The 115,343-nt window shown below is 52.5% G+C and carries 100 protein-coding genes (1 of these 100 running past the window's edge); 47 read left to right on the forward strand and 53 right to left on the reverse strand.

The window, feature by feature from the left end; translation table 11 throughout:
* Positions 1-334 precede the first annotated feature (334 nt).
* Complete coding sequence (locus ACXYMU_RS15250) at positions 335-1,015, forward strand: HAD family hydrolase (protein ID WP_458987276.1); 681 nt, start codon at positions 335-337, stop codon at positions 1,013-1,015.
* An 86-nt stretch (positions 1,016-1,101) separates the two neighbouring features.
* Here the strand turns inward: ACXYMU_RS15250 and araA are convergent, their stop codons facing one another.
* The 8 genes from araA to ACXYMU_RS15290 form a co-directional block, all read right to left on the reverse strand.
* Entirely contained in the window at positions 1,102-2,607 is a 1,506-nt protein-coding gene (gene araA, locus ACXYMU_RS15255) for an L-arabinose isomerase (protein WP_458987277.1), read from the reverse strand.
* Positions 2,608-2,691: 84 nt separating this feature from the next.
* Positions 2,692-4,566, reverse strand: coding sequence for a sodium:solute symporter family transporter (locus ACXYMU_RS15260; RefSeq protein WP_458987278.1), 1,875 nt, complete (start codon positions 4,564-4,566; stop codon positions 2,692-2,694).
* Positions 4,567-4,703: 137 nt separating this feature from the next.
* The gene (locus ACXYMU_RS15265; protein WP_458987279.1) at positions 4,704-5,402 is read right to left on the reverse strand and encodes an L-ribulose-5-phosphate 4-epimerase; all 699 of its coding nucleotides are present in this window, start codon (positions 5,400-5,402) and stop codon (positions 4,704-4,706) included.
* Positions 5,403-5,410: 8 nt separating this feature from the next.
* A complete protein-coding gene (locus ACXYMU_RS15270) occupies positions 5,411-7,129 on the reverse strand; it encodes a ribulokinase (protein WP_458987280.1) in 1,719 nt (572 codons plus the stop codon).
* A 90-nt stretch (positions 7,130-7,219) separates the two neighbouring features.
* Entirely contained in the window at positions 7,220-7,930 is a 711-nt protein-coding gene (locus ACXYMU_RS15275; RefSeq protein ID WP_458987281.1) for an NUDIX hydrolase, read from the reverse strand.
* A 544-nt stretch (positions 7,931-8,474) separates the two neighbouring features.
* Positions 8,475-9,881: an NAD(P)(+) transhydrogenase (Re/Si-specific) subunit beta gene (locus tag ACXYMU_RS15280; RefSeq protein WP_458987282.1), complete on the reverse strand. Its 1,407-nt coding sequence runs from the start codon at positions 9,879-9,881 to the stop codon at positions 8,475-8,477.
* Positions 9,882-9,886: 5 nt separating this feature from the next.
* Complete coding sequence (locus ACXYMU_RS15285; protein WP_458987283.1) at positions 9,887-10,177, reverse strand: NAD(P) transhydrogenase subunit alpha part 2; 291 nt, start codon at positions 10,175-10,177, stop codon at positions 9,887-9,889.
* A complete protein-coding gene (locus tag ACXYMU_RS15290) occupies positions 10,174-11,307 on the reverse strand; it encodes a Re/Si-specific NAD(P)(+) transhydrogenase subunit alpha (protein ID WP_458987284.1) in 1,134 nt (377 codons plus the stop codon). Before ACXYMU_RS15290 ends, ACXYMU_RS15285 begins: the two co-directional genes overlap by 4 nt.
* A gap of 820 nt (positions 11,308-12,127) precedes the next feature.
* Between ACXYMU_RS15290 and ACXYMU_RS15295 the strand changes: the two genes are divergently transcribed.
* The gene (locus ACXYMU_RS15295) at positions 12,128-12,661 is read left to right on the forward strand and encodes a TetR/AcrR family transcriptional regulator (protein ID WP_458987285.1); all 534 of its coding nucleotides are present in this window, start codon (positions 12,128-12,130) and stop codon (positions 12,659-12,661) included.
* Between the two features lie 142 nt (positions 12,662-12,803).
* Here the strand turns inward: ACXYMU_RS15295 and ACXYMU_RS15300 are convergent, their stop codons facing one another.
* The 6 genes from ACXYMU_RS15300 to ACXYMU_RS15325 form a co-directional block, all read right to left on the reverse strand.
* Positions 12,804-14,102, reverse strand: coding sequence for a TRAP transporter large permease (locus ACXYMU_RS15300; RefSeq protein WP_458987286.1), 1,299 nt, complete (start codon positions 14,100-14,102; stop codon positions 12,804-12,806).
* A gap of 80 nt (positions 14,103-14,182) precedes the next feature.
* A complete protein-coding gene (locus ACXYMU_RS15305; protein WP_458987287.1) occupies positions 14,183-14,689 on the reverse strand; it encodes a TRAP transporter small permease in 507 nt (168 codons plus the stop codon).
* Between the two features lie 21 nt (positions 14,690-14,710).
* Positions 14,711-15,763, reverse strand: coding sequence for a TRAP transporter substrate-binding protein (locus ACXYMU_RS15310; RefSeq protein WP_458987288.1), 1,053 nt, complete (start codon positions 15,761-15,763; stop codon positions 14,711-14,713).
* Positions 15,764-15,808: 45 nt separating this feature from the next.
* Positions 15,809-17,209 carry a glucuronate isomerase gene (uxaC, locus tag ACXYMU_RS15315; RefSeq protein WP_458987289.1) on the reverse strand — a complete coding sequence of 467 codons (1,401 nt, stop codon included), beginning with the start codon at positions 17,207-17,209 and terminating at the stop codon, positions 15,809-15,811.
* A 35-nt stretch (positions 17,210-17,244) separates the two neighbouring features.
* Complete coding sequence (locus tag ACXYMU_RS15320) at positions 17,245-18,684, reverse strand: tagaturonate reductase (RefSeq protein WP_458987290.1); 1,440 nt, start codon at positions 18,682-18,684, stop codon at positions 17,245-17,247.
* A 93-nt stretch (positions 18,685-18,777) separates the two neighbouring features.
* A complete protein-coding gene (locus tag ACXYMU_RS15325) occupies positions 18,778-19,809 on the reverse strand; it encodes a LacI family DNA-binding transcriptional regulator (protein WP_458987291.1) in 1,032 nt (343 codons plus the stop codon).
* Positions 19,810-20,590: 781 nt separating this feature from the next.
* Here ACXYMU_RS15325 and ACXYMU_RS15330 point away from each other — a divergent pair.
* The 21 genes from ACXYMU_RS15330 to ACXYMU_RS15430 all read left to right on the forward strand — a co-directional run bounded on the left by ACXYMU_RS15330 (position 20,591) and on the right by ACXYMU_RS15430 (position 50,596).
* On the forward strand, positions 20,591-21,325 hold the full coding sequence (locus ACXYMU_RS15330; RefSeq protein WP_458987292.1) for a TonB-dependent receptor plug domain-containing protein: 735 nt from the start codon (positions 20,591-20,593) through the stop codon (positions 21,323-21,325).
* Positions 21,326-21,350: 25 nt separating this feature from the next.
* Entirely contained in the window at positions 21,351-23,846 is a 2,496-nt protein-coding gene (locus ACXYMU_RS15335; RefSeq protein WP_458987293.1) for a SusC/RagA family TonB-linked outer membrane protein, read from the forward strand.
* 18 nt (positions 23,847-23,864) lie between these two features.
* Positions 23,865-25,673, forward strand: a complete 1,809-nt coding sequence (locus ACXYMU_RS15340; protein WP_458987294.1) for a RagB/SusD family nutrient uptake outer membrane protein — start codon at positions 23,865-23,867, stop codon at positions 25,671-25,673.
* Between the two features lie 39 nt (positions 25,674-25,712).
* On the forward strand, positions 25,713-27,320 hold the full coding sequence (locus ACXYMU_RS15345) for a DUF5123 domain-containing protein (RefSeq protein WP_458987295.1): 1,608 nt from the start codon (positions 25,713-25,715) through the stop codon (positions 27,318-27,320).
* Between the two features lie 73 nt (positions 27,321-27,393).
* Complete coding sequence (locus ACXYMU_RS15350) at positions 27,394-28,875, forward strand: pectate lyase family protein (RefSeq protein WP_458987296.1); 1,482 nt, start codon at positions 27,394-27,396, stop codon at positions 28,873-28,875.
* Positions 28,876-29,014: 139 nt separating this feature from the next.
* Positions 29,015-30,319: a DUF4861 domain-containing protein gene (locus tag ACXYMU_RS15355; RefSeq protein ID WP_458987297.1), complete on the forward strand. Its 1,305-nt coding sequence runs from the start codon at positions 29,015-29,017 to the stop codon at positions 30,317-30,319.
* 58 nt (positions 30,320-30,377) lie between these two features.
* Positions 30,378-31,766 (forward strand): pectate lyase family protein, encoded by a 1,389-nt coding sequence (locus tag ACXYMU_RS15360; RefSeq protein WP_458987298.1) that lies wholly within the window; start codon positions 30,378-30,380, stop codon positions 31,764-31,766.
* On the forward strand, positions 31,763-32,710 hold the full coding sequence (locus ACXYMU_RS15365) for a pectinesterase family protein (RefSeq protein WP_458987299.1): 948 nt from the start codon (positions 31,763-31,765) through the stop codon (positions 32,708-32,710). The genes ACXYMU_RS15360 and ACXYMU_RS15365 overlap by 4 nt, the downstream gene beginning before the upstream one ends.
* Before the next feature lie 258 nt (positions 32,711-32,968).
* A complete protein-coding gene (locus ACXYMU_RS15370) occupies positions 32,969-35,914 on the forward strand; it encodes a SusC/RagA family TonB-linked outer membrane protein (protein ID WP_458987300.1) in 2,946 nt (981 codons plus the stop codon).
* A 24-nt stretch (positions 35,915-35,938) separates the two neighbouring features.
* Positions 35,939-37,636 (forward strand): RagB/SusD family nutrient uptake outer membrane protein, encoded by a 1,698-nt coding sequence (locus tag ACXYMU_RS15375; RefSeq protein ID WP_458987301.1) that lies wholly within the window; start codon positions 35,939-35,941, stop codon positions 37,634-37,636.
* Between the two features lie 105 nt (positions 37,637-37,741).
* Complete coding sequence (locus ACXYMU_RS15380; protein ID WP_458987302.1) at positions 37,742-38,983, forward strand: glycoside hydrolase family 88/105 protein; 1,242 nt, start codon at positions 37,742-37,744, stop codon at positions 38,981-38,983.
* Positions 38,984-39,216: 233 nt separating this feature from the next.
* Entirely contained in the window at positions 39,217-40,209 is a 993-nt protein-coding gene (locus tag ACXYMU_RS15385) for a pectinesterase family protein (RefSeq protein WP_458987303.1), read from the forward strand.
* Between the two features lie 153 nt (positions 40,210-40,362).
* Positions 40,363-41,973 (forward strand): glycoside hydrolase family 43 protein, encoded by a 1,611-nt coding sequence (locus tag ACXYMU_RS15390; RefSeq protein ID WP_458987397.1) that lies wholly within the window; start codon positions 40,363-40,365, stop codon positions 41,971-41,973.
* A 12-nt stretch (positions 41,974-41,985) separates the two neighbouring features.
* Complete coding sequence (locus ACXYMU_RS15395) at positions 41,986-43,743, forward strand: glycoside hydrolase family 28 protein (protein ID WP_458987304.1); 1,758 nt, start codon at positions 41,986-41,988, stop codon at positions 43,741-43,743.
* A 341-nt stretch (positions 43,744-44,084) separates the two neighbouring features.
* Positions 44,085-45,239 (forward strand): pectate lyase, encoded by a 1,155-nt coding sequence (gene pelA, locus ACXYMU_RS15400; RefSeq protein ID WP_458987305.1) that lies wholly within the window; start codon positions 44,085-44,087, stop codon positions 45,237-45,239.
* Position 45,240: 1 nt separating this feature from the next.
* Entirely contained in the window at positions 45,241-46,014 is a 774-nt protein-coding gene (locus ACXYMU_RS15405; protein WP_458987306.1) for a rhamnogalacturonan acetylesterase, read from the forward strand.
* An 18-nt stretch (positions 46,015-46,032) separates the two neighbouring features.
* Positions 46,033-46,848 (forward strand): rhamnogalacturonan acetylesterase, encoded by an 816-nt coding sequence (locus ACXYMU_RS15410; RefSeq protein ID WP_458987307.1) that lies wholly within the window; start codon positions 46,033-46,035, stop codon positions 46,846-46,848.
* A 108-nt stretch (positions 46,849-46,956) separates the two neighbouring features.
* Positions 46,957-48,165, forward strand: a complete 1,209-nt coding sequence (locus ACXYMU_RS15415) for a dienelactone hydrolase family protein (RefSeq protein ID WP_458987308.1) — start codon at positions 46,957-46,959, stop codon at positions 48,163-48,165.
* A gap of 65 nt (positions 48,166-48,230) precedes the next feature.
* Positions 48,231-48,629: a VOC family protein gene (locus tag ACXYMU_RS15420; protein WP_458987309.1), complete on the forward strand. Its 399-nt coding sequence runs from the start codon at positions 48,231-48,233 to the stop codon at positions 48,627-48,629.
* A gap of 41 nt (positions 48,630-48,670) precedes the next feature.
* The gene (locus ACXYMU_RS15425; RefSeq protein ID WP_458987310.1) at positions 48,671-49,651 is read left to right on the forward strand and encodes a pectinesterase family protein; all 981 of its coding nucleotides are present in this window, start codon (positions 48,671-48,673) and stop codon (positions 49,649-49,651) included.
* A 219-nt stretch (positions 49,652-49,870) separates the two neighbouring features.
* Complete coding sequence (locus ACXYMU_RS15430; protein WP_458987311.1) at positions 49,871-50,596, forward strand: hypothetical protein; 726 nt, start codon at positions 49,871-49,873, stop codon at positions 50,594-50,596.
* Positions 50,597-50,802: 206 nt separating this feature from the next.
* Here ACXYMU_RS15430 and fbp read toward each other — a convergent pair whose 3' ends face one another.
* The 6 genes from fbp to ACXYMU_RS15460 all read right to left on the reverse strand — a co-directional run bounded on the left by fbp (position 50,803) and on the right by ACXYMU_RS15460 (position 61,267).
* The gene (fbp, locus tag ACXYMU_RS15435; RefSeq protein ID WP_458987312.1) at positions 50,803-51,810 is read right to left on the reverse strand and encodes a class 1 fructose-bisphosphatase; all 1,008 of its coding nucleotides are present in this window, start codon (positions 51,808-51,810) and stop codon (positions 50,803-50,805) included.
* A gap of 197 nt (positions 51,811-52,007) precedes the next feature.
* On the reverse strand, positions 52,008-53,654 hold the full coding sequence (locus ACXYMU_RS15440) for a UxaA family hydrolase (protein ID WP_458987313.1): 1,647 nt from the start codon (positions 53,652-53,654) through the stop codon (positions 52,008-52,010).
* A 415-nt stretch (positions 53,655-54,069) separates the two neighbouring features.
* Positions 54,070-55,350 (reverse strand): MgtC/SapB family protein, encoded by a 1,281-nt coding sequence (locus ACXYMU_RS15445; protein ID WP_458987314.1) that lies wholly within the window; start codon positions 55,348-55,350, stop codon positions 54,070-54,072.
* A 192-nt stretch (positions 55,351-55,542) separates the two neighbouring features.
* A complete protein-coding gene (locus ACXYMU_RS15450) occupies positions 55,543-56,880 on the reverse strand; it encodes a TolC family protein (RefSeq protein WP_458987315.1) in 1,338 nt (445 codons plus the stop codon).
* 44 nt (positions 56,881-56,924) lie between these two features.
* Entirely contained in the window at positions 56,925-60,065 is a 3,141-nt protein-coding gene (locus ACXYMU_RS15455) for an efflux RND transporter permease subunit (RefSeq protein ID WP_458987316.1), read from the reverse strand.
* 125 nt (positions 60,066-60,190) lie between these two features.
* Complete coding sequence (locus ACXYMU_RS15460; RefSeq protein WP_458987317.1) at positions 60,191-61,267, reverse strand: efflux RND transporter periplasmic adaptor subunit; 1,077 nt, start codon at positions 61,265-61,267, stop codon at positions 60,191-60,193.
* A 206-nt stretch (positions 61,268-61,473) separates the two neighbouring features.
* Here ACXYMU_RS15460 and ACXYMU_RS15465 point away from each other — a divergent pair, with 206 nt between their 5' ends.
* Positions 61,474-61,815, forward strand: coding sequence for an MGMT family protein (locus tag ACXYMU_RS15465; RefSeq protein WP_458987318.1), 342 nt, complete (start codon positions 61,474-61,476; stop codon positions 61,813-61,815).
* Between the two features lie 30 nt (positions 61,816-61,845).
* On the opposite strand, the gene ACXYMU_RS15470 is transcribed toward ACXYMU_RS15465, so the two are convergent.
* The 7 genes from ACXYMU_RS15470 to ACXYMU_RS15500 form a co-directional block, all read right to left on the reverse strand.
* Positions 61,846-62,256, reverse strand: coding sequence for a VOC family protein (locus tag ACXYMU_RS15470; protein WP_458987319.1), 411 nt, complete (start codon positions 62,254-62,256; stop codon positions 61,846-61,848).
* Positions 62,257-62,858: 602 nt separating this feature from the next.
* On the reverse strand, positions 62,859-63,356 hold the full coding sequence (locus tag ACXYMU_RS15475; RefSeq protein WP_458987320.1) for a cupin domain-containing protein: 498 nt from the start codon (positions 63,354-63,356) through the stop codon (positions 62,859-62,861).
* A gap of 326 nt (positions 63,357-63,682) precedes the next feature.
* Positions 63,683-64,153 (reverse strand): SRPBCC family protein, encoded by a 471-nt coding sequence (locus ACXYMU_RS15480; RefSeq protein WP_458987321.1) that lies wholly within the window; start codon positions 64,151-64,153, stop codon positions 63,683-63,685.
* A 254-nt stretch (positions 64,154-64,407) separates the two neighbouring features.
* On the reverse strand, positions 64,408-65,064 hold the full coding sequence (locus tag ACXYMU_RS15485) for a dioxygenase family protein (protein WP_458987322.1): 657 nt from the start codon (positions 65,062-65,064) through the stop codon (positions 64,408-64,410).
* A 153-nt stretch (positions 65,065-65,217) separates the two neighbouring features.
* On the reverse strand, positions 65,218-65,742 hold the full coding sequence (locus ACXYMU_RS15490; RefSeq protein WP_458987323.1) for a GNAT family N-acetyltransferase: 525 nt from the start codon (positions 65,740-65,742) through the stop codon (positions 65,218-65,220).
* A gap of 87 nt (positions 65,743-65,829) precedes the next feature.
* Entirely contained in the window at positions 65,830-66,429 is a 600-nt protein-coding gene (locus tag ACXYMU_RS15495) for a YdeI/OmpD-associated family protein (RefSeq protein WP_458987324.1), read from the reverse strand.
* Between the two features lie 166 nt (positions 66,430-66,595).
* A complete protein-coding gene (locus tag ACXYMU_RS15500; protein ID WP_458987325.1) occupies positions 66,596-67,141 on the reverse strand; it encodes a hypothetical protein in 546 nt (181 codons plus the stop codon).
* A gap of 287 nt (positions 67,142-67,428) precedes the next feature.
* Here ACXYMU_RS15500 and ACXYMU_RS15505 point away from each other — a divergent pair, with 287 nt between their 5' ends.
* The 5 genes from ACXYMU_RS15505 to ACXYMU_RS15525 all read left to right on the forward strand — a co-directional run bounded on the left by ACXYMU_RS15505 (position 67,429) and on the right by ACXYMU_RS15525 (position 71,396).
* Positions 67,429-67,842: a hypothetical protein gene (locus tag ACXYMU_RS15505; protein WP_458987326.1), complete on the forward strand. Its 414-nt coding sequence runs from the start codon at positions 67,429-67,431 to the stop codon at positions 67,840-67,842.
* Positions 67,839-68,042: a helix-turn-helix transcriptional regulator gene (locus tag ACXYMU_RS15510; RefSeq protein WP_458987327.1), complete on the forward strand. Its 204-nt coding sequence runs from the start codon at positions 67,839-67,841 to the stop codon at positions 68,040-68,042. The genes ACXYMU_RS15505 and ACXYMU_RS15510 overlap by 4 nt, the downstream gene beginning before the upstream one ends.
* A gap of 123 nt (positions 68,043-68,165) precedes the next feature.
* Entirely contained in the window at positions 68,166-69,269 is a 1,104-nt protein-coding gene (locus ACXYMU_RS15515; RefSeq protein ID WP_458987328.1) for a sensor histidine kinase, read from the forward strand.
* A gap of 167 nt (positions 69,270-69,436) precedes the next feature.
* Positions 69,437-70,186: a LytR/AlgR family response regulator transcription factor gene (locus ACXYMU_RS15520; protein ID WP_458987329.1), complete on the forward strand. Its 750-nt coding sequence runs from the start codon at positions 69,437-69,439 to the stop codon at positions 70,184-70,186.
* Positions 70,187-70,349: 163 nt separating this feature from the next.
* Positions 70,350-71,396, forward strand: coding sequence for a hypothetical protein (locus tag ACXYMU_RS15525; protein ID WP_458987330.1), 1,047 nt, complete (start codon positions 70,350-70,352; stop codon positions 71,394-71,396).
* Here the strand turns inward: ACXYMU_RS15525 and ACXYMU_RS15530 are convergent.
* Positions 71,393-71,770: a cupin domain-containing protein gene (locus ACXYMU_RS15530; protein ID WP_458987331.1), complete on the reverse strand. Its 378-nt coding sequence runs from the start codon at positions 71,768-71,770 to the stop codon at positions 71,393-71,395. The genes ACXYMU_RS15525 and ACXYMU_RS15530 overlap by 4 nt on opposite strands.
* Positions 71,771-71,877: 107 nt before the next feature.
* Here ACXYMU_RS15530 and ACXYMU_RS15535 point away from each other — a divergent pair, with 107 nt between their 5' ends.
* Both ACXYMU_RS15535 and ACXYMU_RS15540 read left to right on the forward strand, forming a co-directional pair.
* Positions 71,878-72,231 (forward strand): hypothetical protein, encoded by a 354-nt coding sequence (locus ACXYMU_RS15535; RefSeq protein ID WP_458987332.1) that lies wholly within the window; start codon positions 71,878-71,880, stop codon positions 72,229-72,231.
* A gap of 181 nt (positions 72,232-72,412) precedes the next feature.
* Positions 72,413-72,943, forward strand: coding sequence for a ferritin (locus ACXYMU_RS15540; protein ID WP_458987333.1), 531 nt, complete (start codon positions 72,413-72,415; stop codon positions 72,941-72,943).
* Between the two features lie 61 nt (positions 72,944-73,004).
* Here ACXYMU_RS15540 and ACXYMU_RS15545 read toward each other — a convergent pair whose 3' ends face one another.
* Complete coding sequence (locus ACXYMU_RS15545) at positions 73,005-73,292, reverse strand: (2Fe-2S) ferredoxin domain-containing protein (protein WP_458987334.1); 288 nt, start codon at positions 73,290-73,292, stop codon at positions 73,005-73,007.
* A 98-nt stretch (positions 73,293-73,390) separates the two neighbouring features.
* Complete coding sequence (locus ACXYMU_RS15550) at positions 73,391-73,807, reverse strand: hypothetical protein (protein WP_458987335.1); 417 nt, start codon at positions 73,805-73,807, stop codon at positions 73,391-73,393.
* A 477-nt stretch (positions 73,808-74,284) separates the two neighbouring features.
* Between ACXYMU_RS15550 and ACXYMU_RS15555 the strand changes: the two genes are divergently transcribed.
* Both ACXYMU_RS15555 and ACXYMU_RS15560 read left to right on the forward strand, forming a co-directional pair.
* Entirely contained in the window at positions 74,285-74,971 is a 687-nt protein-coding gene (locus tag ACXYMU_RS15555) for a TIGR04283 family arsenosugar biosynthesis glycosyltransferase (protein WP_458987336.1), read from the forward strand.
* A gap of 208 nt (positions 74,972-75,179) precedes the next feature.
* Positions 75,180-77,252 carry a M13 family metallopeptidase gene (locus ACXYMU_RS15560; protein ID WP_458987337.1) on the forward strand — a complete coding sequence of 691 codons (2,073 nt, stop codon included), beginning with the start codon at positions 75,180-75,182 and terminating at the stop codon, positions 77,250-77,252.
* Between the two features lie 94 nt (positions 77,253-77,346).
* Here the strand turns inward: ACXYMU_RS15560 and ACXYMU_RS15565 are convergent, their stop codons facing one another.
* Positions 77,347-78,117, reverse strand: a complete 771-nt coding sequence (locus ACXYMU_RS15565) for a peptidylprolyl isomerase (RefSeq protein WP_458987338.1) — start codon at positions 78,115-78,117, stop codon at positions 77,347-77,349.
* Positions 78,118-78,489: 372 nt separating this feature from the next.
* On the opposite strand from ACXYMU_RS15565, the gene ACXYMU_RS15570 reads away from it, so the two are divergent.
* Positions 78,490-79,710 carry a S8 family serine peptidase gene (locus ACXYMU_RS15570; protein ID WP_458987339.1) on the forward strand — a complete coding sequence of 407 codons (1,221 nt, stop codon included), beginning with the start codon at positions 78,490-78,492 and terminating at the stop codon, positions 79,708-79,710.
* An 82-nt stretch (positions 79,711-79,792) separates the two neighbouring features.
* On the opposite strand, the gene ACXYMU_RS15575 is transcribed toward ACXYMU_RS15570, so the two are convergent.
* The gene (locus ACXYMU_RS15575) at positions 79,793-80,293 is read right to left on the reverse strand and encodes a GNAT family N-acetyltransferase (protein ID WP_458987340.1); all 501 of its coding nucleotides are present in this window, start codon (positions 80,291-80,293) and stop codon (positions 79,793-79,795) included.
* 124 nt (positions 80,294-80,417) lie between these two features.
* On the opposite strand from ACXYMU_RS15575, the gene ACXYMU_RS15580 reads away from it, so the two are divergent.
* The gene (locus tag ACXYMU_RS15580) at positions 80,418-81,419 is read left to right on the forward strand and encodes a zinc-binding dehydrogenase (RefSeq protein ID WP_458987341.1); all 1,002 of its coding nucleotides are present in this window, start codon (positions 80,418-80,420) and stop codon (positions 81,417-81,419) included.
* A 335-nt stretch (positions 81,420-81,754) separates the two neighbouring features.
* On the opposite strand, the gene ACXYMU_RS15585 is transcribed toward ACXYMU_RS15580, so the two are convergent.
* The gene (locus ACXYMU_RS15585; RefSeq protein ID WP_458987342.1) at positions 81,755-83,953 is read right to left on the reverse strand and encodes a S9 family peptidase; all 2,199 of its coding nucleotides are present in this window, start codon (positions 83,951-83,953) and stop codon (positions 81,755-81,757) included.
* Between the two features lie 172 nt (positions 83,954-84,125).
* Between ACXYMU_RS15585 and ACXYMU_RS15590 the strand changes: the two genes are divergently transcribed.
* From ACXYMU_RS15590 to ACXYMU_RS15600, 3 genes are all read left to right on the forward strand, one after another.
* Positions 84,126-84,383 (forward strand): acyl-CoA-binding protein, encoded by a 258-nt coding sequence (locus ACXYMU_RS15590; protein WP_458987343.1) that lies wholly within the window; start codon positions 84,126-84,128, stop codon positions 84,381-84,383.
* A 316-nt stretch (positions 84,384-84,699) separates the two neighbouring features.
* Positions 84,700-87,669 carry a SusC/RagA family TonB-linked outer membrane protein gene (locus ACXYMU_RS15595; RefSeq protein WP_458987344.1) on the forward strand — a complete coding sequence of 990 codons (2,970 nt, stop codon included), beginning with the start codon at positions 84,700-84,702 and terminating at the stop codon, positions 87,667-87,669.
* Between the two features lie 17 nt (positions 87,670-87,686).
* On the forward strand, positions 87,687-89,024 hold the full coding sequence (locus ACXYMU_RS15600; RefSeq protein WP_458987345.1) for a RagB/SusD family nutrient uptake outer membrane protein: 1,338 nt from the start codon (positions 87,687-87,689) through the stop codon (positions 89,022-89,024).
* Positions 89,025-89,084: 60 nt separating this feature from the next.
* Here the strand turns inward: ACXYMU_RS15600 and ACXYMU_RS15605 are convergent, their stop codons facing one another.
* The 4 genes from ACXYMU_RS15605 to ACXYMU_RS15620 all read right to left on the reverse strand — a co-directional run bounded on the left by ACXYMU_RS15605 (position 89,085) and on the right by ACXYMU_RS15620 (position 93,420).
* On the reverse strand, positions 89,085-89,489 hold the full coding sequence (locus ACXYMU_RS15605) for a putative signal transducing protein (RefSeq protein WP_458987346.1): 405 nt from the start codon (positions 89,487-89,489) through the stop codon (positions 89,085-89,087).
* Between the two features lie 13 nt (positions 89,490-89,502).
* The gene (locus tag ACXYMU_RS15610; RefSeq protein WP_458987347.1) at positions 89,503-89,730 is read right to left on the reverse strand and encodes a CDGSH iron-sulfur domain-containing protein; all 228 of its coding nucleotides are present in this window, start codon (positions 89,728-89,730) and stop codon (positions 89,503-89,505) included.
* 193 nt (positions 89,731-89,923) lie between these two features.
* Positions 89,924-90,730: a hypothetical protein gene (locus ACXYMU_RS15615; protein ID WP_458987348.1), complete on the reverse strand. Its 807-nt coding sequence runs from the start codon at positions 90,728-90,730 to the stop codon at positions 89,924-89,926.
* Between the two features lie 248 nt (positions 90,731-90,978).
* Positions 90,979-93,420, reverse strand: coding sequence for a GAF domain-containing protein (locus ACXYMU_RS15620; protein WP_458987349.1), 2,442 nt, complete (start codon positions 93,418-93,420; stop codon positions 90,979-90,981).
* Between the two features lie 242 nt (positions 93,421-93,662).
* Here ACXYMU_RS15620 and ACXYMU_RS15625 point away from each other — a divergent pair, with 242 nt between their 5' ends.
* The 4 genes from ACXYMU_RS15625 to ACXYMU_RS15640 all read left to right on the forward strand — a co-directional run bounded on the left by ACXYMU_RS15625 (position 93,663) and on the right by ACXYMU_RS15640 (position 97,543).
* Positions 93,663-94,292 carry a hypothetical protein gene (locus ACXYMU_RS15625; RefSeq protein ID WP_458987350.1) on the forward strand — a complete coding sequence of 210 codons (630 nt, stop codon included), beginning with the start codon at positions 93,663-93,665 and terminating at the stop codon, positions 94,290-94,292.
* Between the two features lie 278 nt (positions 94,293-94,570).
* Positions 94,571-95,185 carry a deoxynucleoside kinase gene (locus ACXYMU_RS15630; protein WP_458987351.1) on the forward strand — a complete coding sequence of 205 codons (615 nt, stop codon included), beginning with the start codon at positions 94,571-94,573 and terminating at the stop codon, positions 95,183-95,185.
* A 202-nt stretch (positions 95,186-95,387) separates the two neighbouring features.
* Positions 95,388-97,055 (forward strand): dipeptidyl-peptidase 3 family protein, encoded by a 1,668-nt coding sequence (locus ACXYMU_RS15635; protein WP_458987352.1) that lies wholly within the window; start codon positions 95,388-95,390, stop codon positions 97,053-97,055.
* 275 nt (positions 97,056-97,330) lie between these two features.
* Positions 97,331-97,543, forward strand: a complete 213-nt coding sequence (locus ACXYMU_RS15640) for a hypothetical protein (protein WP_458987353.1) — start codon at positions 97,331-97,333, stop codon at positions 97,541-97,543.
* A 116-nt stretch (positions 97,544-97,659) separates the two neighbouring features.
* Here ACXYMU_RS15640 and ACXYMU_RS15645 read toward each other — a convergent pair whose 3' ends face one another.
* From ACXYMU_RS15645 to ACXYMU_RS15670, 6 genes are all read right to left on the reverse strand, one after another.
* A complete protein-coding gene (locus ACXYMU_RS15645; RefSeq protein ID WP_458987354.1) occupies positions 97,660-98,799 on the reverse strand; it encodes an NAD(P)/FAD-dependent oxidoreductase in 1,140 nt (379 codons plus the stop codon).
* A 3-nt stretch (positions 98,800-98,802) separates the two neighbouring features.
* Positions 98,803-99,051: a hypothetical protein gene (locus ACXYMU_RS15650; RefSeq protein ID WP_458987355.1), complete on the reverse strand. Its 249-nt coding sequence runs from the start codon at positions 99,049-99,051 to the stop codon at positions 98,803-98,805.
* A complete protein-coding gene (locus ACXYMU_RS15655) occupies positions 99,038-99,700 on the reverse strand; it encodes an alpha/beta fold hydrolase (RefSeq protein ID WP_458987356.1) in 663 nt (220 codons plus the stop codon). Before ACXYMU_RS15655 ends, ACXYMU_RS15650 begins: the two co-directional genes overlap by 14 nt.
* Before the next feature lie 29 nt (positions 99,701-99,729).
* The gene (locus ACXYMU_RS15660; protein ID WP_458987357.1) at positions 99,730-100,413 is read right to left on the reverse strand and encodes a hypothetical protein; all 684 of its coding nucleotides are present in this window, start codon (positions 100,411-100,413) and stop codon (positions 99,730-99,732) included.
* A gap of 605 nt (positions 100,414-101,018) precedes the next feature.
* On the reverse strand, positions 101,019-101,414 hold the full coding sequence (locus tag ACXYMU_RS15665) for an SPW repeat domain-containing protein (RefSeq protein WP_458987358.1): 396 nt from the start codon (positions 101,412-101,414) through the stop codon (positions 101,019-101,021).
* 1 nt (position 101,415) lies between these two features.
* Complete coding sequence (locus ACXYMU_RS15670) at positions 101,416-101,976, reverse strand: vitamin K epoxide reductase family protein (RefSeq protein ID WP_458987359.1); 561 nt, start codon at positions 101,974-101,976, stop codon at positions 101,416-101,418.
* Positions 101,977-102,310: 334 nt separating this feature from the next.
* On the opposite strand from ACXYMU_RS15670, the gene ACXYMU_RS15675 reads away from it, so the two are divergent.
* Positions 102,311-102,514 carry a hypothetical protein gene (locus ACXYMU_RS15675; RefSeq protein WP_458987360.1) on the forward strand — a complete coding sequence of 68 codons (204 nt, stop codon included), beginning with the start codon at positions 102,311-102,313 and terminating at the stop codon, positions 102,512-102,514.
* A gap of 13 nt (positions 102,515-102,527) precedes the next feature.
* Here the strand turns inward: ACXYMU_RS15675 and ACXYMU_RS15680 are convergent, their stop codons facing one another.
* The 5 genes from ACXYMU_RS15680 to ACXYMU_RS15700 form a co-directional block, all read right to left on the reverse strand.
* Entirely contained in the window at positions 102,528-102,992 is a 465-nt protein-coding gene (locus ACXYMU_RS15680) for a hypothetical protein (RefSeq protein WP_458987361.1), read from the reverse strand.
* 153 nt (positions 102,993-103,145) lie between these two features.
* Positions 103,146-103,493: a Rieske (2Fe-2S) protein gene (locus tag ACXYMU_RS15685; RefSeq protein WP_458987362.1), complete on the reverse strand. Its 348-nt coding sequence runs from the start codon at positions 103,491-103,493 to the stop codon at positions 103,146-103,148.
* 4 nt (positions 103,494-103,497) lie between these two features.
* On the reverse strand, positions 103,498-103,878 hold the full coding sequence (locus ACXYMU_RS15690; RefSeq protein WP_458987363.1) for a DUF3221 domain-containing protein: 381 nt from the start codon (positions 103,876-103,878) through the stop codon (positions 103,498-103,500).
* On the reverse strand, positions 103,879-104,556 hold the full coding sequence (locus ACXYMU_RS15695) for a DUF2461 domain-containing protein (protein ID WP_458987364.1): 678 nt from the start codon (positions 104,554-104,556) through the stop codon (positions 103,879-103,881).
* 210 nt (positions 104,557-104,766) lie between these two features.
* Complete coding sequence (locus tag ACXYMU_RS15700) at positions 104,767-105,468, reverse strand: hypothetical protein (protein WP_458987365.1); 702 nt, start codon at positions 105,466-105,468, stop codon at positions 104,767-104,769.
* 425 nt (positions 105,469-105,893) lie between these two features.
* Here ACXYMU_RS15700 and ACXYMU_RS15705 point away from each other — a divergent pair, with 425 nt between their 5' ends.
* From ACXYMU_RS15705 to ACXYMU_RS15715, 3 genes are read left to right on the forward strand one after another with little or no spacing between them, the layout of a single operon-like run.
* A complete protein-coding gene (locus tag ACXYMU_RS15705; RefSeq protein ID WP_458987366.1) occupies positions 105,894-108,440 on the forward strand; it encodes a PIG-L family deacetylase in 2,547 nt (848 codons plus the stop codon).
* Between the two features lie 49 nt (positions 108,441-108,489).
* Positions 108,490-108,639 carry a hypothetical protein gene (locus ACXYMU_RS15710; RefSeq protein WP_458987367.1) on the forward strand — a complete coding sequence of 50 codons (150 nt, stop codon included), beginning with the start codon at positions 108,490-108,492 and terminating at the stop codon, positions 108,637-108,639.
* A complete protein-coding gene (locus ACXYMU_RS15715) occupies positions 108,636-110,330 on the forward strand; it encodes a sodium:solute symporter family protein (protein WP_458987368.1) in 1,695 nt (564 codons plus the stop codon). The genes ACXYMU_RS15710 and ACXYMU_RS15715 overlap by 4 nt, the downstream gene beginning before the upstream one ends.
* An 8-nt stretch (positions 110,331-110,338) precedes the next feature.
* Here ACXYMU_RS15715 and ACXYMU_RS15720 read toward each other — a convergent pair whose 3' ends face one another.
* Positions 110,339-110,743 (reverse strand): DUF983 domain-containing protein, encoded by a 405-nt coding sequence (locus tag ACXYMU_RS15720; protein WP_458987369.1) that lies wholly within the window; start codon positions 110,741-110,743, stop codon positions 110,339-110,341.
* A 196-nt stretch (positions 110,744-110,939) separates the two neighbouring features.
* On the opposite strand from ACXYMU_RS15720, the gene ACXYMU_RS15725 reads away from it, so the two are divergent.
* Positions 110,940-111,827 carry an AraC family transcriptional regulator gene (locus tag ACXYMU_RS15725; protein WP_458987370.1) on the forward strand — a complete coding sequence of 296 codons (888 nt, stop codon included), beginning with the start codon at positions 110,940-110,942 and terminating at the stop codon, positions 111,825-111,827.
* 40 nt (positions 111,828-111,867) lie between these two features.
* Here ACXYMU_RS15725 and ACXYMU_RS15730 read toward each other — a convergent pair whose 3' ends face one another.
* The 4 genes from ACXYMU_RS15730 to ACXYMU_RS15745 all read right to left on the reverse strand — a co-directional run.
* Positions 111,868-112,800 carry a class I SAM-dependent methyltransferase gene (locus ACXYMU_RS15730; protein WP_458987371.1) on the reverse strand — a complete coding sequence of 311 codons (933 nt, stop codon included), beginning with the start codon at positions 112,798-112,800 and terminating at the stop codon, positions 111,868-111,870.
* Positions 112,801-112,873: 73 nt separating this feature from the next.
* Positions 112,874-113,743 carry a DUF2911 domain-containing protein gene (locus ACXYMU_RS15735; RefSeq protein WP_458987372.1) on the reverse strand — a complete coding sequence of 290 codons (870 nt, stop codon included), beginning with the start codon at positions 113,741-113,743 and terminating at the stop codon, positions 112,874-112,876.
* 90 nt (positions 113,744-113,833) lie between these two features.
* Positions 113,834-114,316 (reverse strand): hypothetical protein, encoded by a 483-nt coding sequence (locus ACXYMU_RS15740; RefSeq protein ID WP_458987373.1) that lies wholly within the window; start codon positions 114,314-114,316, stop codon positions 113,834-113,836.
* A 198-nt stretch (positions 114,317-114,514) separates the two neighbouring features.
* A protein-coding gene (locus ACXYMU_RS15745) for an ABC transporter ATP-binding protein (protein WP_458987374.1) crosses the window boundary here: on the reverse strand, positions 114,515-115,343 show its end. 989 nt of this gene lie beyond the right edge of the window; only the last 829 of its 1,818 coding nucleotides appear in the window; the start codon falls outside the window, past its right edge — the gene reads right to left on this strand; it ends in the stop codon at positions 114,515-114,517.

A 115,343-nucleotide genomic window follows, 5' to 3' on the forward strand; every position in this document is an offset into this window, starting at 1 on the left:
ACAGCCCATGCCGGGAGTAAAGCTCATGGGGGAAGCGCTCGTCAAGCTACATTATATGATAGAAGGTTATAAAATCTTTGAGAAACTGCAAAATGACAAAGGTTTTTCCCTACAAGATTAGCTATAGGGCAGGGAATGAAGTGACTCCTGGCAGGGTACATGCGCCTCCAGGTTTTTCTGGCGCACTTGCGTTGCATGCGCTAAAACCTGTTTCGCAAAAACTATTCGGCCTGATCGGTGTTTAAGCATCAGTATAAAGTAACACACGGCTTCACCTAGGCCGTGCCACCTCAAAGCCTGCCGTAGTAGCGTGGGCTTATGTAATCCAACTAATATGAAGCGTGATAAAACAACCGCACTCCTCTTCGACCTGAACGGGACTGTTATAGACGATATGGAATTCCATGCCCAGGCTTGGCATGAGATACTAACCAACGATTTGGGGGCCGACATGAGTTGGGATGACGTGCGGAAAGAAATGTATGGCAAGAACAGCGAAGTGCTGGCCCGCATCTTCGGCGAAGACCACTTTTCGGGGGACGAAGTACACCGCGCCTCACTTAAGAAAGAGCAGTATTACCAGAAAGCTTACAAGCCGCACCTGAAACTGATCAATGGGCTGGATGGATTCCTGAAAGCCGCCGCTGAGCATCAGGTGAAAATGGCCATCGCCTCGGCAGCGATCATGGATAACATCGATTTCGTGGTGGATAACCTGGACATCCGGTCTTATTTTGACGCACTGGTGAGCGCTGATGATGTGGAGAACAGCAAGCCAGACCCGGAAACATTTTTGAAAGCGGCCCAGAAGCTCCACGCTGACCCCGCCGACTGTATTGTGTTGGAAGACGCTCCGAAAGGGGTGGAGGCAGCCCAAAACGCCGGGATGCGCTGCATTGTTATCACGACGGCGCACCCAAAGGAGGATTTCGCGCCGTATGACAACGTGATCGCTTACATCGCTGACTATACCGATCCGTACATCACGAACTTTTTCCAGGACCAGCAGGAATAACGCTTAAACAGTAAAGCATAAAAACAGCAGAAGCGGACTTTCGGGCCCGCTTCTGCTGTTTTTCCTAAGTTTTAGGTGTGTATGCCTTAGAACGTTTTGTTGATCTGGTAGTATACCTCGCTCCAGCGCAACTCATTTTCGAGCTGGCGAAGTCTGGTGTCTTTATCGATCACCACGCACTCTATACCGGCCATATCCGCGAAGTTATGTAGCTGGTCTGCGCTCAGGTTCTGGCTGTAGCAGGTATGGTGTGCACCTCCGGCCAGTATCCAGGCGGCACAACCCGTCTGCATGTCCGGGAGTGGTCTCCAAAGCACGCGCGCCACCGGCAGGTTCGGCAGGTCATGCTGCGGCTCCACGGCCTCTACCTCGTTTACCAACAGCCTGAAACGGTTGCCCATGTCTACGATCGAGGCGTTGAGGGCGGAGCCTCCGGCCACGTTGAACACCAGTCGAACGGGGTCGGCCTTGCCGCCTATACCCAGTGGGTGCACCTCGCAGGAAGGCTTGCCGTTTGCAATCGACTCGTCTATCTCCAGCATGTGCGACCCCAGTACCAGCGGGTTGTTTGGGTCGAAGTGGTAGGTATAATCTTCCATAAAGGCGTTGCCTCCCTCCAGGCCGCTGCCCATCACTTTCATGGCGCGCACCAAGGCCGCTGTTTTCCAGTCGCCCTCCCCGGCAAAGCCGTAGCCCTGCGCCATCAGGCGCTGTGCCGCAATGCCTGGCAGTTGAGCCATGCCGTGCAGGTCTTCAAACGTATCGGTAAAGCCTTTGAAGTTTCCGTCTTCTAGGAACGTGCGCAAGCCGATCTCGATTTTGGCGGCCTCACGAAGCGAGCTGTACTGGGCACCGCCTTTGCGCAGTGCCTCTACCACCGCATAGCGTTCCTCATACTCATTGGTCAGGGCATCCACCTCCCTGTCGCTGATCTGGTTGATGATGTTCACAACATCGCCAACGCCGTAGGTATTTACCGAGTAACCGAACTTCATCTCGGCCTCTACCTTGTCGCCTTCCGTAACGGCAACGTAGCGCATGTTATCGCCGATGCGGGCAAACTTCGCTCCCTGCCAATCCTGCCAGCCACAGGCCACGCGGGCCCAGGCGCCAACCTGCTCCAGTACTGCCTCATCCTGCCAATGGCCTACCACTACTTTGCGGTTCATGCGCAGCCGCGACACGATAAAGCCAAACTCACGGTCGCCGTGGGCGCTTTGGTTCAGGTTCATGAAGTCCATGTCGATAGACTCCCACGGAATATCTCGGTTAAACTGTGTGTGCAGGTGCAGCAAGGGTTTTTTGAGGATCTTCAGGCCACCAATCCACATTTTGGCAGGCGAGAAGGTGTGCATCCAGGCCACCACGCCCACGCAGTTCGTTGCCACGTTAGCATCTTGGCAGATGCGATAAATCTCCTCCGTTGTTTTCACGACAGGCTTGAACACGACAGACACAGGAACCTGCCCGGCGCCGTCTAATCCAGCAGCAATTTGCTGCGAGTGCTCCGCCACCTGGCGTAATGTTTCCTCTCCGTAAAGGTGCTGGCTACCTGTCACAAACCAGATCTCGTATTTATTTAACGCTATCATATATATAAAGTGTTATATTGACAATAATAAAACCTGATAAAAAAAAGCGTTGCAGCCCGGTAAGGCCGCAACGCTTTTTAAATTTTAATACCACAGGAAGTAGTAAATCAATGCAATGATCACCACGATACCCACAGCGCCGATGTTAAACGGCGTACCGGTATTGAATAGCACCGGATCCGAGATAATGGCTTTCGGATCAGAAAGCGGCATCTTCGCGTTGGTATAAAGTATCACTCCGATCATCAGTAGGAACGCTGACAGGAAGAACAGGGACTCTATACCATAGTAGCTGAACTCCGGCGTGTAGATGATAGCCGCAATCAACACAATCGCTCCCAGTACAAAGAAGACATAAGAGAAGCCTGCAATTTTACGCTGTCTGCTCTCAGACGGAAGCTGCACGGTTACTTTCTTACCTTTCTCCATAAAGCTGATCACCGAGGCGATCACGCACAGGATGATGAACACGTAACCCATACGCAACAGGAAGGGCATGTCCGGGCTGATGATTTTGAAGAGGATACCTGCCGGGATCGTGGCGATGGCTGTCCAGAGTGCGGCATTGGCAGTGATCTGTCTCCAGAACAAGCCCATACCGAACACAGCTACCACACCTGGGTAAATGTAACCGGTGTATTCCTGGATGTACTGGAACACCTGGTCGAGCGAGCTAAGCTGCGGCGCTACCAACGCGGCAATGGCCAGAGCCACAACCGCCACAATACGACCCACGGTTACCAACTCGCGGCCAGAAGCATTCGGCTTGAAGTATGGGCTGTAAATATCCATGGTAAAGATAGTGGAGGTACTGTTTACCATCGAGGCCAGCGAAGAAACAATAGCCGCGGCCAGGGCAGCAAAGGCAAGACCTCTAACGCCTGCCGGCACAAAGTTCTTCAGCAGCCATGGGTAAGCCTGGTCGGATTTTTCGATGGCGCCCATCTCAGCAACAGACTTGCCCAGGATATTGGCCAGTTCCTCCGGCGTGTGCGCGTTCAAAAGTACGTATGCCGCGATACCAGGTATAACTACGATCAAAGGCATTAAGATTTTCAGGTAACCGGCAAACAGCAAACCGCGCTTTGCCTCGTTGATGCTCTTTGCGGCCAGACCTTTCTGGATGATGTACTGGTTAAAGCCCCAGTAGCCCAGGTTAGTGGCCCACATCGCACCAGCGATTACGGCGATACCCGGTAAGTCGATAAATGCGTCACGGGTGCCGCCATTGCCATCCGGCACATAGATACGGCCCTCCGGTATAACCATCGTGAAGTGCTCACGCGCTCTCACGTACAGGTTGCCAAGACCCGCTATCACGCCCTCGCCGGCACCTACGGCATCCAGCGCCAGGTAAGTGGTTACCAGACCACCGCCTACCAGGAAGATCACCTGCACTACGTCCGTCCAGGCTACTGCCTCCAGACCACCGTAGATAGAGTAAATCGCGGAGAAAGCCAATAGGCCAATAATGCCGTACTGCAGCGGAATGCCCATGATGTTCTCCATGGCCAAGGCACCCAGGTAACTTACAGAGGTCAGGTTCACGAAAACGTATACCAACAGCCAGAAAACAGCAAACGCGGTACTTACACCACGGTTAAAGCGCTGGTTCAGGAACTGCGGCATGGTATAGATGCCCTTGTCGATGAACACGGGCAGGAAGAATTTAGCCACGATAATCAGGGCGATGGCAGCCATCCATTCGTAAGCGGAAATAGCCAATCCGATGGCAAAGCCAGAACCTGAGGTACCGATAAAGTGCTCAGCGGAAATGTTGGCGGCGATGAGCGAGGCTCCTACAGCCCACCAGGTAAGTGATTTGTCGGCAAGAAAGTACTCCTCCGACGTTTTCTCCACACCATGCTTGTTCCGGGAAACATAAAGGCCCATGAATAAGATGATGACGGCGTACAGGATAAAGACTACATAGTCTAGTGTTGAGAATCCGGCTGTCATGTAAAGATAGCTTTAGGGTTTAAATGTTTAAATTTTTTTAAGATATGTGAAAATATTCAATTATTTTAATAATCGCCCTCCAAATAGCGAAATAAACGCGTCGGATAACGATTTTTATACCATAACCCTAATCAGCTTTATTGTCCGTAATAAGAGTTTGCGCCGTGCTTGCGCTCATAGTGCTTTCGGATAAGTGACTGTTGGAGGCGTGGCGCCTTGGGGTTGATCTGTTCGGTCAGGTGCGCCATGCGGGCGATCTCCTCAACCACGGCGCTGTTGTAGACTGCCTTGGCGGCTGTTTTCCCCCAGGTAAAGGGGGCGTGGTTCCCCACCAGCACCATTTCCACCTCCTCGTAACTCATACCCTTGTCCTGCAGGTAGTTCATGATCTGGAAACCCGTCTCATATTCATAGTCCCCCTCTATCATTTCATCGTTCATGGGGGGCGCGCAGGGAATGTCAACCGTGTTGTGGTCGGCGTGCGTAGTGCCGTAAATCGGGATGTCACGCTGTGCCTGTGCCCAGGCCGTGGCGTAGGTAGAATGGGTATGGACGATGCCGCCGATGTTCTCCCAGTGCTTGTAAAGCACCGCGTGGGTTTTGGTGTCGGAAGATGGGCGGAGGCTGCCCTCCACCGTATTTCCGTCAAAGTCCACGATAACCATCTTCTCCGGAGAAAGCTCCTCGTAGGGCACACCGCTTGGCTTGATGGCGAAGACCCCCAGGTCGCGGTCGGCAGCGCTTACGTTTCCAAAGGTAAAGAGCACCAGCCCTAGCTTAGGGAGTTGCATGTTGGCGTCGTAGGCAGTTTGTCTGATGTGTTGGTACTGGCTCATATGGCTTCTTATCTTACTACTTCTTCTTGAATGTCGGTTACTTGGGGGGACACAGGCTGTGTGAGTTGCTCGATGGCCTCGCCATGGGTTTTATACTGCTCATAGCGCTTGGCATAGACAGCTGCGCGGCCTGCATCTGGGAAGTACTCTGCGTCGAAGCCCTGGCCCATGGCGTGCATCGCCTCTGTTACATCACTATACAGGCCCGCAGCGGTAGCGGCGAACATGGCGGCCCCGATGGCACAGGTCTGCTCTGACTTATGGATGCGGATGGGCATGTTCATCACGTCGGCCATCATCTGCATGATGAACGGGGACTTCTTCGCTACTCCGCCCAAGCCGATCAGGCCTTTAACAGGCACACCCTGCTCGTTAAAGCGGTCCACAATGCTCTTGGCACCAAAGCAGGTAGCCTCAACCAAAGCCCTGAACACCTGCGGCGCATCACTGCCCAGCCCTAAGCCCAGTATGGCTCCTTTCAGCAGTTGGTTGGCATCCGGCGTGCGGCGGCCGTTAAACCAGTCGATGGCAAAGGCGTCTTTCTCTGAAAGCGGAAGCTTTTCCGCGTGTTTAGTTAAGGCAGGTATGATCTTGTCCGCCAGTTCCTGGTACAAGGCTTCGGCCACTTCCGGGGACACGGTTTGGGTTTGTGCCAGCAGGTTGCGCAGCGGCCAGAGCAGAAGGTTTTTGAACCATGCGTAGGTATCCCCGAAGGCAGACTGCCCTGCCTCCAGCCCCATCATACCAGGGATAACGGAGCCGGGGACCTGTCCGCAGATGCCGCGCACCAGTTTGTCCTCAACCTCAGCGGTTGGAGCCACCAGCATGTCGCAGGTAGAGGTTCCCATTACCTTGCTCAGGTGGTAGGGCTCTATCTGGCCCCCTACGGCTCCCATGTGGGCATCAAAGGCACCCACGCCAATCACGACACCTACCGGAAGGCCCAGGCGCGTTGCCCATTCCTGGCTCAGGTTGCCAGCGGCTTTGTCAGAAGTATACGTGTCGGTGAAGAGGCGCGCTGTGAAGCCTGTCAGCAAAGGATCCAGCGAAGAGAAGAAGCTATCCGGCGGCAGCCCTCCGAATTCAGCGGCCCAAAGTGCCTTGTGCCCTGCGGCGCACACGCTGCGCTTCATTTGCCGCACATCGTCTCCGCCAGTTAACAGGAACGGGATCCAGTCGCAGTGCTCTACCCACGAGTAGCAGGCATTGCGTACCTGCTCGTCTGCGCGAAGCACATGCAGCAGCTTGGCCCAAAACCACTCTGAGGAGTATATCCCTCCCACATATTGCAGGTAATTGGTGTCGAAGCGGGTGGCGTGGGCATTGATTTCGGCAGCCTCGCCAATAGCGGTATGGTCTTTCCAGAGCACGAACATGGCGTTCGGGTTCTCCTGGAATTCCGGCAGAAGCGCCAGCGGAGTACCGGACTGGTCAACCGCAACAGGGGTGGAGCCGGTCGTGTCAATAGAGATGCCCTTTACCGCGGCGGCCACTTCGCTACCCGCTTCTTGCAGGCAGGCTTTAACGGTATACTCCAGCCCCTCCACATAATCGAGCGGGTGCTGCCGAAACTGGTTAGCACCTGCGTCGCAGTATTTGCCTTCTTTCCATCTAGGGTAATAATAAACAGAAGAAGCTACTTCTTCGCCATTTTGTGCATTTACCAGCACGGAGCGGACAGAGTCTGAACCATAGTCTACTCCAATTACATAAGCTATTTCTTTCACAGGCTGATTCAATTTTGTTTGTGTCAAATTAACACTTATTTCAAAACAAACAAAATTGTAAACCCATATTATGGTGAAAGATGCGTTTACCTATGCTGTCAGGAATTTTTCGGGGTTGGGCACAAACTTCAGGAAAGCCTGAAAGTCGTCCATGTATTTGCTGCGATCAAGCTTATAATAGAAGGCGCCTTTCTTGGAGCTGTCCTTGTCTTTGTCCAGTTGTTTCACAAAAAGGCCGGTAGAAAGCAGTTTGCGGTTGAAGTTTCGCTTGTCGAACGTGGTGTCATACAAGCCCTCGTACAAGGTTTGCAGCTGCGGAAGCGTAAACTTTTCGGGCAGCAGCTCAAACAGGATCGGGTGCAGGGCAGCCTTGTACCGCAGCCTGTTCTTGGCCATCTCCACCATCTGGTTATGGTCGAAAATCAGTTCGGGCATCTCCTGCAGTTTAAACCACTCGGCATGGTATTCCTTGCTGAGTTGCTTCTCATACTGCTGAATATCTATCAGAGCAAAATAGGTAACGGCGATGGTCCTTTCTACAGGGTCGCGGTCAGGAGCGCCAAAGGTATGCAGTTGCTCCAGGTACACATTATCTAGCCCGGTCAGGTTTTTCAAAATTCTGCTGGCCGCCTGGTCCAAACTTTCCGTAGGCTGCACAAAACCTCCCATTAAACTCCACTTGCGCTTTTCAGGGGCGAAGCCTCTCTGGATGAGCAACAGTTTGTAAGTTTCACCGTCAAAGCCAATAATGATGCAGTCGACTGCTACAAGTACACGGGTTTGGCCAGAGTATTTTAACATAGTAATGGTTTTGAGAGCCTGATTCGATGCGGTTCCTCCAACGCAAAGGAAGCATCCGGCGAATTAGTAGCAACGGAGGTAGAATCGATGTATCCGGGTGCTTTACAAATAATGTGTCTGTAAATTTAACACTTATCTAATAAATTGCTACATAAATACTTATTTCATAAAAATTCATAGACCCAACAAGCTTTTTTAACTTATATGGTTCACGCGTTTTGCTCCCCTCATCGGGTCACGTCTACTATTAATGTGTTCTAAAATCGGCCCAGTATTTCACCTTCAGTGATTAAAGGTATCTCTTAATTCTTAAAACTGAATATAGAGAAAGCGTTAATTGTGAAATTTCCTGTTTCGGTTATCGTATCTAGAAATATTTTTTAGCCATAACTCCATAGGTTACAACCGGCTGATTCCAGATCAAAAGGTAATGCCCATACCTTTCATTATGCATGCCGATGACTCGTTATACCCCTGTAAAGCATGATGCCCCCACAGTTCGAAACCATGAGGGCATTACACACTTTATAAATTTCAGAGGATTTTAAGCTGGCATCAGCTCTTTTAGTTCGCTCACTACTTTTGTCATCGACGATTTGGCATCCCCGAACAGCATGAGGCAATTCGGGTATCCGAACAGCTCGTTTTCGATACCGGCATAACCGGCACTCATACCTCGCTTGCACACAATCACGGTGCGGGCCTTGTCGGCGTTCAGCACAGGCATGCCGTAAATCGGGCTGCCAGGGTTGGTGCGTGCGGCAGGGTTCACCACGTCGTTCGCGCCAATAATCAGGGCGATGTCGGTGTTGGCAAACTCGTCGTTGATCTGGTCCATCTCGATCAGCTTGTCATACGGGATGTTGGCCTCTGCCAGCAGCACGTTCATGTGGCCGGGCATACGGCCCGCTACGGGGTGTATGGCAAACTTAACGGAGATGTTTCTTTTCTCCAGCATATCGGTTAGCTCGCGGATAATATGCTGCGCCTGCGCGACCGCCATACCGTAACCCGGTACGATGATGACAGAAGAAGCCGATTCAAAGAGCATTGCTGTCTCTTCCACGCCTACTTCCTTCACCACGATATCCTCGCCGCCGCCTGTGGCCGCACCTGCAGCGCTAGTCTGGCCGAAGCCACCCAGCAGCACGTTCACCAACGAGCGGTTCATCGCCTTACACATAATCTGGGTGAGGATGATACCGGACGCGCCTACCAGGGCACCCGCGATGATGAGCACCTGGTTGTTCAGCACAAAACCCGTGGCGCACGCCGCAATACCGGAGTATGAGTTGAGTAGCGAGATCACCACCGGCATATCGGCTCCCCCGATCGGGATAACCGTGAGTACGCCCAGCACAAGGGCGATGATGAGCACGCCCATCATCCAAAGCTCCACGTTTGGCTGCAACACCACCAGTACCGACAGGGCCAAAGCACCCAAAAACAACACGGCGTTGAGCGCATGCTGACCGCCAAACACAATGGCGCGTCCGTTGATCAAACCTTTTAGCTTTCCGAAAGCCACCAGCGAGCCTGTGAGGGTAACGCAGCCGATGATCACACTGATAATGATGGTGACACCCACCACCACTTCCATGCTGTAACCGGCAGCATGCGCCATGCGCCAGTACTCAGAGGTAGCCACCAACACAGAGGCCGCGCCCCCGAATCCGTTGAAGATGGCCACCATTTCTGGCATGGAGGTCATCTCGACGCGCTGTGCCACTACTGTTCCAATGGCAGAGCCGACGAGTATCGTCACGAAAATTTCTGTGAAGCTCAGTACCTGGCTGTCGAGCAGGGTAACGAGCACTGCAATGAGCATGGCTACTGCCGAGACAAAGTTGCCGCGCCGGGCCGTAGAGGTTTTGCCCAGCATCTTGATGCCCAGTATAAACATAACGGAGGCAACGAGATAGGCTATTTTGATGATTAATGCTTTTTCCATAAGGGTTATTTCTTTTTCTTCTTGAACATCTGCAGCATCCGGTCGGTCACGACGTAACCGCCCACCACGTTGAGTGTAGCCAGCAGCAGGGCTGCAATGGCCAGTCCTTTGCTCACCGACCAATCCTCTGGTCCGGCTGCCACAATGGCACCTACAATCGTGATCCCGGAGATGGCATTGGAGCCCGACATAAGCGGGGTGTGCAGGGTAGGGGGCACTTTGGAGATAAGCTCGAAACCTACAAAGCTGGCAAGCACCAGCACATAAAGAAGTACAATTAGACTTTCTGCATTCATACTGTTTTCGCTAAAATTTCTTTTGTAAACTGATGTACCAACTCGCCGCCGTGGGTGATCAGGGACCCTTTGGTCACCTCTTCATCCATCTCCCACTTAAAGCCCTCGCTCGTGGCCAGGTGCAGGAGCAGCGTGCTGATGTTTTTGGCGTAAAGCTCGCTGGCGTTCACAGGCACCATGGCAGGCAGGTTAGACTCCCCGATGATGGTGACCCCGTGCTTCACCACGGTTTTGTTAAACTCGCTCAGGGCGCAGTTTCCGCCCGATTCCACGGCCATGTCCACTACCACGGAGCCCGGTTTCATGCTTTCCACCATTTCAGCGGTTACCAGCATCGGCGCTTTCTTACCGATCACCAGCGCGGTGGTGATTACAATGTCGGCATCGGCGATATGCTTGGTGATGAGTTCTTTTTGCTTCTGAAGGTATTCGGCAGAAACCTCGCGGGCATAACCGCCTTCGGTCTTCACGCCCTCGGCCTGCACCTCCAGGAAGCGGCCCCCCAACGATTCTACCTGCTCCTTTGTCTCGGGGCGCACATCCGTTACCTCAACCACCGCGCCCAGGCGTTTTGCCGTGGCCACCGCCTGCAATCCGGCCACACCGGCACCAAAAATAAGCACGCGGGCAGGCGTAATGGTGCCTGCCGCCGTCATCATCAGCGGGAATATCTTACCCAGGGCATTGGCACCCAGCAGCACCGCTTTATACCCTCCCAGGTTTGCCTGAGAGCTGAGCGCATCCATTTTCTGGGCCCTGGAAATACGGGGCACGGCATCCATCGCAAAGGCGCTGATCTTTTTGTCCAGGCATACATCCACAAGTTCCGGAACGGTATAAGCATATAGGAAGGAGATCAGCGCGGTGCCGTCCCGCATCAGCAGCACCTCTTCCGGGGTAGGAGCGTTTACCTTCAGGAGCACATCGGTGTCCTGGAGCAAAGGCTCCCTGTTCTGAAAAATAATGCCGCCAACTTCTTCGTAGGCGTGGTCGTAGAAACCAGAAGACACACCGGCCCCGGATTCTATACCACATTTAAAACCAGCTTTGGTGAGTGTCTTCACGACATCTGGCGTAAGAGCCACCCTTCTTTCGGATAGTTTACTCTCTTTTAGTACAGCTATTTTCAAGGCTAAAAAATTAGGTTAGTTTTTTGCAAAAAGAAAATAAGGCGACTGCTACTCAATGAGCTGCCTCCCTATCTAAGGTAATCTAATACATGGAAGGCCTACAGCCAGGCCACCCCGCAAGAGGGATTTTGTATGATTAAACCGGCAATACGCTTCAGTGCTTTTAGGACTTTGCCATTATGGCATGAGCGCGAAGACCAGCCATATCCGTCATACTACAATCGTTTGCCTGCAGCACCAGGCAAGCCTTGTGTACCAGGCAGCGGACCTTTCCCCAAAGTTCCGTTATGCTGCGGTGATAAATTGGCTAGCTAATATAGGAAAATTTTAAAAACACTGCAATATTATTGATAACATGTTGTGTATTTATGGTGTTTATTGCGAAATAATTAGCTGCATGCCGAATAAATAGCAGCTTTTCTTAAAATAGCAGCATTTAGACCCGAAGGCAGTTTACCTCTCAAAACTGAACTTTAAATAATAAAGTATAGTACATTTCTTTTTTGACTTAGAGAAATGTTAAGCGACTGGTGTGTTAAGAAAGCTTTTCGAAAAAATCTTTGAGTTAATTTAATATTTTTTGATGGTCATTCCAACCACAGTGCGTATTTTTGGACTGTTATTTGTACATACAAAACTAAACGTAGCGTCGTGTTACATATAGCTGGTTGTGCATTACAATCTGGAATGTCAGAAGGGAAGTGTTTTGTCCTCCGGTTTACACTTGTTGTAAATCGTTGATGAGTACTTTCAAACCTGTGCCACGGGAATAATGAGCAGGCAGGTATCAGAACAGAGGCTAAAACCCATTTTTTTTAAGATGCTTAAGACGAAGAAAGAAATTATTTTAGAAACTGCTTTAAACCTATTTGCTGAAAAAGGGTATGAGGCTACGCCCACAAGCTTGATCGCGAAAGAGGCAGGGGTATCAGAGGGACTTATTTTTAAACACTATATCAGCAAAGAGAATTTGCTTGAGGCGGTAGTTAAGGCGGGGTACAGGCGCATCACGGACAGAAGCAAAGGCTTGGTTGTGGAAGCAGACCCGGTTCAACTGATCGAGAACGTGTTGGACATGCCGCTGAAACTGGTGGAGGAAGAGCGCAACTTCTGGCGCATGCAATTCAGGCTCGTGGATGAGGAAATTTCGCAGAAACACCACATGCGCTACTCCAACTCTGTGATGCAGAAGTTGGTGGGTGCCTTTGAGAAACTGGGTTATGCGGAGCCGGAACTGGAAACAGAAATCCTGATGCTGCTGGTGGAAGGCCTCTGGCGTTTATACCTCACGAACGAGGACAAAGGCCGGTTTGTGAAAATGCTTGACCTGATCAAGGCCAAGTACCAGCACTAACGCCGCAAAGCCCACTGTAGCGCCACGCAAGTTGGGCAGGCACGGGCTTCAAGACTGGGAACGATAGACTTTACATAAAACAGGAACGCTCAGCAGGTATAAATCCGCTGAGCGTTCCTGTTTTACATATGTCCGTTTCGGGCTACAGGCCAAAGGCGCGGGGTAGCCACAGGCTGAGCTCAGGGATATAGGTAATGAGCAACAGGGCCACGACCATAGCCAGGAAAAGTGGTAACAACGGTTTTATCACTTTGCTGATGCTGATCTCGGCAACGCCGCAACCCACAAAGAGCACGGAGCCAACCGGCGGAGTGCACAACCCGATACACAGGTTCAAAACCATGATGATGCCGAAGTGCACCGGATCAACGCCCAGTTTGGTGACTACCGGCAAAAAGATCGGGGTGAAGATGAGCACGGCGGGTGTCATGTCCATAAATACCCCGACAAAGAGCAGAATCAGGTTAATAATGATCAGAATAATGATCTTGTTATCGCTAATGGAAAGCAGGGCATCGCTGAAAGCCTGCGGAATATTGGCGTAAGACATCACCCACGACATCCCCATCGAAGTGCCGATGAGCAACATCACAATCGCTGTGGTCATCACCGTCTGAATCAGGATGTCGGGCAAATCCGCAACCTTTACCTGGCGGTATACCACCATGGACAGGATTACGGTATAGAGCACCGCAACGGCAGAAGCTTCGGTGGCCGTAAAAATGCCCGCGATAATGCCGCCAATCACCACGATGAGCAGGAGCAGGCTTGGCACAGCATCAAAAAATTTCTTAACGACTTCCTTTAGCGAGGTTCTGTCGCCTACCGGGTATTTGTTCCTGATGGAAATGAAGCCGGCCACCACCATAAGGGACAAGCCCAGCATAAGGCCCGGGATATACCCTGCCACAAACAATGCTGCAATCGAAACGCCACCGCTGGCCAGTGAATAAATAATAAGGATGTTGCTGGGTGGTATGATCATGCCCGTAGTGGCCGATGTGATGTTAACCGCCGCGCTGAAAGAGCGGGAATAGCCTTCCTTCACCATACGCGGGTTCATGATCCCACCAATGGCGGATGCAGCGGCCACCGCAGAGCCGGAAATAGCGCCGAACAGCATGCTGGCCACGATATTTACATAAGCCAGGCCGCCGGGGAGCGTGCCTACCAGGCCTTTGGCCAGGTCGATGAGGCGCGAGGCAATGCCGCCCCGGTTCATGAGCTGGCCCGCTAAGATGAAGAAAGGAATGGCCAGCAAGGCAAAACTGTCCAGGCCCGTGGCCATGCGTTGGGCCAGCGTCGTGAAGGCAGGCTCAGGAGCGATGCTCACCAGCATGGTCAGGAGGGCGGATATGCCTATAGAAAAGGCGATCGGCACACCCAGGGTAAGCAGTATAACAAAGCTGATAACCAGTACGAGTATCTCTATCAATTCCATGTAAGCCTGATTTGATGTATGGGCCTGCCGGGCAGGGTATAACTATAACTTGTGGGTTTGCGCTAAGCGGCAGGGTAGGCCTAAGCGGCCTTTTTCCCGATCGCCTCTCCGATCTCCACCGGCGTGGCGGGTTTATCCCGCAGGTTGATGATGCTGTAATAAATGATGATGAGTCCGCTCAGCGGCACCACCATGTATACATAACCCAGCGGCACATTCAGGGCGGCAGAGGTTTGGTTTAAGGTGAGCGTGATGTACACTAACTTGATGCCGCCCCATACCATCGCAAAGAAGGCGAAGAGCGCGACCAGGGTATGAATGAGCACATGTAGGTTTTGCTGCTTTTTGCCTTCCAGCTTGGAGGGTAGGATGTCGATGGCCAGGTGCATTTTTTTGCCGGTCACGTAGCTGGCCCCCAAAAGGCTGACCCAGATCAGCAGGAAACGCGCCAGCTCATCGGTGAAAGAGCTCGGCGACCGCAGGATAAACCGGGAGCCTACCTGCCAAAGCACGTTCAGCACCATAACCGCCATTAGTGTCACCAGTAACCAATACAAGCCACTGTCGAGCCTTTCTTTAAACTTCATATCAAGCTGGATTTTATTTGCTTACTTCTTGCTGTTTTCTGCTGCTTGGGGGCCGGCCGTGCGGATCCTGCGGATCAGCTCATACACCTCAGGCTCGCCTTTATAGCTCTCGAACAAAGGCTCCACCATCTTGGCGAAGGGGGCTTTGTCCGGGTAAGTTATCTCGACACCTGCTTTCTTAACCTCACGCAAGGCTTCCTCCTCAGCTTCATGCCATAACTTGCGCTGCACCACCGCCGACTCGTCCGCTGCCTCCTGCAGCCATTGCTGCTGCTGCGGTGTCAGGTCTTCCCATACCCTCGTGCTGATCAGCAGGATATCGGGCACCATGGTATGCTCGTTGATGGCGTAGTGTTTGGCTACCTCGTAGTGGCGCGACAGGTAAAAAGTGGGCGGGTTGTTCTCCGCACCGTCTACCACGCCTTGCTGCAGCGCGGTATAAATCTCGCTGGTAGAGATTGGCGTGGCGGCACCGCCAAAGCTGTTCACCATGCTGATGGCGGTGTTGCTGGCCTGTACCCTGATTTTGAGGCCCTTTAAGTCTGCTGGGGTGCTGATGGGTTTGTTTGCGGTATAAAAGCTGCGGCTACCGGCATCGTAATACGTCAGGCCACGGAGCCAGTACTGCTCACCCTCGGTCAGCAGGTCAGCCCCGATCTTGCCATCCAACACGCTGTAGTAATGCTCCTTCCCCTGGAAAATGTAAGGCAGGCTCAGCACCTTCAAGTTGGGAGCGAAACTCTCCATGGTGGCGGCAGACACCTTTGTCATGCCCAGGCTACCGATTTGCAGCAGCTCCACCGACTCTCGCTCGCTTCCCAACTGCGAATTCGGGTAAATATCAATAGTCAGGTTACCGCCGGACTTCTCCCGCACCCTGTCAGCCATGTAGACCATCGCCAGGTGCACCGGGTGGCTAACTTCCAGACTGTGGGCCAGCTTTACCTCCTTCTTTCCGGTAACCTTCTGGCAGGAGACGCCAGACAACAGCAGAAGCGCTGCGCAGAGCAAAAACAGGCTGCGTCGGGCTGGGCGGCCTATCAGGCTTTGAGTATTGAGAGTGTGTTTCTGCATGATTGCTTGCTGGGTTTCGTGGCGTGCGATATGTTTTGACTGCGTTTAAAAGCCGAAGTAGGACTTGGCGTTGTAATAGCAGATGTTCTCCACCAACTGCCCCACCCAGCCCATCTCACTTTCCGGCAGCTCGCCATTTTCCACGTCGTTACCGATCAAATTGCACAGTACTCGCCTGAAATATTCGTGGCGTGGGTAAGACAGGAAGCTTCGGGAGTCAGTCAGCATACCTACAAAGAGGCTCAGCAAGCCCATATTGGACAAGGCGTTCAGCTGTTTTTCCATCCCGTCTTTTTGGTCGAGGAACCACCAGCCGGAGCCGAACTGTACTTTGCCCGGGGTGCTGCCGTCGTTGAAGTTGCCGATCATGGTGGCAAACAGCTCGTTCTGGCTCGGATTCAGGTTGTACAGGATGGTTTTGGCCAGCTGGTCAGAGTTGTCGAGCTTGTCCAGGAACCTGGCAAGCGGCTGCGCCACGTCAAAATCCCCGATAGAGTCAAACCCTGTGTCAGGGCCAAGCTGGCGCATCATCCGGCTGTTGTTATTGCGGAGCGCGCCCAAGTGGAACTGCTGCGTCCAGTTTTTAGAGTGATCGAGCAGGGCCAGGTGCACCAGCATCGCCGACTGGAACTGCAGTACCTCGGTAGCCGTGAGGGGTTCCCGCTGCAGGGCTTTCCGGAATATGTGCTGTACCTCCTCGTCTGTATAATCTGCGGCGTAGATGGTGTTCAGGCCGTGGTCGGAGAGGCGGCAACCTTGTGCATGAAAGAAGTCGTGCCGTTGCTGCAGCGCGTCCAGCAAACCCTGAAAGCTGCTGATCGAAACGCCAGCGGCGGTTTCCAGTTTTTGCAGGTAGCTCAAAAAATCCTCCTGCCTGTCGATGGCCAGCACTTTGTCGGCCCGGAACGTGGGCAGCACCTGTATACCGAAATCATCGGCCTTGATTTTCTGGTGGTGTTCCAGGGTATCTGTCGGGTCGTCGGTGGTGCAAATCACCTCCACATTCATCTTGTGCAGCAGGCCCCGCACGGTGTAGCCTTCCGACTGCAACAGGTCCGTGCAGGTGTTGTAGATCTCCCGGGCCGTTTCCGGCTTCAGTATCTTGTTGATGCCGAAATAACGCTGCAGTTCCAGGTGCGTCCAGTGGTAAAGCGGGTTGCGCATGGTAAAAGGCACCGTCTCGGCCCACTTCTCAAATTTTTCGTAATCGTCAGCATCGCCGGTGCAGTAGCGCTCCGGTATGCCTTTGGTACGCATGGCGCGCCATTTATAGTGGTCACCCTCCAGCCATATCTGGGTTAGGTTGTCAAATCTTCTGTCGTTGGCTATGTCCTCGGCCGACAGGTGGCAGTGGTAATCGATGATGGGCATATGCTTGGCATGCTCGTGGTATAAACGCTGTGCCGTTGCCGTTTGCAAAAGAAAGTTATCGCCTATGAATGACATGAGGGGGACTGGTTGATAATGTAAAACCTGTATTTCTAGCGCTGGGGGTTAAGCGCTTTTTCCTGCTGCTGCAGCACCTGCATTTGGTCCGCCACCAGGGCAGCCAGGCCCGGCACGGTGGTCAGGTCCATCCCCCATAGGTCGGTGTCGGCCAAAACCGCAGCAGCTACTTCCTGTAGCGTGGGCTTTTGCCAGGCCCGTTCTATGCTCCCGATCACCCAGGGTGCATCCTGTATCGGTATTTTCTCGCCGTTCCATTCGCCCCGGTAAAACAGGATCAACGCAGCCAGGGCATGCAGCAGGCGTTCGGGGAGTTTGCCGGTTTGTTGCTGGTAGGCCAGCACCGAAGGCAGCACCCGCACTTTGTACTTAGACACCGCATTGAGGGCAATAGACAGTAACTCATGCCGGATAAACGGGTTCTGGAACCGCTCTATCACATCGTTGGCAAACTGCTGTAGCTCCTGTTTCGGCAAATCAAGAGTGGGTATGATTTCCTGTTCGATAGCCTCCCTAATAAATTTCCCGGTCTGCTCATCTTCCACAGACTCGCGCACGGTGCGCAAGCCGTGCAGGTAGGCCACCGGCACCAGGGTGGTATGCGCACCGTTTAGGATGCGTACCTTGCTGGTTCGGTATGGCGTCAGGTCCGGTACAAACTTCACCTGCAAGCCTGCCTCCTCCGCCGGAAATGCCTGGCGTACATGCTCGGGCGCTTCGATTACCAACAGGTGGTATGGCTCCGCGGTCACCACCAGGTTATCCTCAAAACCCAGTTTCTGCTGCACTTCCCTAATGTTCTCCTTCGGGAAGCCCGGCACAATCCGGTCCACCAGGGTGTTGCAGAAGGCGTTGTGCTTTTCTATCCAGTCAGCAAACCCCTCCGGTAAATTCCAGGTATGGGCATACTGTAGTACTATTTGCTTCAGGGTGTCTCCGTTTTGCTCGATCAGCTCGGTCGGGATGATGATTAGGCCTTTGTCGGGCGCCCCGCTAAAGTGACGGAAGCGGTGGTAAAGCAGCGCTGTCAGCTTTCCGGGAAAGCTCGACGCTATTTCCTCCAGTGTTTTGTCGCTGGCTTCAAACGCGATTCCCGCCTCCGTTGTGTTCGAGAACACAAACAGCAGGTCTGGGTTCTCGCCGCGCTTCAGGTAGGCACCGTAATTGTCGTAAGGGTTCATGGCACTGGCAATACAGCTGATGAGGCGGCTCTCCTGCGTGGGTTTGCCACTCTTGATGCCGTTCAATAGCACATGAAAAAGCCCGTCCTGCTGCTGTAGCGCCTTAATCTTTTTGCGGTCCCTGTCCCGTGGCTGCACTACATCTATAGCGCCATTAAAAGCGGTTTTCTCGTTCAGAATATCAATTATCCAGTCTACAAAGCCGCGCAGGAAATTCCCTTCGCCAAATTGCAGCACTTTAACGGGGCGCTGGGCTGATGAAATAGTAGCTGTGTTTCTGTTTAATGGCTTCATGCTATGTCTGTCTTGTTGTATTGGTGCGGTATAGAACTGCTGCAAGCGTATCGTTTCGGCCAACTGCTCTTTCAACGGCTTGTCCTAGATGCCTTATTTGCCTTTCCGGAGCGATGATTCCCGGATGATGAGCTCTGGCTTGAGGACGATCTTCTGCGGGGTTACCCGCTCGCTGTCGGACTTCAACTGCTCAAAGAAAACCTCCGCCGTCTTTTTGCCCATCGTGATGCTAAACTGATCCACCGTGGTAAGTGCGGGGTCGGTGAACGAGGTGAACGGGTCATTACTGAACCCTGCCAGCGCCACATCCTGCGGGATTTTGAATTTGTTCTCCTTCAACACCTGCATGGCACCCATCGCGGCAAAGTCGCTGGCCGAGAAGATAGCGTCTGGTCTGTCTTTCAGCCGCAGGAGCTGTTCCATGCTTTCCCGGCCGTCTTGCAATTGCAGGTTGCTTTTCACCACCAGTTCCTCGTCGTAAGGGATGCCGTGGTCGCGCAGGGCTTCGGTATACCCACGCAGGCGCTCCTTAAAAATGCTGACTTTCTTGGAGCTGGTGAAGTGGGCGATCCGGCGGCAGCCCTGCTGTATCAGGTGCTCCACGGCCTTATAGGCGCCCAGGTGGTCGTCAATCATCACCTGGCTCACCTCTAGGGCGTCAGTGGTGCGGTCGAACAGCACCAATGGAATGTGCTTGTCCAGGATGCGCTGGTAGTGTTCGAAGCTCTCTGTGTTTTTGCCGATCGAGGCGATGATGCCATCCACCCGTGCACTGAGCAAGGCATCAATGGTCTGTGCCTCCTTGTCGAAGCTGTCATAAGACTGGCTGATGATCACCCGATAGTTCAGGTTATTGGCCATTTCCTCTATACCGCGCACCACAGAGGCGAAAAAGGCCCGGTCGGCGGTGGGTACGATGATGCCGATCAGGAAGCTCTTGCCATTGCGAAGGGCTGCGGCAATATGGTTGGGCTGGTAATTCAGTTGCTTGGCCGCTTTCAGGACCGCCTTTTTGGTCTGGTCGCTGATGCGTGGGTTATCGTTGAGGGCGCGCGACACAGTGGATGCTGTGATGTTGAGCTTCTGTGCGATATCGTGAATAGTGACTTTGGTCTTGGTTTCCATGTTGTTTACTTAAAATTGAGTCATCCTGCTGCGCAGGTGATTCTCTGTGCCAATGCTTCTGGCGCAATAGCCTTTTAACGCGTAATCCTTGTTCAGGGGCTGCTTACTGCAAGATACAGAACATCTGGTTCAGAACTACCCTGTTCTGTCCTGTGCCCTTTGGCCAGACTTGCCGCCTATGCCTGCCGTGCTGGCGACTTACCTCAAAGTGCTTCCTGCGCTTTCTGAGGAGAGGCATCAGCTTTTTTCGCCTTGTAACAAGTGCGCGCTCCCATGGCTTACTACTACCATACATGGGGAGCGGTACACTACGTTGAAGGCACTACACATCTTGATTGTGTAAACGTTTGCGCAAATTACAAATATTTAGGAGTAAAACTAATGTTATTGTCTAAATCTATAGATTTTATATTAAAATAAGGATTTCATGAGTAAGTACTAACATTTTTTAAAAACAGCTATTTTAAGCTGATTTAGTAGTTTTTAACAACTTTTACATAAAAATTAATTCCTTTCATTGCATTAAGCATTAATTATTTATAATATGCAATCGGTTGCGCACTAAACTATCTTAATTGTAGTAAGTGATTAATCATTGGGTGATAGGATAGAGGGCATTTTAAGCCAATAGAAATATCCTTTGGTGAATGTGATGCATAGCTGCTATTGGAGGGCGACGCGGGAGGGCTAAAGATTTAGAAAGCAACCGTTGCTGCCTATTTGCAGCCTGCTGACAGAACGAACTTTACCTATTTATAAATCTCATATTAAATACGATTCTATGCGACATGTTTTACTTCAAAAGTCAAAGTACTTACTGGCGCTTGCCCTCGTTTTTACCACTATAGGAGGGGTGCTTGCGCAGGGCTTTGCTGTAACCGGTAAGGTAGTAGATGAAAAGGGGGAGGGCCTGCCCGGTGTGACGGTAGTGTTGAAAGGAACCACTACTGCCGCCCCAACAGACGGATCCGGGGTTTACCGCCTTACACTGCCCGACGGCAGCGGGACGCTGGTATTTTCGTACATCGGCTACCAGCCAAAGGATGTCCCAATCAATGGGCGTGCTACCGTCAATGTCACCCTGGCGCCTGATGCGAAGGCATTGGAAGAGGTGGTGATTATTGGCTATACCGCGGTGCCAAGAAGCGAGCTGACTAGTTCTGTCTCGTCGGTGGGGGCTAAGCAACTGCGCGATGTGCCGGTGAGCACTGCTGCAGAGGCGCTGGCCGGCAGGTTGGCCGGGGTGCAGGTCACAACCTCAGAGGGGCAGCCGGGCGCCGAAATTCAGATACGCGTGCGCGGCGGCGGCTCTATTACCCAAGACAACTCCCCGCTCTATATCGTGGACGGTATTCAGATGGAGAACGCGCTATCAGTGCTTTCGCCGCAGGAAATTCAGTCCATTGATGTGTTGAAGGATGCAGCCTCCACGGCCATTTACGGTGCCCGGGGTGCCAATGGCGTGGTGGTGATCACGACGAAAGGCGGCAAGGCCGCCCACGCAAGTAACCTATAACGGCTTCACCGGGGTCCGCAGCATCGTGAACAAACTGGATGTGCTGAAGCCTTATGACTACGTGAAGTATCAGCACGAGATCTATAACTATAACACGGATGAAGATACCAGGAACGCCTTTACGCAGCGCTACGGCTTATACGAGGACATGGATATCTACCGGAACATGCCTTTCACCGACTGGCAGGAAGAGGTGTTCGGGCGGGATGCCAGCAGCCAGACGCATGTACTGGGGGTAACGGGAGGCACTGAGAAAACCTCCTTTAACTTCAACCTGAACCACACCGATGAGGAGGGCATCATGCTTAACTCCGGTTTTCAGCGTACGCTGGCCTCTTTTAAGTTTGACCACAAAGCCACTGACAAATTACGCGTTGGCCTGAACACCCGCTATAGCCGCCAGCGTGTGGATGGCGTCGGCACTTCCAATACCGGCTCGCAGGGCAACAACAGGTTGCGGAACGCGGTGCGCTTCCGTCCGTTCGTGGCGCCGGGTATGGAGAGCACCGCGGATGAGTTCGACCCGGAGTTCTCTAACCTGACCAACCTGGTAAGCCCTGTGTTGTTGGCCAACCAGGAACTGCGCGAAGACTATCGGACGGATGTGCTAGTGAATGGCTGGTTCAGCTACGAACTGATCAAGAACCTGACATACAAGACCGTGTTCGGTATCACAAACTCTAACCGCGACCGCTATAACTTCAGCGGGCCGTATACCAGCCTTGCCCGGCAAAATGCGGGCATGCCTGTGACAGACATCAGAGCGGGCGAATCGCTGGCGCTTACCAACTCCAACACCTTGAACTACCGGCTGGATTTCGGTAAACATCACCGCGTCGATGCATTATTGGGGCACGAGATTTGGCAGCGCAACGACAAGTCGAGCACGGTTGTGACGAAGTACCTGCCTGTGGACATTACAGCGCAGCAGGCCTGGTCGGGTATCGACAAGGCGACGCCTCCTTCCGGGTTGATCCAGGACGCGCCCCGCACATTTGAGGAAGAGCAGCGCCTGCTTTCGTTCTTTGGCCGTGCCTCCTACAGCTTCAACGATAAGTACCGTGCCGTCGTAAACCTGCGCCGCGATGCCTCCTCTTTGTTTTCGCCCGAGAACCGGGTGGGTTACTTCCCGTCTGCTTCCCTAGCCTGGCACATCGCCAGCGAAGACTTTATGCGCGGCTCACAAGACTGGCTCTCGGACCTGAAGCTGCGGGCAAGTGTAGGCGAAGTGGGTAACAACCGCATCGGCGTAGACCTTTGGAAGACGATGTTCACCAACTCCGCGGATTATGGCTATGCGTTTTCAGAGTCCATCACACCGGGCTTTGTGTCCTCCAGCCTTTCCAACTCCAACCTGACTTGGGAGACCACGGTTTCTCGCAACCTGGGGCTTGATTTCTCGCTCTTAAACAACCGGATCAGCGGATCGGTGGACGTGTACAAAAACTCCACCCGCGACTTGTTGCTGCTAGCCCGCATCCCACAAACGAGCGGCTATTCAGACCAGTTGCAGAACATCGGCAAGACCGAGAACAAAGGAATAGAGCTACAGCTAAATGGAGTGGTCATCGATAACCAGGATTTTAGCTGGAGCGCCAACTTCAACATCGCCTTCAACCGCAACAAGATTGTAAGCCTGGGGGTGGACTCTGACGGAAACCCGCTGCAGTCATACCTGGTGGAGTCGGGGTGGGTGAATAACCTGCAGGACTTTCTGGTGGAGGTAGGGCAGCCTATCGGCCAGTACTACGGTTACGTGACAGATGGATTCTACACCGTGGATGACTTCAATACCACCTTCAACGAGGCCTCTAACACTTGGAGCTATACCCTGAAAGAGGGTATCCCGAATACGAAGGACGTGGCCCTGGGCAACAGGGACCCGCAGCCTGGCGACCTTAAACTCAAGAAGCTGTCAGCTGGCGAGGGAGACATGATCAGCCCCGCCGACAGAACTGTGCTAGGCAATGCCCAGCCGAAGTTCATTGGCGGCTTTAACCAGCAGTTTACCTACAAAGGCTTCGATCTGAGCGTGTACATGAACTTCTCTTATGGCAACAAAGTGTACAATGCCAACAAGATTGAGTTCACCACTCAGTACCTGTACCGCGACAACAACATGCTGTCGCTGATGGAGGACCGGTGGAGAAGGTTCGACGGCAATGGGCAATTGGTGACAAACCCAGAGCAACTGGCCGCCCTAAACCAGGACGCCGCTTACTGGGCGCCGCCGCTGGGCCAGTACTTCCTCCACTCATTCGCGATTGAAGACGGCTCTTTTCTGCGCCTAAGCAACGTAACGCTGGGCTATACCCTGCCGCAGCGCCTGATCGAGAAAACCAAGGTGTTCTCTAGCTTCCGGGTATACGCTACAGTAAACAACCTTTATACCTTCACCAATTACTCTGGTTACGACCCTGAGGCCAACACCAGAAGAAGCAACCCACTGACGCCGGGCGTAGACTATGCCGCCTATCCGCGCAGCCGCTATGTATTGGGTGGTGTAAATGTTACATTTTAATTGATTAAGGTGATGAAGATGAATAAGAACTATATAAAAGCATTGTTTTTACCATTGGCGCTAAGCAGCATGGTGGCCTTGTCGTCGTGTGAGGATTACCTGGACGTGGAAAACCCGTCCACCATCTCACAGGAGGGCGTCTTTACAAGTGTGGGGTATGCCAATTCGGCTGTAACAGGCATTTACAACAGCCTGATGGGCGACAACGCCTACGGTAGCCGTATCTCTACGCTATACCCGAATGCTGCCGATGATTTCAGGATTGGCGGTACCTACAACCCGCTCGACCGCCGCGGCATCAGTGGGTTTGGCGTCAGCCCAGACAATACCGAGCTCAACCGGCCATTCCTGCAACTGTACGAAGGCATCGAACGGGCCAACATCGCCATCAAATACATCCCGGCCTCTGACCTGTACAACAGTGGCACCCCCGCTGAGCAATTGGCCATGCGCAAACTGCACGGTGAGGCGCTTACCCTGCGGGCCCTATTTTACCATGAGCTGATCCGCAACTGGGGAGATGTGCCGGCACCGTTTATACCCTCTGCAGACCAGGAGGATCTGTACCTGGCCAAAACAGACCAGGACGTGATTTACGACCGCTTGCTGGCTGATTTGGCGGAAGCATCGGAACTGGTGCCTTGGAAGTCGGAGTCTGGCGACCCGAGCACCCGCATCACGAAATCGGCTGTGAAAGGCCTGCGTGCACGCATTGCCCTGACACGCGGAGGATATGCGCTGCGCCGGGATAGCCGCAAGGTAGAGCGCAGAGCCAACTACCAGGAGTTTTACGCCATCGCGCTAAAGGAAACCCGCGACATCATACAGAGTGGCCGCCATAGCCTGCACCCAGACTACGAGCAGGTGTTCCGCGACCTGCACACAGGTGTGAGCGGCGGTGGCACCAATGAAATGATCTTTGAAATAGGCGCCTTCGGCGGAAACTCCAAGACGGATAGCAAGCTAGGCTACAGCAACGGCCTCCGGATCGACAAGAGCTCTACCTTTGGGCAGGCAAACGGGCAGCTGGAAGCTATACCCACCTATTTCTATGCGTTCGATTCGATTGGGGATGTGCGGCGCGATGTTACACTGGCCTTTTTCCAGATCAACAAGGACGACAACAAAGAGCTAACCCGCCTGTCGCTTATGCGCGATGGCAAGTTCCGGAAATACTGGACTAGCATCAACGGCACGGCGCAGAACCTGGGCATTAACTGGCCGGTGCTGCGCTACGCAGATGTGCTGCTGATGTTTGCAGAGGCGGAGAACGAGCTGAACGGCCCGACAGTTGAGGCAATTGCTGCTTACGAGAGTGTAAGACGCAGGGCATTTACTGGCCACGAAGACCGTATGGGCGCCACGCCTACCGACAAAGACGGCTTTTTCAAGGCCTTGGTGCAGGAGCGTTTGCTGGAGTTCGGGGGAGAAGGCATCCGCAAGTATGATTTGATTCGCTGGAACCTGTTGGCTTCCACAATTGCAGAAACCAGAACTGACTTGACAGCCTTGATGAACAGGACAGGCCGCTATGCCAACGTGCCGGCATACGTGTACTCAATGCCTGTTCCGGTGGTAAACACCACCGTGCCGGCCGAGGTAAAGAGTTTCAACTTTTTTGGGGGAGGCGTTGCCAGCGCCATGTATGCGCCTGCGCCTGCCACCACGCCAGCCGGCTATACCCGGGTCAACTGGGCCGCTTCGGTAGACCAGGCCTACCTGGACAGCTTCGCGGTGGCCTTTCAGGAGAACAAGTCTGAGTTGCTGCCCATTTACAGCGGCGTGCTGAACCAGAATTACAACCTCACCCAGGATTACGGCTACTAACAGACATCACTGGATTCACGAACAAAAAAACATTTCGACATGAGAAAAGCGATAAGAAATATATGGAAGATGGCGCCGGTTGTGCTGCTTGGGGCGCTGGCCTTTGCTTGCGAAGAAGACGCTGACAAACTAGACCCGATGCGCATGTTCACGCCTGCCGGTCCTGTGAAAACCGTTAGCGGGGAAACACAAGTGAAGCTGACCTGGAACCCCTCTTTGTATACCAGCAGTAGCAACGGTGTGACGTACACCGTGGAGGTGGCAGCCGACACCCTGTTCCAGACACCCATTGTTGTAGCGGCACAGACAGATACGGCAGGGATTGTTTTCACAGACGACCAATTAGAGGTGAGGCAGAAATACTTTGCCCGGATCAGGGCAAATGCGCTAGGTGAGCGTGAGGGTTCCAAATACTGGGCTGTCAGCTCTGGCTTCACGATCCGGGGCGAGCAGGTGCTTCAGGCGCTCAGCAACAGCGACATCACCGACAAAGCCGTGCTGCTGAAATGGCGCGAGCGCGCTGGCCTTACCAAAATTGTGCTAACCCCTCTGGATGCCACTGGCGCACCGGCTGGCGCAGTTCTTGAGACCTTGCTGGCAGAGGAGGACTTGGCTGCGAGGCAAAAGTTTGTGCGCGGCCTGACGGGGAGCACCACTTACCGCGTGGAGATTTTCCGGGGTACGCGTGTGGCCGGTTACCTCACCTTCACAACCAACGCGCCTACCATCGGAAACATCATCGACCTGACAAGCTTTAACAACCGCCAGTCGGTGTTGGAGGATACCCTGCTGCAAGTGGAGTCGGGGAGCATCATCATCCTGAAAAAGGGCATGACCTACACCATATCCAACACGGTAGCACTAGACAGGTCCATAACCATCATGAGCGAGAACACCTTGGACCCGGCCAGGGCCACGATATTCTTCACCAGCAACTTCAACATCGCCGAAGGCAGCGCCGTGGACTCTGTTGTGTTCAAAGATGTGACGATGCGGGGAAGTGATTACGGCGGGTCATACGTCTTCAACATCGACAAAGCCTCTACCGTCGGAAAGATAAAGTTTGAGTCCAGCCACGCCGAGATTTTCCGCGGAATTGCACGCATCAAGACCAGCGGTGCGACAGTGAGTAATTTTGTTGTTTCAAACAGCGTGATCGACAGCGTAGCCAACTACGGCGTGCTAACAGTGGACAATTCCGGCGCCAAGGTCAATAACATCGTTTTCCGCAACAGCACCTTTTACAAGATCGAGCGCCCGATTACGAGCAAAAGCAGCGCAAGCACCATCCTCATCGAGAACTCCACCTTTAACGAGACACCGGAAGCGGGCCGCTACCTAGTGGATTACAGTTCGAATGAAGTGACGGGTGGCGTTTCGTTCCGCAACAACATTGTGGGCAGCGGCAAGAAGATCGGGGAAGACAGCGGCGTGAAAGGCATACGGGTAGGCGGTTCTACATTGGTGCAGTCGAGCAGCAGCTATGTCACCTCCGACTATGTGGCCACAGGCAACGAGATCCCGAACCTGACAGTATACGGCGGCACTTCTGCAGACCTTTTCCAGAACCCGAAAAAAGGGGATTTCAGGATTAAAGACGCTGGCTTCGCCGGCAAGGGCAGCGCCGGAGACCCACGCTGGAGATAACTAGGATTAATGATAGCGACCGGGTGCTGCACACAGCGTCCGGTCGCTTCTTTTTACCGTTAAAATGGCTTGAATGATGTTCCGATACCGTGTTCTACTCGTAAGCGCAGCGCTTTTCTTCAATCTGGCAGGTTGCAAAGACACGCAGGGCGAGCCTGCTCCGGAAGTGGCGCCGCCGGTGGAAGAAGGCCCTGGCCCCGTGAACGAGGCAGCATTTGCTTTCCCGGGGGCGGAGGGCTTTGGCAGAGATGCCACCGGAGGCCGTGGCGGCAAAGTCATTAAAGTAACTAATTTGAACGATGCCGGGGCCGGGAGCCTCAGGGCGGCCCTCGCTACGGCGGGTGCCCGCATGATTGTGTTCGAGGTAGCCGGCACCATCGCGCTGGCTTCTAACCTGAACATCAACCTGGGCGATGTCACGATCGCGGGCCAAACAGCCCCTGGTGGCGGCATTACCCTGAAAAACTACCCCGTCACCGTGAATGCCGACAACGTGATTATCCGTTTCATGCGTTTCCGGATGGGCGATGAGGCCGGGCAGGAGGGAGACGCACTGGGTGGGCGTTTTCACAAAAACATCATCGTGGACCATTGCTCCATGAGCTGGTCGACAGACGAGTGCGTTTCTTTTTACGCCAACGAGCACTTTACCCTGCAATGGAGCATCATTTCAGAAAGCCTCCGCAATGCCACACACGCGAAAGGGGCACACGGGTATGGCGGCATCTGGGGCGGTAAGAACGCCTCTTTCCACCACAACCTGCTGGCCCACCACGACAGCCGCAACCCCCGGCTGGGTGAGGAGGCAGGCAAAGCCTTTGCCCTGACGGATTTGGTGGACCTGCGCAATAACGTGCTCTACAACTGGGGCAACAACAGCACGTACGGCGGCGAAGCCATGAACGTGAACATCGTGAACTGCTACTACAAGCCCGGTCCGGTAACCACCAAGAAAGAGCGCATCCTTTCGATAGACAAAAATAAAGTGAGCGGTACGGAGGTATACGATGTGTGGGGCAAGTTTTATATCAACGGAAACTTTGTGGAAGGCAGTGCCAGGGCCACCAGTGATAACTGGGCGTACGGTGTTTTCAACCAGTTTCATGGGAGCTACGGCACCGTTTCGGAGGCTGACAAGGCCGCAATCAGGCTGACTGCGCCGCACCCCATCCACAACAACGTGACCACCCATACCGCCACGGATGCCTACGAGCGGGTGCTGGCATATGCCGGTGCTTCCTTTGAGCGGGACGCGGTGGATTTGCGGGTGCTGGAGAATGTGCGCCAGGGCAGCTTCACGGCCCCCGGCTCCGGGGGAAGCGTGAAAGGCATCATCGACAGCCAGCAGGACGTGGGTGGCTGGCCGGAACTGGCTTCCACTGCAGCCCCGCTCGATTCGGACAATGATGGCATGCCCGACGAATGGGAAAAGACGCAGAGGCTGGACCCGACGAAAGCCAATGCCAATGGCCGAAACCTGAGCACTGCTTACGATAACATCGAGGTATACCTCAACAGCCTTGTAAAAGACATCACGGAAAACCAGCTGAAATAGAAATAGAGGGTATGGCATTTCGCAAATGAGCACCTGCCGGCAAACCCCCATTGCTCTTGCAATTACCTGACAAAGTAACAGCGTTAGGCTTAGCCGGGGGCGGCACCTATACCATACCATGACAAAACCGAAAGAACACATGCTGAAACCAACTGCGAGATTGAAAACAGGCGCTATGTGCCTCCTCTTGTTGCTGGTGCTCCTGCAAACCGGAAGCCTGGCAGCGCAAAACCTGAAGAAGGAGTTTCCGAGGGCTTTTGCAGTGAAAGTAATTAACCCGCTCGGGCAGCACCGCCAGGACGCGGCGGTTTTGATAACGGGTCAGGAGATCAGAAAACACCATCCCGCTTTTAACCCGCAGGCGTTTGTGGTGCTGGACGGAAAGACTGAGATCCCGAGCCAGTACGTAGCCAACACCGCTCAGAACAACGGCATTGCAGTGGTGCTGGACCAATTGGCACCGCAAGCCACGCGCACCCTCACGATCCGCTACAAGGAGCAGGGCAACGCCAGCCGCAGCTATACCAAGCGCACGCAAGCGGAACTGTCGCATAAAGTAGGCGGCGAGTTTCAGAACCGGAAATACATCGGGGGCACTTTTGCCAACGTGGACTCGCTGCGGGTACCCTCCGAGCACACCGATCATTCCTATTACATCCGCTACGAGGGCCCCGGCTGGGAATCGGACAAGGTGGGCTACCGGTTTTACCTCGACTGGCGCAACGGCACCGACGTATTCGGGAAGAAGACCAAGGACATGGTCTTGCAGCAGGTGGGCCAGGATGGCTTTGACTCTTACCACGAGGAGCAGGACTGGGGGATGGATGTGCTGAAAGTAGGGAAGTCGCTGGGGGTGGGCACGCTGGCCATGTTCCACGACGGACAGGCCAGGCGCGTGGCCGAAACCGACAGCATGATCAGCGTGATTGCCGAGAACGGTGCGCTGTACTCCGCCATCCGCACAACTTATTATGGCTGGAAAATAGCCGGGCAGACACTGGATGTACATTCGCTGCTGAGCATACCTGCCGGCAGCCGGCTAACGCACCATCAGGTAAGCGTAACAGGTGGCTTACCGGAAAACCTGAGCACGGGCCTGATCAAAGACAAACGCGCGAAACTCCATACCAGTCAGGGCTCGGGCGAAGCCTGGGGATATATAGCCACCTACGGCAAGCAAAGCCTGAACGGCGAAGGCGACAACCTGGGGATAGCAGTGCTGTTCCGGGCAAAAGACCTGCTGGAGTTGACTGGCGATGAGCTGAGCCACGTGGTAAAGCTTAAGCCGGCAGCCAACGCCATTGAGTATTACTTTCTGGCCGCCTGGGAACTGGAGCCAGAGGGTATAAAGACGGAAGCGCAGTTCCTGCAGTACCTCGACAAAACGGCCTGGGAACTGGCCAGCCCCGTACAGGTGCGTTTTAACGCTAAGCAGAAACTGTAAGTGAGGGTATGCAGCCCTAAAAACGCAAAAAAATAATTGAATCCAGAAACGCAAGCCCATGAAAACTCCCATTGCCGCCTTTTGCCTGTACCTGCAACTGTTCGCTACGGTGGCCTGCTCACAACAGCCCGGCATTTCTGCCGCATCAGCCCAGGCGGAGCCAGCGAAAGCGCCTGCTGGGCTGGCATTTCCGGGGGCGGAGGGCTTTGGCAAGTACACCACCGGCGGGCGTGGAGGCCAGGTGGTTATCGTCACGAACCTAAACGATGATGGCCCCGGTAGCCTGCGCGACGCAATCCAAAAGCACGGCGCGCGCACCATCGTGTTTGCCGTATCCGGCACCATTGCCCTGGAGTCGCCACTAGACATCAACAACAGTGATGTGACCCTTGCCGGGCAGTCGGCACCGGGCGACGGCATCTGTCTCCGGAACTACCCGGTGAGTATCAAGGCAGACAACGTGATCGTGCGCTACATGCGCTTCCGCTTGGGCGATGCGAAAGGGGTGGAGGCCGATGCCCTGAGCGGCAACAAAGGCCGGAGCAACATCATCATCGACCATTGCTCCATCAGTTGGGCAACCGATGAGAGTGCTTCTTTCTATCGGAACAGGAATTTCACGATGCAGTGGTGCATCATCTCAGAGAGCTTGAACCAGTCGGTGCACGCCAAGGGCGAGCATGGGTATGGCGGCATCTGGGGCGGTGCGGGCGCCTCCTTTCACCACAACCTGATCGCAAACCACATGAGCCGGATGCCCCGTTTCAGCGGGTCAAGTTCCACCAAAAACTCGCCGGAGGAGCTGGTGGACTTTCGGAACAACGTGATTTACAACTGGGGCGGCAACAACGTGTACGGCGGAGAGGCGGGTCGCTACAACCTGGTGAACAACTACTACAAGCCAGGCCCTGCCACTCCCGACTCTAAAAAGGGCAGGTTGCTGGAGCCCTACGCACCTTACGGACAGTTTTACATGGCCGGTAACGTGATGGAGCAGAACCCCGAAGTGACGCAGTATAACGCCTTGGGGGTGAGCACAGAGCACCCTGAGGAAGCCTTGGTAGCCGCACCCTTTCATACAGTGGAGATACAGCAGCAACCGGCAAAAGAGGCTTATGCGCTGGTGTTAGCAAAGGCAGGGGCAAGCTATAGGCGCGATCAAGTGGATGAACGCGTGGTGCAGGAGGTGCGGAAAAACAACCCCAGGCATGGCAAGGGAAATAACGGCATTATCGACTCGCAGGAGGATGTGGGTGGGTGGCCGGAACTGAACTCCGCCCCCGCACCTGAAGACATCGACCAAGACGGGATGCCCGATGCCTGGGAGAAAGCGCACCGGCTTAACCCTGGCAGCGCTGCTGATGCGGCTACCTATACCCTAAGCAGGCACTACACAAACATCGAGGTTTACCTGAACAGCCTTTTGGGCCAGACCGATAAAATATGAGGGGACTGCTTGTCGCGCTTTTCCTGTTTAGCCTGCTCACTGTGCAGGCACAACAAAAATTGCTGGTAGTGGCCCAGGACGGGTCTGGCGACTATACCTCTGTGCAGGCAGCTGTGGATGCGGTCCCGGCGTTTCCGGAGGAGCGTGTTGAGATCCACATCAGGAACGGGGTGTACCGCGAGAAAGTCATTATACCTACCTGGAAGACGAACCTGTCTTTCCGGGGTGAGAGCAAAGACAACACCATCCTGACCTGGGATGACCATGCCGGCAAAGATGACATCAACACCTTCACCTCTTATACCCTACTTGTGCAGGGCGAGGGCTTCAGGGCAGAGAACATGACGATCGAGAATACGGCGGGCAGAGATGCCGGGCAAGCCGTGGCCTTGCATGTAGCCGCCGGCCGCTGTGCCTTTCAGGACTGCCGCATCCTGGGGGATCAAGACACCCTTTACGCCGGCCAGGGCGGTGACCGCCAGTATTTCCTCCGGTGCTACATCGAAGGCACCACCGATTTTATATTCGGGCCAGCCACTGCGGTGTTTGAAGATTGCACCATCCACTGCAAGAAAAACTCCTATATCACGGCTGCCTCCACACCCGAAGCACAGCCTTTTGGGTTTGTCTTTTTGCAGTGCACAGTCACAGCCAGCAGTCAGGCGCAGCAGGTATATTTGGGCCGACCGTGGGGGCCATTTGCGCAAACGATATTCATCCATACCACCCTGGGCCGGCACATCCGGCCCGAAGGTTGGCACAACTGGAGCAAGCTTGCAACCGGGAAAACAGCCTTCTATGCTGAATACAGGTCAAAAGGGCCTGGTGCGGCACCCAAAGCCAGGGTAACATGGGCACGGCAGCTAACGCGGCAAGAAGCGAAGCATTTCACGGCCAGGAACATACTGCCTGGAAAAGATAGCTGGGAGTTTTTAGGTGAGTGAGCAATTAGTATCGTTTTTTTTATTATATTGTGCAATCGATTGCTCAGATTGGAAGATGACTCAGCCCCCCCTCCGCAGCAGCAAGCCCTTAATTAACATCACCGACCAGCATGCGACTTCGGGAAAACACCCGGAAGTAGATTTCAAAAAAGCTTTCAAGAAAGTAAACGAACCTAACTATTTATCTCGATGGAACAATCCATGGCTAAAGCATTACAAAATAGGGGGCGGTACTTGTGCTGTCTGTTGCTCGTGTTGATGACTGCTACGGCAGCCTGGGCACAAGGCACTACCGTAAGCGGAAAAGTAACCGACGAAAAAGGCAGCGGCCTGCCCGGCGTAACGGTGCTGGTGAAGGGAACGAACAACGGGACAGCTACGGGGATGGACGGCACCTATACTCTGCCGGTAAATGCGCCCAATGCCAGACTGGTCTTTTCTTTTATAGGGTATGAGCCGCAGGATATCGCCCTAAACGGGCGCTCCGCTGTGAACGTGTCACTAAAGCCTGACGCCAGGGCGCTGGAAGAAGTGGTGGTGATCGGGTATGGCACCGTGAAAAAATCTGATTTGACCGGCTCTGTGGCTTCCGTGTCAGGCGATGACCTGACTGCCATTCCGGTAACCAACGGTTTAGAGGTGATGCAAGGGAAGGTACCCGGCCTCGACCTGAGCAAATCCAGCGGGCAGGCAGGTGCTGGCCTGAACTTCAATATCCGCGGAAACCGATCCGTAAACGCCAGCAACCAACCGCTGATCCTGGTGGACGGCATCCGGTATGACGGTCCGCTGGACGTGAACCCGAACGACATCTCCTCGATAGAAGTACTGAAGGACGCGACGGCGACAGCCATCTATGGCTCCTTGGGCGCGAACGGCGTTATCCTGATCACGACCAAGAGCGGCGTGGCGGGTAAGCCCAAAGTAACGCTCAACTCCTACTATGGCATCCAGACCCGCAACGGCTATGCCGACATCATGACCGGACCGGAGTGGGTAGCGTTGCGCCGCGAGGCCCGCAGAACCGTGGGAGAGTGGAATGGCCCGGAGGACGATGAGCGCATTCTGCCGCCAGCCCAGTTCGAGAACTTCCAAAACGGCATCTGGACCGAGTGGGCGGATGAACTCCTGGGCACCGGAAGCCAGCAAAATTATCAGGTAGGCGTTTCGGGCGGGGCAGATAAACTCAATTACTATTTCTCCACCGATTATTTTAATGAGCAGGGACTGCTGAAAAACGACCAGCTGAAACGCTACAGTGGCCGCCTGAACATCGGGTATAAGCTGCGGGACAACCTGAAGCTGGGCACCAACCTGATGTACACGTACCGCGACCGCGACATCCGGCGCGACCCTTTGAACCAGGCCAATAAAATGAGTCCGCTGGGTGCCCCTTATGACGCTGACGGCAACCTGGTTACCTTCCCGGTAGGCGATGCTTCCACGCTTAACCCGTTGGTGGATGAACAGCCGGGAGCGTACGAGAACAACGACATCAACAAGCGCTTCTTCGGAAACCTGTCCCTGGACTATCAGCCAGTTGAGAATCTGACGCTTACCTCGCGCTTCGGCATAGACCAGTCCAGCAACCGCAACGGCTTATTCGCCGCCACCAACACCATCGAGACAGGTCCGAACGGCCTTTCCATCGCCCGCGCCGAGTTAGGAAGCTTCTCGCGTTTCACGTGGGAGAATTTCGCGAACTACAACCAGAAGCTGTCCGAGAACCACGAACTCTCTGCCACGCTGGGCTCCAGCATATGGTCGGAGCGCACGGAGTTTTTTGCGGCGCAAGGCCGTAACCTGCTGTCCTCTACGCTCCTGTTTTACAACCTGGGGGCTACCCAAACCGCTTATCAGTTGGAGAGCAGCCTGGTCGAGCGCAGCATGGCATCCTTCTTCGGGCGCATCAACTACAAGCTCCTCAACAAGTACCTGTTCACGTTGGTGATGCGCACAGACGGGTCATCGGTGCTGGCTGAGGGCCAGAAATGGGATTACTTCCCATCGGCATCGGTGGCCTGGCTGCTGAAAGAGGAAAACTTCCTGCGTGACGTGAACGCCCTCTCAGACCTGAAACTGCGGTTAAGCTATGGTGTGTCCGGCAATAGCCAGATACCGGCATACCTGACCCTGGGTGGTTTGGGCCGTTCCACCTACGCCTTCGACCAGGGCGCGGCGGAAACACCGGCCTACGGTTACTACCCTGGTGCCTTGCCTAACCCGAACCTGAGTTGGGAGACGACGGCAACCGCCAACATCGGCCTTGACTTTGGCCTTTTTAACAACAGGGTGGTGGGTACGCTGGATGTGTACCAGCAAAATACCAAAGACCTGCTGCTGGAGCGTAATCTGCCTACCACCACAGGCTATGAACGTGTGATTGACAACGTAGGCGAGACCCGTAACCGCGGTGTGGAGTTGCAGTTGGGTACCGTAAACCTCGACCAGGCAGACGGCATCCGATGGACTTCTGACGTGAGCTTTGCCAGAAACAAGGAGGAAGTGATTAAGCTGGCAGAGGGCGTGGAGCGGGATCTGAGCTTTGGCAGCTACGGCTTGCATGTGGGCCAGCCCCTGAACGTGTTCTACGATTATGAGAAGATCGGTATCTGGCAACTGGGTGAAGAGGACGCTGCGGCGGTCAACCAGCAGAAGCCCGGCGATATACGGGTACAGGATCAAAACGGCGACGGGATCATCACCCCGGAAGACCGTGTTGTGATCGGCAATGCCACCCCTGACTGGACGCTTGGCTTCACAAACAGGGTAGGCTACAAAAACCTGGAGCTTTCCTTTATGATCTATGCCCGTATGGGGCAAACCATCATCAGCGAGGCTGCGGGCTCTTACAAGGTGGACGGCCTGGAGAACGGCCCGTTGGTAGATTACTGGACCCCGGAAAACCCTACCAACGCCTATCCGCGGCCTAACGCAGGAACCAGCCGGGCCAGCACCCGCTACTATTCTACGCTGCAGTATGTGGACGGCTCGTTTGTAAAAATGCGCGACATTACCCTGGCCTACACCTTCCCGGGCACAGTGGCTGAGAAGCTGAAATTGGCACGCCTGCGGGCTTATGTAACTGCCAAGAACTACTTCATCCTGCACAGCAGCATTTCCCCTTACGACCCGGAACGGGGCGGAGCGCTTAGCTTCCCGATGACCAGGCAAATGGTGTTTGGCCTTAACCTGGAGTTTTAGTACAACAATCAAATCTGAAGCATCATGAAAAAGATATTCATTAAGTTTATCCTCCCGGCTTTGCTCCTGGGTACAGCTGCCTGCGAGTCATTCCTGGACGAGGAAAACGTGTCAGGCCTCACCTCTGAGGGCTACTATAACACCAGAGAGGGAATCGAAAGCCTTGTAAACTCGCTTTACACGCCCATGCGCTTTTGGTATGGCAAAGAGAACGGCATTGCGCTAACGGAGCTCGGGACAGACATTTTCACGCGGGGCAGCGGGATGGAGAACCCGCCGGTGGCGCTCTACAACTCTGACCTTTCCGGGGCCAACGGACCCATAAGCTTTTACTGGACGCGCTTTTACGCGGCCCTGAACGCGACAAACGCCGCCATCGCGCGCATCCCGTCTTCGGCGCTGCCAGCCACCCTGAAACCGGTACGGGAGGGCGAAGCCCGCTTCCTGCGTGCCTTTTACCTGTGGCACATCGTGGAGACCTGGGGAGGCGTGCACTTATCGACAGAGGAGACGATCGGGGCGGTGACCACTGCCAGGCGCACCTCGACAGATGCCTTTTACAGCCAGATCTTCGAGGACCTGACTTATGCGGTAGCCAACCTGCCGGCTACCTCGGGCCAGTATGGCCGTGTCACCAAGCCTGCCGCAGAGGCCTTTATGGCCCGCATGCACTTGTACCGCGGCAATTATGCTGAGGCAGCGCAACTGGCAAAGAAAGTGATCAGCGACTACAACTTTAGCCTGGTGCCCACTTATGCGAAGCTTTGGGACATCAACAACGTGAACAACCCGGAGATCGTCTGGAATGTGAACTTCACAGCGGACCTGGTGCTGAACAGGGAGTTCGACGGCTTGACCAACTCCACGAGCGATGACATCCTGCTACGCGAAGGCGGCAACAATTCGCACCTGTTCTTCCTGATGACCTACGATCAGCTGCCGGGCATGCAACGCAGCATTACATACGGGCGCCCGTTTTCCCGCTTTATGCCTACGGCGCACCTGCTCGACTTATTTGATGAAACGAAGGATGCCCGTTATGATGCCACCTTCCAGACGGTGTGGTATGCCAATAAGCCCGGCACCTATACCGTTACCTCCACCAATGGCACGCAGCGGCAGGTAAAATTCGCGGCTGGAGACACGGCCATCTACGCCACCAAATACGTGGTGCCAAACGCTGTGAAGGATTCCAGGCCCTACACGATCATAGACAGAAGCCGCACTTACGATGTGAATGCAGGTGATGCCCCACAGGTGCGCGACCGCTTTATGTCGCTCAAGAAGTTCCTGGACCCTTCGCGGCCCACCATTTCGCAGCAGTCGGGCCGGCGCGATGCCTACGTTATTCGCCTGGCCGAGATGTACCTGGTTGCGGCGGAGGCCGAAATGATGCAAGGGAACCTGGCAGAGGCTGTGAACTACATGAACGTGGTGCGCAGAAGAGCGGCCTTGCCCGGGCATGAGGCTGAGATGGAGATTTCCGCAGACCAGCTCGACCTCGATTTTATACTGGATGAGCGCGCCCGTGAGTTTGCCGGGGAACAGCAGCGTTGGTTCGACCTGAAGCGCACCAACAAGTTGGTGGAGCGGGTGCGGGCGTTTAATCCCGATGCGGCCCCCAACATCAAGCCATTCCACCGGTTGCGCCCTATTCCGCAGTCTCAGTTGGATGTGGTTTCGAACCCCGGTGAGTTTACGCAGAACGAAGGCTATAACTAATATGGGGCCCGGCAGGGGTTTTTCCCCTGCCGGGCTTAGCTTTCGCTGACCCTAGGGCAGCAACCTGAAAATCATCTCTTAAAAATAAAATAACTTACGCCTAAGATGAGAACCAGAAAACTCTTGATACCTGTGCTGGCACTCCTGCTGGCTTCTGCCTGCCGCTCAGGGGGCAACGTAACCGAGACGGCCATGGGGCACCAGTCTGCCGCAGCGGCTCAGAAGCCCTACTCAGTCTGGATGGCCGACTCCGACATCAAGCGAAACCCGGAGGGGTGGATGATTGACTTTAAGGAGAAGCCGAAGTGGGACTACACGCAGGGGCTGTTTGCCAGCGCCATCGAACGGGTATGGGAGAAAACTGGCGATGGGAAGTACCTGCAGTACATCCAGGCGTTTGCCGATACCATGATCAGCGAAGATGGCGCCATCATGACCTACAAAAAAACAGACTACAACATCGACCGCGTGAACCCCGGTAAGTTCCTGATGGAGCTTTACAAGGAAACCGGCGGCACCAAGTACAAGCTGGCCGTGGAGGAACTCCGCGACCAGATGCGCACTCACCCGCGGACCGCAGAAGGTGGCTTCTGGCACAAAAAGATTTACCCGCACCAGATGTGGCTCGACGGGCTGTACATGGCCTCGCCGTTTCTGGCGCAGTACGCCGTGGAGTTCAATGAGCCTGCGCTTTTTGATGATGTCGCCCACCAGATCATCCTGGTAGACAAGTATACCTGGGATGGCTCGGAGGGGCTGTGGCACCACGGCTGGGACGAAAGCCGCGAGCAGAAGTGGGCCGACCCGAAATCAGGCAAGTCGCCGAATGTGTGGGGCCGCGCGATGGGCTGGTATGCCATGGCCCTGGTCGATGTGCTGGACTTCCTGCCAAAGAACCATCCGGAATACGGCAAGGTGCTGCAGATAACCCAGCAAATGGCAAAGTCTATTGCCAAGTACCAGGACAAGGACACTGGCCTGTGGTGGCAGGTGGTGAACATGGGGGAGCGGGAAGGCAACTACCTGGAGGCTTCGGCTTCGAGCATGTTCACCTACTTTCTGGTGAAAGCCGCCAAGAAGGGCCACATCGACCCACAGTACATGCAAACGGCGCAGAGGGGATACAACGGTATTGTAAGCAACCTGATCAGGGAGAACCCGGACGGCACCATCAGCATCACGCAGGTATGCGCCGTGGCAGGCCTGGGCGGCGACCCTTACCGCGACGGCACCTATGCATACTACATCAGCGAGGAGCGCCGCGACAACGACCCCAAGGCAGTGAGCCCCTTCATCATGGCATCCCTGGAATTTGAGGAGATCAACAAGACAGCTGCAAAGAATTAATGCCCCAAAGTCCTCCTTCGAAGGGCAGGACTGTTTCATTTTAAGCGTGCACTCGCTCGCGTCCCGCGAGTGTGAGGTATAATTAGGCCTCTGGCCCAGTCGGGTTACAAACGCGACATCATTAATAGACATCCCGAAAGCATTCGGGGCGCCATTAAAAGAGAGAATGAAACGGCCCTGCCTTCGAAGGGAGACTGGGCAAACCTAACCAAGGTCCATAAAATAGCAACGCAATGAGGTATACAAAACACGCTGCCCTACTTACCTTACTTTTCTGCCTGGCGCTACACTACGCGCAGGCGCAGCAACGACGGTATGATTTTGTAGTGGCAAAAGACGGAAGCGGCGACTTTAAAACAGTGCAGGAGGCCATCAACGCCGTGCCTGACTTCCGGAAGAATCCGACTACCATCTTCATCAAAAAGGGCACATACAAGGAAAAACTGGTGCTGGCGGCCTCCAAAACCATGGTGAGATTTACCGGGGAAGATGTGCTAGGGACCATCCTGACGCATGACGACTATGCCGCCAAAAAAAACCGCTTCGGCGAGGAGATCGGCACGACCGGCTCCACCAGCTTCTACGTGTTTGGCGATGACTTTTCGGCTGAGAACCTCACCTTCGAGAACTCCTCCGGCCCGGTAGGGCAGGCGGTGGCTGTGCGCGTGGATGGCGACAAGGCCATGTTCACCAACTGCCGCTTTCTGGGCTACCAGGACACGCTGTACCCACATGGCGAGAAGAGCAGGCAGTATTATAAAAACTGCTATATCGAGGGCACCACCGACTTTATTTTCGGGTGGTCTACCGCTGTGTTCGAGGGTTGCGAGATTTACTGCAAAGCCGGTGGCAGCTACATCACGGCTGCCTCTACCTTAGCAGATACGCCCTACGGTTTTGTGTTCTTGAGCTGCCGCATCACCGGCAATGCACCTGCCAACTCCTATTACCTGGGCAGACCTTGGCGGCCATACGCCAAAACCGTTTTCATCAACACCCACCTCGGCAAGCTCATCCAGCCGGAGGGCTGGCACAACTGGAGCAAGCCGGATGCGGAAAAAACCAGCTTTTATGCAGAGTATAACTCCTCCGGCCCCGGCGCTGCACCGACTAAAAGGGTGAAGTGGTCGCACCAACTCACGGAGGCGCAGGCGAAAGAATATACCCTGGAGAAAATATTCGGCGACTGGACTCCCGGAAAGCCTGCGGCCTCAGCCAGTAAATAGCCTGACAGGAACCTCAGTAATAACAAGATTCCATACCTCACAAGATACTTCACCATGATGCACCACCGCTTATTGTTCTATGCCTGCCTGTCGCTTTCCTGCTGGGGCTACTCCTGCTCATCAGGGCTGACACAGGGCAAAACCACAACGGGTATGGCCGCCTCCGCAACAGCCCCAGCCGTTTCCGGGGTATGGGTGGCCGACCAGGGAGACGGTACCTATAAAAACCCCGTCCTGCACGCCGACTACTCCGATCCGGACGTGTGCCGCGTAGGCGATGACTACTACATGACGTCCTCCAGTTTCAATGCGGTACCGGGTTTGCAGATTCTCCACTCCAGGGACCTGGTGAACTGGCAGCTGGTGGGGTATGCCTTAGACAAAAACATTCCGGCGGCGCACTTTGCCGCGCCGCAACACGGCAACGGGGTATGGGCCCCTTCCATCCGGTACCACAACGGGGAGTTCTACATCTACTGGGGAGACCCGGACTTCGGGGTATACATGGTGAAAACCAAAGACCCGGCAGGTGCCTGGGAGGCCCCGGTGCTGGTGATGGAGGGCAAAGGCCTGATCGATGCTTGTCCGCTATGGGATGAGGATGGCAAGGCCTATTTGGTGCATGCCTATGCCGGTAGCCGGGCAGGTATAAAAAGCGTGCTGGCCGTGAACAAGATGAACCCCGAAGGCACGAAGGTGCTGGATGCAGGTGCCATTGTGTTTGATGGCCACGAGAACCACCCAACTGTGGAAGGCCCGAAGTTCTATAAGCGCGATGGCTATTATTACATCTTCGCGCCGGCGGGCGGCGTGTCTACAGGGTGGCAGTTGGTGCTGCGCTCCAAAAACGTGTATGGCCCTTATGAGGAGAAGATCGTGATGGACCAAGGCGACACACCGATAAACGGTCCGCACCAAGGGGCCTGGGTGGATACCCCGACAGGCGAGCACTGGTTCCTGCACTTCCAGGACATAGAAGCCTATGGCCGGGTGGTGCACCTGCAGCCAATGGCCTGGAAAAACGGCTGGCCCGTGATTGGCGAGGACAAAGACGGCGATGGCAAAGGCCAGCCCGTGCTAACCCATCAGAAGCCAAACGCAGGCAAATCACACCCTGTGGCTACACCCGCCGAGTCGGATGAGTTTGAATCAAACCGACTAGGGCTGCAATGGCAGTGGCACGCGAACCCAAAGGCAACGTGGGCATTCCCGATGGCTAGCAAAGGAAAGCTGCGCCTCTACACCGACCAGGTGCCGGAGCACTACAAGAACCTGTGGGATGTGCCAAACCTGCTGTTGCAGAAGTTCCCGGCCGAGACCTTCACCGCCACCACCAAGCTCACCTTCACGCCAAACGAGAAGCTGCAGAACGAGCGCACCGGCCTGCTGGTGATGGGCGAGGACTATGCCGCTCTCTCGCTGGTCAGCAGAAAAGACGGACTGTACGTGGCCTATACCTCCGTAAATGGCGCACACAAAGGCACCCCTGAAAAAGAGGCGCTGCTCGGCAAACTGAAGGGCAACGAGGTGTACTTCCGGGTGACCGTGGACAAGGTGGCCGGGTGCCAGTTCAGCTACAGCGAGAACGGCAGCGACTTTAAACCTGCGGGCCATACCTTCACGGCTGTGCCGGGCCGCTGGATCGGTGCCAAGGTAGGGATTTTCGCTACGCGGCAAGACAAGATAAACGATGCCGGTTACGCCGACTACGACTGGTTCCGGATCACGCCAACCAAGTCAACCTCATTCCAAAGCAAAAAATAAGTAAATTAAGATATGAAGACCACAAAGATAAAACTGAACCGTTTGCTGCTGCTAATTGGCCTTGCCGGCACCTTGCAGGTATCCTGCCAACACCAGCAGCCTGCCACTTCTGCGGCTACAGCTACCAGCGCGCGCACCACAAGCAACAACATGCTCCCTGCTACTGCTGATATCTATGAAGGCATCGAGTTTGACATGCCTCGTGTGCAGGAGCCCACCTTCCAGAATTACAGCGTGAATGTGACGGACTTTGGCGCGGTAGGAGACGGACTGGTCAAGAACACGCAGGCCTTCGAAAGTGCGATTGCCGCTGTGGCGGCCAAGGGTGGTGGCAAGGTGATCATCTCGCGCGGGATGTGGCTAACCGGGCCGATTGTGCTCAGGAGCAACATCAACCTGCATGCCGAAGACGGGGCTATGGTGGTCTTCAGCCAGGACTTCGATGATTACCCGCTGGTACAGACCAGCTTTGAGGGATTGGATACCTATCGCTGCCAGTCGCCCATCTCGGGCCGCGGCCTGGAGAACGTGGCTATTACCGGCCCGGGTACGTTTGACGGCGCAGGCGATGCCTGGCGGCCGGTAAAGAAAAGCAAGATGACAGACGCGCAGTGGAAGACGCTGGTGCAATCAGGTGGCGTGCTGAGCGACGATAGCAAGGTATGGTACCCTTCGGAAAGCTCGAAGCAGGGAGACACAGCCGGCAATTTCAACGTGCCGGACTTCGACCGCAAAGAGCAGTTTGAGTCGGTGAAAGACTTTATGCGTCCTGTGATGGTGAGCCTGATCAATTGCAGGAAAGTGCTGCTTGACGGCCCGACCTTCCAGAACTCACCGGCTTGGAACTTGCACCCGCTCATGAGCGAGGACGTGACGATCCGGAACCTGCGTGTGCGCAACCCCTGGTATTCACAGAACGGTGACGGCCTGGACCTGGAGTCCTGCAAAAACGCTGTGATCTACAATAATACCTTCGATGTAGGCGACGATGCCATATGCATCAAGTCGGGCAAAGACGAAGACGGCCGCAAGAGAGGTATGGCCACTGAAAATGTGATCGTGAAAAACAATACGGTATATCACGGCCACGGCGGTTTTGTGGTGGGCAGCGAAATGTCGGGTGGCGTGAAAAACGTGCACGTGTCTAACTGCATCTTCATGGGCACCGACATAGGCCTGCGCTTCAAGAGCACGCGCGGCAGAGGCGGCGTGGTGGAAAACATCTACATCTCCAACATCGACATGAAGGACATCCCAACCCAGGCGATCAGCTTTAACCTGTTCTACGGGGGCAACTCGCCGGTGCTGGAAGAAGACCAAAGCGCTGAAACAGAGGCCAGGGTCGAGAAGGCTGTTCCGGTTACCGAAGAAACGCCTTCGTTCAAGGACATCTACATGCGCAACATCCGGGTGGCTGGCGCAGAGCAGGCCATCGCCTTGCAGGGCTTGCCGGAAATGAACCTGAAGAACGTGAACATCCAAAACTCGGTGCTCAAGGCGAAAAAGGGAATCACGGCGGTGGATGCGGATGGTATAACGCTCCAGAATGTGAGAGTGATCACCGAAAGCGGCCCTGCGCTCACCATCTACAACAGCAAGAACATCCAGGTGAAGGGGCTGACTTTTGACGAAACAAAGGGGCCCGTCGTGAAAGTGTTGGGCCCCCTGACGCAGAACGTGAAGCTGGAGCGCAAGGACTTCAAAAATGCGACACAGCAGGTATCCAGGGGCAAGGACCTGCGCAACACTGCGCTTACACTGGAGCAGTAAAAGCAGCCGCATGTGCTGCCTGGCGCCATAGTGCCTGCAAGGTGTGATTGGTTAAGAAACGCAAGCATTGAGGAGGTAGGGCTATCTGTAAACCCATACCTCCTCGAAGCGCATCTTATAAAGGAGAGTTATACCTCCCTATTGTTAGCATAAGTATAAGCCTGCACCAATGGACCTGGTCTTATGATTTTCCCCGGACAAGCCTCGCTTGGAGCAGGTAAATCAGGATGAAATCCAGCTACTTTTTGTATCCCGCAATTTGACCGAAGATTGATAATAAGCTCATGAACAGCACAAAGGAAAGCAGACCGAGGCGTTTTGTAACAACCGCACTATGTACGTTGAGCCGACGCTGTGTTTCGTCAGTAGTGTTTTGCTTTGGCTGCGTGTTAGCTTCCGGCTGTGCCCCCACAATCCAACGTTCCAGCGCTGTTGCAACCCCAGATGAAACGACATTACCTGCAGCGGCCCCTGTTAAATGGGGGAGTGCGTTGCTGGCCCAAAACAAAGCGTGGTATGCCAGCGCTGAAGCAAGCCGCATCGCCGACAACCTCCTCCTGTATCAGCACAGCAACGGTGGCTGGGACAAAAACACGGACATGGCCATTGTCCTGACGGAAGCTGAAAAGACGCAACTGCAATCCCCTGCCGAAAAAGGCTCGGTTTCCACCATCGACAACGGGGCCACCTACACGCAGCTGGAATACCTGGCCAACGTGTATGACACTACCGGTGAGGAGAGGTATAAAGACAGCTTTCTACGGGGAGTGGATTACCTGCTGGAGGCACAGTATGAGAATGGCGGCTGGCCACAGTTCTACCCAATCCGGAAAGGCTATTACGAGTACATCACGTTTAACGATGGTGCGATGATAGGCGTGATGGAACTGCTGCGTGAGGTAGCGAACCAAAACAGCCCCTATGTTTTTGTTGATGCTGCACGCCGGGACAGGGCTGCCAAAGCCATCGAAAAAGGCCTTGATGTGATCCTGAAAACGCAGATAAGGGTGGATGGGAAGTTAACCGCCTGGTGCGCGCAGCACGACCACATCACACTGGCACCTCAAAAGGCCCGCGCCTACGAACTGCCCTCCATTAGTGGTGGCGAAAGCATCGGGATTCTCAAGTACCTGATGGAAATCGAAAAGCCCGGCCCGCGGGTAGCGCAGGCTGTAGAGGGAGCGGTATCCTGGCTGGATCAGGCGAAGATTACCGGCGTCAGGTTGCAGCGTACCGGTGACCCGGCTCACCCCGCATCGCGTGATGTTGTCGTGGTACACGACACATCGGCACCACCGCTCCTGGCGCGGTTCTACGACATTGAGACAGGCAAACCCATGTTTTCTGGCCGCGACGGCATTGTGCGCCATACCTTGGCGGAGATAGAGCAGGAGCGAAGAGCAGGCTATAGTTGGTATATTTCTTTCCCCGAGAAGCTGCTCAGCGAAGCCTATCCACACTGGAAGCAGCAATATGGTATAACAGATGAACGATAGTATGATGACGAAGAGAAACGTTTTTAAGGGCGCCCTTACGCGCTGGGCGCTGCTCGCGCTGCTGGTATTCCCGCTGGCGGGCCATATCCAGAAAAAGGCACCGACCCTTTTCCTCGTCGGCGACTCGACGATGGCAAACAAGCCTTATGCCAACGGGAATCCCGAGAAAGGCTGGGGGCAGGTGTTCCCGCTTTACCTGCGGGAAGGGCTTAAAGTGGAGAACCACGCCGTGAACGGGCGCAGCACCAAAAGCTTCCGCGACGAGGGACGCTGGGATGCCGTGCTGGAAAAGCTGCGCAAAGGCGACTTCGTCATCATCGAATTTGGCCACAACGATCAGAAAGACCAGGACCCCGCCCGCTATGCTGCGCCCGAAACAGACTACCGGCAGAACCTGGAGCGCTACGTTGCTGAAACGCGGGCGAAGGGCGCTATACCTATACTGGCCACGCCCATTGTGCGCCGCAAATTCGAGAACGGGCAACTGGCAGACACCCATGGCAAGTACCCGGAAGTGGTGAAAGCCGTGGCTGCCAAGCACAAGGTTCCGCTCCTGGATCTGGAGAAACGGACGCAGGAGCTGGTGGCGCAGTATGGCGAGGAGAAGTCGAAAGCGCTCTATCTGCACCTGGCACCGGGCGAGTACGCCTCGCTGCCCGAAGGCCGGACAGATGACACGCACTTGTCTGCTTACGGTGCGTTCAGGGTAAGCGACCTGGTGGCAGAAGAACTGCAAACAGCGGTGCCCGAGTTAGCGAAGCAATTAAAAAAGTAGTCGATCAAAAAAGAAACCATGAAAAAGTATATCGGATGTTTACTTCTGGTGTTGGGCGTTGCCTTTGTTGCTTTCGGGCCTTCCAAAAAAAGACCCGTTACGATCTTCTTGATCGGGGACTCCACCGTGGCTGACTACACAGGAGACTATGACGACAAAGATTATAAGTCCACACGCTATCCGGTTGCAGGCTGGGGGCAGGTGTTTCTGGCTTTTATGAGCTCCGATAGCCTTTCACAGATCCGTAACATCGTGAAAAGCGACAGTGTGGTAGTAGCCGACAAAGCAAGGGGTGGCCGCAGCACCCGCACCTTTTTTGAGGAAGGCCGCTGGACTGAGGTATACAATGCCCTCCGGAAAGGTGATATAGTGATGATGCAGTTTGGCCACAACGATGCCGCTGAGAACAAGCCAGAGCGTTATACAAACGTGGCAGCCTACAAAGAGTACCTGCGCCTGTATGTGAAACAGACGCGTGAGAAAGGTGCCCTGCCTGTTTTGCTCACTCCAGTTAACCGCAACTATCCCTGGAAAGACGGCAAACTCAGCAATGTGCACGGCGAATACCCGCAGGCTGTGAAGGATGTGGCAAAAGAGCTTCACGTGCCGATCATCGACCTGACGCAGCGCTCTATTGACGCTTTCACTGCTAAAGGCCAGGAGCATGTGACCAACAACTATTTCATGAACCTGCCTGCCGGCAAGTATGAAGCCTACCCCGAGGGGCAGCAGGATAACACCCATTTTCAGCCGGAAGGTGCCAAAGCAGTGGCGCAGTTGGTGTTTGATGGAATGAAAAGCCTGAAGCCTGCAGAGGTTTCGGCTAAGAGATAAGGGTTGAAAATAGTATCTACGCGTTGCCACTGATTTCCTCTCCCTTGCCTAAGGCGTGGTGGAGGTGTCAGGAAGCAGCAGCAGAAAGCCGTTATTTTAAGATTGATTATGCGCATAAAACACCGCCTCGTTGCTATCACTCTATTACTTTGCTGGAGCTATACTGCTGCATCAGCCCAACGGGTAACTTCTGATATAGGTAACTTCTACCCTTTGCTCGATGCATACTCCGGTGCGCACCAAGCAAGTTTGTCTTACCTGGCAAAAGACTGGAAGGACACGGAGAAGTGGCGGAAAAACGGCAGCGCAAAGCTCGAGGAGTTACTGGCTTTCCACCCTGAGCCGGCACCGCTAAACTCAGAAATACTGCGCACCACGAAGCGCGACGGCTATACCCAATACCTGGTGCGCTATCGTGTAAATGCTCTGCAACAGACAGAGGCATTTCTACTCGTTCCAGACCATCTCCAAAAACAAGCACCTGCCGTCATCGCCCTCCACGACCATGGCGGGTTTTACTTTTTCGGGAAGGAGAAGCATACGTATACCGACAATCAGCCTGATATACTGGTAGACTATGTGCAGAACCTATACGGCGGCAGATACTACGCCGACGAGCTGGCAAAGCGCGGGTATGTCGTGCTGTCGCCGGATGCGCCCTATTTCGGGTCTCAGAAGCTAGACCCTGCACTGCTGGTAGATGCGAGGGGGTATGCCGAAAAAGCAGCGGAGGCTGATGCAAGTGAGCGCATCAAGGTATACAACAAGCAAGTGGCAGGGCCGAACGAGGTGGCCATGAACAAGACGATCCTGACTGCGGGCACTACCTGGCTGGGTATGATTGCGCAAAACGATCGGGCCGCGGTTGACTTCCTGCTTTCGCGCCCGGAGGTGAACCCGGAAAAGATCGGTTGCATCGGGCTTTCGCTCGGCGGCTTGCGCAGCACGTACCTGTTCGGCCTCGACCCCCGAATAAAAGTGGGTGTGGTGGCGGCCTTTTCCACCACCTACCAGCAGATGTTGCAGCAACATGCGCACCATACCTGGATGATGTATGTGCCCCGGCAGTCGGCGTTCTTAGATTTGCCTGATGTGGCTTCTCTCAATGCCCCGCGCCCTTTACTGGTGCTGAACTGCAAGCAGGACAAGCTCTTTAGTTTGGCGGGCATGCAGGCGGCGGAGCAAAAGCTGGCGCGCATTTACACTAAAATGAACGCGGCCGGGAAGTTCAAGGCAAACTATTACGACGTGCCCCACTCCATGACCATCCCGATGCAGGAAGATGCTTTTAGCTGGCTGGACAAATGGCTGAAGTAAGGTACACACAGGACAACAAGAAAGCATTGAACCTTCCAAAGCATTTGACACTTAACCCCTCCCACATGAAATTAGAACACTTTGCCCTGAACGTAGAGGACCCTTTGGCGATGGCAGCCTGGTATGTAGCGCACCTCGGGCTGAAGGTAGTCCGGCAAATGGCGGACGCCCCTTACACTACTTTCCTGGCTGATGACAGCGGCCGGATTATGGTTGAGGTCTACCGCAACCCTGCTAACGAAGTGCCACCGTACCGCGAGATGAATCCGCTGCTGGTGCATCTGGCATTTGTGTCCCGCAACCCAGGGGAAGACAAGGCGCGGCTGGTACAGGCCGGTGCCAGGGAGGTGTCTGATCAGCAGCTGGCAGATGGATCGCACCTCGTGATGCTCCGTGACCCCTGGGGGTTAGCACTGCAATTGTGCAAGCGGGGAACACCCATGCTACTGCCTGCCGAGGTATAGCACCCATTCTCCGACATACTTCAACTGAAGACAAACGCTGCATGAGAAAGTTGCCTCTTTTACTGATTCTGTTGCTGGCCACTGTGCAGGTGGTGGCCCAGCCAAAGGTATACCCGAGCTCCTTTACGGTGGCTCAAGACGGGAGCGCCGATTTCAAAACGATACAGGAAGCGGTGAATGCTGTGCGGGATCTGTCGCAGCAGCAGGTAACGATCCATATCCAAAACGGGGTGTACCACGAGAAGCTTGTTATACCGTCCTGGAAAACCAACATCTACCTATTGGGCGAGAGCCAGGAGGGTACCATCATCACCAATGCCGACTTCTCTGGCAAGCCATACCCCGGCACCGACCTTACCGGGAATGACAAGTTCAGCACGTATACCTCCTATACGGTACTGGTGCAGGGCAACGATTTCCGGGCAGAGAACCTGACCATCGAGAACGCAGCCGGGCCAGTGGGCCAGGCCGTGGCGTTGCATGTGGAAGGGGACAGGGCGATTGTGAAGAACTGCCGCCTGCTTGGCCACCAGGACACCTTGTTCACGGCCACCGCAAACAGCAGGCAGCTTTACCAGGATTGCTACATCGAGGGCACTACAGACTTTATTTTTGGGGAGGCCACGGTAGTGTTCCTGCGCTGTACCATCAACAGCCTTAAAGACTCCTACATCACGGCGGCTGCCACCACTCCCCGGCAACCCTATGGCTACGTGTTCATCAACTGTAAACTGCTGGCTGGCCCCGAAGCTGAAAAAGTGTATCTGGGCAGGCCCTGGCGACCCTATGCCAAAACCGTTTTCCTGGATACCGAGATGGGCCCGCACATACGGCCAGTAGGCTGGGACAACTGGCGAAACCCTGAAAATGAGCGAACGGTGACCTATGCAGAATACCACTCTACAGGTGCCGGAGCCAATCCCAACGAACGTGTTTTGTGGGCAAAACAGCTTACTGCAAAAGAAGCGAAGCAGTATACCTTAGAGCGCATCTTCTCTGACTGGAAGCCACTGCAACCATAGGCTTACCAGGTTCAGTCTCCCGTTTTCTATCGTATTTGCTATGTCATAAAGGACTGAGTATGCTGACTGGGAGCTTGCACAGGCACGCTTTATCCGGGGCACTGCATACCTCCGGAGTAGCGGGGTTACTTTGTATCTCACCAGGCCGTAACCCAAAAAGAACTTCGTTATATTTATGGTTTATTATATATTTAACGAATGTTATTTATTCCACCTCCTATGAGACAGATTTACTATAAACATTTCCTTGCTGTGTTGCTGGCATTAGCGACCCTCACGGCCTGTAAAAAAGATGACTTTATTGAGCCAGAGGCTGACAGCTACGGAAATATGACATATTTCGCAAAAGCCTCGGGTGCCGGGGTGAAGCGAATGGCCGCACAAACTGATAACCCCACGGGCACGGTTGCTGTTGAGTGGTCTTCCGCGTCTATTTATGTTGAAAAAATAGCGTTTGTAGGCGAAAGCGATAACCTGCTGGATACCACGATTGTGGTTGAAAAGAACATTGACATTTTTAAAGCAGATGCCTTGGCAGGAATCATCCAGTTGCCTACAGGTTCTTACAAAGATGTGAAGGTGAAACTGTTTGCCCGAAAATCACAAAAATCTGAAATGGCGTTCAACCTCAAGGGGACATTTACGGACGTCAAGGGAAGAAAAGATAGTGTGATGGTAGGAAGCTCCTTTCCCTTCGAAGCCAATCTTCAGGTTACGGATATAACAATCGACCCTGCCGACAATTACAACGTCACCTTCACCTTTAATTTAGACAAAGTATTAACAGGTATCTCAACAGCGTTACTACAGACTGCCAGAAGTTATCCCCGTGGAGACAAAATTTTGTATGTGATCTGGAAGGGCGGAGGGGATGAGGAACCGTTTTACGACCAGGTGATCGAGAATTGGCAAACCGTTGTAAGTGTTGATGTATCTAAACAATAACGGACTGAGCTTTTTCTATGCCGACAACCGAGACAAGTACGATTATCTTGCCGTGCAGCATCGTAAAGATAAATGCAACTGTATTTAATCATCACTTGGTCCGTCAACGCTTATAAAGCCGGTTGAACTTATTTTAGCAAAACGGCAAAGGCCAGCGTTACTCTAAGCAGCGCTGGCCTTTGCCGTTTTATTAATGAATGACCTGTTTAAGCGGTTGCCATTTCGGCGGCCATAAACTCTTCTACTTTGTCCACCATATCCGGCGAGCCGATCACCAGTGGGCAGCGTTGGTGCAGGGTGGTAGGCGTTTTGTCCAGGATGCGTTCGGAGCCATCAGTGGCCTTGCCGCCCGCCTGCTCAATGATCATGGCCAGGGCATTGCACTCATACACCAGGCGCAGCTTTCCGTTCGGCGACTTAGCAGTAGGAGGGTAAAGGTACACCCCGCCTTTCAGCAAGTTGCGGTGGAAGTCTGCCACCAGCGAGCCAATGTAGCGGCCTGAGTAGCTTTGCTCTTTGCAATAATTGATGTAAGCCTTCACGCCCTCCGGAAAACTGTTGATGTTTCCTTCGTTGCAGGAATAGATGTTACCGTCCTGAGGCGTTTTGATCATCGGGTGCGAGAGGAAAAACTCACCCAACGATGGCTCATAGGTAAAGCCGTTTACGCCGCAGCCGGTGGTATACACCAGCATGGTTGATGACCCGTAGATAATGTAGCCGGCAGCCACCTGCTTCGCGCCGCTTTGCAGGCAGTCCTCCAGCGTGCCGTCGCCGTCAACCTCAGAGATTCTTCTGTAGATAGAGAAAATCGTTCCGATGGCCACGTTTACGTCAATGTTGGAAGAACCGTCCAGCGGATCCATTGCCACAATGTACTTGCCCTTGGCGTTGCCCGTCTGGATCACGTCGTCTTCCTCTTCCGAGATGATGGTGCATACCTCGCCACCGTTGCGCAAAGCACGGATGAAGCGAATGTTGGCGATCACATCCAGCTTTTGCTGGTCTTCGCCCTGCACATTCTGCTGCCCGAAGGTGCCCGTCACGCCAATCAGCCCTGCCCGGTTTATCTCGCGGTTCACAATCTTGGTAGCCAGGGCAATGTCGCGGAGTAACTGCGAGAGTTCACCCGTTGCGTACGGAAATTCCTCTTGCTTGCGCATAATAAACCTGTCGAGGGTTGTGCCTACAGGTAATGCCAGTTTATCGTCCATAATAAAGAAGTTTGAGTGTTAAAAAGTGGTATTCCACAAAAGCTTCCAGCTTTGCGGGGGTTAGGTTGCATAGAGGTTAAAAGTAAGCATTTTAGGAGAGATCGCCTATCCTCCTCAAATTTCGGTAAGTAATTGCTCACGCTTACGTTAACTCCTGTACTTTCATACGTGAAAAAAGCTGCTTTTTCTATGAAATTTTAAAGCGAAATGCCCCTTTTCCAAGGTATAAAGTCGTCCTGCCCCAACTGCATGGCCTTTGTCTGCACGTTTCCGCTGGCCACTTCTATAATGAAATCCAGTATGGCGGCACCCATTTCCTCGATGTTCTTCTCTCCGGCAATTACGGGGCCTGTGTCTATGTCGATGATGTCGGGCATGCGTTGCGCCAGCTTGGTGTTGGACGACACCTTGATGACCGGCGTGATAGGGTTTCCAGTAGGTGTGCCCAAGCCCGTAGTGAACAAGATGATGTTAGCGCCCGCACCTGCCATGGCCGTCGTGCTCTCCACGTCGTTGCCGGGGGTGCAGAGGAGGTTCAGGCCCGGTTTGGTGGCGTACTCGCCGTAGTCCAGCACATCCACCACAGGGGAAGTACCGCCCTTTTTAGCGGCCCCCGCCGATTTGATGGCATCCGTAATCAGGCCATCTTTGATGTTGCCCGGGCTAGGGTTCATGTCGAAGCCCGAACCCACGGCCTCTGCCGCATAGGCGTAAGCCCGCATCAGCTGCACAAAGCGGTCCGCGGTCCTGTCGTCCACGCAGCGGTTAATCAGCTCCTGCTCCACGCCGCACAGCTCCGGAAACTCCGACAGCATCGACTTGCCACCCAGCGCCACGATCAAATCTGAGGCATGACCCACTGCCGGGTTAGCCGATATGCCCGAAAAGCCGTCGGAGCCGCCGCACTCCAACCCGATCACCAGCTTGCTCAGTGGTGCAGGCTGCCGTTGCTGTTTGTCGGCTTCCACCAGGGCCAGGAAAGTCTGCTTCATGGCCTTTGATAAAAGCTCATGCTCTGTTCCTTCTTTCTGCTGCTCCAGCACAATCACCGGCTTTCGCAGCATAGGGTCCAGCGCTTTAAGCCGCTCTTCCAATATGCCTGCCTGTGCGTTCTGGCAGCCCAGGCTCAGCACGGTGGCACCCGCCACGTTAGGATTGTGGATGTAGCCTGCCAGCAGGGCGCACAGGGCGTCAGAGTCCTGCCGGATGCCCCCGCAGCCACCCTCATGGGTCAGAAACTTGATGCCGTCGATGTTCTTGAATATCCGCTCATGCCCGTTGGGCTGGTGCTGCTGAAGCGGCAGTTCAGCCACCGCGGCAGTGTTGCCCGCCTGGTATAAATGCACCATCTGCTGCACATAGGTCTTGTATACATCCTGGCGGCCAAATCCCAAAGCCTCTGTAAATGCCTGTTTGATGATGTTGACGTTCCGGTTCTCGCAGAAGACCAGCGGGATCACCAGCCAGTAATTCCCGGTGCCCACCTGCCCGTCAGGTCGGTGGTAGCCGTTGAAAGTCTTGTCCTGCCACTTTGCCACCTCCGGCACTTGCCAGCCGGTCGCTTTGGTCTTGCCGGTGAAGGCAGCTGCCTTGTGCTTTACGTTTTCGGTGGAGATTCTAACGCCTGGGGGAATGACGCTGACGGCTTTGCCAACCAGCGAGCCATACATAATAATCTCCTGCTCAGGGAGTAGTTCCTGCTGTGTGAACTTGTGCTTCGCGGGTATGTTTTCAGCGAGCGTCACAGTGGTGCCTTGGTAAGTGACGGTATCGCCGGCTTGTAAGTCGGTGAGGGCCACCAATACGTTATCGTCAGGATGTATTTTTAAGATTTTCTGCAGCATAGGATATAGAATGATCTGTGCAATCGATTGCTCTTAGGCAATTAACATAATTTAACTTAAAAAAGGCAATAATTTCTGAGCAATTTTTCTGTAAGCAGGATATTTTGGTGGCATACGAATACTTCCTCCGGGTATAACGCTTAAAAAACACATCGCAGCTTAACTTCCTGAGTATGAGTGTCTGGATAGAGAAGTGCGTCTGTGTATTTTTAAAATAAATTCTCTGACCGCGGTAGTGAAGCTATGAGGTATTTCCCATACTTGGGTTATCTCGGTCAGAAATGCATGATTTATTAAAACCAATATATATAGAAAACCGTATAAAGATGTGTTATTGGTTTTTTTAAGTTTGTTGGAATTGGTTTGTGAAGAGACTCTGCTTTAGTTAGGAGAGTCTCTTTGCATTTATACCTTTTTAAGCGTCTTCAGTCAGCAAGCTTTGGAAGAGTTGCAGGTCTTCGGGCCAGAGCCAGAGCACCAGCAGTCCGCCTGCCAGCACCAGCCCAAACAGCACCGCCACTTTCCCGAACACTGGCCTGCTGCCCAACACGCCCACGATACCTCCCTTAAAAACCAGGTTCGACAGGGCTGCCACCAAAATCACTTTCCATCCATTGCTGTACTCCACGGCTCCGGTGTTCATTAACCGGGAGGTAGACAGCGTGATGGCATCCACATCGGTGAGGCCGGAGATGACAGCTACCAGGAACAAACCTTCCTGGCCAAATTTGTCCTTTGCAAAAGCTGTCGCCAGCACTACTACCGCATAGATGAACCCAAACACGAGGGCCGTCTTGAGTTGCGCCGGGTTATGCTGCTCCGGGATGCTGTCGTGCCCTTTCTTCTTGAAAAAGAATGCGACCGCGCCAATGACCAGCATCAGCACAAAAACCGCTGCCAGCGGAGGCACAACGGTGGGGATGGTTGCCGGCGCGACGACGGACACCTCGGTGATGACCCGGAAAACGGAGACAGCCGAAGCAATGAATATCACAACCGCCGCCAGGGTAGTGCTGGTGCCGGAACCCTTGGTACGCTTAGCGTAAGTCACTGTGGTGGCTGTGCTGCTGATCAGGCCGCCCAGTATCCCGCCGAGAATGGTGCCCGCCTTCTGGCCGAACAGTTTATAGGCAAAGTAACCCAACAGGCCGATCCCCACGATCAGCACCACCATCAGCCAGATGTTATGCGGAATGAGCACCTCGTAAGGTCCGTAAGTTTCGTTAGGAAGGACAGGCAGGATAACCAGCGAGATGACCAAAAACTGCATGATGGCCAGCAGGTCCTTCTCGCCGATTTTAGAGACCAGGCGATGCAGCGGCTCCTTTAGTTGCAGCAGCACTGCCACGGTGGCACCCACGGCAATGGCTACCGTCTGGTTGCCCATCACCAGGTAAGCACCCACCGCATACATCAGCAAAGCCGACACTTCCGTTGTCAGGCCCACGTTAATAGGAGGGGACTTGCTTTTTAGGAAATTAGCGACAATGGTAAGGGCCGCTATGCTCAGGAAGCCGGTGGCTAACAGCCATCCGCTATACTCAAGGGCCAGCAACCCCGAAATGGTGCCGAAAAGGGTGATGATGGGGAAAGTGCGTATGCCGGCCAGTTCGGACTGGTCGTGCTGGCGTTGCAACCCGACCAAAAGGCCAAGCCCTAGCGAGATGCCCAGCGTCAGGAAAAGTTCAAGCTCCATAGGTTAGTTGATGCTTTGGCTTTGTATACTGCCCTAAACGATAAAAGGTATAGCTATGGCTATACCTTTATACATGCATATTGTTGCTCAACTTCCTGAGGTTTCACGCTATAACATGTTAGTTACTTGTGAATCAGGGCTTAGTTTAGGGGTGCGTATTGCTTCCTGCCTTCAAAAAAATTGCCTTATACCCTACAATGGTGCCGTCTGCAACAGGCTTCCGCTTATCCTTTTCAGCTCCGTTTCCGCTGTTTTGGCTTCATACCGGATGTCGATCAGGCGGTTTTCTGCCAGCAGTTGGTTGCGCTGCGCCTCACGCAACTCTATGGCTGTGAGCAGGCCCAGCCGATAACGCTCCAAGGCAATCTCGGCGTTTTGCTGTGCCAGCGTAACGTTCGATTCCTCCAGTTCCAGCAACTTCAGCCGGTTGGCGTATTGGCTGTAGGCTTTTGCTAACTCTGCCTGCAGGCGGTTCTGCTCCTGCTGCAGTTGCAGGGTGCTAGTCTCCAGGTTGATGCGTGCGTTTTGGGCCAGGCGGTTCGTATTAAACCCGTTAAAGATCGGCAGACTTACCGTAAAGCCATAGTTATACCCGTTGCTCCGGTTAAACTGGGGTTGGAAATCGTTTAGGGGCTCGGCCTGGGAGCGCGCGAAGTTATAGGCACTGCTAAAGCCAACCACCGGAAAGCGGCTGGCACGCACTGCCTTGATGTCGAGGTTGGCAATTTCGCGGTTCAGTTCCAGACGCTGCAGCAGGGGATTAGCCGCAAGCAACCCATTGTCCACCTGGCTATAGCTCAGCGACTGGTCTATTACAATGGCATCTGAGGCGATAAAGTTGATATTGGGGTCACGGCCTAAAAGCTGGTTCAGGGTGATCTTAGCGTTTTGCAAGGCTTCCTCCTGCCGCAGCAAGTCAGAGCGATCGGTATTATAGTCCACCTGCGCGCGGAGAATCTCCACTTTCGCACTCATACCTACCTCGTACTGCGCCCTGGCCAGTTCCACGCGCTGTTCAGAAATCGCGATGGCATCCTGTATCGCCTTGATCCTGCGCTCTTGCCTAACCACGGCATAATAGGCATCGGAAATATCGGCAACCGTATTCTCCACTGTCTGGCGCGTGAGCAGCTTGCCGGATTGCTCCAGCGCCTGCAGCCGGTCGTAGTTGATGAACATGGCCATGCCGTCAAAAATAGTCCAGTTCAGGTTCACGCTGGTGTTTATGTTCTGTGAGCTGGCCCCGGTGCGGCTCACAGAAGGCCTGGAAAGGAATTCCTGCTTCGAGTTGTTCTCGTTGAACTGCTTGGCAGCCCGGGCATCCACGCGCGGCAGAAAGCCGGCATTGCCATACGTCACATTGTTGCTGGCAATGTCCTCTTGCTTGTCAGCAATCCGGATGTCGTAGTTCTGCTGCAGGCCGATGCGGATGGCCTCCTGGAGAGTAAGCTGCTCCTGGGCGAACGAGGAGGATGGTAAAAGCAGCACCGCCACACTGAATAGTAGTGCCGCTAATTTTATCGGTGACATTAATCGTATTTCCAATCTGGTTTAGAACAGAGGTTGCTGTTTGATTATTTACTGAAAGCTGGTTCTGGTGCCGGCGTAGCTCTTTTAGGCTGTTCGTGCACATCGTCGTCCATGTCTTCTGTATCGGCCATGCGGGCCACGTTGGCCTCGGCAGACGAGAAGTAGGAGTACACGGCCGGAATCACGTATAGCGTCAGGCCAGTTGAGAAGATAAGGCCTCCCACCACGGCTATACCCATCGACACGCGGCTTTCGGAACCGGCACCGAGCGCCAAGGCAATTGGCAGGGTACCGAGTATGGTAGACATCGACGTCATCAGGATCGGGCGGAAACGCTGCACAGCGGCATCGGTGGCGGCCTCCAGTTTATTCAAGCCAGCCTCCTTGCGCTGATTGGCAAATTCCACCAGCAGGATACCGTTTTTCGTTACCAGACCCACGAGCATGATCATACCAATCTGGCTGAAGATGTTCAGGGTTTGGTCGAAGTACCAGATGCTGATCAGGGCTCCTCCGAGGGCAAGCGGCACCGTAAACATAATGATGAACGGATCGCGGAAACTCTCGAACTGGGCGGATAGCGCCAGGTAGATCAGGCCAAGGGCCAGCAGGAAGGCAAACAACAGGCTGCCGGAGCTTTCGGAGAAGTCGCGCGACTGACCAGCCAGGGTTCTTTGGAAAGACTCGTCCAATACCTTATCGGCAATGGCGTCCATGGCGGCCAGACCATCGCTGATGGTTTTGCCTTTGGCCAGCGAGGCACTGAAGGTGGCTGCGGCAAAGCGGTTATACCGGTATAGCTGCGGCGAGGCGCTTTCTTCGCTCAGGTCAATCAGGTTATCCAGCTGAATCAGCTGCCCCGTGCTGCTTTTCACGTAAAGACTGCGCAGGTCGATAGGGGCAGAGCGGTTCTCGCGGGCAACCTGCCCGATTACCTGGTACTGCTTACCGTCTTTGATAAAGTACCCGAAACGCTGCCCGCTCAAGCCGGCTTGCAGGGTCTGGGCCACATCGCGCACGCTCACGCCCATGGCCTGTGCCTTCTCGCGGTTAATCTCTACGCGCAGTTCAGGTTTGTTGAATTTCAGGTTCACGTCTACAAAGCCGAAGGTAGGGTCCTGCCGCGCCTCATCCATGATTTGTGGGATGATATCGCGCAGCTTAGAGCCATCCGGCGACTGCACCACAAACTGTATGGGCTGGCCCGAACCACGTCCGCCACCCAGGCCTTTGTCGCCGGAGGCAAAGGCCCGGGCGCCTGTGAGTTGGTTGGAGAGGTCTGATATTTTTTCCACGATCTCCAGCTGAGACATGCTGCGTTTGTCGGCATCCACCAACTTTACGCGCAGGAATCCTGAGTTGGAACCGCCGCCCCCAAAACCCGGTGAGGTCATGGCTACGAGGTTGTCAATGCCAGGTATGGAGTCGTTCACGATCTGGGTGAGTTCGCTCATGTACTCATCCATAAACTCATAAGACGCCCCTTCCGGGCCCGTCACGCTTACGCGCAGACCGTTGCGGTCCTCGTCGGGGGCCAGCTCTGCCGGTAGCGTTTTCATGAACAGGTAGATCAGCCCTGCCGCGCCAATTACGATCACGAAAGCTACCCAACGCACTTTCATGAAGCCCTCCAGGCTGCTGCGGTAGCCGTTAGTGAGAGAGGCGAAGAAAGGCTCTGTTTTGCGGTAGAACCAGTTCGGGCGTTCGCGGTGCTTGAGCATGCGCGAGCACATCATCGGTGTTAGCGTCAGGGACACAAACGAGGAGATGATCACGGAGCCTGCCACCACGATACCGAATTCACGGAACAGGCGGCCGGTTATACCATCCAGGAAGATCACGGGCATAAACACCGCTGCCAGGGCCACAGTAGTGGAGATGATCGCGAAATAGATTTCTTCGGAGCCTTTCTTGGCGGCCTTCATCGGTTGCTGCCCATTCTCGATCCGGGCGTAGATGTTCTCCAGCATGACGATGGCGTCATCCACTACCAGACCAATGGCCAGCACGATGCCCAGCAGCGTCAGCACGTTAATGGAGAAATCCATCAGGTACATGATAAAGAAGGCCCCGATCAGCGAAACAGGTATGGCTACTACCGGGATAAGCGTGGAGCGCCAGTCGCGGAGGAACAGGAAGATGATGACCACCACCAGCCCGAAAGCCACGAAAATGGTCTCTTTTACCTCCGAGATAGAGGCCTTGATATACTCTGTGTTGTCGAAGCCGATAACGGTCTCAATGTCCTCTGGGAGGTCTTGCTTAATCTGGCCGAGACGCACGTAAAACTCATCGGCAATCTCGACCTGGTTAGAGCCTGGCTGCGGAATCAACACGACGCCCACCATGGGTATACCATCGCGGCGCAGAATGGATTTTTCGTTTTCCGGGGCTAGTTCAGCGTAGCCAATATCGCCAAAGCGGATCAGGCGGTTTGCATCTTCTTTGATGATCAGGTTATTGAATTCTTCGGCGCTTGAGATACGGCCCATGGTGCGCACCGAAAGCTCGGTGGTGGCGCCCTCAATGCGGCCCGAAGGCAGTTCTAAGTTCTGGCGGGCCAGGGCAGTTTGTACCTCTACAGGCGTAATGCGCTGCGCAGCCAGTTTATCAGGGTCCAGCCACAAGCGCATGGAGTAGCGTTTCTCGCCCCAGATATCCACGGAACTTACACCCGGTATGGTTTGCAGGCGCTCCTTAAATACATCCTGGGCAATGGCCGAGAGGTCGAGCAGGGAGCGGGTAGCACTTTTTATACCCACAAAGATAATCGGGTTGGCGTCCGCATCGGCTTTGGAAACAGTAGGCGGGTCAGCGTTGTCGGGGAGTCTGCGTTGGGCGCGTGCCACGCGGTCGCGCACGTCGTTGGCGGCGGCCTCCATGTCGATGCCCAGCTTAAACTCCACGGTAATGTTGCTGGACCCCTCGCGGCTGGAGGAAGTCAGCGTGCGGATACCGGCGATACCGTTGATGGATTCCTCGAGCGGCTCGGTGATCTCCGACTCGATGGTCTCGGCGTTGGCCCCGGTATAGCTCGTGGATACGTTCACGATAGGAGGGTCTACGCTGGGGTACTCGCGCACCCCCAGGAAAGAAATGCCGATGATACCGAACACGATGATCGTGATGCTCATCACGATGGCCAGTACCGGGCGTTTAATGCTTATGGATGATAAACTTGCCATAAATTGAATTGATAAGCAGTGTCTTAGGTATACGCTGAATCTTTTGAAAGAACAGCCAGGCGTTCAGTTTGTTAAGTAGGCCTCAGGCGGTTGCTGCCCAAGGTCGTCGAAGCGAGGGGAGCGGCTTATTTGCCGTCCTTTACTTTCCGGATAGTCAGGTCTGCGCCGGGGCGTGCCTGTAGCACCCCAGACTGGATAATGGTGTCGCCGGGAGCCAGGCCTTCCAGCACCTGGATCATGGTTTCGGAGCGCTGCCCGATCTTGATCATCTTCGGCACGGCCTTGCCGCCCTTCGCCAGGAAAACCTTGTGGCCCGTAGCCTCCGGTATAATCGACTCCGTAGGGATCAGTATAGCTTGTTCCACCTCTTTCAGGCCAAGGTTCACCTTCACAAAAGCGCCGGGCTTTACCTCCTCGTTTTTGTTGTCGTAAAGCGCGCGTACCAGCATGGTGCGGGTAGCGGCGTCTATCATGGGCTGGGTGGCGTAAATGGTGGCATCATACTGGGTTGGGTTGCCCTCCGAAGTAAAGGTGATCTTGTCGCCTTTTTTCACCATCTGGCTGTAGCGGCCCGGTATGGCGAACTCCACTTTCACGGGGCTGATGTCCACGATCTGAGCGATGGGGGTATTGGCCGAGACGTAGCTGCCTTCGCTTACCTGGCGCAAACCGATCACGCCATCAAAAGGTGCCCGGATGTATGCTTTGGCGAGGGATGCCTTCAATGCCTGGATGTCGGCGGTGGCGGTGGCCAGTTGGTTACTCACCTGGTCGTACTCCTGGCGGCTGATATAATCTTTCTCAAGCAGCGTGCGCTGGCGCTGCTCCATGTCGCGGTACAGTTTCTGGTTTGATTGCAGCTTCTGCAACTGCGCCTGCATTTCCTGGGCGTTCACGGTGAGCAGCAGCTGGCCTTTGCGCACACGGCTGCCTTCCGTAAATTTGATGTCGGTTACTTTGCCGGCGACCTCACTGCGAAGTTCTACTTCCTCGTTAGGGAGGATGGTGCCCGTAGACGAGATCTGGTTTTGGAAGGCTGATGGAGCGACTATGTATACATCTACGGCTACCTTTTGCGCCATCGGACCACCGCCTGTCGCGGCTCCCGCGGCTTCGTCCCCGGACGAGAACTTGTTCATGATCAGGTACAGGACAGCGGCAGCGGCTACCAGAAAAAGGACGATTTTAACAGTTTTGTTCATGTATGTTTAAACACAGGGTTGGCTTGATCAATACAATGCCAAAATCAGATATTTTTTTACTGATCGGGCGAAATCGATTGCAGCATTAAAATTACACCCATTATAAGGTATCTTACAAGGCAAGAAGCCGAATATCTGCAAACAGGTGCATTGTTTAGACAGAAAGCTTTCTACAAGGTTTAAAGTGCATCCAACTTTATTTTGAAATGACTGAAAAGGCGACAAAGCGCAATTTTTTTGAAGAGGTTTACGAGGTGGTGAAACTGATCCCGGCGGGTCGGGTGACATCGTACGGTGCCATTGCCAGTTACCTGGGGGCAAAAGGCTCGGCACGCATGGTGGGTTGGGCCCTAATCGCCTCGCACCCCTTTACCCAGATTCCGGCACACCGGGTGGTGAACAGGGTAGGCATGCTAACCGGCAGCCAGCATTTTGACGCCCCCAATGCCATGCAGGAACGCCTGGAGCAGGAAGGGGTTCAGGTAATAGATAACCAGGTGGTGGAGTTCAGGAAGTTGTTCTGGGACCCGGGGAAGGAGCTGTTGTAAGTGATGCGGCACAACAACTGCCGCTTGCGCTTAATTGAGTTGGAGCAGCTGAATGTAGTTGCCATTGTCATCGTCAAAAACAGCCTCATACCCATAGGCAGTCTTCGCTGGGTCTTTCTTGAATTTCACTCCTTTTGCCTTCAGTACTTCGGCGGTTTTATGGATGTCATCTGCGCTGAAAGATATCACCGGGATGCCTAGTTCATATAGCTTCTGCTTGTATACTTTTGCCACTTCTATTCCACCGGGCTCAGTAGGCTCTAACAGCAAGGTCACTCCATCACGGTCAAGCGGAGATTTAACGATGGCCAAATAGTGCTCAGGCGCATACATGACTTCTTCAAAGCCCAAAACTTCTGTATAAAACTTGAAAGCCTTAACCGGGTCTTTTACAAATACGCTCACCATCGCGATTTTCATAGGGTGTTTGTGCTGTGCCATTGTAGTGATTAGAAGTTAGAAGTTGAGTGAATAGGGTGGTAAATAACTTCATAGGGGGTAACGGACTTGGCCACAAGGCGGCGTAGCTGGCTTATGGGTGTGGTTGTAGCACGTTTTGTTCATTAAAATTTCAGGAAATTATTTTAAGACTTTCTGAAGGTGCACATAAATGCCAACGATTAAGTAGATTAACAAGAAGGGGATTCCAAAAAACGTGAATAGCAATGGTGGAAATGCCCAAGTTAGTCCACTAATCACTAACAAGAGCAAAACCCAATTCGCCAATCTTAATTTTTCTACATATATGGCGTTCAATATCACATTTATCAGTCCAAATCCCCATAATACGAATATAGTTGGAAAATCAATGTCTTGTAACTCATTATCAAATACCAGCATTAGAGTCAAGCTTACATAACTTAAGATTATAAATGTTAATGCAAGTATCCTTATTTGTTTCATTTATTTAATACGCTATAACTAGAGGATAAACGTAAGGACCTTCGTTTATCCTACCAAATATAGTAGGATAAACGAAGGTCGTTTCAAAATCTAATTAAGCCTAGGTGCTATTTATGATCAACTCGTAGAACCTGATATACTCACGCCGACGGCATCGGGCGGTCAATGAACTCCACTCCGTAATCGCTGGCTAGGTTTATTATTCTCTCAAAGTCGGTATCGGCTGTTTCGGGTGGGGGAGGTATGAGGGTGGTAGCTGGCGTGCTCATGGCGCGCACCATGTCTTCGAAACCAGCGGGGGAGCAGGTCATCAGCACGCGTGCATGGCCCGGAGAATCTACGGTATAGGTATGGGGGATATCTTTGGGGGCAAACAGAAAATCGCCTGCTTTTGCCTTGATCACTTTCTCACCCACATAAAACGTGAAGGCACCTTCCAGCACATAAAAGCTTTCGTCTTCGCGGTGGTGTACATGCCAGGGTGGGCTGCCCTCTTTGGTTGCGAAGAGCTCTATCATAGTATAGCTTCCGTTGGTTTGCTGGCCCGAGGTATGGATAATGGCTAACTCGCCTAACCACAGCACCGCTTCTTTTTGTGGCTCGGCCGCACCTGCCTCTGAATCTTCCGTTTTTTTCATAGCGAACAATCTAAGTGGGTATGAGAATATAGCTTGTGGAGGTATGGCGAAACCACAGAACCTTAGATTTTAAACGATAAACAGAAGCGCTTTGGATGATTTTTGAGCTGTAAATCAGGGTATTGGGCATGAGAGGAGATTGTCATTTCGACCAGCGGGAGAAATCTGGAGTATTTCATAAACCTGTATGATTTCAGATTTCTCCCGCTGGTCGAAATGACAGTATAGATGAAATGATAGGTGCAATGTTGATTGATAATCGTTTTGCTGGAATCTTAATTCTCGCTGTCTTTGAACTAGTATGTTGTTGCTAAAAGTATCGCTACTTAAGCCTCCTTTAACTCCTTCGGGAATTTATCAGCTACCAGGTTCAGCTGGATGTTGTGCTCTAAGTAGGCTTTCAGGGCAGCTATAAACAGCGCGAACCCTCCGGTTGAGTCAATCACCGCACTTAGCAGATCATCGCCGGTACTTTTGAAATCGTAGTTCTTGATGGTCAGATAAGTTTTGGCTTCTGACAGGGCTTTAAAGGCGAACTCTACAGTGGATTGCTGCGCTTTGTTCCCCCACTCAATTACGATGCGCTCGTTCGGGACGATGGTTTTAACCGAAACCGGAACTGTTACATGATACATCTCCCAGGTCCATTCAACCTCTTTACCTTCTGCTAGCTTGCCGGTACTGTGCGTAAACCAAAACTTGGTTGTGACCCCTGGGTTTGTGATAGCCTCAAATACCTCGCTAACGGGCTTTCGTATCATCATTTGAGCGATGGCAAAGTTGTTTGTTTCGTTCATGTTTTTCCGATGTATAGAGTTGCCTTTTGTTCAGGGATTATGGCCAAATATAGCAGTATATACAAATAGTCTCAATCTGTAAATGGTGTTTGGTAAGGATTAGTAATAGCCTAAGCAGAGATGATTGCGAATGATCGAGGTTCTCGCCGCAATCGGACCCATAGTTGACAGGTTAATTGTTTGGAGCAGGACTTGAAACAGCTTAGGAAAAGCCTCACAAAATACCATCCACACAAACTATGGGCAGCGCGGTTTTATTCGGCTAACCTCTTCAAAACAATGTCCCGGTTTCCTGCCCAGGTGCTATCTGGTTGCCGCTTCAGCGAGACCACGCCTGTGCCTCCGGTTAAGCCAGCGATGGACTTCAGGTACTGTGCGTTCACCAGGCTGTCGTCTTCAAACACGAAGTCGGATATGTAGTAGGCCTGTGCGGTTTTCGGTTCTTTGATGGTGGGGTGTATGTGGGCTGGCATGGAGTTATCGGGGTAGCGGGCCGGGCGGATGGTATAGATTTCGTACTGCCCCTGCTTATCTGTTTTGCACCAGCCATGCATGCGCCCATGCCATTTCTGAACACCTATCTCGTTTCCGGTTTTCGAGTAATACCCGGTGGCATCGGTGTGGTATGCATACAGGAGCACGTCCGGGTAAGGCGTTTTCCCGTCCGCTTTATACAGGGTGCCACGCAGTATAAGCTTTTCTCCATCCTCCGGCCTATTGGTGATCACCATTTTATTTGTCAGGACTTTGGGTGCATCCCTGAAAAAGCAGTCGATGTTGGCGTCTGCGTTGTCGCAGGTATCCCGTACGGTCTGCACATCCGGTGCCCGGCCCATGCTGTGGTCAGCAGTTCCTTGCCCGCACCCAGAGAGCAGAAGCAGGTTGATAAGAATATAGAATGCTGGATTCATACGCGCCGCTGGTTAGAATGTCTGTCAAGTCTTTATACGGTAGAGGTGTACTTCGACAACAAGTAGGGCAGGAGCTAAAACTAAAAACGCTGCCCTTACCTCGGGCAGCGTTTTTAAGTATCATTTCAATTTTGATTTAGTGCTAAGAAGGGATTAAAGCATGCGTCGGAACCCGTATACAGGCAAGGATTCTTGCATAAAATCAAGGTCTTCGGAGCGGGTAAAGCCAATTTTCTCATACATGCCCCAGGCAATTTGCATGGCTTTGGTAGAGTGGATGATCAGTTGGGATTGATTATCTGCTTGGGCACGTCGAATACATTCGTTGATCAGCAACTTGCCTACACCATTTCCTCTTGTATCGGGGTCTACTGCTAATAATCTAAATCCGGCTGCGTTTTTCTCCTGTGTGGCAGTACCGCCAGAGCCATAATACTGCATGTCGCCGATGTATACCACCGCGCCCGTTATACTGCCTTCCGGTGAAACAGCAACCAGCAAATGGGTAACCGGGTTCTCGGTCAGGCTTCCGATATTGGCCAGCAGTTTGTAGTAATTGGGCTGATCGTCTGGCTTTGGAAAGCCTTCCAGCTGTGCATATACGTTAACCATCAATTCGCCTATCTGCTGGAATTCATCGGGGCGGGCTTCTCTTATTGTCAGCTCTTGTTGTGTCATTTTTTTAGTGGGTGCTTTTATTAGCCAGGCAATTTCTTCAATTCCATCAAAGCGACAGTGCACCTCCTGTAGGTAAAGATAAGCTTGTTATTTTATCGATGCTTTATAGTTGTCATTTAGTCCTTCTCCGTTGAGAATTTTAGGCACACACTTTTCAATTCTTGATTGCCTGGTTTTTGATTGTTTAGGTTGTGAAAAATACAATAAGTACCCCTTTTGCCGTCCGGGCGTCAATGCCTCAAATGCTGTTTTCAGATCTGTATTATCAATTAAAAACTGTTGGAACTCATCGGGTATCGTATAGTCTGTAGTCTTTTTAAGTTCGGCTTTCAAGCCTGCTCGTTCTACTTCAATAGCTTCAAACACATATGCTTTAATCGTCTGCTCTAATTCGTTGATTTCATCAAGATTGGTAAATCGAATCTGTCTGGCGGACTGAACGTTTTCTGTTTGTTGAACCAATATGTTTTCCGAATCATAAAGCAAAACTCCTTTGTGAAGAAGAAGGGCACAGTACGCTTTAAATCCATGGATTAAAACAATGTTATTCGTTTTAAAGGTGTAGCAGGGGCAGCCCCACTTCAACTCTTCAGTAAGTCCACAGGCAAGCATAATTGCTCTTAATTTCTGATATTCTTTCTGCCATTTGGTGTCCTTGTCAAAGAACCAGTTTACTTTTTGATTCATACCTTGTCTTCTATGGTTATTGTGAACGGACTTGGCTACGGCACACCTGATGTGCTTTAGGTTTTTTCGGTTAAGGCATTTCTAACAGTGTCCATTTATATTAACTGATACAAATTCAGAAGTAGCGAAAGCACACTCACAGTCAAGGTGAAACTCAAAGTTGATCTTACTTAAACCCATACCCCACAGACAAACCAAACCAGGAAGGGGAGAAGCCCGCGCTGTTAAAGGCAGGTGTCCAGTTGGCCCGGAAGACAAAACCATTTCCCAGAGGCTGGAAACGGTATCCCAGGTTCAAGAAACCAGTAGCGCCCCAGCCGTTCTCATCGGCTAACCGAGGCTTTGTAGGGCTGTATACATCCATGCGGGCATACATCGGTGTAATGCCAAGCCCTGCCTCAAATGCACTGCGGTTTTCGCCAACCAAGTAGTTTACCGAAAGCGGAAGGGTGACTATACCCATCGCTTTATTTTCAGCATCATTGTTAGCTGAGCCTAAATAAGAGCCTCCCAAGCCGGCCCGGAACCCAAAGCCTTCTTGCGTGCCTTTCTGAAAGCGCATGTCAAAGTTGGCGGAAAGACCGATGCCGTTACCAAGGGCTTCCACAAAAATGATTTTATTGTGCTTGGCCACCGGGGCGGATTCAGATTGGGCGGAGGCTTGAAAACTGAAGGCAGCAACAAGCAGCGCAGCGAAAGTAAATTTGTTCATAGTTAGATAATGATAGAGGTTCTTAATATAGTCAAGTTATGTAAAATATGTATATAAGTATATAATGAAGCGCCACGGTTCAAATATTTTATTCTGTCTTTAAGGGTATGGCAACTGCAAGGCTGTTGACAAGTCGCTGAAAAGACCGTTAGCTACTAATCAATTGCTGCCTTGGTAGAGCCATAAGTTGGAGCTAAGAAATTATTAATGTAAAGTAAACTTGTCTTTATGTAAATTATGTTTAACTTTATGTAAATCATTAGTTACTATTATTAATCAATACTACTATGAAACATCAAAAAGAAGATTGGGCGACACTGAACCGGAAGAACACAGTTCATCTAGCTATCTGGACCATCGCCTGGACTGCCTCGATGGCGCTGGCTACTTTTGGACCTCTGTTTATTTGGGAAGAAAATTCTGTTATGACCATTCTTGCTATTCTGCTGAATGCCGGATTGGGTATAGGTATGATGCTGGCTAATATCAGGCACCTGAAAGGCCTTGACGAGCTAGAGCAGAAAATTCAACTGGAAGCAATGGGTGTCGCTTTAGGGGTAGGCGTTGTAGGCGGGCTAAGTTACTCGCTGCTTGATACAACAAATGTGATAGCGGGAGATGCCGAAATCTCCGTGCTTGTTATACTAATAGCGCTCACGTATATGGCAGGCATTTTTATAGGCAAAATCCGGTACAGATGAAGAACCGCCTGAAAGTACTGCGGGCCGAACGCGATCTGACACAAGCCCAGCTCTCTGATGCACTGGCTGTTTCACGGCAAACAATCAATGCCATTGAGAAAGGAAAGTTTGACCCTAGCTTACCGCTTGCCTTTAAGATCTCGCGCTTGTTTGGTTTGCCCATAGAGGAGATTTTCCAGGATGAGGTGGAGTCAGCGTAAATCTTTTAGATTTTTCCGTTGTTAAGCGAGAATAACCGGCCGCCTGGCGCAGGCACACCGCTACACGTCTAAAAGCACTGAAGACGCGGTGGAGGCAAATAAGAGAAAGTATACCTTTGTAACATGGAAGTAAAGTTGAGTCAGGCGGGAACCTTGCAGGCAGAGCAGCCAATCACGCTGCCCGAGGTGCGCGGTATTACGCAAAACCGATTGGTGCAGCATATCGTGTTCTGGACGGTATACGTGGTGTTCTTCGGGTTGCTCTACGGCAGTTACATCGACGATTACTACAATGCCTTCATGGTGGAGCTCGTTGAACTCCCTTTTAAGATGGGGTTGGTATACTTTAACATGTATTACCTGATGCCGCGCTACCTGTTGCAAAAGCGCTACCTCGAGTTTTTTGTGAACCTACTCTTGCTGATGGGGGCCATTGGTGCACTGATGCAGTTTGTGTTGTTACCCTTCCTTATACACCCGATCTTTTGCCCCACCACCTGCACCGAGGACAACCTGACCTTTTACCGTTTCACGAAGAACATCGTCAACATCAGTTATCTGGTGGCCATCACCACCGTTATCGCCCTCCTGAAGAATTGGTATAGCCACCAGCAGTCGGCGCGTAACCTGGCGCAGGGCAAGCTGGAGGCTGAGCTGAAATTCCTGAAGGCACAGATACACCCGCACTTCCTGTTCAACACGCTTAACAGCCTCTACTCGCTCACGCTCAAAAAATCGGACAATGCCCCGGAGGTGGTGCTCAAGCTGTCGAGTTTGATGGATTACATGCTCTATGATGCCAACGCGGCTTTGGTGCCTCTGGAAAAAGAACTGAACTACATCCAAAACTACATCAGCCTGGAGCGTATCCGGTATGGCGAGCGTGTAGATGTAAAGTTCACCCAGTCAGGTATGATTTCGGGCAAGCAGATTGCACCCATGATTTTGCTGCCCTTCGTGGAGAATGCCTTTAAGCACGGTGTGAGCACAGAGACAAAAAATGCCTGGGTGCGCATTGATGTGAAAGTAACAGAAGCGCAACTGGTGCTGCTAGTAGAAAACTGCAAGTGCGGCGACCGTGCCAGCAAAAGCACCCGCGACATGGCCTCAGGCATCGGGCTGAAAAACCTGCAACGCCGCCTCGAACTGCTCTACGAAGACCGGTATAACCTGGAGGTGGAAGATGAAGAAGAAAGCTACGCCGCCAGGTTAGAGTTGTTGTTTTAAAATAGACGTGACATTACAGACGTTAGGCATTAGAGTAGCATATAAGGCATTCAAAAGTCTGTTTTGATAGGAATGCAACATCCATAATGCCTCTAAAGAAATGTCTATTTTGAATCTTTGGTCAAATGTCTGATATCTGAGGTATCTAAAAGCTAATATCTAAAAGGATGAAACTACGCTGCATGATTGTGGATGATGAGCCGCTGGCACTGGATGTGCTCGAGACGTTTATCGAACGGCTGGACCACCTGGAACTGGTATGCCGCTGCCACAATGCCGTAGAAGCCTATACTTGTCTGCAAACCGAGCATATCGACCTGATGTTTCTCGACATCCAGATGCCCAAACTCACCGGTATAGATTTCCTGAAATCGCTGGCGCACCCGCCCAAGGTCATCTTCACGACCGCCTACCGCGACTACGCCGTGGAAGGCTTTGAGTTGAATGCGGTGGATTACCTGCTCAAGCCCATCGCCTTTGAGCGCTTCCTGAAAGCAGTGTCGAAGGTAAGCGCAGCAGAGCCGCAACAAGCTGTTGCAACCGCACCTACCCAGGCAGCCATACCCGCGCAAAATGCCCCGGACTATAAAGAAGCCTTTATCTACCTGAAGGCGGACAAGAAAATGGTGAAGGTGATGCTAGCCGATATCCTGTTCATCGAGAGCCTGAAAGATTATATCCGGGTGAAGACAGAAACAAAAGAAATCATCTCCTATCAAAAGATCAGCTTCCTGGAAGAGAAACTGCCCGCCGACAAGTTCCTGCGCATCCACCGATCTTTCATTGTGGCCCTGGACAAAATTCAGGCCTTCTCGGCCAGCGCCGTAGACCTCGGCAATTCCGAGATTCCCATCGGCCGCTTCTACAAAAACGATGTGCTGCAAGTCCTTAACCAGAACAACCTGCTCGAAACCTAACGGATTCAATTACGAATTATGAATTACAAATTTAATTATAAAATTGTGGAGAGGTATGCTTTGGGGCATGCTACGCCAAACTGATTAGGTTGAAAAATCTACTGCAGTACTGGCCTAGGCACCTATTCGGAATTCGGAATTCATAATTCGTAATTATAAAAAAGTGTACATCTCCAAAAAGAAGCTTTTCTATACCATTTCCGGGGGGCTGCGGAAGTACCTGCACCATTATGACCGCGAAACCAAGCTGGGGCTGCGGTACGAGGACCTGCTGCATTACTCCGATGCTTACCCATACTTCGATAAGAAGGGAAATGACACGCTGTGGGAGTCGGTGATTTACGACCAGCATGCCCAGGATGAGATACGGACTGCACTAACCCAGATTTATGCACAGCTCAAAACAGACGGCGATATGTCGGTGATGGAGCATGTATACGTGTCGCGGATAGATTACTGCACCTTCGGCAATTCAGCCCCTTTCCGGGTGCAGGTCGTCAACCAACTCAACGACAACTACGACTACTTTTATGTGAAGCGTGCTGACGCCTCGCGGGTATATGGCCTGGAGCTGGAGCACATCCTTTCTCCGAGCCGCATTAATTACCTGGTGGATGGCGACACGCTGATTGAGGAGCATATTGCTGGCATCCCCGGCGACGTGTTCATTAAAGAGTACCTGGAGCGGCCCAACTCCAACAAGGTGCGCATTGCCAAGGAGTTCGTAAAGTTTAACGAGCGCTGCTTCATGCGCCTTCTCGGCGACATGCGCTCCTACAACTACGTGATTGACGTGACGCCCGACTTTGAGGATGAGCAGTACCGGGTGCGCCCCATCGACTTCGATCAGCAGTCTTATGAGGGGCGCAAGCGGATTTATCTGCCCCAGTTTTTCAAGGAAAACAACCAGATGGTGGACCTGGTGCAGAAGCTGCTCAAACCCGAAACCATCTGGCAGTACCAGAACGAAGAGCGCACACTCATGTTCCGCCGGCTTCGGGCAGCGCGCTACCGCCTGAAGGACCTGGTGGACTGCATGCGCAAAGACACCGTCTCTACGCCCGAGAAGATCATGGAGCTCAAACAGGAACTTGCCAGGCACCACCACACGGATGAATTCCTGGGCTGCCAGAACATGGGCGACTTAGTGCGCCTGCACCTGAAAACGGTTATCGCCAAAACACCAGGGCAGGGGCAAAGCAAAGCCTAGAGGCGTTCCAGTGTTGTTCGAGTGCGGTCGCTGTGCGCTAAGTTACCGGTGTTTACGGTAGAGGCAGGCTCAAACATCAGTACCTCGGCTTCCTGGTTAGCCACAGGCTTGTGCTCCACACCGCGCGGCACGATCAAAAACTCGCCTGGCTGCAAGTGCACCACTTTGTCGCGCAGGTGTATCTCGATTTTGCCCTTGATCACCATGAAAAATTCATCCTCGTGCTCATGGTGGTGCCACTCAAACGGGCCTAGAAATTTGGCCAGCTTCACCTGCTGCCCGTTCAACTCACCGGCCACACGCGGGTTCCAATGGTCCGGAATCTGGTCAAACTTTTCGGCCAGTACTACTTTATCAATTGGCTGCTTGCTCATGTTGCAGAAATTAAGTCAGAATGAATCTTGTTTTTATTTGGACTGGTTCTAAATAGTGGTTAAATTTGCTCTAACTTCAGTCACCAGTCAAAGTGAAGTTAGCACAGATGAATAAAACTGCCATGCCTTTAACCGAGATTTTTGCCACCGCAGCCGGTGCTGTCTTTCAGTGCGACCGCCGTAACCGTGTGCTGGTGCAGTTTGCCGGGCAGTTAACCGTTTTAAAGATAGATGCTTTCCTGAGGCTGAAACGCGCTGTGGACAGTGTAGACCTGACCGCCATGGCTGCCAGCACCTCCCGCGCCGCCGACTTTGAGCTGATCTCTGTTTGTGGTTGCGACCGTTGTTATGTGCTGACGTTAACTGAACTCTATGGTTTTCAGGAATTGCTGGATGGGGCTAAGTTCGCGCTGGCGCTGAACAGTGTTTTGCATGAATGCCTGAGCGCCACGCTGGCTTAAACAGGTTTTATACCTCCCTGCCTTGATGAGCACAGCCACAAGCTGTGCTTTTTTAATTTAGACTATTTCCATATTTGAACTGGATTATACATCGCAAAGGGATTTTACGTAAATTAGGATAAGCAGCTACGCGAGAGAAGCGTAGCTGTATGCAAAATGGAATAGCAAGACTATAAATACTATGAAAGATTTATTGAGATTAAGAACTTCCCTGACCGAAGGGATAGAACAGATACTAAACGAGCAGATTAAGATGGAAGCGGAGGCCTCGGCCATGTACCTGGCCATGTCGAGCTGGTGCGACCGCAACGGGTATGATTACAGTGCCGGGTATTTCAAGAAGCAGTCGGATGAGGAGCGGGAGCACATGTTGCGCCTCTTCAAGTTCGTGTCTGATATGGGTGGCCGTGCTGTTTCGCCGAGCATCTCCAACATCCAGGTAGAGTTCGATTCGTTTAAGAGCGTTTTCGAGCAAGCCTTGCAACAGGAGATCGCCGTGACGCAATCATTCAACCGCATGGCTGATCGTTGCCAGAAAGAAAAAGATTACGTGACGTTCTCGTTCCTGCAGTGGTTCCTGAACGAGCAGATTGAAGAAGAGTATGTGGCGCGCCGTGCGCTGGAATTATTTGAAGTGATTGGCGAAGATGGTACCGGGCATTATGAGATAGATAAGCGCGTGCCGAAAATCACTTACGAAAAAACTTACTAAGGAGTACGCGTAAGGCAAGAGGCGAAAAAGCCTTTGGGTAAAACCAAAGGCTTTTTTGTGCTTAGAGGGTATCGGGTTTCTTGTCGATGATGTGCTCTTGAAAGGCTTGTTTGGCTGTCTGCTCTGTAGCCTGCGACAGCCAGGCATTGTCGGGCTGAAAGCTCATGACCGGGGCGAAGTCGCAGCGGTCGGTGCACTCGGTCTTCACTATCTCCACCTGGCCTTTCAGCCCCATTTCCTTGATCATGCCGCGGAAGATCTTGCCGATGTCTTTGCCGCCTTTTTTCTTGCACTTGCTACCGGTGCATACATAAATTACGTTTTCTGGTGTCTTGAAATTTTTGCTCATGTAGGTCTGTACGATGTACTCAGTACTTAAAGCCAAAAACAAGGGAAAGGTTTAAGCGGTTCCGGTAACTCTGCCGGGGTATATTTCTGCAATACAGCTCAAGCTTCCGAAGCCCGCAGCCATGCTCTGCCCTCTTGCTCCTCATGGAAGATCCTCATGGTATAACGGCCCTCAACTCTTCTGAGCATATCTGCTGCAGAGGCTGCAGCAAATGTGTCGCAATCTACGATGTGCGCAAAATTGCGAAGACCGGCCTCTATAGCGCGGGGTGTCCAGTCTTGCTCAATCCACTCAACAGTATGATCCCAACGGCCAAGCAATTCTTTGTTGTTGTTAAGAACATTGGATGACTTATACTTCTTGAGTGCCTCAAGCACCGCAAATGCCCCATTCTTTACGTTTTCAGAAGTCACATAGCCTGACCAGTTATTGTAAATGATGTTATTCTGTTTTTCATGGTAAATCGTGAGGTACAGCTTGTTAGTCGAGGTCCAAAGTTCTTGTATTTTTTCCATCTGCGCCTTATAGTTAATTTACCCGGCAATTTAACTTTAAATAGTCGGCGTGCAAGTTATGAAACAACTAATCGCAGCCATGAATATTTTGGTACATGATGTAAGGTTGCCAAAATTGCCGTTTTTTTAACACACGGTAATCAAAATAAGTCACCCATCCAGCTGATACAATAATCCGGAAAAGGAAACATTAGCTAGTCAGTTCATCGCTTGACAGGATTTAAACCAGTATATAGCTTCTGGGTTGTAACATTGCATTTGCACTCAAGCCTTAGCTGCATGCTAGTGATTAGTGCCTGTATCAGATGTCGTCGTTTTGAGTAAAAAAATGTTCAGGCTAGGCACTGGGGTGATCGTAACCGATGAATTTTCTAATATGGCTCTTAATCTGGCACACTAAGCCTCATAAACCGTATGTTAGGCGGCGAGTATTCTAAAGGATTGCGAAGCCCGAACCCTAAACGACGTGCACGATAGTTGAAAATTAGCATCATCATACCTACTTACAACGAAGCGGAAGGCATCCCAAAGCTGCTTCGTTACCTGCAGCAGCATACCAGCCCCGACACAGAGATTCTGCTGGCCGACGGCGGAAGCACCGATGCCACCCGGCAACTGGCCGAACAAGTGGGCGTGCGTGTGCTGGCCTGCGCCTGCAAAGGCCGCGGTCCGCAAATGAATGCCGGAGCCGCTGCCAGCATCGGCGATATCCTCTACTTCCTGCATGCCGATACCTTTCCGCCAAATGGTTTTGAAGGACTTATCAAGCAGGGAGTGGAGCAGGGAGCGGGGAGTGGCTGTTTCCGGTTGCGCTTTGATGTGGCGCACTGGTTCCTGCGCCTGAATGCCTGGTTCACCCGCTTTGATGTGGATGCCATCCGGTTCGGGGACCAAAGCCTGTTTGTGCGTCGGGATGTTTTTCTGGCAGCGGGCGGGTTTGATGAGCGGCTTTTGCTCCTGGAAGACCAGGAGGTTATCCGTAGGCTCCGCAAAACCGCACCATTCATCCTACTCCCGGCGCAGGTCGTGACATCTGCCCGAAAATACGAAGCACTCGGGGTATACAGGCTACAGGCTGGCTATTTCCTGATCTATGGGTTATACCGCCTGGGGTTGTCGCAGCAAAAACTGGTGCAGGTTTACAAATGGCTGATCAAGGGCTGAGTTTTGCCGGCCCCAAAAGCTGTGTGCTGGGGCTTGAACCCAATCAGGTAGATTTTGTAACTTGCTGCTGCCACTGGCCTTTGGTTCTATCTTACGCCAGGGTATGTGCTGCCAGGGATTTTGGGTATTATCAGCGTATAACACCTTTCCTGCCTGAAAGCAGTATGAAAGATATCTGTACCATATGCTCACTTAACTAAATAATCTTATGAAGAAAACGTACCTTTTGCCTTTCTCCGCCTTGGTGGCTGGCTTGTTGAGCGGAGGCTGTAGCTCGTCGGCAGTTACCGAAACCGGAGCTTCCGAGACAATGGAAATGAACATGGGCAGGGGCCTGGACGTGGCTAACATGGACACCACCGTGAGCCCCTGTGTGGATTTTTACCAGTATGCCAACGGGGGGTGGGTTAAGAACAACCCCATTCCGGCGGCTGAGAGCCGTTGGGGATCGTTTAACGAGCTGGCCGAGCGAAACAACGTCGTTTTGCGCGAACTCCTGACTGAAGCGGCCTCCAACACAGCTGCCCCGAAAGGGTCTGCCCAGCAACTGATCGGGGATTTTTATGCGGCAGGTATGGACTCGGTGGCGGCAAACAAGGCCGGTATGTCGCCTATTAAGCCTGACTTTGACAGGATAGCAGGTATAAAGACAACGGAAGACCTGGCCAAGACCGTGGCCGACCTCAAAACGAAAGGCATCAGCGGCTTTTTCAGCCTTTATGTGTCGCAGGACGATAAGGTCAGCACGCAGTATGCGCTGCAGGCTGGGCAAGGTGGACTGGGCTTGCCTGACCGTGATTACTACCTGAAAGACGATGCGCGTTCTAAAACCATCCGGACGGAGTACCTGAAGCACCTCCAGAACATGTTCCAGCTGATGGGAGAGGATGGTGCAGCGGCACAGAAAAGCGCGCAGGCGGTTATGAACATCGAAACCAAACTCGCCAAAGCCTCCAAGGCCCGCGTAGACTTGCGCGATCCTTACGCCAACTACAACAAGATGACAATAAAGGAGTTTGCCACCCAGAACCCGAACCTCAAGGTAAACCAACTGCTGACAGGTATGGGAGCTCAGGCTGCTAAAGAAATTATTGTCGGCCAGCCTGCCTTTTTCAAAGAACTGAACAGCCTGCTGAAAAGCGAGGGGATCGAAAACTGGAAAACCTATACGAAGTGGCACGTGGCCCGCACAACTGCGCCTTATCTGAGCGATAACTTTGTGCAGGAGAACTTCAACTTTTATGGCAAAGTGCTGAGCGGTGCCAAAGAAATGCAGCCACGCTGGAAACGGGTGCTCCGTGCCTCAGACAGTGCCCTGGGCGAGGCCTTGGGGCAACTGTATGTCGAGAAAACCTTCTCGGCTGAGGCAAAGCAGAAGGCGTTGAGCATGGTGGATAACCTGCAGGAGTCGTTTCGGGAGCATGTGCGTGACCTGGATTGGATGAGCGAGGAAACCAAAGCCCGGGCCCTGCAAAAGCTGAGTGCCTTTGCCGTGAAGATCGGTTACCCGGATAAGTGGGAAGACTACCAGGGGCTATCTGTCAGCCGCGAGTCGTATGCCCAGAACGTGATGAACGCAAGCAAATTCGCTTTCCAGGATAACATCGGCAAAATAGGCAAGCCGGTAGACCGCGAGGAGTGGTTTATGTCGCCGCCAACTGTAAACGCCTACTACAACCCGAGCATGAATGAGATCGTGTTCCCGGCTGGTATCCTGCAGCCACCTTTCTTCGACCCGCAGGCCGATGACGCTGTGAACTATGGAGGTATGGGAGCCGTGATTGGCCATGAGTTGACGCACGGCTTCGACGACCAGGGCGCGAAGTACGACTTTGAAGGCAACCTGAAAGACTGGTGGTCGGCGGTAGACTTGGAGCAGTTTAATGCCCGTGCAAACGCTGTGGCCGATCAGTATGATCAGTATACCGTGCTTGATAACCTGCATGTAAACGGCAAGCTAACCCTTGGGGAGAACATTGCCGATATCGGGGGCCTGAACATAGCGTATACCGCGCTGCAGAAGGCGCTGGCAAAAAATAACCCAGGTAAGATCGCCGGTCTTACCCCGGAGCAACGTTTCTTCCTGGCCTGGGCACAAATCTGGCGCGTGAACATGCGCGATGAGGCCCAGAACCAGCAAATCCTGACAGACCCGCACTCACCGGGCCGTTTCCGCACCAACGGGCCAGTGGCGAACATGCCACAGTTTTATGAAGCCTTTGGTTGCGAGAAAGACGATCCGATGGTACGCAGCGACGAAAAACGCATCAAGATCTGGTAACAACAGGTTTAGTTGGACTATACCAAAAAGCCGTTGCGGGACACCCTGCAACGGCTTTTCTATGAAGGAGGCATTTGGCTTATGAGCTAAATGCCTATTGCTTGACGATCTTAATCGTATGCGGCACGACTCGGCGGGGCCAGTTCGTGCCATCCACGGGTTCCTGCTCTATCTGCTCCACAACATCCATTCCTTCCACTACCTCTCCAAACACTGTATACTCCGTGTCCAGTCCGGGTTCGCCGCCCACCTTTAAATAAGTCTCCACCTGTTGCGGGGTATACCGGATATTATGCTTCGCTTCGAAGGCCCGCAGTTCTTCCGCTGTCACCGACTCGCCCGTTACGATGTAGAAGTTGTGGGAAGAGGAGGCTTTGTCCGGGTTCCGCTCGTCGCCATACCGGGCCATGGCCAGGGCACCGCGCTTATGAATATGCTTCGGGTTGAACTCTTGCGGTATCTTGTAAGAGCCCTGGCTCATCTCACGCTCATCAGAATCGCCGCCCTGCACGGCAAAGTCCTTCACCACGCGGTAAAACTCTCCCTGGTTATAGAAACCGGCTTTGGTGAGGCGCACAAAATTGGCCCGGTGCAGCGGCGTGTCTTTATAGAGGCGCACTTTAATGCTGCCATGGCGGGTACTGATCACGGCCAGGCTGTCCGGGTGCTTTTGACCATAGGTGGTTAATACCTCTACTGCGTTCTCAGAGGTCAGCGGTTCCAGCTTTCTGTCAGATTCGTCCTCTGCTTCCTCCAGGTCAGCCCCATTGTTTGGGTTGTTTTGATTGCAGGCAGACGCCGCCAGCAGGCAGCCTGCTATAAAACAGGCTCTAAACGTTGCCGTTAGGTGAAATGATTTGCGCATCGGTAGTTTATTATACTTATGGATAAATATATGAAATCTCGACTAAAATAGTATTTTAAAATTGTAAGACATTAAGAGTTAGGTATTTGTGAATTAATTGCTGTTGGCTAAAGAGGTTTTTGGCTAAAGGACAAAAGACAGAGAAAATATTTTTTGTTCTTTTTAAATATATGAGCAACTTAATATTTAAGCATTTCGTAAATGCCTGTGCAAAAACTCTTATAGTGCCAAGGGCTTAATAGTTGACCCTGCTTTCTGCAGGAAACTGGACGGATAACATAAGAAAAACTTGCTTTTACGCTTACAAGTCCCTACTTTAGGTATAACGTCATTAAACTAATTAACTTTTCTAACCCCCTAATTACACTTTGTATGAAAAACTCCTTACACTTCAGAGGCGTAATGCGCTCTGTTCTTTGTGGGGTAGCTGTGGCAACAGCTGCTTGTACTTTTACAGCTTGCGACAACGAATCAGCTGATGTAGCTACACCAGACACTACCTTGTCAGCAGAAGGCCAGAATGGTGCTATCATCAGCGGGCAGTATATTGTTGTTTTCAAAGGAAACGCCACCTTGCGTATGAGCGACAACGCAACTTACGCCCAGCGTGTAGAGATGGTGCGTGAGGCGGGTGCCAACATCCTGTCCGAAAACGGTATTAACGATTATAACATAGAGCAGGCCTACGGTAAGGCAATTACCGGTATGGCTGTAAAGTTGTCTGAAAGCGCGGTGCAGAAGCTGCGTAACGACGAGCGTGTAGCCTATGTGGAGCCAGACCGCATCGTGATGCTAGGCAAGCCTGGTTCTGGTGGCACCACTGCCGGTCCTCAGGAAGTGCCTTACGGTATTACCCGCGTAGGGTCTGGAAGCGGAGCAGGTAAAACAGCCTGGGTTATTGACACAGGCATTGACCTGGATCACGCGGACCTGAATGTGGATGTAGCCCGAAGTGTGACCATGTTTACTTCTGGAAGAGACGGTAATTCTGCCGACGACGGTAATGGACACGGTACGCACGTGGCTGGTACGATTGCAGCAAAAAACAACAGCATTGGCGTAATCGGTGTGGCGTATGATGCTACCGTGGTAGCTGTTAAAGTGCTTGACTCACGCGGAAGCGGCTCTTATTCTGGCGTTATTGCTGGCGTTGACTACGTGGCTACCAATGCAAAGCCTGGCGATGTAGCGAACATGAGCTTAGGCGGACCAGTTTCACAGGCATTGGATGATGCCATTTTGGCGGCGGCTGCCAAGGGGGTTAAGTTTGCTTTGGCTGCCGGAAATGAAAGCACTGATGCAAATAACTCTTCGCCTGCCCGTGTGAATGGTAATGGTATTTATACCGTGTCTGCGATGGACAGCCAAAACAGATTCGCAAGTTTCTCGAACTTTGGTAACCCTCCAATTGACTATTGCGCACCTGGTGTGGCTATCAAGTCAACCTGGAAAGACGGTGGCTATAACACCATCAGCGGTACGTCCATGGCATCGCCACACGTAGCAGGTATTTTATTGCTGGGTAACATTAACACAGACGGGACTGTATTAAATGACCCGGATGGCAAGCCAGATCCAATCGCTCACAGATAAGCTTTAAATAAAGTTTAGTATATGTTTAGCAGTAAAGGCAGCCAAATGGTTGCCTTTACTTTTTTATACCTGTTATACCTTCTCAAAGCATCTTTCGCATCACGTAATCGTTCATCCAGTAAGGCCCGATCGGGATATCTTCCTGTTGGTGTACCTGGTAACCGCAGCGCTCGTAAAACTGTTTGGCCTTGTTGTGGCGGTTCACATTCAGGTCCAGCACACTTCCCCCAAGCTTCCGCACGTTCTCTTCCACGGCCTCTAATAAGGCATGTCCATACCCCTTGCCTTGCACGCTTTGCAGCAGGTAGATCTTATTCAGTTTGTAAATTCCTTCGTTTTGGTCTTTTACCGAATAAGCGGCAAAACCTAGCGGATGTTCTGCCTCCATTAACAGCAGAAAGGTCTGGCCTTGTTGCATCTGCTCAGTAAGGGCATCTGCAGAATAAATCGCGTCATACATGTAGCTGATCTGCTCGGGGCTCAGGATGCTGCTGTAGGTAGGCCCCCAGGTATCCTCGGCAAGCTGCATGATAGTGGGCACGTCAGCCAAGGAGGCTGTGCGTATGGTATAGTCGGTGCTCATAGCGGAAATACGTTACAGCAGCAAGGTACAGTCCAAATGCTGTATTGCCAACCCGGCCACGGGGTTATGTAGTCTACTGGATTCTTTTATATTTGCAGGAGATCAATTACGCTAAAATAGAACCATGAAAGCAGTATACTTAGAAGACATCAACCAGCCGTTTACCCTTATTGAAACCGATACACCAACAGCAGGCCCCGGTGAGGCCATTGTGCAGGTAAAAGCTGCCGCCCTCAACCGCCGGGATGTATGGATACAACGCGGCAAGTATTTCCTGAAGGATTATCCTGCCATCCTCGGGTCAGACTGTGCGGGCATTGTAACGGAAGTAGGGGAGGGGGTGGATCAAAGCTGGTTAGGGCAGGAAGTGCTGGTAGATCCGGGTTCGAACTGGGGCGAAAATCCGCGTGCGCACGGCGCGGACTACAAAATACTGGGTATGCCGCAGGCAGGTGCCTTTGCGGAGTACGTGAAAGTGCCGGCAGCCAATCTGCACCAAAAGCCTGCGCACATGAGTTTTGAGGAAGCAGCAGCGCTACCGCTGGCAGGCCTGACGGCTTACCGATCGGTGTTTACCAAATGCCAGTTGCAGCCCGGCGAGAAAGTGCTGGTAACAGGAGCTGGAGGCGGCGTGGCTTTATTCGCCGTGCAGTTTGCAGTGGCGGCAGGCGCAGTGGTATGGGTAACATCCGGGGACGAGCAGAAGATTGCCAATGCCAGGGAGCTGGGCGCAGCAGGAGGTATAAATTACCGACAGGAGGACTGGGGCAAAGAACTAAAAGCCCAGACTGGTGGCTTTGATGTGATGATTGACGGTGCAGGCGGGGATGGTTTTGTGCAACTCGTAAAAATAGCCAAGCCTGGCGGACGCATAGCCATGTATGGTGGCACCACAGGTATGATCGGCAAAATAAATCCGGCTGAGATTTTCTGGAAACAACTCACGATACTGGGCAGCACCATGGGTACTGCCGACGACTTCGCGGAGATGATGCAACTGGTACAGGAACACCAGATCAAGCCAGTGATTGACCGCGTATTTGCTCTGGAAGAAGCGGAGGAGGCCATGCGCTACATGGAGGCCAGTAAGCAGTTCGGCAAAATCGTGCTGAAAGTTGGGAGCTAATTGTTTTCGATAAAAAAAGGAGAAGCCGGGTGTAAGTCCGCTTCTCCTTTTTTGTTTATTTATTTAAAACCCATCCACAAAATAACCCACCCCTGCCTCTCCCAAGAGGGGAATTTCTATAAGAGTAAAGCTTCCGCTGGCGCGGATTTGCAATCAGTGCCTTCTTATAAAATCGAGTTTGCAACTCGACTGGGCCAGAGGCCCAATTATACTTTACACGCGCGAGACGCGAGCGAAGGCAATGTTAAAATGAAATTGCCCTGCTCCTCCGAGGAGCAGGGGTGGGTTAAGGTATAGCAGTTAATCGCAACCGGATTTAACAAGCAACAACAAACTTACTGATTTTGCTCTAGCAAACTGAGCAGGAAGGCATACTGCAGGGCAGTTTCCTTGTAACGTTCGAAACGGCCAGAAGCACCTCCGTGGCCGGCGGCCATGTTGGTGTGCAACAGCAACATGTTGTCATCCGTCTTCATGTCGCGGAGCTTGGCTACCCATTTGGCGGGCTCCCAGTACTGTACCTGCGAGTCGTGCAAGCCGGTGGTTACGAGCATGTTCGGGTAAGCCTTTGCCTCTACGTTGTCGTAAGGCGAGTAAGACAGCATGTAGTCATAATACTGCTTCTCGGCGGGATTGCCCCACTCGTCGAACTCTCCCGTGGTAAGCGGAATGCTGGTGTCCAGCATGGTCGTTACCACATCCACAAACGGCACGGCGGCCAGCACCCCTTTAAACAGATCCGGGCGCATGTTCACCACGGCACCCATCAGCAAACCACCCGCACTGCCACCTTGGGCAAACAGCTTGTCGGGGTTGGTGTAGTTCTGCTCAATCAGGAATTCTGCGGCATCGGTAAAGTCAGTGAAAGTATTCTTCTTCTTCAGCATCTTGCCGCTTTCATACCATGGGCGGCCCATTTCCTGGCCCCCGCGAATGTGCGCGATGGCATACACAAAGCCCCTGTCCAGCAGGCTCAGGCGCACGGAGCTGAAGCTCGGGTTGGTGCTGTAGCCATAAGAGCCATAAGCATAAAGCAGGGTAGGGTTCTGGCCATTCAGCTGCGTCCCCTTTTTATATACCAGCGATACTGGGATCTTGGTGCCGTCGGCGGCGGTGGCATAGATGCGCTTGGCCTCGTAATTCTCCGGATTAAAGTCACCGACCACTTCCTGGCGCTTCAGCAGCTCCCGGTTCTTGGTCTGCATGTTAAAGTCGTAGGTGGAGTTTGGTGTGGTCAGGGAGCTGTACTCGAAGCGCAGTGCCTGGCTGTCGAAGTCTGGGTTGTCGCCGATGGAGGCGGTATAGGCCTCTTCGTTGAAGTCCACGTAGTAGTCGCTTTTAGGGTCGTTCCACTTTTTCACCCGAATTTGTGGGAGGCCGTTTTTGCGCTCCTGCAACGTGAGGTAATCCTTGAAGATCTCGATGCCTTCCAGCAGCACGTCCTCGCGGTGCGGGATCACCTCTTTCCAGTTCGCTTTGCCCGGCTTGGTCACGGGCGTCTGCATCAGCTTAAAGTTCGTAGCCCCGTCCTTGTTAGTAACGATGTAAAATCTGTCGCCAAATTGGTCCACGCTGTATTCCAGGCCCCGCTCACGCGGCTGGATCATCTTGAACTCGCCGTTTGGTTTATCGGCATCCAGGTAGCGGTACTCATTCGACACGGTGCTGCCGCTGCCAATGATGATGTACTTGTCGGACTTGGTTTTATACACGAAAGTGCTGAACGTCTCATCCGTTTCGTGGTAAACCTCCTTGTCCGCGTTGGCTGGCGTGCCTAAAGTATGCTTGTAAATCTTGAACGAGCGCAGCGCCGGGTCCTTCATGGTATAAAACACGGTTTTGTTGTCGTTGCCCCATACGGCGCTGCCTGTGGTGTTGGGTATGGCATCGGGCAGGAGGCTGCCGGTCTTCAGGTCTTTGAAGCGGATGGTATATTTGCGGCGACTCACGGTGTCCTCGCCAAAGGCCAGTAGCTGGTTGTTAGGGCTCACGTTCATGCCGGAAGCTGCGTAGTAAGCCTTTCCCGCAGCGCGCTCATTGGCATTCACCATTATCTCCTCAGTTGCCTGCAGGGTGCCTTTCTTGCGGGCATAGATCGGGTATTCCTTTCCCTCCTCGTAGCGGGTATAATACCAGTAGCCATCATCCTTCACAGGCACGGACTCATCTTTCTGCTTGATACGGCCCACGATTTCCTTGAACAGCTTTTCCTGCAGTTCCTCGGTATGGGCTAGCTTCTGCTTGGTATAGTCGTTTTCGGCGTTCAGGTAAGCAATTACCTCCGGGTCCTCCCGCTGGTTCATCCAATAGTAATTGTCAGTGCGCGTGTCGCCGTGGGTAGTCAGTTGTTTGGGCACCTTCCTGGCGATCGGGGGCTGAGGGGCCTGTGCCGCGGCAGCTGTTTGACTGCTTTGTTCGGTTGTGGCCGTTGTGGTGCTGGCTGTGGTGTTGCTGGAGGAGCAGCCGGAAGCCACTACCAGGCATGCGCTGAGCAATGTGGCAGATGCCGCTGTTTTGGGTTTTAAGTTTTTCATATGTTAGATTCTATGTGAGAAGTAGGCTGCAATTCACCTTTTTTCAGGGCAGTGCAACACAGCTAAATTCCGGAAAAAAAGCGGAGGAAACAAAAGCAATAAAATATTATGCATGCAGCCTAAAATTGGTTAATTTGATATCCTCACCAAAACAAGAGACACGAACAACGATATGGCAACACAAACAGAATTTGAGCAGGCAGTAGAACGATCCAAAACACTGGCAGAGCGCCCAAGCAATAACGTATTGCTGCAACTGTATGGCCTCTACAAGCAGGCCACCGACGGAGACGTGAATACAGAGCGACCCGGCGGTTTCGACTTTAAAAACATTGCCAAGTGGGATGCCTGGAAAGAACAGCAAGGCAAAAGCCCGGAACATGCCCGCGACGCTTATGTTGAATTGGTAAACGAGCTGGCAAAAAAATAAAGTGTACAGTTTTATGAATGAGGAAAGGGCAGTGGCTGAAGAGTCACTGCCCTTTTGCATTTATACCTGTTCTGTAATGAGTAGTATATTGGCAAGAGTATTATATAGGTATAGTATAATATTTTAAATCATCTAAAGCCTTTTTATAGTATAATATAAGTGTTATAACAATCTGATTTAAAGTAGAATACATGCTAAGTAAGAGTATGTTGGAACATGGGTATTGTATTTAAAAAATGATACTTACATTGAAATTGCTTTCAAACCGGCAAGGTGACCTTTCCGGCAAATAATTTTCACCAAAACTACTACACCTATGAAGAAACATTTTCTGTTAAACATGCTCTTGCTACTGCTGTGCCTTGCCCCACTGGTAGTGCAGGCACAAACCACCGTCACGGGTACCGTAACCGATGCAGGTTCTGGCGACGCATTGCCAGGGGTTAGTGTGGTAGTGCCTGGCACCACCGTCGGCACTACCACTGGGGGCGATGGCAAATACAGCATCCAGTTGCCTACGCGGTCGGGCAAGCTTACTTTTTCATACCTAGGCTATGCCTCCGAGACTTTTGACGTTACACCGGCCGTGAATGTGCTGAACGTGGAGATGCAGCAACGCCTGACCAGCCTCAGCGAGGTAGTGGTAACGGGTTTGGCTACCACCGTAAAGCGAACCAATGCAGCCAACGCCGTTTCATCGCTCAACACCCGCGAGATTACCGGCATTACCACGCCACAAACCGTGGATGGGGCTATTAGCGGCAAGCTGGTAGGCGCTAACGTTGTTTCTAACTCTGGTGCCCCGGGTGGGGGTATGGCCATGAAACTGCGTGGCATCACCTCTATTTTCGGCAATGCACAACCGCTCTTTGTAGTGGATGGCGTGATCATCGACAACTCCTCTATTTCGGCCGGTTTGAATTCCGTGACGAATGCAGCTGGCGGAGGTAGCTCATCTACCCAAGACAACGCCTCAAACCGTATCGCAGACCTGAACCCGGCTGATATCGAGAGCATCGAGGTGCTGAAAGGAGCCTCTGCCGCCGCAATTTACGGTTCGCTGGCCTCTGCAGGCGTGGTGATCATCTCTACAAAGCGAGGTGCTGTAGGCAAAACGTTGGTAGACTTTTCGCAGGATATCGGGGTAACCACCATCAGCAACAAACTGGGCATGCGCACTTTTACCGAGGAGCGGGCCTTTAAGTCTTATAAAGAACAAGGGCGGCAGCTTTTCCTGGAGGCGCAAAACCAGAACCGATTTATAGATTACGAGGACGAGCTTTACGGCAACAACGGGCTGCTGATCAACTCCAGGCTCAACGTGAGTGGCGGTAACGAGAAAACCCGCTTTTTTGTGGGAGGTTTGATTCAGGACGAGGAAGGCATTGTGAAGAACACTGGCTATAATAAGAAGTCTATCCGCTTCAACCTCGACCACGTGCTTTCAGACCGCTTCGACTTCAGCCTGTCATCCAACTACATCAATTCCTCCGCCGACCGTGGCCTGACGAATAACGACAACGCCGGGGTTTCCTTTGGTGTGGCGCTGTCATCCACGCCAAACTTTATAGACCTGCGCCCAAATGCCGATGGGATCTACCCGAACAACCCGTTTGCAACCTCTAACTTCCTGCAAACCCGTGATCTGATTACGAACAATGAGGCGACCAACCGCTTTATCGGTGGCTTTACCTTGAACACTAAGTTGCAGGATAGCGACATCAGCCATACCAGACTGGTGATCCGGAGCGGACTCGATTTTTATAACCTCCGCACTACGGCCCTGTTTCCAAACACGCTGCAGTTCCAGATCAAAGGACCGACAGCTACACAGGGTGCTTCTATTCAGGGAAGTGCCTATAACCTGAATACCAACTATGCGGCGTTTTTAGTGAATAACCTGGACCTGGCAGACAATAACCTGACCCTGACCTCTACGCTGGGTGCTACCCGCGAGAACTTCAACCAGGACCAGATCCTGAACGTGGCAACACAGCTCATTGGCTCTCAAACTAACCTCGACCTGTCGGGTGCAGTGGATGTAAGCCAGAACAGGCTAATTGTACGCAATAAGGGCTTGTTTTTCCAGGAGGAGGCCAACTACCGTGATCGCATCATCGCCACAGCTGGTATCCGTTTGGACAAGTCTTCTAACAACGCCAACGAGAACGAGTTTCAGGCTTTCCCGAAAGCATCTGTTGCTATTAATCTGGGTAATTTCGATTTCTGGAATTGGGATGAGATAAACCTGTTTAAGGTACGCGTAGCTTATGGGGAGTCAGGTGGCTTTCCGCCATTTGGGGCTAAGTATACCTCCTTCGCGCCTTTCAACATCGGTGGCATGGCCGGGCTGATTCCGCCGGTGCAGCGGGGTAACAGCGGCATTGAGCAGGAACGGCAGAAGGAACTGGAGGCAGGTCTGGACTTCGCCTTGTGGGACAACAAGATCATCTTTGAGGGTACGGTATACAACAAAACGGTAACAGACCTCATCCTGGTGCAGAACGTGCCAAGCTCTTCCGGTTTTTCTGAACGCATCGTGAACGGTGGCGAACTGCAGAACCGGGGCTTAGAATTGTCGGTGAATGCAATACCGGTAGAAGCGCCGTGGTTAAAGTGGAATTCTCGTACCAGTTTTTGGGTAAACCGGTCTGAGATTACGGAGTTAGATGTGCCTGCTTTCCCGCTGGGTGCATTTGGTAACACGTTCGGTACTTTCTTTATAGAAGAAGGCAAATCAGCCACACAGATTGTAGGTATACGCCCTGGTGAAGGTGTCGTGAAACTAGGGGATGCGGCACCCGATTTCCAGATGAACTTCCACAACTTCTTTACTGTCAAGCAAAACCTGACCTTTTCGTTTTTGCTGCACTGGAAGCAGGGCGGCGACAACATCAACCTGACAGAATTGTTGACAGACCTGGGCGGCACCTCGCCCGATTATGACGATGATGATGATGGGGACGGCATCACAAACGCACAGGAGCGCATCAGTTCGCTGGGTGTGTCTGCCGAAACATTTGTGCAGGACGCCTCTTACCTGAGGTTGCGTGAGATTGGCTTGTACTATGATGTGCCGGTACCTACCCTGCGCTCAGTTTTTGGCAATGTCGTGCGCAACCTGAAAGTGGGTGTGTCGGCTAACAATGTGTTCGTGATCACGGATTATCGCGGCTACGATCCAGAGGTTTCCAACTTCGGGGCCAACGGGCTTTCCACTGGCGTGGACGTAACGCCATTCCCTGCCTCCCGCAGAACCTTCTTCCATTTTGTAATCGGCTTTTAACTTAACGCTACGCAGATATGAACAATTTTCTCAATAAGCTAAAATATAAGCAGTTGTTAGGTGCTATGGCCATCATGGTTGCCCTGCCAGCCTGCGACATCGATAATATTCCGGATCCCAATAACCCGACACTGGAGTCGGTAGAGGTAAATGCCTCCATCCCGTCGCTCAATAACCTGGTGGCAGGTACCGAGGCAGCCATGCGCATCGACTTAGGTACCTACTATGATGATGTGGGCGTAGTAGGCCGTGAGTATTACCGTTTCTCAGGTTCAGAGCCGCGTTTCACGTCAGACTTGCTGGGAGCAGAAGATGCAGTGCTGGATAATAACACCTTTTATACTACCCGCCCCTGGGGCTCGAGGTACCGGGCTGTAAAGGGGGCCAATATCCTGATCGCATCTGCCAGCAACACAAACCAGATTGACGAGGCGCAACAGAACGGCTACCTGGGGTTTGCCAAGACCATCAAAGCGCACCAGCTGCTCATGAACCTGACGCTGATGAATGAGAACGGGATACGCATTGATGTGGCTGACCCAGATAATCTTGGCCCTATTGTAGGGCGTGAGGCTGCTTTAACGGCTATCGCGGCACTGCTCGATGAGGCAAGCGGGCACCTGAACAATGCCACGTTCCCGTTTACCTTGTCTAGTGGGTTTGGAGATTTGGCAAGCACGGCAGGTGTCGGGCCGCAGGAGTTCCTGAAGTTTAACCGTGCTCTTGCCGCACGCGTGGCTATTTACAGCCAGAAATTCCCGGAAGCCCTGCAGGCGCTGGGTAGTTCGTTTTTCGAACTAAACCAGAACTTTGACAAAGGGGTATACTACGTATTCAGTACCGCCTCAGGCGATCAGCTGAACCCACTGTTCTTGGGCCGGAATGCCACAGGCGACATCCGTCTGGCAGACACGCTGTTTGTGAAAGATGCCACCCCCGGCGATGACCGCCTGCAGAAAGTGGCCCTGCGCACTACACCTGCCACACAAAGCAACCTGACCGGCTATTATGATGTAACGGTGTATGATTCTAACACGGATGCTATTCCGATCATCCGCAACGAGGAGCTAATCCTGATTTATGCCGAAGCCAACATCCAGACCAATAACTTCGCGGAGGCTATCAAGGCGCTGAACCTGATCCGGACCGGGCATGGCCTGCAACCGTATACGGGTGCGCTAACCCAAGCCGCTTTGATCAACGAGATGTTGTACCAACGCAGGTACTCGCTTTTCTTTGAAGGGCACCGTTGGGTAGATATGCGCCGCTACGGCCGTTTGGATCAACTACCCTTATACCGCGCAAAGGACAACGTTTGGTCAAGCTTCCCGATCCCTTTCAATGAAGGAGCCTAGGAATGTTAGGGTTACATTAAAACAAAAGCGGGAGACTATCATTAGTCTCCCGCTTTTGTTTTAGGCTCTCCACCGATGGCCGCAATTATAGCACTCATAACGTATGCCAAAAAGGGGCTGCAGCAAGTAAGCACGTTGCATGGTGTTGGTGGAGGCGCAGCGTGGACACTCCGCGCCTTTTTCTTTTGGAGCGTCGGGGTCATAGGGTGCCAGGTCGATGGTATCGTAGTCGAAAAGCGTATCGCCCTGCCAAATCTGCTTTAAAATGGCTTTAGCCTCCTCTACGTCGTTTTCAGTTACCTTTAGCTTCACGCCTCCCACAGCCACGGAGTAAAACGGGTGCGCCCCCACAATGTGTTCATCACCCAGAAAGCACAGGATACCCTCTGCCTCCAGGCGGCCTTTCAGGATGTAGGCCTCTGTAACATCATTGAACGTGGCAATCGTGATTAGGCGCTCAGCCATAAGGGGTAGTTCGCTATTGTTTTTTGGGAGGAAGATCGAATGCCTCGGCCTCGTGCTCAAAGTGGCCCTTGTGCGACCCATCGCAGAAAGGCTTGTTTTTAGACAGCCCGCAACGGCAGATAGACACCAGTTCGCGTCCGCCCAATCCGTAAGGCTTGCCGTTTTTATCTACAATCTCAAAGTCATCGCCCTCTACACGTAATGATCCGTTGTTGTTTACAGTGATTTTCGTTTTAGCCATAGTATGATATTCTGGTAGTGATAAAATAAATGAGTGTTCAGGTAAAGCACGCTGCCGTACCTGCCTCCGAAACAAATATAGTCATTTGGCCGGACACTTACCCCCATACGTAGAACAGTACCCTATAGAACAAAATCGGCTCTGAACTAAATGCCCAGAGCCGATGAATGATACCGTAAAATGCTTTAGAAGCTTAGTTGCTGTACAGGAAACTGTAGGCCTGGCGCTTACCCGACGGGCTCACCACGCTTTGCGTAAGCGGGTAACCGCGCTCATCGTAGGTATAAGCATACTGGTATTGATAAGTCTTGCTGCTGCTATGCACCACTGCCGTAGAGGCTACCATGTTGTTTGGGCTGCTGGCAACCCCAGGTTCTGCCAGTTGGTGGAAGGGGTTCTGGTTGTTGTCGTATGAGTACGTGGTAGTGGAGAATAGGCTGGTCTGGCCCTTATCGTCTACCACGTACTGTTTCTCTGAGACATAATTGCCATTCGGCAGTACCTCGTACACGGTATAAGACTTCAGTGTGGCGTCTTTCTTGTCACCCTCTACCTCAAACATCGATTTTTTCTGCAGGTGGTTCTGCTCGTCGTATGAGTACGTGGCGTAGGCGCTATACTCTACCTTGTCACCGTTGAAGTACAGCAGATCTGTTTTCGTGAGCAAACCATGGGAGTTGTAGGAGTGCTGCTGCTCGGAGAGCACACGCTGGCCTCCGGCGGCATAGGCTATCGTTTTTAGGATCTTACCGCTGCCATCCCGCTCAAACCGGTCATAGCTTTCTACCTCGCCGGATTTTTCGTCGAAGTGGTTTACCTGGCCCAGTTGTTTCCCGGAAAAAGAGTAAGAGGTTACTTTTGCAGAGTCTGCCAGGATGTGGGATATCATACCCTGTTCAAACTCCGGGTTAACAGATTCCTGCTCATTTCTGTCGCAAGAACTTAGTGCTACCACGCCGCAAAAAAGCAGGGCGGGCATCCATCTGTTTTTCAAATTCATTTGGCTAAAAGTTGAATTGTTGAAACATGACCTGCCTGGGCAGGTTTCAGGGAGAACGCCAATTGTAATTTAATAATTGCACTGTTTTTGAAAAAAAGATTGTAGCAAGCGCAGTTTACTTATCTTGTTAATTATTAAGTATCTGTAATTTAGCGTGTTGCAGTATTTGTTTATGCCTGCCTGACACAGTAAAATAATTTCCATTAGGCTGTAAATATGAAAAATTATATATTTGCTAAGCGCGCATTTTAGTTCAGGCTGGCGCCTTGTGCAATATTCAGTAACTCATCGCCGGCATCAATATCATGGCGCAGTTCTTCTTTGTAGTTTATGGTTAGCCTGATGGACTTCAGGCCGGGTACACCGGGCAGTTCCTCAACCTCCAAGTGCTCCACTTCCTCATGGATATAGCCTTCCGACTGCAGAAACTCGATGTAGCGCTGGTACTCTGCCGCATCCTTTTGCTGGGTATACACAATCGCGATCTTGTTCGGCTGCGTCAGGCGTTCCTCGGTGCCGCGCACTGTGGCCTTGTCGATACGCTTTTTAATGATTTCGTAGCGCACGTTGTTGGCCCCATCCACGTCAAACTTCTTCTCATCAAGCCTGAACCTGATCGAGATTGGGTCGCTGTGTACCAGGATGAGCTGTGTTATCTCAAGGGGCAATTTCAGGTTTGCACGCAGCTTATGGATGCGCCGTGCAATCTCGCAGGTAAGCATTAGCTGCCACAGGCGCATGTTTTTTAGGTAAATCGGTTCGTAATCGCCGTTGTTAAGCAGCGAGGAGCCGATGTAAATGTTATACTCTAGCCCATCGGTGCGATACTTTTCAAAGTAGTGCGGGAACAACTGCTGGGCTTTTTCCTCCTCCCGCTCCAGGAACGAAGAAATCGTTTCGTTGATGATGAAAAGGCTTTCCTCGTATGCGCGCCGCTTGTTGTATACCACCTTGTAAGGGTTGTTAATAGCGCTGCGGTATGTCTGGATGGCAGCCTGGGCACTGGGGTGCTTTTTATAGAAATGGTCGAACAGCGGCTCAATTTCAGAGCGCAGAAAGTCCAGCACCTGCACCTCGTCGCCGCTTCCCAGTTCGCTCAGGATGTGCTGCGAGAATTTATCGATCTTATATACCAACTCATCGAGAATGGAGAGCGGCAGGCTGTCCTTCACCGCTAAAATCACCTCTTTGGCCAGTACCAGTTGCTCCAGCAAATCGCCCTGAATGGCCTTGTTTCGCTCAGTAGCGGACCCCCGGATATCGGAGGCACCGTAAAGCGGGAAAATTTCCCGGAAAATGATCGGCTCTATCTCAGAGCTCACATTACGGTCCATTTTATCAAGCAGGTTTACCGCGGCCTTCGTGAAGCGCCACTCCACAATGGGGTGAATAGCGGTGTACTTTTCTTTGATGATGCTTTGGATGCTGCTGCGCAGCTCTTCCAGGCTCCGGTTGATCGCCAGGGCAAACAATGGGAGGAGCTCCTTTAAGCGGATCGTGGAAAGCGCATTCAGTTCGCCGGGTATGGGCGAGGCGAGTTCCATCAGGCCGATGGTATGGCCGTCATACTCCAGCGGGGCGATGATCAGGTTGCGGATGCCTTCGTTCAGTAGTTTTTGTTCAATGCGGGTCGGGTTAGGGAACACTTTTAGGTCTTCCACCACAATGGTGTTGCTGCGCTTCAGCACCGGCTCATATATGGATTGGTTCAGATCGTTCAGCAGAATGTCGCAGTCCTGGGTCAGCACAAGGCCGTTCCAAATTTTGCGGGCATAACTAGTGTCAAATTCCTGCAGGGCGGGGCAGGAGGCAAAGCCCAGCCTGATGTCGGGCAGACCGAACAGGATCCGCATTTTCTGCTGCAGGTTCAGGAACCCTTCCTCGGTGCTCACTGAGCCACGGTCCAGCAGGTCGAACCGGAGCGAGGAGATAGTCTCTTCGTTGGTCACCTCCATAAAGTCGTAAATGGCAAAGCCGGAGAACTCGAAATTTTCCGGGGGCAGCTTCATCATCCAGAGGTCCAGGTCGTTATAGCGGTTGATAAGGAAGTTTATCTCCTGCGCTTTCATCTCCTTGATCTGGCCTTTAGCCTTTACCTCCATAAACTTCAGGTCGATGACGAGCTTGTAGTGGCGCGGCAACCCTGTGAACTTGTCTTTGATGGTGAAGATAAAGGGCTCGTCGATGCTGAAGTTGGCGTTGTAAAACTTATCGAGGATGAGGGTATAGGCGGACAGCGTAAGCCGGAAAAGCAGTGTCTTGAGCTCCAGGTTCAGTTTTTCGGTGTCGTTGCCGCCATTCAGCAACTGCAGCTCCTCCAGTTTGGGCGTGGCATAGAAGCTCTTGAAGTGGAAAGGCACTACCGCAGCCATCAGCTCGTTCTCCCACAGGGCGCTCGGAAAGATGTCTTCCATCAGGATGTCCACCGTGTCCATGTACTTTTCAATGATCGACACGTCTTCTATTGTGCTGGATAGTTCCGGGGTGTTGCGCAGCAGGTCGGCTAGCTCTCGTACGCGGGCAGCATTGCAGCTCGGGTCGTTTTTCTCCTTATTCTCCCAATACGCAATGAGCGGCGACAGGCTGAGCGATGTTTTGAAGGGGAATTCCTGCACGCTCAGAATGATGTCGTCGTTGTTAGAGATCGAAACGACTGTCTCATGGAAACTGCCTTTATGGGTTTTGCTCATATCAATGCCTGGTTGGGTGAAGTAGTATGGTAGCAAAAGAGGCACTCAGCTTTTTGCCGTTGCATAATAAACGAAGTTTAGCTATAAATGATGGTGCCATAAAAGCTACGGTTGTATTAAGTTTGTGTCTGGGGTATTTCAGCAGCAACGCCCTTTTTAAAAATAACGGACAGCTGAAGGCTTTTGGCATAGTTTTTACGGCAAAGGCTACCGATAGTTCAACAAAGCAAAACAAGATAACGATGAAAAATATGAAGCAGTGGCTTTTGGCATTAGTGTTTACCCTGGTAGCCATGGGCGGCGCCCAGGCGCAGTCGAAACTGGAGCAGGACCTGGCCGAGTTCAGAGCCTGGATGCAGCGCCGTTCGGGGCAGGCTGACAGCACCATCCGCAAGGAGTGGCCCAGCGTGAAGCAGGAGTACAAAGACCTGACCTATGGCCTGAACCAGAACAGCCAGAAGCTCTCTGCAGAATCCAGAGAGGAGTATGACGGGATGAAGCTGCGATACAAGGAGTGGGAAGTACGCAATGAAAGCGAATCAGTAGACCTGGACGGGAAAGAACTGGAGCGCTGGGAGCGCCAACTGACCGGTACCACGCACATCGGCCGCATGAAGGCTTCCCGCTTGCGCGATGCTTACGTGCAACTGTTGGACTACACACGCCAGCAACGCCGCAACTGGAGTCTGCGCGACTGGGAGTATGCTGAGTTTGTGTTCGGTGAACTGAACAGCCGCAAAGCAGAATTGCTACGCCAACTCAACAGCGGCGATAAGATAAAGATTGCTGCCCTGCAGGTAGAGTTTGCCTCCCTTAAAAAGAGCCGTGAGGCCAAAGACGCCTACGAGCACATGCGGGAGACAAACCGTTAATTTCTCGTCGCTTAGATGAGGCAGCCCCGATGGTTACCAAACCTCCGGGGCTTTTGCTGTTATAGACAATCGCTTTGCTTTGCCTTTGAGGTTATGTTTATACCTACCATTCGCTGCCTTGCTTAACGGTTTACTCCTTGCAGGATTGCTGCCGGAGGTATGGCGCGCTTTGCCGCTATGTTGATAACCTGGTGGGGAACTTGTCTATAAAGTACTTACGGGCTATACCGGAAAAGCCGTACTTTTGTATTCTGAGTTAGATTAAACGACACCTTATCATGCACATTGCAATCGTCGGCAACATAGGCGCCGGCAAAACCACCCTTGCCACCAAGCTTGCGCAGCACTTTAAGTGGGACTTATACCTGGAGGCCGTTGATAATAACCCTTACTTGAAGGACTTTTATGAGGACATGGAGCGCTGGGCCTTCCATTTGCAGGTGTTCTTTCTGAACAGCCGTTTTAACCAGGTGCAGCAGATCCAGTCTAAGACGGGCAGCGTGATTCAGGACCGGACCATCTATGAGGATGCGTTTATCTTCGCAAAGAACCTGCACCAGTCGGGCCTGATGAGCTCCCGCGATTACGAGAACTATTACTCGCTGTTTGAGTCGATGATCAGTATGGTAAAGGCCCCTGACCTGATGATTTACCTGAAAGCGGACCTGCCGAAGCTGATCGGCCAGATCGAGAAGCGCAACCGTGATTACGAAAGCAGCATCAGCATCAATTACCTGCGCAACCTAAACGACCACTACAACAGCTGGATGGGCGATTACAAATTGGGCAAGCAACTGGTGATAGATGTGAACAACATGGATTTTGTGGCTAACCCGGAAGACCTGGGTCATATCATTGAGCGCATCCAGGGCGAGCTATTCGGGTTGTTTTAAAGTAGATTGATGGGGCGAAGGAGAGAGGCCATGTAAGTATAAAGCATGGGTAACGGAGGGAGGGGCAGTGGCTTCTCCCTCCGTTTTTTGTGCGCCGCTTCGAGGCACGGCTGCTGCTGGATGGGGGGAGCAGCTGCCCATACCTTGCTTGAGTGGCGTTAATTTTGCTATCTTCATCCCATACCAAAACTACTCTATACATATGAAACCACGTCATCTCCTTTTTGCCTCGGCGGTAGCCACAGCCACTTTCGGCTGTGCCAGCAACACCGACAGCACTTCCGAAGCAACAGCCACCGCCGAAGCCGCAGCAGCAACAGACGGCCTGCAGCAGAAACTGGACATGTACACGGATGTGCGCCTGACGGCGGATCTGAGCCACCTGAGCGCTCAGGAAAAGCAAATGATTCCGCTGCTGATAGAGGCGGGCGACATGATGAACAAGCTGTTCTGGTACGAGGCCTATGGCAAAAAAGACTCTTTGATGAGCGCCCTGGGCTCTGATGCGGCCAGGCGCTTCGTGGAGATCAACTACGGCCCCTGGGACAGGTTGAGCAACAACGAGCCTTTTATACCTGGCGTGGGTCCCAAGCCGGAGGGCGCTAACTTTTACCCAACCGACATGACCAAGGAGGAGTTTGAGCAGGCAAACCTTCCGGACAAAGCCAGCCAATATACATTTCTGCGTCGCAATGCCGCTGGAAAGCTCATCACGGTGCCTTACCATGTGCAGTTTGAGCAGGAAGTAAAGCGCGCCACAAGCCTGCTAAAGCAAGCCGCTGCCCTGGCAGAGGATGCCGGCCTGAAGAAATACCTGAACCTGCGCGCCGAGGCCCTCCTGACGGACAATTACCAGCCAAGCGACCTGGCCTGGATGGATATGAAAAGCAATAAGATCGATGTTGTGATCGGGCCAATAGAAACGTATGAGGACAAGTTGTTCGGATATAAGGCAGCCCATGAGGCCTATGTGCTGATCAAGGACATGGAGTGGAGCGACAAGTTAGCTAAGTATGCCGCTTTCCTGCCTGAGTTGCAGCGCGGCCTGCCGGTTCCAGCCCAATACCGCCAGGAAACCCCTGGCACCGACTCCGACCTGAACGCCTATGATGTGGTATACTATGCCGGCGACAGCAATGCGGGCAGCAAGACCATCGCCATTAACCTGCCAAACGACGAAGAGGTGCAGCTGAAGAAAGGCACCCGCCGCTTGCAGCTCAAAAATGCCATGCGCGCCAAGTTCGACAAGATCATGGTGCCCATTGCGAAAGAGCTGATCGTGGAGGACCAGCAGCAGCACGTTACCTTCGATGCCTTCTTCGGCAACACCATGTTCCATGAAGTGGCGCACGGCTTGGGGATCAAGAACACGATCAATGGGAAAGGCACTGTGCGCGAAGCACTGAAAGAGCACGCTTCGGCGCTAGAAGAAGGAAAGGCCGACATACTGGGCCTTTACATGATCACGCAGCTACACGGAAAAGGCGAAGTGACTGGTAGCCTCGAGGACTACTATACCACGTTCCTGGCCGGTATTTTCCGTTCGGTACGATTCGGTGCGGCAAGTGCGCACGGCAAGGCTAACATGGTTAGGTTCAACTTCTTTAAGGAGAACGGCGCCTTTGAGCGTGATGCGCAAACCGGGCGTTACCGCGTGAACTATGTAAAAATGCGCGAGGCCATGAACAAGCTATCAGAGAAAATCCTGACGCTGCAAGGCAATGGCGATTATGCTGGTGTGGGAGAGTTGCTGAACAAGCAGGGGCAAATCAGCCCGCAGCTACAGGCAGACCTAGACCGCCTGACAAAGGCCAATATCCCGGTGGATATCGTCTTTGAGCAGGGCCCCTCTGTTTTAGGTTTAAATTAGCCTAGCTGTTATTTATATATAATAAATTGATTTATAACAAGTTGTGCTCAATAAGGCTGCCGGTAAATTTGAAATAATCCTAAAGAGTTAAATTATGTTAGTTAATGGGTTGCATCAGTTTGGTGTAGCCCATTAATTTTTTAGTGAGAAGTGGCCTTCAGCATGTGTTATCAAATTCGATGTTATCCGGCCGATAACTTAATCACTTTGATGTGAGTATCTTATGTTTGTTGATAACGTGTTAATCAAATCATTCATATTAAAAAAATCACTCAATGAAAAGCTTTTATGATTTCAACAGGAATAACCCAGAGGAGCGCCTAAAGCAGAATGAGCTGTTTCCGGAGATGGCCCTTTTCCATATTGCCCTGCGCGAGGAAATGGGCGAGGAAGAGTACCAGGCATTCTACAGGGCAGAACAAGAGTCAGCTAAACTCATCAAAGCCCCCATTTATCATCAAACCACACCTACATGGGCAACTGTTTAAACCATCGCAAACCAACCAAATAAGAGGCAAGCAGTATAACTGACTTGCCTTTTATTTTGACCATACCTCCCCAAAAATGCTTTCTCTGCTGCGGAACCCTGATTCTGCTACAATTGCTACAACTGCTCCAGAGTTAACGCTGCGCCTTCTTCACCAACCAGCGATCCAATAGCCACACCCATACCCCCCAGCCGTACAGCGCAGCTAATTCGGTTAGACACATGTTGTACCAGGGTTGTTTTCTGATTGCCCACGCCCATAATGCCACTCCAACGCTGTTCTACTTCAAAAGGCGTGTCTGGCAGAATAACCTCCCGCAAGAGTTGCTCCAGTTTGTGCTGCACCAGGTCAGTCAGGCCCAGTTCCATGGTTTCCTCCGCCTGAAGATCCAGGTTGCGGCCACCGCCAAACAGCACGCGGTTGCCGATGTTGCGGAAATAGTAATAGCCCCGGTCGTAGTGGAAGGTGCCCTGTATGTGCAGGTTAGGAATCGGTTTGGTGACTAATACCTGCGCGCGGGCAGGCACCACGGGGAGTTGCGGCAGCAGTTTGCGGGCAAAGCCGTTTGTAGCAATCAGGGCCGCCTTGGCTTTGATGGTAATATGTTGTGCCGTGAACGCGGCAAGGTGAGAGGCCTCTTCCTCCAGCTGCGTCACTTCCAGGCCATTTAGCACCAGCACCCCAAGCGCCTGCACCTTCTGGGTGAGGGCTACAATCATCTTACCGGTGTCAATCTGGCCCTCGGCGGTGCTTACCAACAGGTGTTGCACGCCCTTAAATCCGAACGAGCTGATCTTGCTGTCCGCGTTTTGGAATACTTCCGGGTCGCCGGTTATGCGGTGCAGTTGCCTGTTAAGGTATGGAAGGCGCTCCATGCAGGTTTCGTAAAGGCACTGTTGCTGTTGCTCGAACAGTTCATACCCGCCCCAGCGGTGATAATCCAGGGCGGCGTCTCCTAAGTTCTGGCGCAGACGCTGTAGCCCCTGCCAGCGGCGCTCCACCAGACTGAAAACCGCTTCATCGGAGAGGTGGGCCAGGTCGTCCAGAAGCTCTGAAGGGCTACCGAAGCAGGCAAACCCCGCGTTCTTGGAGCTGGCCCCTGTCGGGAGCAGGCCTCGTTCCAGTACCATTACCTTCAGGTTCGGTTGCTTTATTTTGAGCGAGAGGGCCGCATTGAGCCCTACAATGCCGCTGCCGATAATAAGTACATCCAGGTTATTGAAATAGGCTTCCTGTTCCCAGAAACTGAACTGCATAGTTTACACGTCTTCCCTAAAGTAAGGATGGGTATAGGTGCGGGCCGTGTGCTCGTCCATTGCTTCAAAGTGAGTCAACATGACTTCGCGCTCGCCATTGTTCAGGCCCTTCACAAACTGGGCATCCGGCGTTTCGTAGATCGCGTAGTTGTGCCGCCCGAAGGGGTATAGGTTGTTGCTTTTCAGGATAACGGCATGGGTTAAATCAATCTGCCCCTCCGGTGTTGTTACGATGTATTTACTCGTGCTCATGTGTTTTCAAAATTTCAGCCAATATAGCACTAATTTCTTCTGCTCTGTTCATTACCATCAGGTGTTTGCCACCCGGCACCTTTAGCAGTTTTTCCCGGTCGTGCAGGGGCAGCACAAGGTCTGCTGTGCCATGAATGTGAATAAGCCCAGGGATAACTTCCGTTTGCGGCCATCTGATCAATTGCTCTAACGCCCAGCGCAGGTATGTCTCGTCTATCGTCCTGAAAATGTCGCGCAGCAGCTGCTTCTCGTACCGGGTTATGGCCCCAAAGAATATGGGGGCCAGTGGGTAGGTCTGCTGCATCAGTTTAAAGGGAAGCCAGCGGTGAAAACGGGTTTTGCCAAGCAAGCGGTAGTACCAGGGCAAAGCATGGCGGGTGGCAAGGCTGGAAATGATGATGACCTGGTGCGGCTGCAGGATTTTGGCCAGCTCAATGGCTGCCATACCCCCATACGAGAGGCCAACCAGGATAGGGTTCGGGTCCGTGATTTGCTCTTTCAGCCGCTCAGCGTATCGGTGCAGGGGCTCACAGGGGTGCTCGGGGGCAATCCACTCGAGGTGGTGTAGCTGTAGGTTTGCCGGGAACTCCAGAAACTTAAACATCCGGCTATCTGCCCCTAGACCACTTATCAGGTAAACGGTACGCATGTAAGGCTATACGCAGAAGCCCTGACTTGTTATATCTTCACCTTTAGCAGATCTTCTACGGCATCTACCGGGAAAAAACGAATGGTGATGCTGTGCTTGATAATAGCCAGGGAGGTGCTGATAAAGTAATAAAACCAGCCGGAGATGCCGAGAAACTTACATCCGTCTTCCAGGAAGAAGCGCAGTCCTGTAGGAATCTGGAGCAGGAGCAATTCTGTTACCGCCGACAGGGCCAAGAAGAACAAAGCGCTGTACAGGGCCAGGTAATTTGTAGATAGTATTTTATAGGCAAAGCAAAACAAGAAAGCTAAGATGAGGACAGAGTATGTCAGAAGTACTAACGGCGCTTGCATACCCCATTGCGGAAATACGTCTGAGCGAAGCAGGAAAAGATCATCTAACAGTAACAAAGCAGTGAGCAGACCAGCGTAGCGGAAAAAAGGCGTGTAGGAGTAAAGTTTCCAACTGCGGAGCAGCACCACACTCAGCAGGCAGGAAGTTACAGTGGCAGCCCACATCAGGATGCCTATATTCGAAATAAGCCCGCGATAGAAAACACCATTGGCTACTGTATCCGCATCTGACGTCAGGTCAGAAAGCTTGACTACTGGCTGCAGGTAAGCAGCAACCATAAGTAACAGTGCCGGGGCATACACAACCAAAACCTGAAGCGATTTGGACTCAGTGGGAATTAGCGCCTTTGATGTCTGCATAATCAATAAAATGTTATATTATTAATTAAAATGCTGATACGGGTATATGTATGTATTAAGTTATGATAATATTATGATGAATTTAAATTTCGTCCATTCAATTGTATCCATTTTCTGAAGTAAATTTAATAATTAATATGCAAAAAATATAATTACTTATATAAATTATAACTATTTATAGCTGGATCTGTCTTGTGAGGTTTAAACCTTGGATTATTTCTAGGATAAATTATTTTCTATAATTTACTTAATTTTTTTTATAATAAAACGGCGTTTCAATCAAATTTTAATGATTTTTCAAAAAATGCTGCATAAGGACATTAAATATCACGCTTTGATATCCTGCACCTGAGTATGTTGCTGAGACTTGAATGGCCTGTAGATGTGAATTGCTTCTTTGAAAATGCGTAGTGAGGTGAGATTAAGTTGCAGCGGGAAGTAAGTATGCCCGACAAGATAAACATGCAACATGCTGCTGGCAGCTAACCAAGTGAAATAGACGTGATAAGCTTCTCTGGATATTGTACAGCTTGAAGCAAATGCACCAAGCCCACTGAAAGCCTTTGCCTTCAGTGGGCTTTGTTGCAGTGGTGATGAGAACAGTTTTAAGCTTCGAAGTCGGTGCGGGGTGTGCGACGCGCCTCTTGTTCGTGTAACCCACCTGACTTCCACGCCGTGGTCCAGCCCCCTCCAAAGCTTTCGGTAATTTTACCTTTTACCAGGCTAAGCCCAATCACGGCGGCACCCACCAGCATGTCGTTTAAGATGGGAGATGTTTCCTGATAGCCCAATACCCAGGGAGCGAGCAGCAGCCAGGCCCCAAGGGGCAGGTTGTACAGTCGAACTGTCCGCGTCGCTTCCCACCACGAAATAACGGCAAACGAAGCGATGATCGGGCCGACGATATGGTCGTTGTCAGTGGCCGCGCCATTGAACCCTAGAATAGCGGGGGAGGCCATCAGCCAAATCCCCAATAATGCATTTATAACCTGTGCCCACATATTAGATCACCTTTCCTTGTACCTCCTTGTATCCCCAGAATATTTTCCAGAGTGATACATTGGCATTTTTTGCACGCTTCATATACTGCAGGCTCGCCAGCATCTCGTCCATGGCCGGTCCGATCATGATCACGGAAATAGCGGCGGAAGTGAGGCAGAGTGTGCACCAGGCATCAAACATAACAGGCTGGAGCACGACTAGCAATATACTGATGAAGCCAAGCGGACCTACCGCCAAGCCGAACATGATCACGATCCAGGGCATGGTGCGCCACCGACGGACGCCGCCGATCACCCCTGTCAGGGCATCAGCCAGGTAGCCAATGGCTCCAAGGGCCGCATCAGGTATAGGTAACACCTTCGATACGCTGGAGGTCAGAATCTTTCGGCTGTCGTTGCCAAAGAAGGGCTCCCATACTTCCTCGATTATCTTCAGTTGAAAAAGGGCCATGTAAGAGGCAATGAGAACACCGACCATTGCCATGATAACGATAGGCATACGCTGCCCCCATGCAGCCGGGTTGTAACTCCACCCTGGCGGGATATCTTCTTTTTCGCTCATACAGGAAGGCTCGGTTATATGGTTTTGTAGTTTAAGACATTACTACGTGCCGCTGCTTCTTGCGTTGGGTTGAGGCACCAGCGCTAATCCAAAGAGGGTGTGTATGGGATTGATTAATAAGGTATAACGGGAATTTTGTATTTGCAGGAGGTACTGCCATCAGCCCCTTAAATATCAGAAATGGAGAGGGAATTACGTCGTTGGAATCAGCTGATTGGGAGAGGAAACGGGACGGTTGGTATAAAGGATACGCAAACCGGCAACGCTACTTTGTATAACATAGTACTATATACAAACAGATCATCATAATTTTCACGTTTAAAAATATATCGCTATGAAAATTCTCATCATTTTATTCGCATCATTTTTTGGGTTTGGGTTAGCTGTTAATGAGACTGTTCGGGTAAATGAAACAGCCCCAGCAACCAGCAAGCACACAGTTGTAACAGCTGAGGAAATGGAAGCCCCTGTAATGGAGGTAATGTTAGATACGGTAGAAGTGACAGCCAGCCGCCAGGCAACAGCATGGGTCAATTAAGCCAGAGAGAAGGTTAGCTGACGCTTGCCGGGGTACAAGTACGCAGCCAGGCTTCGGCGCTCGCTCTATCATTAAAGTTTTCGATGAAGAAATTAGGGGCGAGGCGCTGGTACATATTCCGGGCAGACAGTTTACTGAACATGTCGGTGGAATAAACATGGGCCAGACAACGGAGTCCGGACTCGTATGCTTTCGGGAACCACTCAAACTCCAGCCAGTCAATGGCCTCGTCCCAATCACCGGACACATCGAACTTGTCGTTTATCAGCTTGGCCACAGGTGTCTTGCGCAACAGCTCCAGATAAAGCCTGCCTGCCCGGATCACGTCCTCGGAGGTGATATGGCCTGTCCATCTTGCCTCAATGTATTCGGAAGAGTATTTTAAGGTCAAAAACAAGTCGCCCGGCATGTGGCTGAGTTGTGCGGGGGCTGGCCAGGCAGCTACTAAATCATCGAATTCCGTTACCACTGTTGCCATCTATTAAGCTCAAACACTATTAAAACCATTATCCACCTGTCTATACAGGTAAAGATATAAGAAGGGCAATCCCAGCATCAGGCCAGGTTAGGAGTAGCTCGGTTGAGTAGAAGTACCTTTAGTATGAAAATATACGCATTATGCCAAGGCTTGTTAAAGTGCTATACCGATAAAGACGCCGTCTGGCCTAATTTCTACCGGGTATGTTTTGGCTTGGCGACTGCGGTACTCGCACTCACGTCCGTTCTGCAGGTTATACCGATAACTGTGCCAGGGGCAGATCACCTCATTCAGGTAGTTGGTGGTGCCTTTGCTCAGGGAATGGCCAAGGTGCGGGCAGGCATCCTCCACGGCAAAGAAGCCCGCTGCCGTGTGGGCAAGGCAGAGGGTATGGCCCGCCAGTTCCAGTTGGTGTAACTTGCGGAGGGGCACCTGCGCATTGGCATCCTGGGCAGAGTCAAACACTTTATGCCAGCTATAAGTTGGGGGAGTTGTTGCCATATAATCAGTAGCTAACCCGGATTGCTTTGGCATAGCCCTGCACGGGCATCGACTCCAGCAGGTCGCCTTCAAACCAAGCCTCAATCTCGTGTCCTTCGCGCAAGTCGGCGACATTCAAATGTTTTCCGGTTGTGTCTTCTATTCTTGTGTTTTCATCGATCCGAATGGTGGCATCAGGATAGTCTGCTTCCAGGCCTTCGATGGACTTCACCATTACAATAGCCTTGACAGCGCCGTTGTTGCTGGCCGAACGTTGGATGGTGCTGATATAGCCGTGCACGTCGGGCAAGGTAGATGGGATGCGCTTCGGCTTGTCGCTGCAACTGAAAAGCAGCAGCAGAGGCAACAGTGCGCAGAGTATGAAAATCGGTCGTTGTTTTTTCACTTAGAGGGCAGTTAATGATCGGTTCAAAAAGTCATGTAAAGGTTTTACCCGTTTGTACAGTAGCAGTATACGGGGTATAAAGTCTGGCGAGCAAACTTCCTCATCTGTAAAATAGTGCAGCACCTGAAAGCCCTTTTGCCGCAGCAGGTCAATTTCCGGATGCGCCTTGTCATAGCCTTTGGGTGCGCCTTTCAGCTTTTCGCCTTGCAGGCTCCCAAACGTCTCTGCAAAGTCGGGCTGCATTAGGATACGCGACAACTCGCCGGGGCTATAGTCTATTTCTTCCCGTATCAACTCAAGTTGCCTAGGGCCGGGCTTCCGGATACCGCCTCCTATCCTTGATTTATTGTTAGGCTCCAGTACCAGTACGTAATTTGCAAACGGAGAATGGCGCCCTCCCGCCGATATCCCTGCCCCTAAATGCCCTTTGTATACAGCAGCACCTTTTCCGGAGAAGTCATTCTTGTTGATGCGGAACATACATGCGGCCACAGGCACATCCTGCAAGCTGGGGTCAAATTGCTGCAGCGCATCCAGCAGTATCTGAACAGTGGCGGCAAAGTTGGCTTTCACCTGCTGGTACTCTTCCCGGTGCGCATCCATCCAGGCCTTGGCGTTATTGGCCTGCAACCTCCGTAGGGAAGAAAGTATGGCGCGGTTATCCGGGTTTGTGCTCAATGTAGCTTAGTGTTTAGGTGTTTTTGATTTAAACCAGATAACACCAATCGCGATGAGAACGGCAAGGACTATCAAAAGTATAAATGTCATAGCTTCAGTTTGTAGTGATACAAGTGCATATGCTATCATACTATAGCGCCCGCCCCCATGTTGCATATAATTTGCAGCGGGAGGGCGGGCGCTATGTAAGGCTATACGGACTTGTTAGGTTCAGGCTACGCGCAGGTAAGAGTCTCCAAGCAAGGATTTCCGGATTTTCACTTCTGATTCGTATTTGGCCAGGTAATCACCGCTGGCAGATTTTTGGGTTACCGGCTCCAGTAACTGCACTACTTTCGAGCGCTTCCCCACCGTGATGACGCCGATGCCCCGTTGCTTGCAGATGGCCAGCAGGTGCTTAGCCAGGGCATTGTTCCGGAAAGTCAGGCTACTGATGGATAGTCCCAGCCATTGCTCATCGGCTGGCAGGTGACTGAAATGCTGCACTAAACGGGTTACTTTACTTTTCAGGATCTTTTTCGCTATCAGGGTGTGCGCTGCAAATACTACCAGGCCCGTCAGAAGGCCAAAGGCAAGCGCGTACCACCATGGCCACTGCAGCATTTTCCAGCCCGCCAGAAACGAGGCCGCCAGAAAAAGGGCACCTGTCAGAAAGCGTAACCTGCTCAGGCCTTTAGCCTTGTAGTGCGTAAGCAACTGCACGAGCTTATCAGAATGACTTGTGCTGAGGGCGGCAATAAACAGCGTTTTCTCGGGTGTTAAAAAAGAGAAAATACCATCTGCCTTGTAGCCTTTTTTGGTCTTCTCATCCTTATCCGTCAGGATAGTGGTAGCACCCGTGCGGGTTGCATAATAGGTTTGCAGATAGTCGTAGGCAAAGTCCTCTATCCGGCTTTCTTTGTGTTTTGACATATAACACCAATAAATTTAATACTCGGCTACCGTTTTGCAGCTTAGTACATTAACAAGGGATATTTTGTTTTAACAGGTGCAGGCCATATATCTCAAAACAACACTTGAGTCTTATAAACTGCAAAAATAATGTAAATAATCGGGTGCTAGTTAAATATAGGGTAATTACTCAATAAATTAAATTTAATTTAAAAATATTCATAAAAATATCAACTTATAGGTATGTTACCTGGCCAGGTGCTTTCCGGCGCATGCACACACGCACTGGAGGTTATCCAAAAGCAGGTGTTGTATGGCTTTGTAAGACCTCCGTTTGTAGCAGCTTTGCAGATTGCCTTACTATAGCTCAGGTTAATTTTATAGATTTACGGTAGAAGCGTATCGTCAGATTTTAAAGCTACGGCGTACCACAGAAAAAAATAAACATGCAAGCAGCTCTCAAGTTCATCCAAAGCCGTCTTCCCCTTTTCTTCGGACTCATGTTATGGCTGCCTGCTGCCTGGGCGCAGGCACCGGCCAAACCACATGCGGCAAAGGTGCTGCAGGACCTCAAGAAGTTGAACGTGCTGGGTTCAGTGCTGTATGTGGCTGCCCACCCCGATGATGAGAACACCCGCCTGATCTCCTACTTCGCCAACGAAAAGCTCTATAATACCGGCTACCTGGCCGTAACGCGCGGCGACGGGGGGCAAAACCTGGTTGGGCCGGAGATCCGGGAAGGCTTGGGCATTATCCGCACGCAGGAACTTTTGCAGGCTCGGCGCACGGATGGCGGGCGACAGTTCTTTACCCGCGCCAACGACTTTGGCTATTCCAAAAACCCGGAGGAAACCTTCACGATCTGGGACAAAGAGCAGGTGCTGGCCGACATGGTGTATGTGGTCCGCAAGTTTCGGCCGGATGTGATGATCACACGCTTTCCGCCGGATGCGCGTGCCGGGCATGGCCACCACAGCGGATCCGCCATACTAGCGGCGGAGGCTTTTGAGGCAGCCGCTGACCCGAAGCGCTTTCCCGAGCAACTGAAAGAGGTGACGGTATGGCAACCACGGCGCCTGCTTTGGAACACTGGCGTATGGTCGTTCGGGAGCCAGGCTGAGTTTGATAAATATGTAACAGAGCTCCTGAAAATAGAGGTGGGAGGGTATAATCCGCTGCTTGGCAAGTCATACGGCGAGTTAGCCGCCGAGAGCCGCAGCATGCACAAAAGCCAGGGCTTCGGGTCTTCGGGCGCGCGTGGCTCTGCCATCGAATACCTGCAGTTCACGAAAGGCGACAAAGCGTCGAAAGAGCTTTTTGAGGGAATAAACACGAGCTGGGGCAGAATAAAAGGCGGTGATAAGGTGCAGAAGCTGATCCAGAAGGCAATCGAGCAGTATAACCCGGCAGCTCCGGCTACTATTGTGCCTACCTTGTTGGCTGCCCGCAAAGAGCTGGACAAACTTCCGGAAAGCTACTGGAAGCGCGTAAAGCAGGAGGAGTTGCAGGATGTGATACAAGCGGCGATGGGTTTATACCTGGAGGTGACCGCCAACAGCTATGCCGCCGCACCAGGCCAGCCCGTTTCATTTCGGGTAGAAGCCATCAACCGGTCTGCCATACCTGTATCGCTCCAGAGCGTTCGCTATAGCTTCGCTTCGAAAGACACGACCCTGAACAAACCGCTGGCTGATAACCAATCGATCGATTTTGAGGCGAAAGCCACATTACCTGCCACCCTACCTTACTCGCAGCCCTACTGGTTGCGCAAGCAAGGCACATTGGGGATGTATGCCGTAGAAAGCCAGCAGGAAGTGGGGATGCCGGAGAATGTGCCTGCCGTGCAAGTCACTTTTACCCTGCAGGTGAGCGGGCAGCCACTGCAACTCACGGTACCAGTCGTATACAAACGCACCGACCCGGTGGAAGGGGAAATCTACCGCCCGTTCGTGGTGACGCCTCCGGTGTTTGTGAACGTGCGGGAGAGTGTTTTCATGTTTGCCAACCAAGAGCCAAAGCAGGTACAAGTGCTGGTGAAGGCCGGCAAAGAAGACCTAACAGGCAATGTGCACTTGCAGCTGCCAAAGGGCTGGCGGGCCGAACCCGCTCAAGTCCCGTTTGCCCTGAAGGCAAAAGAGGCAGAGCAGCTGGTGTCTTTCAAGGTATACCCCCCACAGCAACAGCAGGAGGCAACTCTGCAGGCCGTGGCAACCATCAACGGGGAATCCTATACACAGGGCTTGCAGGTGATCGATTACAGGCACATCCCGGCGCAAGTCGTTTTGCCTGAGGCGACAGCCAAAATCGTGAAGCTAGACCTGAAAAAGAATGGGCAGAACATTGGTTATGTAATGGGGGCGGGGGATGAAGTGCCGGCCAGCCTGCAGCAGATCGGGTATAACGTAACCCTGCTGCAGGAATCCGATATGCGCCAGACCCGCCTGCAACAGTTTGATGCCATTATCCTGGGGGTAAGAGCCTATAACACCGTAGACCGGCTGAAATTTTACCAGCCTGCCCTGCTGGAATACGTGAGAAACGGTGGTAACCTGATTGTGCAGTACAATACCAACCACAGCCTCGTGATGCCGGATATTGCGCCATACTCCCTGCAGCTTTCCCGCGAGCGGGTAGCAGTGGAAGATGCCGAAGTGCGCCTGCTCAAGCCAAACCACCCGGTACTGAACACGCCCAACAAGATCACGCAAAAGGATTTTGAGGGCTGGGTGCAGGAGCGGGGGCTTTACTTCCCAAGCGAGTGGAGCCAGGAGTATGAAGCCATCCTATCGTCGAACGACCCGGGGGAGCCGGCCCGTGAGGGAGGCTTGCTGATTGCGCCATACGGCAAAGGCAATTACATTTATACCGGTTATTCCTGGTTTAGAGAGTTGCCGGCTGGCGTGCCGGGCGCTTACCGCCTGTTTGCGAACTTAATCTCTTTGGGCAAAAACAGCGGCTCCGGTTCGTCAACCTCTAAAGCCTTCGGCCAATAACGTATAAGCCTCCGCGTAACAGAACAACAACCTCAACCGACACCCTTGTATGAAAGATGAAAGAAATCCTGTGGATGAAGAAGCACCGATCACAAAACCTCCTTTCTTTAGGAGTTGGGCCGGCATGTACTGGCTGGTGCTGGGCAACCTGGCCTTTCTGATTCTGCTGTTTTATTTCATCACCAGCCTTTACGCATGAAACCACTCGACTGGATCGTGCTGTTGGGCACGTTGGGCTTCATTGTAAGCTATGGGGCCTGGAAAACACGCGGCAGCCAAGACATAGAAAGCTACCTGAAAGGCGACAATACCATGAAGTGGTGGACCATCGGGCTGTCAGTCATGGCGACGCAGGCGAGTGCCATCACGTTTCTGTCCACGCCGGGGCAGGCCTACGAGGACGGGATGCGCTTTGTGCAGTTCTACTTCGGCTTGCCCATTGCCATGGTCATCATCTCGATCACCGTGATCCCTATCTTCTACCGGCTGAGTGTATTTACGGCCTACGAGTTCCTGGAAAACCGCTTCGACCTGAAAACTCGCTCGCTGGCGGCGCTGTTGTTTTTGGTGCAGCGCGGCCTGGCGGCGGGCATCACCATTTATGCGCCTGCCATCATCCTATCTACCATGCTGGGCTGGAGTTTGAACGTGACCATCCTCATCATCGGGGTGCTGGTGGTGATCTATACCGTGTCAGGTGGCACCAGGGCGGTGAGCGTGACGCAGAAGCAGCAGATGGCCGTGATGATGGGCGGTATGCTCGTGGCGGGCTACATGGTGGTGCACTACCTGCCGGCAAGTGTCAGTTTTAGCGATGCTGTGGCTGTGGCCGGTAAAATGGGCAAGATGAACGTGGTAGACTTTTCCTTCGACCTCAACGACCGCTATAACTTCTGGTCGGGTATAACCGGTGGCCTGTTTCTGGCGCTCTCTTACTTTGGTACCGACCAGAGCCAGGTGGCGCGTTATATCGGCGGGAAGTCCATCGCAGAGAGTCGGCTGGGGCTTATCTTCAACGGTTTGCTCAAAATACCGATGCAGTTCCTAATTCTTTTCATCGGGGTGATGGTGTTTGTGTTTTACCAGTTCAATCAGCCACCGGTGTTTTTTAACGAGGCGGCCAAAGCCAAGGTATACGCCACATCGTATGCCAACGAACTGCGCGGGTTAGAACAGGAGTATACCCGCGTTTTCAACCAGAAGCAGCAGGCCGTAGAAGGATTGGTGACAGCCCTCAGGACAGAGGATGAGGCCGGGATCAACACAGCACAGCAAAAAGTGGAGGCACTGGCTGCCACCGCTAAAACCGTGCGGGAAGATGCCAGGCAAGTGATCGAGCAGGCGACTCCGGGCGCAGAGACCAAAGACACCGATTACGTTTTCATTTCATTTGTGATGAAGTACCTGCCGACCGGCTTAGTGGGGCTGCTGCTGGCGGTTATCTTCTCTGCGGCCATGTCATCGTCTGCGTCGGAACTGAATGCGCTGGCTTCCACGACAGTGGTGGACATTTACAAACGCTCGATGAACCAGCGGGGAAGCCCGAAGCACTATGTAACGGCCTCTAAACTGTTTACCGTGGCCTGGGGCGCGATCGCTATTTCTTTTGCCATGTTCGCCTCGCTGCTCGACAACCTGATCGAGGCAGTGAACATTATCGGCTCCATTTTTTACGGCACCATCCTCGGTATTTTCCTGGTGGCCTTTTACTTTCGCTACATCCGGGGAAATGCCGTTTTCGTGGCCGCCGTGCTGGCCGAACTGGTCGTGCTTTATTGCTACTACTTCACCGACATCGCCTTTCTGTGGTTCAACGTGATCGGCTGCGTGTGCGTGATCGTATTCGGCTTTATTCTACAGGCCTTACTGAATAGGAGACAGGCTGCCTGAAGACCTCGCTAGCGTCTGTGCTCCTTTCTGGGGATTTGGCTGCAGGGCCCTTCATACCGGATGAACATATGAATCCAGAGAGAGCGGGAAAGCCTGAAAATTACGGGCAGAAAGCCAACGACAACCAAAACTATCACGCTTATCAACATCGGCATGGTTACCTCTGCCACAAACTGGTAAAGTACCACCAAAGTAGTCAGGAAAATAGCGACATTAATGGCAAAGCTGACGTACATGGCCCCATAGTAATAGCCTGGTTCGGGCTCAAAAGTCTGGCCGCAGCAGGGGCAGGTGGGGTGCATATCAGCAAATTTAGTACTGTACAAAGTGCCTTTCGGGAACATGTTGCCTTCGCGGCAACGGGGGCACTTGATGGCTAGGATACTGTATAAAAGAGCGTTTTGCTGCGCCATAGTTTGGGTACGTATAAGATTGCCAGGCAAAGATACGCCATTGGATAACTAGGTGTACGGGACAAAAGAGCCAATCAGCTGTACTTTTGGGCTTTGGGGGGTATAACTGCCTCCTGCTTAGCAGAAGCGATCCAAAGCCTGCACATTGACTTCGTACGTTATGATTCCGTAATTTCAGGTCGCCAAAACACCACGCATGCCGCAGGAACACCTACCCGTATTCAAAATCCAGGACTTTAACGCCCAGGCCCAACAAGAGCGCTATGTCTATGTCAGTTCTTTTGCGGCGCATTTGAAAGAGCATTTGTTTATCCGAGAGCCCTATAAGCACAACTTCTATATCCTGTTATACATCACGCAGGGTTCCGGCACCCATACCATCGACTTCCGGGAGTACGAGGTAACAGCAGATTCGGTGTTCGTGATGATGCCCGGGCAGGTACACAGCTGGGAGCTGGCGGATGATACGGACGGCTTTGTGATGTTCTTTACCCCGGCCTTTTACGTGCAGGCCTTCCCGGACAGGAGGCCATATGATTTTTCGTTCTTTAACGCGCTGCTGCAGCAACCACTGCTTTCCGTTCCCCCAGCAGCAAATGCCGGGCTCCTGCAGACCTTTCAGACCCTACAGGTAGAGTATGCGGCGGAGGATTTTAAGCGCCATGAAATGCTTGGTTGCTATCTGGGTGTGCTACTAATACAACTGTCCCGGATATATCAGGTACAAGCGCAGCACGTAGCGGTGCCCGGTGGTGAGCTTTCGCTGCTGCAGCGCCTGGAGCAGCTGATCGAACAGCATTTCCGGGAGCACCTGCCTGTCACGTTTTATGCGGAGCGCCTACACGTCACGGCAAAGCAGTTGAAGGAGATCTGCAAGCGGTCTTTAGGGAAAACAACCACACAGTTGATTCAGGAGCGGACGGTGCTGGAAGCGCAAAGGCTGCTGGTGCACTCTGGTCTAACCAGCTCACAGATTGCTGCTTCACTCGGCTATCTCGACACGTCCTACTTTTTCCGCTTCTTCAAGAAGCACACTGGCAGCACCCCGGAGCAATTCCGGGACTCAACGCATCAAGCAAACTAAGGCCGTATTGGACTCTTTTTTAGCCGAAGCATGGCAGTGCTTACCTCGGTTTTTGGGCCGCAATAATGTAGACCAGGCTACCTCCCGCTGACACATACTCCTCGTTTTGCAGCTTTTGCTTGAGCGTTACTTTGTTGAAAAGCAGTGTCTGCCAGTAAGCGTCAAACTTCTCTTTTTGGCCGCCGCCCGCCATATAATAGTTCAGGTTGTCCTGGTAGTCATACCCCATCGCCTCCGAGTCTATCCATTGCAGCATCTGTTCCACGCGTAACATCTTCTCCTGCGTGTCATAGGGCGGGATGATAGAAAGGGCTTTATCCGAGATCCATACCTTAATGTCCCGTAGACCTGCTTTCAGGAACAGGTCCGGGATAACATCGCCCAGCGAGTTAAAGCCTTCGCCCAGTTGCTTTTTGCCTTTCTCGATGCGGAGCTTCACCTCCAGCACCTCCAGCATGCCCTCTACGTTGTAGTCCGTCTCGCCATACCTGTCAAACATGAGGTTGGGCACCAGGTTGTTGGGCTCCAGGGCCAGCACCCAACCGCCCGGCTTCGTCACCCGGATCATCTCGTCAATCACCTTCTGCGGGTTCTTCACGTGAATCAGCAGCGTCTGGCACAGCGTTACGTCGGCGGTGTTGTCGGGTAGGGGGATCTCGGTGGCGTTGCCCACCTTAAACTCATACTGGATGTTGTTGTGCTGGAACTGGCTATGCGCCCGCTGCCGCGCTTCCTCAATATAGCCTGGCTCATAGTCCACGCCATACACCTTGCCCCCGGCAGGCATGTACTTCGAGAACTTAAAGCCCATCATACCCTTGCCGCAGCCAATGTCCACCAGTGTGCCACAGTAATCTATGTATAAACGCTGGGCCAGCAGCTCCAGGTAGTCCTCGTTCCACCAATATTCCCGGGCAGGCCCCAGGTGTTCTTCTGAATGTTGTTTGTCCTCTTGCACCGTATCTGCTCTCAAATAATTACAAAGATAAAAAAGCCTCCGGGAAACAGGTCCCCGGAGGCTTTTTATACGCGAAAAGCAATTCGCCTTACTTCATTTTTTTCCACTCGGCAATCGCCTTCTCGTTCATCGCCACATAGTCGGCGTTGTTGGCCTGCTTAGCCAGTTCCATCGACTTCTCCGCTGTTTTGACAGCGGCTTTGTAGTCCTTCATCTTTGCCTCGATCTTCGCCTGTGTGTGCAGGTTCCAGTATTTAGGCTCTTTGGCATTCGCCTTTTTCATCCAGGCCTGCGCCTGCTTCATGTCGCGGTTGGTGTTGAGGTAGTAGCTGGCGGCAGCAGCGTATACGTTCGGGTCTGCGTTGGCATTGTCGATCGCCTCTTTCTGGATCTGGGCCATTACTTTGCTGTCCACATCTGTTTTGATGGTGAACGGCACGATCACGTTGTCCCACAGGATCTCCACGTCAGCGGCATCTGCCTGCAGGTTGGTGAAGTTGATGGTGAAAGACTCTACCTTACGCGGGTTCTGCTGCGGCTTTACTGTAAAGCGCGCCTGGTCTTCAGCCTGCTTGTAATCTGCGCCGCCATCACCCCAGTGCTTGGTGTTCTTGTGGATGATGACCGTCCACTCGTCCTTGTTCGGGATCGTGTACAACGCATACTCACCCGCCGGAACCTTGTTCCCCTCGATGGTTACATCCTCAGAGAATTTGATCTTGGTGGAGGCGTTTGCGCCGGTGCGCCACATTTTGCCATAAGGGATAATGTTACCGAAGATCTCACGACCCTTCATGGATGGGCGCGAATAGTCCAGTGATACGGTGGAGAGGCCTACTGCCTGCTCTACTTTTTGCGAAGGGCTAGCGGCGGGCATTTTAATGCCCTGGGCCTGTGCTGCACCAGCGCCAAACAAGAGGGCGGCAGAAAGCACAAAGCCGATAATTGATTTTTTCATGGTATTGCTTATTTGGGTTAAAAGTGATGTTCTCTTACGGTAATATTAGGGATAAAGTAAGGCTTTCGCGAATATGGGCGCTTTGGGTTGTTAAAAACTCTGTCCAACGCTGAACCCAAACCTCGGGATCACCCCGACGCCTGGCGTTTTGGAGTTCCTGTCTGGCGAGATGAATGGCGTGATGGCAACGCGCACCAGCAATCCGCCACGCGGCACCTGGTACCGGAATCCCAGCCGGGCAAAATACATGCTCTTCATCAACTCCGCCGCATCCGTGAAACGATGTGTATAACCAAGCCCCCCCTCAAAATGTTTTCGCTTGTTTCCGACCAGTGCCAACGCTTCGAGCGGCACCACCGGATAAACGCCGGGCTCACCCTCCATAAAAAACAGGTTAGTGCCGATTCCCGCTCTCAGCGCCGCCTTGAACTTTTCCTGTTGATACACCACCTGGTCGTAGTTAAGGGAGTAAGCATCGCCATTACCGCCAACCTCTATATAAACCGCATGCAACGCCTTGAAGTCCTGGGTAAATTCCTGCGCCTGTACCAGGGCAGGTGGCAGGTAAAGCATTAACAGTATAATCAGAAGGCCTGTGAATTGCGTTATTCGCGGAGCGGGTACCTGGAAAGGTAACATGTGGTGTCTGGTTTAAGTGGCGTGCCTGTATGATGTATGAGCTGGGTTTTGCAGCAAAAGGTAAAAGTATAAAATAAAAATCCTGCCAACGCCGTGCCAGCAGGATTTTTTAATATTTATGTAGACTTATATTTAGCTAAGTTCAAACTGCAGCTTCAGCAGGTTGGCGTATATACCCTCCGGGTTCAGCGAAAGTTCGTTGTGTGAGCCTTCTTCCACAATCTCGCCGCCCTCAATCACCAGTATCTTGTCCACTTTCCGGATAGTTGCCAGGCGGTGGGCGATCACGATGGTGGTACGGTTCTTCATCAGTTCATCCATCGCCTGCTGCACCAATTGCTCCGACTCAGAGTCGAGGGCACTGGTGGCTTCGTCCAGGATCAGGATAGCCGGGTTTTTCAGGATGGCACGGGCAATAGCGATGCGCTGGCGCTGACCGCCTGAAAGCTTGATGCCACGCTCGCCCACCAAGGTCTCAAAGCCCTCCGGGAAAGTCTTGATGAAGTCGTAGGCGTTGGCTTTGCGGGCTGCTTCCGTGATCTCTGCCTCGGTTGCCCCTGGCCGGCCATAGGCGATGTTCTCCCGAATCGTGCCGCCGAACAGCAACACCTCCTGCGGCACGATGCCGATGTTTCCGCGCAGCGTGGTCAGGTTCAGATCGCGGGTGTCTTTGCCGTCCACGGTTATACCTCCCCCCGACACATCATAGTAGCGCATCAGCAGCTGCACGATGGTGGATTTACCGGCGCCGCTTGGGCCTACCAGCGCCACTTTCTCACCAGAGCGCACCGTAAAGCTGATGTCGCGCAGCACCTGCACATCGGTGCGGGTAGGGTAGGAGAAGGCCACTTGGTTGTAGGCGATGTCGCCATGCATTTTCGGGATGTCGCTTAGGCTTTTCATACCCTTGTCGGTTGGCTCTTCCTGCTCCTGCAGAATCTCTAGGATGCGCTCCGTAGAG

The sequence above is a fragment of the Pontibacter sp. CAU 1760 genome (assembly GCF_054482735.1).

What these genes read in the sequence shown, in the direction of transcription:
- ACXYMU_RS15630 (WP_458987351.1), top strand. Translation starts at nt 94,571, where the DNA reads ATGCACATTGCAATCGTCGGCAACATAGGCGCCGGCAAAACCACCCTT.
- ACXYMU_RS15645 (WP_458987354.1), bottom strand. Translation starts at nt 98,799, where the DNA reads ATGCAGTTCAGTTTCTGGGAACAGGAAGCCTATTTCAATAACCTGGAT.
- ACXYMU_RS15565 (WP_458987338.1), bottom strand. Translation starts at nt 78,117, where the DNA reads ATGCGCAAATCATTTCACCTAACGGCAACGTTTAGAGCCTGTTTTATA.
- ACXYMU_RS15735 (WP_458987372.1), bottom strand. Translation starts at nt 113,743, where the DNA reads ATGAAAAAATCAATTATCGGCTTTGTGCTTTCTGCCGCCCTCTTGTTT.
- ACXYMU_RS15485 (WP_458987322.1), bottom strand. Translation starts at nt 65,064, where the DNA reads ATGAATCCAGCATTCTATATTCTTATCAACCTGCTTCTGCTCTCTGGG.
- ACXYMU_RS15480 (WP_458987321.1), bottom strand. Translation starts at nt 64,153, where the DNA reads ATGAACGAAACAAACAACTTTGCCATCGCTCAAATGATGATACGAAAG.
- ACXYMU_RS15350 (WP_458987296.1), top strand. Translation starts at nt 27,394, where the DNA reads ATGATGTTCCGATACCGTGTTCTACTCGTAAGCGCAGCGCTTTTCTTC.
- ACXYMU_RS15275 (WP_458987281.1), bottom strand. Translation starts at nt 7,930, where the DNA reads ATGTTAAAATACTCTGGCCAAACCCGTGTACTTGTAGCAGTCGACTGC.
- ACXYMU_RS15285 (WP_458987283.1), bottom strand. Translation starts at nt 10,177, where the DNA reads ATGAATGCAGAAAGTCTAATTGTACTTCTTTATGTGCTGGTGCTTGCC.
- ACXYMU_RS15705 (WP_458987366.1), top strand. Translation starts at nt 105,894, where the DNA reads ATGCAAGCAGCTCTCAAGTTCATCCAAAGCCGTCTTCCCCTTTTCTTC.
- ACXYMU_RS15300 (WP_458987286.1), bottom strand. Translation starts at nt 14,102, where the DNA reads ATGGAATTGATAGAGATACTCGTACTGGTTATCAGCTTTGTTATACTG.
- ACXYMU_RS15265 (WP_458987279.1), bottom strand. Translation starts at nt 5,402, where the DNA reads ATGAGCCAGTACCAACACATCAGACAAACTGCCTACGACGCCAACATG.
- ACXYMU_RS15550 (WP_458987335.1), bottom strand. Translation starts at nt 73,807, where the DNA reads ATGGAAAAAATACAAGAACTTTGGACCTCGACTAACAAGCTGTACCTC.
- fbp (WP_458987312.1), bottom strand. Translation starts at nt 51,810, where the DNA reads ATGGACGATAAACTGGCATTACCTGTAGGCACAACCCTCGACAGGTTT.
- ACXYMU_RS15460 (WP_458987317.1), bottom strand. Translation starts at nt 61,267, where the DNA reads ATGAACAAAACTGTTAAAATCGTCCTTTTTCTGGTAGCCGCTGCCGCT.
- ACXYMU_RS15500 (WP_458987325.1), bottom strand. Translation starts at nt 67,141, where the DNA reads ATGAACAAATTTACTTTCGCTGCGCTGCTTGTTGCTGCCTTCAGTTTT.
- ACXYMU_RS15250 (WP_458987276.1), top strand. Translation starts at nt 335, where the DNA reads ATGAAGCGTGATAAAACAACCGCACTCCTCTTCGACCTGAACGGGACT.
- ACXYMU_RS15615 (WP_458987348.1), bottom strand. Translation starts at nt 90,730, where the DNA reads ATGAATTTGAAAAACAGATGGATGCCCGCCCTGCTTTTTTGCGGCGTG.
- ACXYMU_RS15365 (WP_458987299.1), top strand. Translation starts at nt 31,763, where the DNA reads ATGAGGGGACTGCTTGTCGCGCTTTTCCTGTTTAGCCTGCTCACTGTG.
- ACXYMU_RS15610 (WP_458987347.1), bottom strand. Translation starts at nt 89,730, where the DNA reads ATGGCTAAAACGAAAATCACTGTAAACAACAACGGATCATTACGTGTA.
- ACXYMU_RS15450 (WP_458987315.1), bottom strand. Translation starts at nt 56,880, where the DNA reads ATGTCACCGATAAAATTAGCGGCACTACTATTCAGTGTGGCGGTGCTG.
- ACXYMU_RS15620 (WP_458987349.1), bottom strand. Translation starts at nt 93,420, where the DNA reads ATGAGCAAAACCCATAAAGGCAGTTTCCATGAGACAGTCGTTTCGATC.
- ACXYMU_RS15410 (WP_458987307.1), top strand. Translation starts at nt 46,033, where the DNA reads ATGAAAAAGTATATCGGATGTTTACTTCTGGTGTTGGGCGTTGCCTTT.
- ACXYMU_RS15340 (WP_458987294.1), top strand. Translation starts at nt 23,865, where the DNA reads ATGAATAAGAACTATATAAAAGCATTGTTTTTACCATTGGCGCTAAGC.
- ACXYMU_RS15305 (WP_458987287.1), bottom strand. Translation starts at nt 14,689, where the DNA reads ATGAAGTTTAAAGAAAGGCTCGACAGTGGCTTGTATTGGTTACTGGTG.
- ACXYMU_RS15700 (WP_458987365.1), bottom strand. Translation starts at nt 105,468, where the DNA reads ATGTCAAAACACAAAGAAAGCCGGATAGAGGACTTTGCCTACGACTAT.
- ACXYMU_RS15370 (WP_458987300.1), top strand. Translation starts at nt 32,969, where the DNA reads ATGACTGCTACGGCAGCCTGGGCACAAGGCACTACCGTAAGCGGAAAA.
- ACXYMU_RS15600 (WP_458987345.1), top strand. Translation starts at nt 87,687, where the DNA reads ATGAACAATTTTCTCAATAAGCTAAAATATAAGCAGTTGTTAGGTGCT.
- ACXYMU_RS15375 (WP_458987301.1), top strand. Translation starts at nt 35,939, where the DNA reads ATGAAAAAGATATTCATTAAGTTTATCCTCCCGGCTTTGCTCCTGGGT.
- ACXYMU_RS15545 (WP_458987334.1), bottom strand. Translation starts at nt 73,292, where the DNA reads ATGAGCAAAAATTTCAAGACACCAGAAAACGTAATTTATGTATGCACC.
- ACXYMU_RS15680 (WP_458987361.1), bottom strand. Translation starts at nt 102,992, where the DNA reads ATGGCAACAGTGGTAACGGAATTCGATGATTTAGTAGCTGCCTGGCCA.
- ACXYMU_RS15465 (WP_458987318.1), top strand. Translation starts at nt 61,474, where the DNA reads ATGACTGAAAAGGCGACAAAGCGCAATTTTTTTGAAGAGGTTTACGAG.
- ACXYMU_RS15590 (WP_458987343.1), top strand. Translation starts at nt 84,126, where the DNA reads ATGGCAACACAAACAGAATTTGAGCAGGCAGTAGAACGATCCAAAACA.
- ACXYMU_RS15280 (WP_458987282.1), bottom strand. Translation starts at nt 9,881, where the DNA reads ATGGAAAAAGCATTAATCATCAAAATAGCCTATCTCGTTGCCTCCGTT.
- ACXYMU_RS15535 (WP_458987332.1), top strand. Translation starts at nt 71,878, where the DNA reads ATGAATAAAACTGCCATGCCTTTAACCGAGATTTTTGCCACCGCAGCC.
- ACXYMU_RS15425 (WP_458987310.1), top strand. Translation starts at nt 48,671, where the DNA reads ATGAGAAAGTTGCCTCTTTTACTGATTCTGTTGCTGGCCACTGTGCAG.
- ACXYMU_RS15320 (WP_458987290.1), bottom strand. Translation starts at nt 18,684, where the DNA reads ATGAAGCCATTAAACAGAAACACAGCTACTATTTCATCAGCCCAGCGC.
- ACXYMU_RS15530 (WP_458987331.1), bottom strand. Translation starts at nt 71,770, where the DNA reads ATGAGCAAGCAGCCAATTGATAAAGTAGTACTGGCCGAAAAGTTTGAC.
- ACXYMU_RS15665 (WP_458987358.1), bottom strand. Translation starts at nt 101,414, where the DNA reads ATGTGGGCACAGGTTATAAATGCATTATTGGGGATTTGGCTGATGGCC.
- ACXYMU_RS15420 (WP_458987309.1), top strand. Translation starts at nt 48,231, where the DNA reads ATGAAATTAGAACACTTTGCCCTGAACGTAGAGGACCCTTTGGCGATG.
- ACXYMU_RS15330 (WP_458987292.1), top strand. Translation starts at nt 20,591, where the DNA reads ATGCGACATGTTTTACTTCAAAAGTCAAAGTACTTACTGGCGCTTGCC.
- ACXYMU_RS15670 (WP_458987359.1), bottom strand. Translation starts at nt 101,976, where the DNA reads ATGAGCGAAAAAGAAGATATCCCGCCAGGGTGGAGTTACAACCCGGCT.
- ACXYMU_RS15595 (WP_458987344.1), top strand. Translation starts at nt 84,700, where the DNA reads ATGAAGAAACATTTTCTGTTAAACATGCTCTTGCTACTGCTGTGCCTT.
- ACXYMU_RS15470 (WP_458987319.1), bottom strand. Translation starts at nt 62,256, where the DNA reads ATGGCACAGCACAAACACCCTATGAAAATCGCGATGGTGAGCGTATTT.
- ACXYMU_RS15585 (WP_458987342.1), bottom strand. Translation starts at nt 83,953, where the DNA reads ATGAAAAACTTAAAACCCAAAACAGCGGCATCTGCCACATTGCTCAGC.
- ACXYMU_RS15650 (WP_458987355.1), bottom strand. Translation starts at nt 99,051, where the DNA reads ATGAGCACGAGTAAATACATCGTAACAACACCGGAGGGGCAGATTGAT.
- ACXYMU_RS15505 (WP_458987326.1), top strand. Translation starts at nt 67,429, where the DNA reads ATGAAACATCAAAAAGAAGATTGGGCGACACTGAACCGGAAGAACACA.
- ACXYMU_RS15390 (WP_458987397.1), top strand. Translation starts at nt 40,363, where the DNA reads ATGGCCGCCTCCGCAACAGCCCCAGCCGTTTCCGGGGTATGGGTGGCC.
- ACXYMU_RS15675 (WP_458987360.1), top strand. Translation starts at nt 102,311, where the DNA reads ATGAAAATTCTCATCATTTTATTCGCATCATTTTTTGGGTTTGGGTTA.
- ACXYMU_RS15260 (WP_458987278.1), bottom strand. Translation starts at nt 4,566, where the DNA reads ATGACAGCCGGATTCTCAACACTAGACTATGTAGTCTTTATCCTGTAC.
- ACXYMU_RS15415 (WP_458987308.1), top strand. Translation starts at nt 46,957, where the DNA reads ATGCGCATAAAACACCGCCTCGTTGCTATCACTCTATTACTTTGCTGG.
- ACXYMU_RS15430 (WP_458987311.1), top strand. Translation starts at nt 49,871, where the DNA reads ATGAGACAGATTTACTATAAACATTTCCTTGCTGTGTTGCTGGCATTA.
- araA (WP_458987277.1), bottom strand. Translation starts at nt 2,607, where the DNA reads ATGATAGCGTTAAATAAATACGAGATCTGGTTTGTGACAGGTAGCCAG.
- ACXYMU_RS15520 (WP_458987329.1), top strand. Translation starts at nt 69,437, where the DNA reads ATGAAACTACGCTGCATGATTGTGGATGATGAGCCGCTGGCACTGGAT.
- ACXYMU_RS15660 (WP_458987357.1), bottom strand. Translation starts at nt 100,413, where the DNA reads ATGCAGACATCAAAGGCGCTAATTCCCACTGAGTCCAAATCGCTTCAG.
- ACXYMU_RS15515 (WP_458987328.1), top strand. Translation starts at nt 68,166, where the DNA reads ATGGAAGTAAAGTTGAGTCAGGCGGGAACCTTGCAGGCAGAGCAGCCA.
- ACXYMU_RS15725 (WP_458987370.1), top strand. Translation starts at nt 110,940, where the DNA reads ATGCCGCAGGAACACCTACCCGTATTCAAAATCCAGGACTTTAACGCC.
- ACXYMU_RS15395 (WP_458987304.1), top strand. Translation starts at nt 41,986, where the DNA reads ATGAAGACCACAAAGATAAAACTGAACCGTTTGCTGCTGCTAATTGGC.
- ACXYMU_RS15640 (WP_458987353.1), top strand. Translation starts at nt 97,331, where the DNA reads ATGAAAAGCTTTTATGATTTCAACAGGAATAACCCAGAGGAGCGCCTA.
- ACXYMU_RS15475 (WP_458987320.1), bottom strand. Translation starts at nt 63,356, where the DNA reads ATGAAAAAAACGGAAGATTCAGAGGCAGGTGCGGCCGAGCCACAAAAA.
- ACXYMU_RS15575 (WP_458987340.1), bottom strand. Translation starts at nt 80,293, where the DNA reads ATGAGCACCGACTATACCATACGCACAGCCTCCTTGGCTGACGTGCCC.
- ACXYMU_RS15490 (WP_458987323.1), bottom strand. Translation starts at nt 65,742, where the DNA reads ATGACACAACAAGAGCTGACAATAAGAGAAGCCCGCCCCGATGAATTC.
- ACXYMU_RS15540 (WP_458987333.1), top strand. Translation starts at nt 72,413, where the DNA reads ATGAAAGATTTATTGAGATTAAGAACTTCCCTGACCGAAGGGATAGAA.
- ACXYMU_RS15355 (WP_458987297.1), top strand. Translation starts at nt 29,015, where the DNA reads ATGCTGAAACCAACTGCGAGATTGAAAACAGGCGCTATGTGCCTCCTC.
- ACXYMU_RS15605 (WP_458987346.1), bottom strand. Translation starts at nt 89,489, where the DNA reads ATGGCTGAGCGCCTAATCACGATTGCCACGTTCAATGATGTTACAGAG.
- ACXYMU_RS15510 (WP_458987327.1), top strand. Translation starts at nt 67,839, where the DNA reads ATGAAGAACCGCCTGAAAGTACTGCGGGCCGAACGCGATCTGACACAA.
- ACXYMU_RS15360 (WP_458987298.1), top strand. Translation starts at nt 30,378, where the DNA reads ATGAAAACTCCCATTGCCGCCTTTTGCCTGTACCTGCAACTGTTCGCT.
- ACXYMU_RS15570 (WP_458987339.1), top strand. Translation starts at nt 78,490, where the DNA reads ATGAAAAACTCCTTACACTTCAGAGGCGTAATGCGCTCTGTTCTTTGT.
- ACXYMU_RS15710 (WP_458987367.1), top strand. Translation starts at nt 108,490, where the DNA reads ATGAAAGATGAAAGAAATCCTGTGGATGAAGAAGCACCGATCACAAAA.
- uxaC (WP_458987289.1), bottom strand. Translation starts at nt 17,209, where the DNA reads ATGTCATTCATAGGCGATAACTTTCTTTTGCAAACGGCAACGGCACAG.
- ACXYMU_RS15685 (WP_458987362.1), bottom strand. Translation starts at nt 103,493, where the DNA reads ATGGCAACAACTCCCCCAACTTATAGCTGGCATAAAGTGTTTGACTCT.
- ACXYMU_RS15445 (WP_458987314.1), bottom strand. Translation starts at nt 55,350, where the DNA reads ATGGAGCTTGAACTTTTCCTGACGCTGGGCATCTCGCTAGGGCTTGGC.
- ACXYMU_RS15495 (WP_458987324.1), bottom strand. Translation starts at nt 66,429, where the DNA reads ATGAATCAAAAAGTAAACTGGTTCTTTGACAAGGACACCAAATGGCAG.
- ACXYMU_RS15720 (WP_458987369.1), bottom strand. Translation starts at nt 110,743, where the DNA reads ATGGCGCAGCAAAACGCTCTTTTATACAGTATCCTAGCCATCAAGTGC.
- ACXYMU_RS15625 (WP_458987350.1), top strand. Translation starts at nt 93,663, where the DNA reads ATGAAAAATATGAAGCAGTGGCTTTTGGCATTAGTGTTTACCCTGGTA.
- ACXYMU_RS15635 (WP_458987352.1), top strand. Translation starts at nt 95,388, where the DNA reads ATGAAACCACGTCATCTCCTTTTTGCCTCGGCGGTAGCCACAGCCACT.
- ACXYMU_RS15715 (WP_458987368.1), top strand. Translation starts at nt 108,636, where the DNA reads ATGAAACCACTCGACTGGATCGTGCTGTTGGGCACGTTGGGCTTCATT.
- ACXYMU_RS15380 (WP_458987302.1), top strand. Translation starts at nt 37,742, where the DNA reads ATGAGAACCAGAAAACTCTTGATACCTGTGCTGGCACTCCTGCTGGCT.
- ACXYMU_RS15385 (WP_458987303.1), top strand. Translation starts at nt 39,217, where the DNA reads ATGAGGTATACAAAACACGCTGCCCTACTTACCTTACTTTTCTGCCTG.
- ACXYMU_RS15345 (WP_458987295.1), top strand. Translation starts at nt 25,713, where the DNA reads ATGAGAAAAGCGATAAGAAATATATGGAAGATGGCGCCGGTTGTGCTG.
- ACXYMU_RS15655 (WP_458987356.1), bottom strand. Translation starts at nt 99,700, where the DNA reads ATGCGTACCGTTTACCTGATAAGTGGTCTAGGGGCAGATAGCCGGATG.
- ACXYMU_RS15560 (WP_458987337.1), top strand. Translation starts at nt 75,180, where the DNA reads ATGAAGAAAACGTACCTTTTGCCTTTCTCCGCCTTGGTGGCTGGCTTG.
- ACXYMU_RS15405 (WP_458987306.1), top strand. Translation starts at nt 45,241, where the DNA reads ATGATGACGAAGAGAAACGTTTTTAAGGGCGCCCTTACGCGCTGGGCG.
- ACXYMU_RS15740 (WP_458987373.1), bottom strand. Translation starts at nt 114,316, where the DNA reads ATGCTTTACCTGCCACCTGCCCTGGTACAGGCGCAGGAATTTACCCAG.
- ACXYMU_RS15455 (WP_458987316.1), bottom strand. Translation starts at nt 60,065, where the DNA reads ATGGCAAGTTTATCATCCATAAGCATTAAACGCCCGGTACTGGCCATC.
- ACXYMU_RS15325 (WP_458987291.1), bottom strand. Translation starts at nt 19,809, where the DNA reads ATGGAAACCAAGACCAAAGTCACTATTCACGATATCGCACAGAAGCTC.
- ACXYMU_RS15440 (WP_458987313.1), bottom strand. Translation starts at nt 53,654, where the DNA reads ATGCTGCAGAAAATCTTAAAAATACATCCTGACGATAACGTATTGGTG.
- ACXYMU_RS15310 (WP_458987288.1), bottom strand. Translation starts at nt 15,763, where the DNA reads ATGCAGAAACACACTCTCAATACTCAAAGCCTGATAGGCCGCCCAGCC.
- ACXYMU_RS15295 (WP_458987285.1), top strand. Translation starts at nt 12,128, where the DNA reads ATGCTTAAGACGAAGAAAGAAATTATTTTAGAAACTGCTTTAAACCTA.
- ACXYMU_RS15580 (WP_458987341.1), top strand. Translation starts at nt 80,418, where the DNA reads ATGAAAGCAGTATACTTAGAAGACATCAACCAGCCGTTTACCCTTATT.